This window comes from Pseudomonas sp. TE12508 (assembly GCF_056279485.1).
In genome coordinates this window covers 57672-169392 of sequence record NZ_JBWCCN010000005.1, presented here as the reverse complement: position 1 = coordinate 169392, position 111721 = coordinate 57672, and the positions used below count along the sequence as shown (strand labels likewise).

At 59.4% G+C, this 111721-nt stretch carries 108 protein-coding genes and 1 pseudogene (2 of these 109 only partly in view); 59 read left to right on the top strand and 50 right to left on the bottom strand.

The annotated features are described in order from the left end of the window. The 3 genes from ACZ9IM_RS08730 to ACZ9IM_RS08720 all read left to right on the top strand — a co-directional run. Positions 1-71, top strand: the final stretch of a protein-coding gene (locus tag ACZ9IM_RS08730; RefSeq protein WP_007901386.1) for a response regulator transcription factor. It extends 490 nt beyond the left edge of the window; only the last 71 of its 561 coding nucleotides appear in the window; its start codon lies beyond the left edge, outside the window; its stop codon occupies positions 69-71. Positions 72-167: 96 nt separating this feature from the next. Then, the gene (locus ACZ9IM_RS08725; protein WP_427623376.1) at positions 168-1895 is read left to right on the top strand and encodes an ABC transporter ATP-binding protein/permease; all 1728 of its coding nucleotides are present in this window, start codon (positions 168-170) and stop codon (positions 1893-1895) included. A gap of 220 nt (positions 1896-2115) precedes the next feature. Further along, positions 2116-2865 carry a FadR/GntR family transcriptional regulator gene (locus tag ACZ9IM_RS08720; protein WP_427623375.1) on the top strand — a complete coding sequence of 250 codons (750 nt, stop codon included), beginning with the start codon at positions 2116-2118 and terminating at the stop codon, positions 2863-2865. Positions 2866-3021: 156 nt separating this feature from the next. Here ACZ9IM_RS08720 and ACZ9IM_RS08715 read toward each other — a convergent pair whose 3' ends face one another. Both ACZ9IM_RS08715 and ACZ9IM_RS08710 read right to left on the bottom strand, forming a co-directional pair. Next, complete coding sequence (locus ACZ9IM_RS08715) at positions 3022-3213, bottom strand: hypothetical protein (RefSeq protein WP_427623373.1); 192 nt, start codon at positions 3211-3213, stop codon at positions 3022-3024. A gap of 14 nt (positions 3214-3227) precedes the next feature. Beyond that, complete coding sequence (locus tag ACZ9IM_RS08710; protein WP_476223708.1) at positions 3228-4559, bottom strand: phospholipase; 1332 nt, start codon at positions 4557-4559, stop codon at positions 3228-3230. A gap of 235 nt (positions 4560-4794) precedes the next feature. Between ACZ9IM_RS08710 and kdgD the strand changes: the two genes are divergently transcribed. The 5 genes from kdgD to ACZ9IM_RS08685 all read left to right on the top strand — a co-directional run bounded on the left by kdgD (position 4795) and on the right by ACZ9IM_RS08685 (position 11414). Further along, positions 4795-5706, top strand: a complete 912-nt coding sequence (kdgD, locus tag ACZ9IM_RS08705) for a 5-dehydro-4-deoxyglucarate dehydratase (RefSeq protein ID WP_192346260.1) — start codon at positions 4795-4797, stop codon at positions 5704-5706. A 60-nt stretch (positions 5707-5766) separates the two neighbouring features. Then, positions 5767-7212: an aldehyde dehydrogenase family protein gene (locus tag ACZ9IM_RS08700; RefSeq protein ID WP_427623369.1), complete on the top strand. Its 1446-nt coding sequence runs from the start codon at positions 5767-5769 to the stop codon at positions 7210-7212. A 160-nt stretch (positions 7213-7372) separates the two neighbouring features. Continuing rightward, on the top strand, positions 7373-8740 hold the full coding sequence (locus tag ACZ9IM_RS08695) for an MFS transporter (RefSeq protein WP_008015294.1): 1368 nt from the start codon (positions 7373-7375) through the stop codon (positions 8738-8740). Between the two features lie 11 nt (positions 8741-8751). After that, positions 8752-10305, top strand: a complete 1554-nt coding sequence (garD, locus tag ACZ9IM_RS08690) for a galactarate dehydratase (protein WP_427623367.1) — start codon at positions 8752-8754, stop codon at positions 10303-10305. Positions 10306-10472: 167 nt separating this feature from the next. Continuing rightward, a complete protein-coding gene (locus ACZ9IM_RS08685) occupies positions 10473-11414 on the top strand; it encodes an AEC family transporter (RefSeq protein ID WP_427623365.1) in 942 nt (313 codons plus the stop codon). Positions 11415-11543: 129 nt separating this feature from the next. Here ACZ9IM_RS08685 and ACZ9IM_RS08680 read toward each other — a convergent pair whose 3' ends face one another. From ACZ9IM_RS08680 to gatC, 6 genes are all read right to left on the bottom strand, one after another. Further along, positions 11544-11924, bottom strand: coding sequence for a carboxymuconolactone decarboxylase family protein (locus tag ACZ9IM_RS08680; protein ID WP_063341555.1), 381 nt, complete (start codon positions 11922-11924; stop codon positions 11544-11546). After that, a complete protein-coding gene (locus ACZ9IM_RS08675; RefSeq protein WP_427623363.1) occupies positions 11921-12982 on the bottom strand; it encodes a calcium/sodium antiporter in 1062 nt (353 codons plus the stop codon). Before ACZ9IM_RS08675 ends, ACZ9IM_RS08680 begins: the two co-directional genes overlap by 4 nt. Before the next feature lie 50 nt (positions 12983-13032). Next, entirely contained in the window at positions 13033-13407 is a 375-nt protein-coding gene (locus tag ACZ9IM_RS08670) for a septal ring lytic transglycosylase RlpA family protein (protein WP_048396578.1), read from the bottom strand. Between the two features lie 149 nt (positions 13408-13556). After that, entirely contained in the window at positions 13557-15002 is a 1446-nt protein-coding gene (gene gatB / locus ACZ9IM_RS08665; protein WP_427623361.1) for an Asp-tRNA(Asn)/Glu-tRNA(Gln) amidotransferase subunit GatB, read from the bottom strand. Positions 15003-15012: 10 nt separating this feature from the next. Continuing rightward, positions 15013-16464 (bottom strand): Asp-tRNA(Asn)/Glu-tRNA(Gln) amidotransferase subunit GatA, encoded by a 1452-nt coding sequence (gene gatA / locus ACZ9IM_RS08660; RefSeq protein WP_427623359.1) that lies wholly within the window; start codon positions 16462-16464, stop codon positions 15013-15015. 16 nt (positions 16465-16480) lie between these two features. After that, positions 16481-16768, bottom strand: a complete 288-nt coding sequence (gatC, locus tag ACZ9IM_RS08655; protein WP_007901429.1) for an Asp-tRNA(Asn)/Glu-tRNA(Gln) amidotransferase subunit GatC — start codon at positions 16766-16768, stop codon at positions 16481-16483. Positions 16769-16978: 210 nt separating this feature from the next. Here gatC and mreB point away from each other — a divergent pair, with 210 nt between their 5' ends. The 8 genes from mreB to tldD all read left to right on the top strand — a co-directional run bounded on the left by mreB (position 16979) and on the right by tldD (position 28355). Further along, a complete protein-coding gene (mreB, locus tag ACZ9IM_RS08650; protein ID WP_002555108.1) occupies positions 16979-18016 on the top strand; it encodes a rod shape-determining protein MreB in 1038 nt (345 codons plus the stop codon). A gap of 142 nt (positions 18017-18158) precedes the next feature. After that, on the top strand, positions 18159-19289 hold the full coding sequence (gene mreC / locus ACZ9IM_RS08645) for a rod shape-determining protein MreC (RefSeq protein WP_476223767.1): 1131 nt from the start codon (positions 18159-18161) through the stop codon (positions 19287-19289). Further along, positions 19289-19780, top strand: a complete 492-nt coding sequence (mreD, locus tag ACZ9IM_RS08640) for a rod shape-determining protein MreD (RefSeq protein WP_007901481.1) — start codon at positions 19289-19291, stop codon at positions 19778-19780. The genes mreC and mreD overlap by 1 nt, the downstream gene beginning before the upstream one ends. Before the next feature lie 89 nt (positions 19781-19869). After that, positions 19870-20466 carry a Maf family protein gene (locus tag ACZ9IM_RS08635; protein WP_476223707.1) on the top strand — a complete coding sequence of 199 codons (597 nt, stop codon included), beginning with the start codon at positions 19870-19872 and terminating at the stop codon, positions 20464-20466. A gap of 57 nt (positions 20467-20523) precedes the next feature. Continuing rightward, positions 20524-21981, top strand: coding sequence for a ribonuclease G (gene rng / locus ACZ9IM_RS08630; RefSeq protein ID WP_008067330.1), 1458 nt, complete (start codon positions 20524-20526; stop codon positions 21979-21981). A gap of 75 nt (positions 21982-22056) precedes the next feature. Continuing rightward, positions 22057-25860, top strand: a complete 3804-nt coding sequence (locus ACZ9IM_RS08625; RefSeq protein ID WP_476223706.1) for a YhdP family protein — start codon at positions 22057-22059, stop codon at positions 25858-25860. A 185-nt stretch (positions 25861-26045) separates the two neighbouring features. Further along, the gene (locus tag ACZ9IM_RS08620; protein WP_476223705.1) at positions 26046-26900 is read left to right on the top strand and encodes a carbon-nitrogen hydrolase family protein; all 855 of its coding nucleotides are present in this window, start codon (positions 26046-26048) and stop codon (positions 26898-26900) included. Positions 26901-26912: 12 nt separating this feature from the next. After that, positions 26913-28355 (top strand): metalloprotease TldD, encoded by a 1443-nt coding sequence (gene tldD / locus ACZ9IM_RS08615; RefSeq protein ID WP_427623350.1) that lies wholly within the window; start codon positions 26913-26915, stop codon positions 28353-28355. Positions 28356-28403: 48 nt separating this feature from the next. On the opposite strand, the gene yjgA is transcribed toward tldD, so the two are convergent. Then, positions 28404-28928, bottom strand: a complete 525-nt coding sequence (gene yjgA / locus ACZ9IM_RS08610; protein ID WP_007901505.1) for a ribosome biogenesis factor YjgA — start codon at positions 28926-28928, stop codon at positions 28404-28406. Between the two features lie 108 nt (positions 28929-29036). On the opposite strand from yjgA, the gene pmbA reads away from it, so the two are divergent. The 6 genes from pmbA to ACZ9IM_RS08580 all read left to right on the top strand — a co-directional run bounded on the left by pmbA (position 29037) and on the right by ACZ9IM_RS08580 (position 34617). Further along, on the top strand, positions 29037-30383 hold the full coding sequence (gene pmbA / locus ACZ9IM_RS08605; RefSeq protein WP_476223704.1) for a metalloprotease PmbA: 1347 nt from the start codon (positions 29037-29039) through the stop codon (positions 30381-30383). A gap of 245 nt (positions 30384-30628) precedes the next feature. Next, on the top strand, positions 30629-31024 hold the full coding sequence (locus ACZ9IM_RS08600) for a FagA protein (protein ID WP_427623346.1): 396 nt from the start codon (positions 30629-30631) through the stop codon (positions 31022-31024). Next, positions 31017-32393, top strand: coding sequence for a class II fumarate hydratase (locus tag ACZ9IM_RS08595; RefSeq protein WP_427623344.1), 1377 nt, complete (start codon positions 31017-31019; stop codon positions 32391-32393). The genes ACZ9IM_RS08600 and ACZ9IM_RS08595 overlap by 8 nt, the downstream gene beginning before the upstream one ends. Positions 32394-32420: 27 nt before the next feature. Next, a complete protein-coding gene (locus ACZ9IM_RS08590) occupies positions 32421-32861 on the top strand; it encodes a hypothetical protein (protein ID WP_476223703.1) in 441 nt (146 codons plus the stop codon). A gap of 1 nt (position 32862) precedes the next feature. Then, positions 32863-33474, top strand: coding sequence for a superoxide dismutase (locus ACZ9IM_RS08585; protein WP_476223702.1), 612 nt, complete (start codon positions 32863-32865; stop codon positions 33472-33474). 249 nt (positions 33475-33723) lie between these two features. Further along, positions 33724-34617 carry a ZIP family metal transporter gene (locus ACZ9IM_RS08580; protein WP_427623340.1) on the top strand — a complete coding sequence of 298 codons (894 nt, stop codon included), beginning with the start codon at positions 33724-33726 and terminating at the stop codon, positions 34615-34617. A 104-nt stretch (positions 34618-34721) separates the two neighbouring features. Here the strand turns inward: ACZ9IM_RS08580 and ACZ9IM_RS08575 are convergent, their stop codons facing one another. The 10 genes from ACZ9IM_RS08575 to ACZ9IM_RS08530 all read right to left on the bottom strand — a co-directional run bounded on the left by ACZ9IM_RS08575 (position 34722) and on the right by ACZ9IM_RS08530 (position 41752). Further along, positions 34722-34994, bottom strand: coding sequence for an HPr family phosphocarrier protein (locus ACZ9IM_RS08575; RefSeq protein ID WP_063341543.1), 273 nt, complete (start codon positions 34992-34994; stop codon positions 34722-34724). 15 nt (positions 34995-35009) lie between these two features. Then, the gene (gene rapZ, locus ACZ9IM_RS08570) at positions 35010-35867 is read right to left on the bottom strand and encodes an RNase adapter RapZ (RefSeq protein ID WP_123498993.1); all 858 of its coding nucleotides are present in this window, start codon (positions 35865-35867) and stop codon (positions 35010-35012) included. A gap of 2 nt (positions 35868-35869) precedes the next feature. Then, on the bottom strand, positions 35870-36334 hold the full coding sequence (gene ptsN / locus ACZ9IM_RS08565; protein WP_008070599.1) for a PTS IIA-like nitrogen regulatory protein PtsN: 465 nt from the start codon (positions 36332-36334) through the stop codon (positions 35870-35872). Between the two features lie 12 nt (positions 36335-36346). Then, positions 36347-36655, bottom strand: a complete 309-nt coding sequence (gene hpf / locus ACZ9IM_RS08560) for a ribosome hibernation-promoting factor, HPF/YfiA family (RefSeq protein WP_003178005.1) — start codon at positions 36653-36655, stop codon at positions 36347-36349. 79 nt (positions 36656-36734) lie between these two features. Then, positions 36735-38228, bottom strand: coding sequence for an RNA polymerase factor sigma-54 (locus ACZ9IM_RS08555; RefSeq protein ID WP_032830276.1), 1494 nt, complete (start codon positions 38226-38228; stop codon positions 36735-36737). 185 nt (positions 38229-38413) lie between these two features. Beyond that, positions 38414-39139 (bottom strand): LPS export ABC transporter ATP-binding protein, encoded by a 726-nt coding sequence (gene lptB / locus ACZ9IM_RS08550; RefSeq protein WP_008070596.1) that lies wholly within the window; start codon positions 39137-39139, stop codon positions 38414-38416. Further along, a complete protein-coding gene (lptA, locus tag ACZ9IM_RS08545; RefSeq protein ID WP_030128010.1) occupies positions 39139-39687 on the bottom strand; it encodes a lipopolysaccharide transport periplasmic protein LptA in 549 nt (182 codons plus the stop codon). Before lptA ends, lptB begins: the two co-directional genes overlap by 1 nt. Further along, on the bottom strand, positions 39674-40246 hold the full coding sequence (gene lptC / locus ACZ9IM_RS08540; protein ID WP_008070592.1) for an LPS export ABC transporter periplasmic protein LptC: 573 nt from the start codon (positions 40244-40246) through the stop codon (positions 39674-39676). Before lptC ends, lptA begins: the two co-directional genes overlap by 14 nt. Positions 40247-40253: 7 nt before the next feature. Then, positions 40254-40778 (bottom strand): KdsC family phosphatase, encoded by a 525-nt coding sequence (locus ACZ9IM_RS08535; protein WP_192346224.1) that lies wholly within the window; start codon positions 40776-40778, stop codon positions 40254-40256. After that, positions 40778-41752 (bottom strand): KpsF/GutQ family sugar-phosphate isomerase, encoded by a 975-nt coding sequence (locus ACZ9IM_RS08530; protein ID WP_032830275.1) that lies wholly within the window; start codon positions 41750-41752, stop codon positions 40778-40780. The genes ACZ9IM_RS08535 and ACZ9IM_RS08530 overlap by 1 nt, the downstream gene beginning before the upstream one ends. A gap of 277 nt (positions 41753-42029) precedes the next feature. On the opposite strand from ACZ9IM_RS08530, the gene ACZ9IM_RS08525 reads away from it, so the two are divergent. The 10 genes from ACZ9IM_RS08525 (at position 42030) to hisC (ending at position 49996) form a co-directional block, all read left to right on the top strand. Further along, positions 42030-42839 (top strand): ATP-binding cassette domain-containing protein, encoded by an 810-nt coding sequence (locus tag ACZ9IM_RS08525; RefSeq protein ID WP_008070586.1) that lies wholly within the window; start codon positions 42030-42032, stop codon positions 42837-42839. After that, complete coding sequence (mlaE, locus tag ACZ9IM_RS08520) at positions 42839-43636, top strand: lipid asymmetry maintenance ABC transporter permease subunit MlaE (protein ID WP_008070585.1); 798 nt, start codon at positions 42839-42841, stop codon at positions 43634-43636. Before ACZ9IM_RS08525 ends, mlaE begins: the two co-directional genes overlap by 1 nt. Next, a complete protein-coding gene (mlaD, locus tag ACZ9IM_RS08515; RefSeq protein ID WP_008070583.1) occupies positions 43636-44103 on the top strand; it encodes an outer membrane lipid asymmetry maintenance protein MlaD in 468 nt (155 codons plus the stop codon). Before mlaE ends, mlaD begins: the two co-directional genes overlap by 1 nt. An 11-nt stretch (positions 44104-44114) precedes the next feature. After that, positions 44115-44768: an MlaC/ttg2D family ABC transporter substrate-binding protein gene (locus ACZ9IM_RS08510; RefSeq protein ID WP_476223701.1), complete on the top strand. Its 654-nt coding sequence runs from the start codon at positions 44115-44117 to the stop codon at positions 44766-44768. Beyond that, positions 44765-45070, top strand: coding sequence for an STAS domain-containing protein (locus tag ACZ9IM_RS08505; protein ID WP_253553224.1), 306 nt, complete (start codon positions 44765-44767; stop codon positions 45068-45070). Before ACZ9IM_RS08510 ends, ACZ9IM_RS08505 begins: the two co-directional genes overlap by 4 nt. A gap of 115 nt (positions 45071-45185) precedes the next feature. Further along, complete coding sequence (locus ACZ9IM_RS08500; protein ID WP_007901566.1) at positions 45186-45425, top strand: BolA family protein; 240 nt, start codon at positions 45186-45188, stop codon at positions 45423-45425. Positions 45426-45447: 22 nt separating this feature from the next. Next, on the top strand, positions 45448-46713 hold the full coding sequence (gene murA, locus ACZ9IM_RS08495; RefSeq protein ID WP_123499005.1) for a UDP-N-acetylglucosamine 1-carboxyvinyltransferase: 1266 nt from the start codon (positions 45448-45450) through the stop codon (positions 46711-46713). Positions 46714-46841: 128 nt separating this feature from the next. Continuing rightward, the gene (gene hisG, locus ACZ9IM_RS08490) at positions 46842-47477 is read left to right on the top strand and encodes an ATP phosphoribosyltransferase (protein ID WP_007901570.1); all 636 of its coding nucleotides are present in this window, start codon (positions 46842-46844) and stop codon (positions 47475-47477) included. A gap of 126 nt (positions 47478-47603) precedes the next feature. Further along, the gene (gene hisD, locus ACZ9IM_RS08485) at positions 47604-48941 is read left to right on the top strand and encodes a histidinol dehydrogenase (RefSeq protein ID WP_476223700.1); all 1338 of its coding nucleotides are present in this window, start codon (positions 47604-47606) and stop codon (positions 48939-48941) included. 2 nt (positions 48942-48943) lie between these two features. Then, positions 48944-49996, top strand: a complete 1053-nt coding sequence (hisC, locus tag ACZ9IM_RS08480; RefSeq protein WP_427623334.1) for a histidinol-phosphate transaminase — start codon at positions 48944-48946, stop codon at positions 49994-49996. Positions 49997-50114: 118 nt separating this feature from the next. Here hisC and ACZ9IM_RS08475 read toward each other — a convergent pair whose 3' ends face one another. The 3 genes from ACZ9IM_RS08475 to algW all read right to left on the bottom strand — a co-directional run bounded on the left by ACZ9IM_RS08475 (position 50115) and on the right by algW (position 54233). Next, positions 50115-50834, bottom strand: coding sequence for a DUF4198 domain-containing protein (locus ACZ9IM_RS08475; RefSeq protein WP_476223699.1), 720 nt, complete (start codon positions 50832-50834; stop codon positions 50115-50117). A 13-nt stretch (positions 50835-50847) separates the two neighbouring features. Next, positions 50848-52953 (bottom strand): TonB-dependent siderophore receptor, encoded by a 2106-nt coding sequence (locus tag ACZ9IM_RS08470; RefSeq protein ID WP_476223698.1) that lies wholly within the window; start codon positions 52951-52953, stop codon positions 50848-50850. Between the two features lie 122 nt (positions 52954-53075). Next, positions 53076-54233 (bottom strand): Do family serine endopeptidase AlgW, encoded by a 1158-nt coding sequence (algW, locus tag ACZ9IM_RS08465; RefSeq protein WP_427623330.1) that lies wholly within the window; start codon positions 54231-54233, stop codon positions 53076-53078. 103 nt (positions 54234-54336) lie between these two features. Between algW and ACZ9IM_RS08460 the strand changes: the two genes are divergently transcribed. From ACZ9IM_RS08460 to cysN, 3 genes are all read left to right on the top strand, one after another. After that, the gene (locus tag ACZ9IM_RS08460; protein WP_401175006.1) at positions 54337-55095 is read left to right on the top strand and encodes a Nif3-like dinuclear metal center hexameric protein; all 759 of its coding nucleotides are present in this window, start codon (positions 54337-54339) and stop codon (positions 55093-55095) included. Between the two features lie 249 nt (positions 55096-55344). Next, on the top strand, positions 55345-56262 hold the full coding sequence (gene cysD, locus ACZ9IM_RS08455) for a sulfate adenylyltransferase subunit CysD (RefSeq protein ID WP_008008639.1): 918 nt from the start codon (positions 55345-55347) through the stop codon (positions 56260-56262). A 9-nt stretch (positions 56263-56271) separates the two neighbouring features. Then, positions 56272-58170, top strand: a complete 1899-nt coding sequence (gene cysN / locus ACZ9IM_RS08450; protein WP_476223697.1) for a sulfate adenylyltransferase subunit CysN — start codon at positions 56272-56274, stop codon at positions 58168-58170. Between the two features lie 185 nt (positions 58171-58355). Here the strand turns inward: cysN and ACZ9IM_RS08445 are convergent, their stop codons facing one another. From ACZ9IM_RS08445 to ACZ9IM_RS08435, 3 genes are read right to left on the bottom strand one after another with little or no spacing between them, the layout of a single operon-like run. Next, complete coding sequence (locus tag ACZ9IM_RS08445; protein ID WP_476223696.1) at positions 58356-59261, bottom strand: acyltransferase; 906 nt, start codon at positions 59259-59261, stop codon at positions 58356-58358. Further along, positions 59262-61361 (bottom strand): phosphate acetyltransferase, encoded by a 2100-nt coding sequence (pta, locus tag ACZ9IM_RS08440; protein WP_123499023.1) that lies wholly within the window; start codon positions 61359-61361, stop codon positions 59262-59264. Between the two features lie 60 nt (positions 61362-61421). Continuing rightward, on the bottom strand, positions 61422-61760 hold the full coding sequence (locus ACZ9IM_RS08435; protein WP_476223695.1) for a DUF3565 domain-containing protein: 339 nt from the start codon (positions 61758-61760) through the stop codon (positions 61422-61424). Between ACZ9IM_RS08435 and ACZ9IM_RS08430 the strand changes: the two genes are divergently transcribed. The 3 genes from ACZ9IM_RS08430 to ACZ9IM_RS08420 all read left to right on the top strand — a co-directional run bounded on the left by ACZ9IM_RS08430 (position 61729) and on the right by ACZ9IM_RS08420 (position 64088). Continuing rightward, positions 61729-62214: an FKBP-type peptidyl-prolyl cis-trans isomerase gene (locus ACZ9IM_RS08430; RefSeq protein WP_007901600.1), complete on the top strand. Its 486-nt coding sequence runs from the start codon at positions 61729-61731 to the stop codon at positions 62212-62214. The genes ACZ9IM_RS08435 and ACZ9IM_RS08430 overlap by 32 nt on opposite strands. Before the next feature lie 123 nt (positions 62215-62337). Then, complete coding sequence (locus tag ACZ9IM_RS08425) at positions 62338-62820, top strand: glutathione peroxidase (protein WP_427623321.1); 483 nt, start codon at positions 62338-62340, stop codon at positions 62818-62820. A gap of 164 nt (positions 62821-62984) precedes the next feature. Continuing rightward, a complete protein-coding gene (locus ACZ9IM_RS08420) occupies positions 62985-64088 on the top strand; it encodes an NADH:flavin oxidoreductase (protein ID WP_008008644.1) in 1104 nt (367 codons plus the stop codon). Positions 64089-64204: 116 nt separating this feature from the next. Here ACZ9IM_RS08420 and ACZ9IM_RS08415 read toward each other — a convergent pair whose 3' ends face one another. Both ACZ9IM_RS08415 and cysZ read right to left on the bottom strand, forming a co-directional pair. Beyond that, positions 64205-65404 (bottom strand): glycosyltransferase family 4 protein, encoded by a 1200-nt coding sequence (locus ACZ9IM_RS08415; protein WP_476223694.1) that lies wholly within the window; start codon positions 65402-65404, stop codon positions 64205-64207. A gap of 40 nt (positions 65405-65444) precedes the next feature. Further along, positions 65445-66200 (bottom strand): sulfate transporter CysZ, encoded by a 756-nt coding sequence (cysZ, locus tag ACZ9IM_RS08410; protein WP_008070554.1) that lies wholly within the window; start codon positions 66198-66200, stop codon positions 65445-65447. Positions 66201-66515: 315 nt separating this feature from the next. Here cysZ and trxB point away from each other — a divergent pair, with 315 nt between their 5' ends. Further along, complete coding sequence (trxB, locus tag ACZ9IM_RS08405) at positions 66516-67472, top strand: thioredoxin-disulfide reductase (protein ID WP_008070552.1); 957 nt, start codon at positions 66516-66518, stop codon at positions 67470-67472. 189 nt (positions 67473-67661) lie between these two features. Here trxB and ACZ9IM_RS08400 read toward each other — a convergent pair whose 3' ends face one another. The 7 genes from ACZ9IM_RS08400 to ACZ9IM_RS08370 all read right to left on the bottom strand — a co-directional run bounded on the left by ACZ9IM_RS08400 (position 67662) and on the right by ACZ9IM_RS08370 (position 72222). Then, positions 67662-68912: a 2-aminoadipate transaminase gene (locus ACZ9IM_RS08400; RefSeq protein ID WP_476223693.1), complete on the bottom strand. Its 1251-nt coding sequence runs from the start codon at positions 68910-68912 to the stop codon at positions 67662-67664. 271 nt (positions 68913-69183) lie between these two features. Continuing rightward, positions 69184-69522, bottom strand: a complete 339-nt coding sequence (locus tag ACZ9IM_RS08395; RefSeq protein WP_476223692.1) for a HopJ type III effector protein — start codon at positions 69520-69522, stop codon at positions 69184-69186. Next, a complete protein-coding gene (locus ACZ9IM_RS08390) occupies positions 69515-69811 on the bottom strand; it encodes a DUF1244 domain-containing protein (protein WP_476223691.1) in 297 nt (98 codons plus the stop codon). Before ACZ9IM_RS08390 ends, ACZ9IM_RS08395 begins: the two co-directional genes overlap by 8 nt. An 85-nt stretch (positions 69812-69896) precedes the next feature. Beyond that, positions 69897-70268, bottom strand: coding sequence for a dihydroneopterin triphosphate 2'-epimerase (gene folX / locus ACZ9IM_RS08385; RefSeq protein WP_427623316.1), 372 nt, complete (start codon positions 70266-70268; stop codon positions 69897-69899). 2 nt (positions 70269-70270) lie between these two features. After that, a complete protein-coding gene (gene folE, locus ACZ9IM_RS08380) occupies positions 70271-70846 on the bottom strand; it encodes a GTP cyclohydrolase I FolE (protein ID WP_123501388.1) in 576 nt (191 codons plus the stop codon). Between the two features lie 22 nt (positions 70847-70868). Further along, positions 70869-71579, bottom strand: a complete 711-nt coding sequence (folM, locus tag ACZ9IM_RS08375) for a dihydromonapterin reductase (protein ID WP_427623315.1) — start codon at positions 71577-71579, stop codon at positions 70869-70871. A gap of 73 nt (positions 71580-71652) precedes the next feature. Then, the gene (locus ACZ9IM_RS08370) at positions 71653-72222 is read right to left on the bottom strand and encodes an antibiotic biosynthesis monooxygenase (RefSeq protein ID WP_476223690.1); all 570 of its coding nucleotides are present in this window, start codon (positions 72220-72222) and stop codon (positions 71653-71655) included. 206 nt (positions 72223-72428) lie between these two features. Here ACZ9IM_RS08370 and ACZ9IM_RS08365 point away from each other — a divergent pair, with 206 nt between their 5' ends. Beyond that, a complete protein-coding gene (locus ACZ9IM_RS08365) occupies positions 72429-73388 on the top strand; it encodes a MerR family transcriptional regulator (protein WP_427623313.1) in 960 nt (319 codons plus the stop codon). 19 nt (positions 73389-73407) lie between these two features. Here the strand turns inward: ACZ9IM_RS08365 and ACZ9IM_RS08360 are convergent, their stop codons facing one another. Both ACZ9IM_RS08360 and ACZ9IM_RS08355 read right to left on the bottom strand, forming a co-directional pair. Then, positions 73408-74013 carry a hypothetical protein gene (locus tag ACZ9IM_RS08360; protein ID WP_007901651.1) on the bottom strand — a complete coding sequence of 202 codons (606 nt, stop codon included), beginning with the start codon at positions 74011-74013 and terminating at the stop codon, positions 73408-73410. Between the two features lie 55 nt (positions 74014-74068). Next, the gene (locus ACZ9IM_RS08355; RefSeq protein WP_427623312.1) at positions 74069-74545 is read right to left on the bottom strand and encodes a PAS domain-containing protein; all 477 of its coding nucleotides are present in this window, start codon (positions 74543-74545) and stop codon (positions 74069-74071) included. A 103-nt stretch (positions 74546-74648) separates the two neighbouring features. Between ACZ9IM_RS08355 and ACZ9IM_RS08350 the strand changes: the two genes are divergently transcribed. The 4 genes from ACZ9IM_RS08350 to ACZ9IM_RS08335 all read left to right on the top strand — a co-directional run bounded on the left by ACZ9IM_RS08350 (position 74649) and on the right by ACZ9IM_RS08335 (position 78030). Next, the gene (locus ACZ9IM_RS08350; RefSeq protein WP_427623311.1) at positions 74649-75104 is read left to right on the top strand and encodes a flavodoxin; all 456 of its coding nucleotides are present in this window, start codon (positions 74649-74651) and stop codon (positions 75102-75104) included. 218 nt (positions 75105-75322) lie between these two features. After that, positions 75323-76105, top strand: a complete 783-nt coding sequence (locus ACZ9IM_RS08345) for a class II aldolase/adducin family protein (protein WP_192346180.1) — start codon at positions 75323-75325, stop codon at positions 76103-76105. Beyond that, complete coding sequence (locus ACZ9IM_RS08340) at positions 76106-77008, top strand: alpha/beta fold hydrolase (protein WP_427623309.1); 903 nt, start codon at positions 76106-76108, stop codon at positions 77006-77008. Positions 77009-77118: 110 nt separating this feature from the next. Next, complete coding sequence (locus tag ACZ9IM_RS08335) at positions 77119-78030, top strand: SDR family oxidoreductase (RefSeq protein ID WP_427623307.1); 912 nt, start codon at positions 77119-77121, stop codon at positions 78028-78030. Positions 78031-78106: 76 nt separating this feature from the next. Here ACZ9IM_RS08335 and ACZ9IM_RS08330 read toward each other — a convergent pair whose 3' ends face one another. Both ACZ9IM_RS08330 and ACZ9IM_RS08325 read right to left on the bottom strand, forming a co-directional pair. Then, positions 78107-78874, bottom strand: a complete 768-nt coding sequence (locus ACZ9IM_RS08330; RefSeq protein WP_427623306.1) for an N-acetylmuramoyl-L-alanine amidase — start codon at positions 78872-78874, stop codon at positions 78107-78109. Between the two features lie 172 nt (positions 78875-79046). Next, the gene (locus ACZ9IM_RS08325; protein WP_427623304.1) at positions 79047-79235 is read right to left on the bottom strand and encodes a hypothetical protein; all 189 of its coding nucleotides are present in this window, start codon (positions 79233-79235) and stop codon (positions 79047-79049) included. A 462-nt stretch (positions 79236-79697) separates the two neighbouring features. Here ACZ9IM_RS08325 and ACZ9IM_RS08320 point away from each other — a divergent pair, with 462 nt between their 5' ends. The 4 genes from ACZ9IM_RS08320 (at position 79698) to ACZ9IM_RS08305 (ending at position 88165) form a co-directional block, all read left to right on the top strand. Then, entirely contained in the window at positions 79698-81491 is a 1794-nt protein-coding gene (locus ACZ9IM_RS08320; protein ID WP_218398712.1) for a DUF1302 domain-containing protein, read from the top strand. A 23-nt stretch (positions 81492-81514) separates the two neighbouring features. After that, positions 81515-82882, top strand: a complete 1368-nt coding sequence (locus ACZ9IM_RS08315) for a DUF1329 domain-containing protein (protein WP_218398713.1) — start codon at positions 81515-81517, stop codon at positions 82880-82882. Positions 82883-83022: 140 nt separating this feature from the next. Then, a complete protein-coding gene (locus ACZ9IM_RS08310) occupies positions 83023-85581 on the top strand; it encodes a LuxR C-terminal-related transcriptional regulator (RefSeq protein WP_476223689.1) in 2559 nt (852 codons plus the stop codon). A gap of 172 nt (positions 85582-85753) precedes the next feature. Then, complete coding sequence (locus tag ACZ9IM_RS08305; protein ID WP_476223688.1) at positions 85754-88165, top strand: dermonecrotic toxin domain-containing protein; 2412 nt, start codon at positions 85754-85756, stop codon at positions 88163-88165. A 27-nt stretch (positions 88166-88192) separates the two neighbouring features. Here the strand turns inward: ACZ9IM_RS08305 and ACZ9IM_RS08300 are convergent, their stop codons facing one another. Further along, on the bottom strand, positions 88193-88984 hold the full coding sequence (locus tag ACZ9IM_RS08300; protein WP_427623294.1) for an IclR family transcriptional regulator: 792 nt from the start codon (positions 88982-88984) through the stop codon (positions 88193-88195). Between the two features lie 163 nt (positions 88985-89147). On the opposite strand from ACZ9IM_RS08300, the gene hmgA reads away from it, so the two are divergent. Genes hmgA through maiA form a run of 3 tightly spaced genes read left to right on the top strand, consistent with a single transcriptional unit; the run spans position 89148 to position 92407 of the window. Then, the gene (hmgA, locus tag ACZ9IM_RS08295) at positions 89148-90452 is read left to right on the top strand and encodes a homogentisate 1,2-dioxygenase (RefSeq protein ID WP_427623292.1); all 1305 of its coding nucleotides are present in this window, start codon (positions 89148-89150) and stop codon (positions 90450-90452) included. A 2-nt stretch (positions 90453-90454) separates the two neighbouring features. Continuing rightward, positions 90455-91759: a fumarylacetoacetase gene (fahA, locus tag ACZ9IM_RS08290; RefSeq protein WP_476223687.1), complete on the top strand. Its 1305-nt coding sequence runs from the start codon at positions 90455-90457 to the stop codon at positions 91757-91759. A 12-nt stretch (positions 91760-91771) separates the two neighbouring features. After that, entirely contained in the window at positions 91772-92407 is a 636-nt protein-coding gene (gene maiA / locus ACZ9IM_RS08285; protein ID WP_063341517.1) for a maleylacetoacetate isomerase, read from the top strand. Positions 92408-92437: 30 nt separating this feature from the next. Here maiA and ACZ9IM_RS08280 read toward each other — a convergent pair whose 3' ends face one another. Then, entirely contained in the window at positions 92438-93241 is an 804-nt protein-coding gene (locus tag ACZ9IM_RS08280; RefSeq protein ID WP_008070509.1) for a SirB1 family protein, read from the bottom strand. Positions 93242-93424: 183 nt separating this feature from the next. Here ACZ9IM_RS08280 and ACZ9IM_RS08275 point away from each other — a divergent pair, with 183 nt between their 5' ends. From ACZ9IM_RS08275 to ACZ9IM_RS08260, 4 genes are all read left to right on the top strand, one after another. Then, positions 93425-94444, top strand: a complete 1020-nt coding sequence (locus tag ACZ9IM_RS08275; RefSeq protein WP_476223686.1) for a Glu/Leu/Phe/Val dehydrogenase family protein — start codon at positions 93425-93427, stop codon at positions 94442-94444. A 109-nt stretch (positions 94445-94553) separates the two neighbouring features. Beyond that, the gene (pdhA, locus tag ACZ9IM_RS08270; RefSeq protein WP_476223685.1) at positions 94554-95645 is read left to right on the top strand and encodes a pyruvate dehydrogenase (acetyl-transferring) E1 component subunit alpha; all 1092 of its coding nucleotides are present in this window, start codon (positions 94554-94556) and stop codon (positions 95643-95645) included. Further along, positions 95642-96631 carry an alpha-ketoacid dehydrogenase subunit beta gene (locus tag ACZ9IM_RS08265; protein ID WP_218398723.1) on the top strand — a complete coding sequence of 330 codons (990 nt, stop codon included), beginning with the start codon at positions 95642-95644 and terminating at the stop codon, positions 96629-96631. Before pdhA ends, ACZ9IM_RS08265 begins: the two co-directional genes overlap by 4 nt. Positions 96632-96659: 28 nt before the next feature. Next, complete coding sequence (locus ACZ9IM_RS08260; RefSeq protein WP_427623281.1) at positions 96660-97769, top strand: dihydrolipoamide acetyltransferase family protein; 1110 nt, start codon at positions 96660-96662, stop codon at positions 97767-97769. 177 nt (positions 97770-97946) lie between these two features. On the opposite strand, the pseudogene ACZ9IM_RS08255 reads toward ACZ9IM_RS08260, so the two are convergent. Further along, a pseudogene (locus ACZ9IM_RS08255) lies at positions 97947-98201 on the bottom strand (YebG family protein); the annotation flags it as partial. Positions 98202-98569: 368 nt separating this feature from the next. On the opposite strand from ACZ9IM_RS08255, the gene ACZ9IM_RS08250 reads away from it, so the two are divergent. Beyond that, a complete protein-coding gene (locus ACZ9IM_RS08250) occupies positions 98570-99070 on the top strand; it encodes a phosphate-starvation-inducible protein PsiE (protein ID WP_007903272.1) in 501 nt (166 codons plus the stop codon). On the opposite strand, the gene ACZ9IM_RS08245 is transcribed toward ACZ9IM_RS08250, so the two are convergent. The 3 genes from ACZ9IM_RS08245 to ACZ9IM_RS08235 form a co-directional block, all read right to left on the bottom strand. Beyond that, positions 99067-99381, bottom strand: coding sequence for a DUF3509 domain-containing protein (locus tag ACZ9IM_RS08245; protein WP_427623279.1), 315 nt, complete (start codon positions 99379-99381; stop codon positions 99067-99069). The genes ACZ9IM_RS08250 and ACZ9IM_RS08245 overlap by 4 nt on opposite strands. Positions 99382-99591: 210 nt before the next feature. Then, complete coding sequence (locus tag ACZ9IM_RS08240; RefSeq protein WP_427623277.1) at positions 99592-100893, bottom strand: serine/threonine transporter; 1302 nt, start codon at positions 100891-100893, stop codon at positions 99592-99594. A 63-nt stretch (positions 100894-100956) separates the two neighbouring features. Then, positions 100957-102333, bottom strand: coding sequence for an L-serine ammonia-lyase (locus ACZ9IM_RS08235; protein ID WP_427623275.1), 1377 nt, complete (start codon positions 102331-102333; stop codon positions 100957-100959). Between the two features lie 135 nt (positions 102334-102468). Here ACZ9IM_RS08235 and ACZ9IM_RS08230 point away from each other — a divergent pair, with 135 nt between their 5' ends. Further along, entirely contained in the window at positions 102469-103416 is a 948-nt protein-coding gene (locus tag ACZ9IM_RS08230) for a LysR substrate-binding domain-containing protein (RefSeq protein ID WP_427623273.1), read from the top strand. Positions 103417-103632: 216 nt separating this feature from the next. Next, entirely contained in the window at positions 103633-104040 is a 408-nt protein-coding gene (locus tag ACZ9IM_RS08225; RefSeq protein ID WP_008070486.1) for an HPF/RaiA family ribosome-associated protein, read from the top strand. Positions 104041-104301: 261 nt separating this feature from the next. Here ACZ9IM_RS08225 and fecA read toward each other — a convergent pair whose 3' ends face one another. The 4 genes from fecA to ACZ9IM_RS08205 all read right to left on the bottom strand — a co-directional run bounded on the left by fecA (position 104302) and on the right by ACZ9IM_RS08205 (position 109379). Next, positions 104302-106635, bottom strand: coding sequence for a TonB-dependent Fe(3+) dicitrate receptor FecA (gene fecA / locus ACZ9IM_RS08220; RefSeq protein WP_427623271.1), 2334 nt, complete (start codon positions 106633-106635; stop codon positions 104302-104304). A 197-nt stretch (positions 106636-106832) separates the two neighbouring features. After that, positions 106833-107771 (bottom strand): FecR domain-containing protein, encoded by a 939-nt coding sequence (locus tag ACZ9IM_RS08215; RefSeq protein ID WP_476223684.1) that lies wholly within the window; start codon positions 107769-107771, stop codon positions 106833-106835. Next, positions 107768-108256: a sigma-70 family RNA polymerase sigma factor gene (locus tag ACZ9IM_RS08210; RefSeq protein WP_476223683.1), complete on the bottom strand. Its 489-nt coding sequence runs from the start codon at positions 108254-108256 to the stop codon at positions 107768-107770. Before ACZ9IM_RS08210 ends, ACZ9IM_RS08215 begins: the two co-directional genes overlap by 4 nt. A 247-nt stretch (positions 108257-108503) precedes the next feature. Then, entirely contained in the window at positions 108504-109379 is an 876-nt protein-coding gene (locus ACZ9IM_RS08205) for a helix-turn-helix transcriptional regulator (RefSeq protein WP_476223682.1), read from the bottom strand. 138 nt (positions 109380-109517) lie between these two features. Here ACZ9IM_RS08205 and ACZ9IM_RS08200 point away from each other — a divergent pair, with 138 nt between their 5' ends. After that, on the top strand, positions 109518-110420 hold the full coding sequence (locus ACZ9IM_RS08200; RefSeq protein ID WP_427623263.1) for a DMT family transporter: 903 nt from the start codon (positions 109518-109520) through the stop codon (positions 110418-110420). Between the two features lie 28 nt (positions 110421-110448). Here the strand turns inward: ACZ9IM_RS08200 and ACZ9IM_RS08195 are convergent, their stop codons facing one another. Next, entirely contained in the window at positions 110449-110958 is a 510-nt protein-coding gene (locus tag ACZ9IM_RS08195; protein WP_476223681.1) for a DUF2165 family protein, read from the bottom strand. Between the two features lie 143 nt (positions 110959-111101). Next, positions 111102-111721 carry the 3' portion of a 2-hydroxyacid dehydrogenase gene (locus tag ACZ9IM_RS08190; RefSeq protein WP_476223680.1) on the bottom strand. Its footprint extends 355 nt past the window's final position, so 620 of the gene's 975 nt are visible here — the last part of the coding sequence; the start codon falls outside the window, past its right edge — the gene reads right to left on this strand; its stop codon occupies positions 111102-111104.

The window sequence follows — 111721 nt, the reverse complement described above, 5'->3', positions numbered from 1 at the left end:
CCGCCCGCGCCTTGGGCATGCACCGCCGCACGCTGCAGCGCAAACTGCAGAAGCGCCCGGTCCGTCGCTGAACCGGCGCTGAACAATTGTTGTCACACCTCGTTACAAGCCGGGCCGATCATTTATGATCGGCTCGTGTGTGTTCTTTTCTTTATCGAGCCTTATCCATGAATCAGAACGCTGAATATTGCGCGGTCAATGATGCTGTGCGCGGGCAGTTTTTTCGCAAAGTCTGGGCGATGACCACGCCTTACTGGCGCAGTGAAGAGAAGGGCAAGGCCTGGACGTTGCTGATCGCGGTGATCGCGCTGTCATTGTTCAGCGTGGCGATTTCAGTGTGGCTCAACAGTTGGTACAAGGATTTCTATAACGCCCTGCAAAAGAAGGACGAAGCGGCCTTCTGGCATTTGATCCTGTATTTCTGCGGCATCGCGGCCGTGGCAATTCTCGCAGCGGTGTATCAGCTCTACCTGACCCAGATGCTGACCATTCGCTGGCGGGCCTGGCTCACCGAGAAACACTTCACCCGTTGGTTGGGCAACAAGAACTACTATCAGCTGGAGCAGGGCGGTTACACCGATAACCCGGACCAGCGCATTTCCGAAGACCTCAATAAATTCACCACCAACACCTTGCTCCTGGGCCTTGGTTTGATCCGCACCGTCGTCAGCCTGGTGTCGTTCTCGATTATTCTGTGGGGCGTCTCAGGCAGCATCGAAGTGTTTGGCTATACGATTCCCGGCTACATGTTCTGGTGTGCACTGGTTTACGCCATCGTCGGCAGCTGGCTCACGCATTTGATCGGGCGTCGCCTGATCGGCCTCAACAACAACCAGCAACGTTTCGAAGCCGATTTGCGTTTCTCCATGGTACGAGTCCGCGAGAATGCCGAAAGCATTGCGTTGTACAACGGAGAACCCAATGAGAACCGCCGTCTGAGCAGCCGCTTCAGCATGGTCTGGCACAACTTCTGGGACATCATGAAAGTGTCCAAGCGCCTGACATTTTTCACTTCCGGTTATGGCCAGATCGCAATCATCTTCCCGTTCATGGTCGCTGCACCTCGTTACTTTGCCGGCAAGATCGAGCTGGGTGAGCTGATGCAAATCAACTCGGCGTTCGGCAACGTTCAGGAAAACTTCAGCTGGTTCATCAGTGCATACCAGGGCCTTGCCGAGTGGCGTGCCACTTGCGATCGTCTATTGAGTTTCCATCAGGCCATGACCGATAACGAGCAGCGCGCGCCGGCCATCGATGTGCAGAATCAGGGCACAACGTTGAAGGTGCAAAACCTTGGCCTTGACCTCGCTGACGGTCGTCACCTGCTGACCAACGCCGACATGACGGTGGAGGAGGGCGAGCGCGTCATGCTCAGCGGTCGTTCCGGCAGCGGCAAATCAACGTTGCTGCGGGCGATGGGGCATCTTTGGCCGGCTGGCCACGGCAGCATCCGTCTGCCCACGGGGCGGTATCTGTTCCTGCCGCAAAAACCCTATCTGCCGATTGGCACCCTGCGCGAGGTGCTGAGTTATCCACAGCCGGGCGACACCTACTCGCATGAGCGTTACGTCCACGTCCTGGAAACCTGCCGCTTGCCACACCTGATTACGCGTCTGGATGAAGCCAATCACTGGCAGCGCATGCTCTCGCCAGGCGAACAGCAACGTTTGGCCTTCGCCCGTGCGCTGCTGTATGCCCCGCAATGGCTGTACATGGACGAAGCCACTTCGGCGATGGACGAAGAGGATGAAGCGTCGCTGTATCAGGCATTGATTGATGAGTTGCCTGGACTGAGCATCGTCAGCGTTGGCCATCGCAGCAGCCTGAAGCGTTTCCATCCACGGCATGTGCGTATCGAGAATGGTCACTTGGTGGATCAGACCGTGACCGCCTGAATTCCACCACCTCTGTAGGAACGAGCTTTTGTGGCGAGGGGGCTTGCCCCCGTTGGGGCGCGAAGCGGCCCCAAGTTCAAGGGACTGCTGCGCAGTCCAACGGGGGCAAGCCCCCTCGCCACAGGCCCTCCCACAAGGGCCGGCGTTCACCGACGGTGATCGTACAACCGTGTTGAGCTATGATGCGGCTTCAGCCGAATTTTCGAGATAGACGTTCACCATGGAAAAACCGATCGACGCACCTCGCCTCCCTCGCAAGCGCCGCAGCCTCGCTCAGGAACTGGTGACGGTGCTGTCCGAGCAGATCCGCGACGGTCACCTCAAGCGCGGCGACAAGTTGCCCACCGAGTCGGCGATCATGGATGCCCATGGCGTCAGTCGCACCGTGGTGCGCGAAGCGATTTCCCGTTTGCAGGCCGCAGGCCAGGTTGAGACCCGTCACGGCATTGGCACCTTCGTGCTCGATACCCCGAGCCCGAGCGGTTTCCGTATCGACCCGGCCACCGTGGTGACCTTGCGCGATGTGCTGGCAATTCTTGAATTGCGCATCAGCCTGGAAGTGGAATCCGCCGGCCTTGCCGCGCAACGTCGCAGCCCCGAGCAACTGGCGTTGATGCGCGCGGCGCTGGATGCATTGAATGAAAGTGTCTCCCATGCCAGCGATGCCGTGGCGTCCGACTTCCAGTTCCACCTGCAAATCGCCCTGGCGACGGGCAACCGCTATTTCACCGACATCATGACCCACCTGGGCACCAGCATCATTCCACGCACGCGCCTGAACTCCGCGCGCCTGGCTCACGACGACCAGCAGCACTACATGAGTCGTCTGAGTCGTGAGCACGAAGAGATTTATGACGCAATTGCACGGCAGGATTCCGACGCGGCGCGAGCGGCGATGCGGTTGCATTTGACGAATAGCCGGGAGCGGTTGCGCCAGGCGCATGAAGAGGCGCAGGCGCAGCGGGGGTAGAGTTTCAGGTTGGGTGATTTGCTGCCTGACAGATAGCCATCGCGAGCAGGCTCGCTCCCACAGGGATTGGTGTCGATCACAATAATGCGATCACACGCAGATCCAATGTGGGAGCGAGCCTGCTCGCGATGAGGTCAGTGGCCTTCCTGGAATATGTCAGCCAGTCCTCAAAATCGAACGATCCACCCTCACCGCCAACTCAGCAGCCCCGGGTTTGGCATCGAAAATCGCATGCCCGCGCTCATCCACAAGCGCCCGGGCAATTGGCAAGCCTTTCGACAGCAACTCCAGCGGCGCGCCTTTCAGTGACTGGCCAGAAGCCAGTTCCAGTTTCAATTTGATAGTCATCAGTGATCTCCTTATCAGGCATTGGCCGCTGAATTCAGCACGCCGGTTGGTTGGTAGTCCTTGAGCAGCAGATACGTGCTCCAGCCCCACCAGTCGTCCACGGTGGCGGTATCGTTCAAGTTGTTGACGTCCTTGCGCCGCAATACCTTGTTGCCCTCGACCTTGAACAGTGGCGAGAAATTGCCGGCCGGGTTCAGAACCGCTTGCAGGTCGGGCAGCCTTTTCAACGCAGCAAAGCTGCCGGCCGATGGAGCAGTGCCACTGAGGTACGCCGCGAACACTTCATCCGCAGACACCTGAACGGCCTGATTCACCTGGGCGCGATTGGTGCTGTCGATCGCGTCGAAGTAGCGCTTGTCGCCGTAGGCGTGCCAGCGATCGCCGTTGCCGTTGCTCACGTTGAGGCCGAACTTGCTGTCTTCATCGTGCATGAAGCGGGTAATCAACGAGCCGAGATCACTGGGCGTGACCACTGCCGCCAACTGTTTGCGCGGTACTCGCAGGTGACCGGCGGAATACAGGTCGGTCAAAGAGTGATCGGCAAAAGCGTTCATCGCATAGGCCAGCTCCAACTGCTTTTCATCGCCGCTGTTGTGGGCCAGCACTGCTTGTTGCAGCGCTGCCGTGTGCCCGGCGATATAAGCCAGCAACGCCCATTCGGCAAAGTGGTCAGCATTGTTGGCGGCCAGTTTCAGATAACGCCCCAAAGGGAATAGCGCCGAAACGAAACTGCCGCCACCGGTGATCTTGTTCCACTCTTCCGACAACGTATCACCTAGGGCGTCATAAGCCTCATGAGGCTGTTTTCCGTCCCTGATCGCTTGATTGATGGCGGCGATTTCTTTCTGCATGACACCGAGGATCAACTTCGCCTCGGCGTTTGAGGCCGGCAGTACCGCCAGGGAGTTGAAGGCGTTGGTAAAGCGCTGGATTCGGTCTGCGGCTGTTGCGCCTTCGCAGATCGGTTGGTCGGGAATTCCATAAAAATCACCCCCCAGCGCAATCACTTGTCCATAGGTCAATGCCAGGCCATTAGGCAGGTGCAACTCCACCTGCGAGGCCGGTATGGCAGGAGCATCCTTGACGAAACGCAGCAGGGTGCTGTCGCCGATCGCGGTATGTTCTGCACCTTCAAACCTAAGCTGCGGCGCGCCTTTCAGCGCATTTTTCGGTGGCGTCGGCAGCAAGCCCTGGCGCTGATGCTTGAGGTTGTGATGGCTGCCGGCGGTGAGTTTAAGCGTGCCGCCATCGCCAGAAAACGCGATGCCGTGCTCGGTAAAAAGATCATCCAGATCGGCGATGATCTGTCGGGTATTTTCCTTCGGTTGTGCGTATAGACCTGACATTTCTAGCTCCTTGATATGTCGTAGGTAGATTCAAATTTGGCTGTATGTATATACAGCTGTTTGGATCATAGATGAGAAGTTTCCTACGTCAAGGGATTACTTTTTCCGACGCAAATTTTGCGGCTCGCGATGAAATGCAGTTGACGGTTGTATTTTAAGTTGTACGATGACCTACAACTTCGGCGAAGGCTGAACGGTTTTCTCACACAACGTTGCTACTCAGGGTGTTCGAATAATGAATCCACAAGAACTGAAGTCCATCCTCTCTTCCGGCCTGCTGTCATTCCCGGTCACCGACTTCAATGCTCAGGGCGATTTCCATCGCGCGGGCTACATCAAGCGTCTCGAATGGCTGGCCCCATACGGCGCCTCGGCATTGTTCGCCGCGGGCGGCACCGGTGAGTTCTTCTCTCTGGCGGCCAGCGAATATTCGGAAATCATCAAGACTGCCGTCGACACTTGCGCTACCAGCGTGCCAATTCTTGCCGGCGTAGGCGGCGCCACTCGCCAGGCCATCGAATACGCTCAGGAAGCCGAGCGTCTGGGCGCCAAAGGCCTGTTGCTGCTGCCGCACTACCTGACCGAAGCCAGCCAGGACGGTGTTGCCGACCACGTTGAAGCGGTATGCAAATCGGTAAAAATCGGCGTGGTGGTTTACAACCGCAACGTCTGCCGCCTGACCGCTCCTTTGCTGGAACGTCTGGCCGAGCGCTGCCCGAACCTGATCGGTTACAAGGATGGTCTGGGCGATATCGAGTTGATGGTGTCGATCCGTCGCCGCCTCGGTGATCGCTTCAGCTACCTGGGCGGTTTACCGACCGCTGAAGTCTACGCCGCGGCCTACAAGGCGCTGGGCGTGCCGGTTTACTCCTCGGCGGTGTTCAACTTCATCCCGAAAACCGCAATGGATTTCTACCACGCCATTGCTCGCGAAGATCACGCCACCGTCGGCAAGATCATCGACGACTTCTTCCTGCCGTACCTGGACATCCGTAACCGCAAAGCTGGCTACGCGGTGAGCATCGTCAAGGCCGGGGCAAAAATCGCAGGCTTCGACGCAGGTCCTGTGCGTGCACCGCTGACCGATCTGACGGGCGAAGAGTACGAAATGCTCGCCGCGCTGATCGACAAGCAAGGTGCGCAATAACACTCGATAAAACCAAGGCCGCTGAGCAATCAGCGGCTTTTTGCGTGAGGAGATTTTCAAGTGGCTGATGCAAAGCATTTCGATAACTACATCAACGGCGAATGGGTGAAGGGCGGTGATTACTGCGCCAACATCAACCCGTCCGAGCTGAGCGATACCATCGGCGAATACGCCAAGGCCGATCTGGCTCAGGTCCACGCCGCCATCGACGCCGCTCGCGCTGCGTTCCCGGCCTGGTCCACTTCGGGCATTCAGGCACGTCACGATTCCCTGGATAAAGTCGGCAGTGAGATCCTCGCCCGTCGCGAAGAACTCGGCACCTTGCTGGCCCGGGAAGAGGGCAAGACCCTGCCCGAAGCCATCGGCGAAGTGACCCGCGCCGGTAATATCTTCAAGTTCTTCGCCGGTGAATGCCTGCGTCTTTCGGGCGATTACCTGCCGTCGGTGCGTCCGGGCGTCAATGTCGAAGTCACTCGCGAAGCGCTGGGTGTGGTCGGCCTGATCACCCCGTGGAACTTCCCGATTGCGATCCCGGCCTGGAAAATTGCCCCGGCCCTGGCCTACGGCAACTGCGTCGTGCTGAAACCTGCCGATCTGGTACCGGGCTGCGCCTGGGCGCTGGCGGAAATCATCTCCCGCGCAGGCTTCCCGGCCGGCGTATTCAACCTGGTGATGGGCAGCGGTCGAGTGGTTGGCGATGCGCTGGTGCAGAGCCCGAAAGTCGACGGCATCAGCTTCACTGGCTCCGTCGGTGTCGGTCGGCAGATCGCCGTCAGCTGCGTGTCGCGCCAAGCGAAAGTGCAGCTGGAAATGGGCGGCAAGAACCCGCAGATCATTCTCGATGACGCCGATCTCAAGCAAGCGGTCGAGCTGTCGGTACAGAGCGCGTTCTACTCCACCGGGCAGCGTTGCACCGCGTCGAGCCGCTTCATCGTCACCGCCGGGATTCACGACAAATTCGTCGAAGCCATGGCCGAGCGCATGAAGTCGATCAAGGTCGGTCACGCGCTGAAAACCGGCACTGATATCGGTCCGGTCGTCTCGCAGGCTCAGCTTGAACAGGACATGAAGTACATCGATATCGGCCAGTCCGAAGGTGCGCGTCTGGTCAGTGGCGGTGGTCTGGTGACGTGCGACACCGAAGGCTACTTCCTCGCGCCGACGCTGTTTGCCGACAGCACAGCGGCGATGCGCATCAGCCGCGAAGAGATCTTCGGCCCGGTGGCCAACATCGTTCGCGTCGCCGATTACGAGGCAGCGCTGGCCATGGCCAACGACACCGAGTTCGGCTTGTCAGCGGGTATCGCCACCACGTCGCTGAAGTACGCCAACCACTTCAAGCGCCACTCCCAGGCCGGGATGGTGATGGTCAACCTGCCGACCGCCGGCGTGGATTACCACGTTCCGTTTGGTGGGCGCAAAGGTTCATCCTATGGCTCACGTGAGCAAGGTCGCTATGCACAAGAGTTTTACACGGTCGTGAAGACCAGCTACATCGGCTCCTGATACACGCAATACCTGTGGGAGCTGGCCTGCCGGCGATAGCATCATCGCGGTGTGACTGACACACCGAGTGGCCTGTATCGCTGGCAGGCCAGCTCCCACAAAAGACAGACCAAAGAAGATTCACCCGCGCATAAAAATAATCAGTGGGAGTACATCTACAATGCAATCGACCAAGCCGACTCACGTCCGCTATTTGATCCTGCTCATGCTGTTTCTGGTGACCACGATCAACTACGCCGACCGGGCCACCATCGCAATCGCCGGCTCCAGCCTGCAAAAAGACCTCGGCATCGACGCGGTCACCCTCGGTTATATCTTCTCCGCATTCGGTTGGGCCTACGTGGCCGGGCAAATTCCCGGTGGCTGGCTGCTGGACCGTTTCGGTTCGAAAAAAATCTACGCGTTGAGCATTTTCACCTGGTCGCTGTTCACCGTGCTGCAGGGCTATGTCGGTGAGTTCGGCATGTCCACGGCGGTGGTTGCGCTGTTCATGCTGCGCTTTTTGGTGGGCCTGGCCGAAGCGCCATCCTTCCCCGGCAACGCACGCATCGTGGCGGCCTGGTTCCCGACCGCTGAGCGCGGTACAGCGTCTGCGATCTTCAACTCGGCGCAATACTTCGCCACTGTGTTGTTCGCACCGCTGATGGGTTGGATCGTTTACAGCTTCGGCTGGCAGCACGTGTTCATCGTCATGGGGGTGATCGGCATCATCTTCTCGGGGATCTGGCTGAAGGTGATCTACAGCCCGCGCCAGCACCCGATGATCAACGACGCCGAGTTCAAGCACATCGCCGACAACGGCGGCATGGTCGACATGGACCAGGACAAAGGCAAAGGCAAAAAAGGCGACGGTCCGAAGTGGGACTACATCCGCCAACTGCTCACCAACCGCATGATGCTCGGCGTGTATCTGGGTCAGTACTGCATCAACGGCATCACTTACTTCTTCCTGACCTGGTTCCCGGTGTACCTGGTGCAGGAGCGCGGCATGACCATCCTCAAGGCCGGTTTTATTGCCTCGCTGCCGGCGATCTGCGGGTTTATCGGTGGTGTGCTTGGCGGGGTGATTTCCGATTACCTGCTGCGCAAAGGTCACTCGCTGACGTTTGCCCGCAAGGCGCCGATCATCGCCGGCCTGCTGGTGTCCAGCAGCATCGTGGCCTGCAACTATGTGGACGTTGAATGGATGGTCGTCGGCTTCATGGCCCTGGCCTTCTTCGGCAAAGGCGTGGGCGCGTTGGGCTGGGCCGTGGTGTCCGACACCTCGCCGAAACAGATCGCCGGCCTCAGCGGCGGCCTGTTCAACACCTTCGGCAACATTGCGTCGATCACCACGCCGATCGTTATCGGCTACATCATCAGCTCCACCGGTTCATTCAAATGGGCGCTGGTGTTCGTCGGTTGCAACGCGCTGGTAGCCGTCTTCAGCTATCTGGTGATCGTTGGCCCGATCAAACGTGTGGTACTCAAAGAGCCGCCTGTCAGCGGTCCTGAAACCAACAATAAGTTATCTGAAGCGCATTCCTGAGGAGCGGCGTCATGCAGTTGATTGAACATTCCGACTCGCCGCGCTACATCCGCCTGCACGAGCGGGACAATGTGGTGATCGTGGTCAACGATCAGGGCGTACCGGCCGGCACCGAATTCCCCGATGGTTTGGTCACCGTGGATTTCGTGCCGCAGAGCCACAAGGTCACTCTCGAGGACATTCCCGAGGGCGGCCAGGTGATTCGTTACGGCCAGACCATTGGCTACGCGTTGCAGCCCATTCCTCGCGGCAGCTGGGTCAAGGAAGATCAACTGCGCATGCCGACCGCGCCGCCGCTGGACAGCCTGCCGCTGTCCACCGAAGTGCCGGCCGCACAGGCACCGCTGGAAGGCTTCACATTCGAGGGGTATCGCAACGCCGACGGCACCGTCGGCACGCGCAACATTCTGGGCATCACCACCACGGTGCAATGCGTCACGGGGGTGCTGGATCACGCGGTAAAACGCATCAAGGACGAACTGCTGCCCAAGTACCCGAACGTCGATGACGTGGTGGCGCTGACCCACAGTTACGGCTGCGGCGTGGCGATCACCGCCACCGACGCGTACATCCCGATCCGCACCGTGCGCAATCTGGCGCGCAACCCGAACCTGGGTGGCGAAGCGCTGGTGATCAGCCTGGGCTGCGAAAAATTGCAGGCCGGGCAGGTGATGCACGAGAACGATAGTTCGGTGGATTTGAGCGAGCCGTGGCTGTACCGCTTGCAGGACTCCAGCCACGGTTTCACCGAGATGATCGAGCAGATCATGGAACTGGCCGAAACCCGCTTGAAGAAGCTCGATCTGCGTCGTCGGGAAACCGTGCCGGCGTCCGAGCTGATCCTCGGCATGCAGTGCGGCGGCAGCGATGCGTTCTCTGGCATCACTGCCAACCCGGCGCTCGGCTACGCCTCGGACCTGTTGCTGCGGGCCGGTGCGACGGTGATGTTTTCCGAAGTCACCGAGGTGCGCGACGCGATTTACCTGCTGACGTCCCGCGCCGAAACCGAGGAAGTGGCTCAGGAACTGGTGCGGGAGATGGACTGGTACGACCGTTACCTGGCCAAGGGCGAAGCGGATCGCAGTGCCAACACCACGCCGGGGAACAAGAAGGGCGGGTTGTCGAACATTGTCGAGAAGTCGCTGGGCTCGATCGTCAAGTCCGGCAGCAGCGCGATCAACGGGGTGCTCGGCCCTGGCGAGCGATTCAAGCGCAAAGGGCTGATTTTCTGCGCGACCCCGGCCAGTGATTTTGTCTGCGGGACGTTGCAGTTGGCGGCGGGGATGAACCTGCATGTGTTCACGACCGGGCGGGGTACGCCTTATGGGTTGGCGATGGCGCCGGTGGTAAAGGTGTCGACCCGAACAGAACTGGCGCAACGCTGGCCGGATTTGATCGATATCGATGCCGGGCGGATTGCGACCGGGCGAGCGTCGATTGAAGAGCTTGGCTGGGAGTTGTTCCACTACTACCTGGACGTGGCCAGCGGCAAGAAACTGACGTGGGCGGAGCAGCATAAGCTGCATAACGACATTACCTTGTTCAACCCTGCGCCGATCACGTAATGATCGTTCCCACGCTCTGCGTGGGAATGCAGCCCGGGACGCTCTGCGTCCCAAAAGCGTGACGCAGAGCGTCACAAGAGGAATTCCCACGCAGAGCGTGGGAACGATCCGGGTGAAAGTGGCTTATCATTAGCCCCCTAACGACGCCCACCCAAGGTTCTTCCGGCATGCTGGCTATTTTCCTCGAAACCCTGAACATCACCGCGCCGGTGTTTGCCATGCTGTTTCTGGGGGCGCTGCTCAAGCGCATCGACTGGATCAACGACAACTTCATTCATACCGCGTCGGCCCTGGTGTTCAACGTCACCATGCCGGCGTTGCTGTTTCTGGGCATCTTGCATGCTGACCTGCATGCCGCGCTGCAACCGGCGCTGCTGATCTACTTCTCGATTGCCACGCTGATGTGTTTTGCGATTGCCTGGGGCTGGGCGATCTGGAAATGCCCGAGGGAAGACCGGGGGATCTACACCCAAGGCGCGTTTCGCGGTAACAACGGCGTTATCGGTCTGGCACTGGCGGCGAGCATGTACGGCGATTACGGGATTTCCCTTGGGGCCATTCTCGCGGCGTTGGTGATTCTGTTCTACAACACGCTCTCGACCATCGTGCTGGCGGTCTACAGCCCGGTGATCAAGTCTGACCCGTGGAGTATCTGCAAGAGCGTGATGGTCAACCCGCTGATCATCAGCGTGTTTACGGCGGCGCCGTTTGCCTATTTCAAGATCGGTTTGCCGGGGTGGCTGGAAACGTCCGGCCAGTACCTGGCACAAACCACCTTGCCGTTGGCGCTGATCTGCATCGGGGGCACGTTGTCGCTGGCGGCGATGCGCAAAAGCGGCACGATGGCGCTGAGTTCAAGCCTGGTGAAGATGATCGGCCTGCCAGTGCTGGCGACGCTTGGCGCCTGGCTCTGGGGTTTTCGCGGGGCGGAGTTGGGGATTCTGTTTTTGTACTTCGGCAGCCCCACCGCGGCGGCCAGTTTCGTCATGGCGCGGCAGGCCAATGGCAATCATGAACTGGCGGCAGCGATCATCGTGATTACCACGCTGATGGCGGCGGTCACCACTAACATCGGGATCTTTTTGTTGCAGTGGGGTGGGTGGATTTAGGCGAAGGTTTTGCGGTGTTCTTAAAGGCCTCATCGCGAGCAGGCTCGCTCCCACATTTGGAATGCATTCACCTGTGGGAGCGAGCCTGCTCGCGATAGCAATCTTTCTAACGCTACAACCGCCAGGCTGTTACTCCGGCTTCTGGTAGCTATCAATCACTTCCTGCGCCGCCCGAAACGCATCGATCGCCGCCGGCACGCCGGCATACACCGCGCAATGCAGCAGCGCCTCGCGAATTTCTTCCACGGTGCAGCCGTTGTTCAGCGCACCGCGCACATGGCCTTTCAATTCTTGCGGGCACTTCAACGCGGTCAGCGCGGCGAGGGTGATCAGGCTGCGGGTTTTCAGCGGCAGACCTTCACGGTTCCAGACCCCGCCCCAGGCGTGTTCGTTGACGAAGTCCTGCAACGGCTGGGTGAACTCGGTGGCGTTGCCCAAGGCGCGGTCGACGAAAGCGTCGCCCATCACTTGGCGACGGACTTCAAGCCCAGGCTTTTTATCAGTGCTCATGGCAATTCCCTCTTGTGGTGTTGGCGACGCCAGGCGCGCAGCGACGTGAACAGCAAAAACGCCCCCAGCGCCGGCAGGACGAAAAACAGCATCAGGTGTTCAAGCTTTCCGGCCAGCGGCATTCCCGTGGTGAACGACACCACATGCAGCCCATAGGCCAGGTACAAACCCAAGAACAGCAGGCCCTCGGCGCGCGTCACCCGGTAGCCGGAATAGAACACCGGCAGGCACAGCACCGCGACACCGAGCATCACCGGCAGGTCGAAATCCAGGGCATTGGGCGAGACCGACAGCGGCGACGGCGCGATCAATGCGGTAAGCCCGAGCACGCCCAGGAGGTTGAACAGGTTGCTGCCGATCACGTTGCCCACCGCGATGTCCCGCTGACCGCGCAACGCGGCGATCAACGAAGTGGCCAGCTCCGGCAAGGACGTGCTGACGGCGACGATGGTCAGGCCTATGATCCGCTCCGACAAGCCCAGGTCGGTCGCGACCGCTACTGCGGCGCCAAGCAGCAAGTGTCCGGCGAACACCAGCATCGCCAGCCCGGCGACGATCATCAGCAAGCTGCTGAACCACGGTGCCTGTGGCGCTTCATGCGCGCTCGATGGCGGACGGGCCGAGTGCCGCGACTGGCGCAGCAGCAAGCCCAGGTACAGCACCAGCGCGCCCAGCAGAATCACGCCGTCGGCCCGGTTCAATTCTTCGTTCCACGCCAGCACGAACACCAACAGGCTGGCGCCGATCATCAGCGGAATATCCAGGCGCACCAATTGCCGCGACACCCGCAGTGGAATAATCAGCGCCGAGAGCCCGAGGGTGACGAGGATGTTGAAGATGCTGCTGCCGATCACGCTGCCAACGGCGATGTCGGCGTTTTGCGCCAGGGTGGCTTGCAGGCTGACCGCCATCTGCGGTGCGCTGCTGCCGAGGGCCACGATGGTCAGGCCGATGATCAGCGGCCGCACATGCAGTCGCGCGGCCAGGCGCACGGCGGCGCGCACCATCAGTTCGGCACCGGCGATCAGTAAAAACAGACCGCTGAACAATTCAATCACGCTGATCAGGGGTAAATCGGCAAGTCCGAAAATAGTCAGCGCTCCGTCTATCAGTCGTCGAGGGCTTGCACGCGAACTTTCGCGGTGCCACTGCGCAGCATGCCCAACTGTTCGGCCGCTTCACGTGACACGTCGATCAGGCGCCCACGAGAGTATGGCCCGCGGTCGTTGACGCGCACCACGCAGGACCTGTCGTTATTAAGGTTGGTAATCTTCACCCGGGTGCCGAACGGCAACTGGCGATGGGCGGCGGTCAGGCCGTGCTGGTTGAAACGCTCGCCGCTGGCGGTGCGTTTGCCATGGTGTTTGGCGCCGTAATACGAAGCTACGCCGGTCTTGTCGTAGCCGTGTGGATCAACAACATCCGTGCTGGCGCAACCGGCCAGCAACGAGAGCAGGGCGCAGGCACTGAGCAGACGCTTCATTTAGAAAGCTCCCAAAAACAAATGTGGGAGCGAGCCTGCTCGCGATGGCGGACTGTCAGTCACATCAATGATGGATGTGCCGCCGTCATCGCGAGCAGGCTCGCTCCCACAAGGGGTAGAGCCAGGCTTTAAAACTGGCTCCATTGCAATCAGCCTTCGAGCTTGCTTTTAAGCAGTTCGTTGACCTGTTGCGGGTTGGCCTTGCCTTTGGAGGCTTTCATGGCCTGGCCGACGAAGAAGCCGAACATCTTGCCGCGTTTGGCTTCGTCTGCCGCGCGGTATTGTTCGACCTGCTCGGCGTTGGCCGCGAGCATTTCGTCCAGCACCGCCGAGATCGCGCCGGTGTCGGTCACTTGCTTGAGGCCGCGCTTGTCGATGATCTCGTCTGCGCTGCCTTCGCCGTTGGCCATGGCTTCAAACACCACCTTGGCGATTTTGCCGGAGATGGTGTTGTCCTTGATGCGCAGCAGCATGCCGCCCAGTTGCTCGGCCGAAACCGGCGACTGGTCGATGTCCAGGCCTTGCTTGTTCAACAGGCTGCCCAGTTCAACCATTACCCAGTTAGCCGCCAGTTTGGCGTCGCCGCCGATGCTCGCGACTTTTTCGAAGTAATCGGCTTGCTCGCGGCTGGTGGCCAGGACGCTGGCGTCGTAGACCGACAGACCGAACTGTTCCTGGAAACGCTCGCGTTTTTGCGGTGGCAGTTCCGGCAGGGTGGCGCGCACGTCGTCGAGGAACGAGTCTTCGATGACCACCGGCAGCAGGTCCGGATCGGGGAAGTAACGGTAGTCGTTGGCTTCCTCTTTACTGCGCATCGGACGGGTTTCGTCCTTGTTCGGATCGTACAGGCGGGTCTGCTGGATCACCTTGCCGCCGTCTTCGATCAGCTCGATCTGGCGTTGCACTTCGCTGTTGATTGCCTTCTCGATGAAGCGGAACGAGTTGACGTTCTTGATCTCGCAGCGCGTGCCGAATTCAACCTGGCCCTTTGGACGGATCGACACGTTGCAGTCGCAACGCAGCGAACCTTCGGCCATGTTGCCGTCGCAGATGCCGAGGTAGCGCACCAGCGCGTGGATGGTCTTGACGTAGGCCACGGCTTCCTTGGCGCTGCGCATGTCCGGCTCGGAAACGATTTCCAGCAGTGGCGTACCCGCACGGTTCAGGTCGATGCCGGTGGCACCGGTGAATTCTTCGTGCAGGCTTTTGCCGGCGTCTTCTTCCAGGTGCGCACGGGTCACACCGACACGTTTGATCGTGCCGTCTTCCATGGCGATGTCCAGGTGGCCCTTGCCGACGATAGGCAATTCCATCTGGCTGATCTGGTAGCCCTTGGGCAGGTCCGGGTAGAAATAGTTTTTACGGGCGAACACGTTGTGCTGACCGATCTCGGCATCGATGGCCAGACCGAACATCACCGCCATGCGCACCGCTTCCTGGTTCAGCACCGGCAATACGCCGGGCATGCCGAGATCAACCAGGCTGGCCTGGGTGTTCGGCTCGGAACCAAAAGTGGTGGAGCTACCGGAAAAGATTTTCGACCGGGTGGTGAGCTGGGTGTGAATCTCCAGCCCGATCACGACTTCCCATTGCATGTGTTTCTCCTCAGAAGCCGGTTGGGGTGCGGGTGTGCCAGTCAGTGTTCAACTGATACTGGTGCGCAACGTTGAGCAAGCGGCCTTCCTGGAAATACGGGGCGAGCAACTGCACGCCGACCGGCAGGCCATCGACAAAACCTGCAGGCATGGACAAGCCCGGCAGACCGGCGAGGTTGGCGGTGATGGTGTAGACGTCTTCCAGGTACGCAGCGACCGGGTCGCTGTTCTTGGCGCCGAGCTTCCAGGCCGGGTTCGGCGTGGTTGGGCCGAGGATGATGTCGACCTCATTAAAGGCAGCCATGAAGTCGTTCTTGATCAGGCGACGGATTTTCTGCGCCTTCAGGTAGTAGGCGTCGTAGTAACCGGCCGACAGCGCGTAGGCACCGACCATGATCCGGCGCTGCACTTCCGGGCCGAAACCTTCGCCACGGGAACGCTTGTACAGGTCTTCCAGGTTTTTCGGGTCTTCGCAGCGATAGCCGAAACGCACGCCGTCGAAACGCGACAGGTTGGAAGACGCTTCCGCCGGGGCGATCACGTAGTACGCAGGGATTGCGTGCTGCATGTTCGGCAGGCTGATTTCCTTGACCACGGCGCCGAGCTTTTTCAGCTCTTCAACGCTGGCCATGACCAGGTCAGCGATGCGCGGGTCCAGACCTGCGCTGAAGTATTCCTTCGGCACGCCGATGCGCAGGCCTTGCAGCGAACCGTTGAGGCCGGCGCTGTAATCAGGCACGGGCTCGTCGATGCTGGTGGAGTCCTGCGGGTCGAAACCGGCCATGCCTTGCAGCAGGATCGCGCAGTCTTCGGCGGTGCGGGCCAATGGGCCGCCTTGATCGAGGCTGGACGCGTAGGCAATCATGCCCCAGCGCGAAACACGACCGTACGTCGGTTTCAGGCCGGTGAGGTTGGTCAGCGCGGCGGGCTGACGAATCGAACCGCCGGTGTCGGTGCCGGTGGCTGCCGGCAACAGGCGCGCGGCAACTGCAGCAGCCGAACCGCCAGACGAACCGCCCGGAACGTGTTCCAGATTCCACGGGTTTTTCACTGCGCCGTAGTAACTCGACTCGTTGGCCGACCCCATGGCGAATTCGTCCATGTTGGTCTTGCCCAGGGTCACGGCCCCGGCAGCAGCCAGTTTGGCGACTACGGTGGCGTCGTACGGTGCTTTGAAGTTGTCGAGCATCTTCGAGCCGCAGCTGGTGCGGATGCCCTGGGTGCAGAACAGGTCTTTGTGCGCGATCGGCGCGCCGAGCAGGGCGCCGCTCTCACCGTTGGCCCGACGAGCGTCAGCGGCTTTCGCCTGCTGCAGCGCCAGGTCTTCGGTGAGGCTGATGAAACTGTTGAGCTGCGGGTCAAGCTGGGTGATACGCGCCAGCAGGACTTTGGTCAGCTCTTCGGAAGAAAACTTTTTATCGGCGAGTCCGCGGGCGATCTCGGCCAGAGTCAATTGATGCATTGCAGGCTCTTTCCCTTTAGTCGATGACTTTCGGAACCAGATACAGGCCGTTTTCGACCGCTGGTGCGATGGACTGATAGGCCTCGCGATGATTGGTTTCGGTCACGACGTCTGCACGCAGGCGCTGGCTCGCTTCCAATGGGTGGGCCAGCGGCTCGATACCGTCGGTATTGACCGCTTGCATTTCGTCGACCAGCCCGAGAATGCTGTTCAGGGCCGAAGTGATGTGTGGAAGATCGGCATCATTGAGGCCAAGGCAGGCCAAATGAGCGATTTTTTCCACGTCGGAGCGTTCAAGCGCCATGGGATTCTCCAGTGGAAAACAGAACGGACGGCGTCCGTGTGTTAGATTGTCGGAACACTACCGCATTTCTACGGTCTCAAGGCCGCGATTGTGGGGCTTGGTGCACAGAAAAGCGGCCAATTTAACATATTGGCGCCTTGCCCAAAATCCCTGTCGTTGTTAGAGTTTGCCGCACTTTTTTACCCACGCGTTGCCTAGGGTCCCTTTCCCATGTTCAAGAAACTGCGTGGCATGTTTTCCAGCGATCTTTCCATTGACCTGGGCACTGCCAACACCCTTATTTACGTGCGCGAGCGCGGTATCGTCCTGAATGAGCCATCGGTTGTGGCTATTCGGACACACGGTAACCAGAAAAGTGTCGTCGCTGTCGGCACCGAGGCCAAGCGCATGCTCGGCCGTACGCCGGGCAACATTGCTGCCATTCGTCCGATGAAGGACGGTGTGATCGCCGACTTCAGCGTCTGCGAAAAAATGCTGCAGTACTTTATCAACAAGGTTCACGAAAACAGCTTTCTGCAGCCTAGCCCTCGTGTGCTGATCTGCGTTCCCTGCAAATCCACCCAGGTTGAGCGACGTGCCATCCGTGAATCGGCCCTTGGTGCCGGTGCCCGCGAAGTGTTCCTGATCGAAGAGCCGATGGCTGCTGCAATCGGTGCCGGTCTGCCGGTGGAAGAAGCTCGCGGTTCGATGGTTGTCGATATCGGTGGCGGTACCACTGAAATCGCGCTGATCTCCCTGAACGGTGTGGTTTACGCTGAATCCGTACGGGTTGGCGGCGACCGCTTCGACGAAGCGATCATCACCTACGTGCGTCGCAACTACGGCAGCCTGATCGGCGAATCCACCGCCGAGCGCATCAAACAGGAAATCGGTACGGCTTACCCGGGCGGCGAAGTTCGCGAAGTCGACGTTCGTGGCCGTAACCTGGCCGAAGGCGTTCCACGCGCATTCACCCTGAACTCCAATGAAGTGCTGGAAGCTCTGCAAGAGTCCCTGGCCACCATCGTTCAGGCCGTGAAAAGTGCACTGGAGCAATCGCCTCCGGAGCTGGCATCGGATATCGCCGAACGTGGTCTGGTACTGACCGGTGGTGGCGCCTTGCTGCGCGACCTCGACAAGTTGCTGGCCCAGGAAACCGGTCTGCCGGTGATCGTCGCCGAAGACCCGTTGACCTGCGTTGCACGCGGCGGTGGCCGTGCATTGGAAATGATGGATAAACACACCATGGATCTGCTTTCCAGCGAGTAAGTCGCCGGATCGCCTCTATGCTGTTGAGCGCGCAGGCAGCACTTTGCAGTGCTGCCTGTTGCGTTTATCTTCTGTCAGTCTGCATCCAGGCCGGTTTGATGCCGTATGAATAAAGAGAACATTTGCCTGGGAGGAGCGGCTTATTAAACCGCTTTTCACCAAAGGCCCCTCACTGGGCGTGCGCTTGTTGGTGCTGGCCGTGCTATCGGTCGCGCTGATGGTGGTCGATGCCCGCTTCACACTGCTCAAGCCAGTGCGTAGCCAAATGTCGCTGGTGCTGATGCAGTCTTACTGGATCACCGACCTGCCGCAGCGGCTATGGCAAGGTGTGGCCAGCCAATTTGGCAGCCGGACCGAACTGGTCGCCGAAAACGAAAAACTCAAAACCGAAAACCTGCTGTTGCAGGGGCGCATGCAAAAGCTGGCCGCCCTTACCGAGCAGAACGTTCGGCTGCGCGAGTTGCTCAACTCTTCCGCGCTGGTCAACGAAAAGGTCGAAGTGGCCGAGTTGATCGGCATGGACCCCAACCCCTTTACCCATCGCATCATCATCAATAAAGGTGAGCGCGACGGTGTGATCCTCGGTCAGCCGGTGCTCGATGCCCGCGGCCTGATGGGGCAGGTGGTCGAGTTGATGCCGTATACCTCCCGCGTACTGTTGCTGACTGACACCACTCACAGCATTCCGGTGCAGGTGAACCGTAACGGTCTGCGGGCGATTGCCAGCGGCACCGGTAACCCGGAGCGCCTTGAGCTGCGTCATGTGGCCGATACCGCCGACATCAAAGAAGGCGATTTGCTGGTCAGCTCCGGCCTCGGTCAGCGTTTCCCGGCGGGTTACCCGGTGGCGACGGTCAAGGAAGTGATTCACGATTCCGGTCAACCGTTCGCCATCGTCCGTGCGGTGCCGACCGCTGCATTGAACCGCAGCCGTTATCTGTTGTTGGTATTCAGTGACGGACGCACGCCTGAGGAACGCGCCAACGACGCCGCCCAGGCTCAGGAAGCGCTGGACCAGCATGGCGGTGGGCCGATCATTCCCGCAACCGTGCCCAAACCTGCCGTGTCGGTGGTACCGGCTGCCGTTGCTGCTCCGGCTGTTCCGGCGGCTGCACCTGCTGCCGCAACCCCGGCAGCCGCTCCTCATGCTGCCAGTAAGCCACCCGCGTCGGCACCGGCCGCCGTCAAACCACCGGCGGCCCAACCCGCTGCCGTGAAGCCAGCTGCCAAACCGCCTGTCTCCGCGCCGGCTACCACTGGGGGAAGAGAATAATGGGCGGTACCACTTCCTCCCGAAATGGCTGGATGGTCTGGTTGACCTTTGCCATTGGCATGCTGCTCAGCGTTTCGCCGTTGCCGCAATTCATGGAAATCCTGCGGCCTCTATGGCTGGCCTTGCTGTTGGCCTTTTGGGCGCTGGCCCTGCCGCAGAAAGTCGGCATGGTGACCGCCTGGTGCCTGGGGCTGGCCGAAGATGTGCTGTATGGCACGTTGCTGGGCCAGAACGCGTTGATCCTCACACTCATTACCTTCCTGGTGCTATCGCTGCAACAGCGCCTGCGCATGTTCCCGATGTGGCAACAGAGCCTGGTGATCCTGGTGATCTTCGGCCTCGCCCAACTGGTTCAGTTGTGGCTGAGCGCCCTGACCGGCAATCGTCAGCCGACCCTGGCACTGGTGTTGCCGGCACTGGTCAGTGCGTTGCTCTGGCCCTGGATCAGCTACGGTTTGCGCGGTTTGCGTCGACGCTACAAAATCAATTAATTCGGTCAGGCATGTGCTCGCACCGGTGCCCTGTCTCGACAAAAAGGAACAGTATTTGTGAGACAGGGCGCTAGCAGGGAGATGTCTTGATGAAACAGCTGTACCTCGCCTCAGGCTCGCCGCGTCGGCGTGAACTGCTCACGCAAATCGGCGTGTCGTTCTCCGTCATCAGCGCGGACATCGATGAAACCCCCTTACCTGAAGAATGCCCATTGGCCTATGTCGAGCGTCTGGCGCGCGGCAAGGCCGAGGCCGGGCATGGCACGGTCGTGTCCGACGCCGATTTCTGCGTGCTGGGTGCCGACACCGCCGTGGTGCTGGACGGGAAAATTCTCGGCAAGCCGGTGGACGAAGCCGACGCATGCGCCATGCTTATGCTGTTGTCCGGGCGCGAACATGAAGTGCTGACCGCGATTGCGGTGCGCAATGGCGAGCGTTGCGAGTCTTCGGTGGTGCGCAGCCTGGTGCGTTTTCGCACCATCGACCGTGCCGAAGCCGCGGCCTATTGGGCCAGCGGCGAACCCCGGGACAAGGCGGGCGGTTACGGGATTCAAGGACTGGGCGCGGTGTTCGTCGCCGGGCTTAATGGCAGCTACTCGGCGGTGGTCGGATTGCCGTTGTGCGAAACCTGCGAGCTGCTCGGCCATTTCGGCATACCCTGTTGGCAAACCTTTAACGCGCGTTGAGCGTCGTACTGACAAGATGCGGCCATTATCGTGAACATGCCTGAACGAGACCCTGCCATGAGTGAAGAGATCCTGATCAACATCACGCCGATGGAATCGCGCGTGGCGGTGGTTGAAAACGGTGTCCTGCAAGAGGTCCATGTCGAGCGCACGCAAAAGCGCGGGATCGTCGGCAACATCTATAAAGGCAAAGTCGTGCGGGTATTGCCAGGCATGCAGGCCGCCTTCGTCGATATCGGTCTGGACCGCGCCGCGTTCATTCATGCCTCGGAGATTTCTCTTCGCGAAGGCCCGACGGTCGAAAGCATCAGTGCGCTGGTTCATGAAGGTCAAAGCCTGGTGGTGCAAGTCACCAAGGACCCGATCGGCTCCAAAGGCGCACGCCTGACCACGCAACTGTCGATTCCGTCGCGCTATCTGGTGTACATGCCGCGCACCGCCCACGTCGGCATTTCCCTGAAGATCGAGGACGAAGCCGAGCGCGAACGTCTCAAGCAGGTGGTCACCGACTGCGTGGCCAAAGAAGGCATCAAGGAGGCCGGCGGTTTCATTTTGCGTACTGCTGCCGAAGGCGCCGGGGCCGATGAAATCCTCATGGATATCCGCTATCTGCGCAGGCTCTGGGACCAGATCAACGAACAGATCAAGACCATCAGCGCGCCGAGTGTGATTTACGAAGACCTCGGCCTTGCGCTACGCACCTTGCGTGACCTGGTGAGCCCGAAGATCGAGAAGATCCGCATCGATTCCCGGGAAACCTTCCAGAAAACCACGCAATTCGTCGCCGAATTGATGCCGGAGATTGCCGACCGTCTGGAGCATTACCCTGGCGAACGGCCGATCTTCGACCTGTACGGTGTCGAAGACGAAATCCAGAAAGCCCTGGAGCGCAAGGTACCGCTCAAATCCGGCGGCTATCTGGTGGTCGATCCAGCGGAAGCCATGAGCACCATCGACGTCAATACCGGGGCCTTTGTCGGTCATCGCAACCTCGAAGAAACCATCTTCAAGACCAACCTCGAAGCCGCCACCGCCATTGCCCGTCAGCTGCGCCTGCGTAATCTGGGCGGGATTATCATCATCGACTTCATCGACATGGAAGATGAAGAGCATCAGCGTCAGGTGTTGCGAACCCTCGAGAAGCAACTGGAACGCGATCACGCCAAGACCAACATCATCGGCATTACCGAGTTGGGCCTGGTGCAGATGACCCGCAAGCGCACCCGTGAAAGTCTTGAGCAAGTGCTGTGCGAACCGTGCAGCAGCTGCCAGGGTCGCGGCAAACTCAAGACCCCGGAAACCGTGTGCTACGAGATCTTCCGCGAAATCCTGCGTGAGGCCCGGGCCTATCAGGCTGAAGGCTATCGGGTGCTGGCGAATCAGAAAGTGGTCGACCGCTTGCTCGACGAAGAGTCGGGCAACGTCGCCGAGCTCGAAGGCTTTATCGGGCGCACCATTCGGTTCCAGGTGGAAACCATGTACTCCCAGGAACAATACGACGTGGTGTTGCTCTGAATCGTTGTGTTTCACCTCCACTAAAACGGCTGGCCTCAGCTTTTTGCAGTATTTTTGCCATGGGAGCCAAGTGACATGGAGCGTCTGACACGCATTTTGGCCGCACTGACCCGCTGGGGTCTGGGCCTGTGTGCGTTGGTTTTAGTGCTGATGGCGCTGTTCGTCAGCCTCGGCCGAGAGCTGACGCCGCTGGTGGCCGAGTACCGTGCCGACGTCGAAGACAAAGCCAGCGATGCCTTGGGCATGCCCCTGCAGATCGGCAAGCTGGAAGGCAACTGGAGCGGCCTCGCCCCGGTCCTGCTGGCCCATGATGTGATGGTCGGCGAGGGTTCCAATGCCTTGCGCCTGGATCAAGTGCGCGCGGTGCCGGATCTCTGGGCCAGCCTGCTGGCGCGCGAAGTGCGCATTGCACACCTGGAACTCAACGGCCTGAAGATCAGCCTCAAGGAAGGTGAGGACGGTCATTGGGCGCTGGAAGGTTTGCCAGTGCAGCAGGACCAGCCGCTGAACCCGGAGCAACTGCTCAATCGCATGCAGATGGTCCAGCAGCTGTCGGTACTCGATAGCCAGATCACTTTGCAGCCGTTGGGGGAGTCGCCGCTGACCCTGACGTACGTCGGCCTGAATCTGAAAACCGGTCCATCCCGCCAGCGGCTCGATGCCCGTTTGACCCTGCCCGACGGCCAGCCGGTGGCGATGAGCCTGCGCACCCGTTTGCGCGCTGCCCAATGGAAGGACGGCGAAGCGGACGCTTACCTGAGCCTGCCGCAAAGTGATTGGTCGAAATGGTTGCCCGAGCGCCTGACCCAGCAATGGAATTTTTCCGAGATCAAGGCCGGTGGCGAGTTCTGGATTAACTGGAGCAAGGGCACCGTGCAACGCGCCGCGATTCGTTTGAACGCGCCGCAACTCAAGGGCGCCTATGCCGAGCGCAAGCCGATCCAGATCAATAATCTGGCGCTGAACGGGTATTTCCAGCGCAGTTCCAGAGGCGTTCAAGTGACCCTGGATTCTCTGGCGATGAGCCTGGGTGACACCCGCTGGGAATCGAAACTGCAATTTCAACAAACTGCCGCGACAGACAAGGTGCCAGAGCTCTTGCACCTGCAAGCCGACCGTCTCGATCTCACACCGCTCACTCCGCTGCTGAACGCGCTGGGCCCACTGCCCGAAGGTGTCGCCACGGCGGTCGAGCGGCTCAAGGTCACCGGAGTTTTGCGCAACGTGCTGATCGACTTCCGCCCAGCCGCTACCGATGACAGCAAATTCAGCTTTGCCGCCAATCTGGAAAAGGTCGGCTTCGACGCCTATCGCGGTGCACCAGCGGTGCGAAATGTCAGTGGCAGCATCCGCGGCGACCTCGGGCAGGGCGAACTGCGCATGGACAGCAAGGATTTCTCCCTGCATCTGGACCCGATTTTCGCCAAACCATGGCAATACATTCAGGCCAACGCCCGGTTGACCTGGAAACTCGACAAAGAAGCTTTCACCCTGATCGCACCGTACCTGAAGGTGCTGGGCGAGGAGGGCAAGATTGCCGGCGATTTCCTGATCCGCCTGCATTTCGATCACACCCAGGAAGACTACATGGACCTGCGGGTCGGCCTGGTCGACGGCGACGGTCGCTACACCGCCAAGTACCTGCCGACGGTTCTCAGCCCGGGGCTGGACGAATGGCTGCGTACCGCGATTCTCAAAGGCGCCGTGGATGAAGGCTTCTTCCAGTACCAGGGCTCGCTGAACCACGGCGCCGCCGAAACGGCTCGCAGCATCAGCCTGTTTTTCAAGGTCCACGATGCCGAGCTGGCGTTTCAGCCGGGCTGGCCGCATGTCAGCAAGGTCAGCGGCGATGTGTTCATCGAAGACAGCGGCGTGCGGATCCTCGCGAGCGAGGGCCAATTGCTCGACACCCAGGTCAGCGACGTCTACGTCAATATTCCTCGTGTGCCTGCCGGGCAGAGCACTCATCTGTTCCTCGATGGCGCGTTCGCTGGCGGGTTGGGCGATGGCCTGAAGATTCTGCAAGAAGCGCCAATCGGCACCGCCGACACGTTCGCTGGCTGGGAAGGCGAGGGCGATCTGCAAGGCAAGCTCAAACTCGATATCCCGCTGGTCAAAGGCGAGCAGCCGAAAATCCTCGTCGACTTCAAAACCGCCAAGGCCCGTTTGAAGCTCAGTGAGCCCACCCTGGAACTGACGCACCTCAAGGGTGATTTCCGTTTCGACAGCACCAAGGGGCTGAGCGGGCAAAAGATCACGGCGCGAGCCTTCGACAAGCCGGTGACCGCACAGATCTTCGCTGAAGGTAGCCCGGGCAAGCTCAACACTCGGGTCGCGGCGACGAGTGAGGTCGAGGTCAAAAAACTGACTGAATGGCTGAATGTCACTCAGCCATTGCCGGTGACGGGGACGATCCCTTATCAGCTGCAACTGAACCTTGATGGCGCAGACAGCCAATTGATGGTCAGCTCCAACCTCAAAGGCGTGGCGGTGGATTTGCCGGCACCGTTCGGCATGGCGGCCGATGTCGGGCGCGATACCGTGTTCCGCATGACCCTGCAGGGGCCGGAGCGGCGTTACTGGGCCACCTATGGTGAACTGGCGAGTTTCACGTTTGCGGCACCGACCGGCAATTTCGCCGACGGTCGCGGCGAGTTGTTTCTCGGTGGCGGCAGTGCCGTGTTGCCCGGCGCCAAAGGCTTGCGCGTGCGTGGGGTACTGTCCGAGCTGGATCTCGCCCCTTGGCAGGATCTGGTGAGCAAATACGCTGGCCAGGATCCTGGCGGTAGTGCCAAACAGTTGCTCAGTGGCGCGGATTTGAAGGTTGGAAAACTCACTGGTTTCGGCACCACCCTCGATCAGGCGTCGGTGCAGTTGACGCGTAAACCGACCGCGTGGGCCTTGCAACTCGACAGTCAGCAAGCCAAGGGCAGCGTCGGAATTCCCGATGCGAAAGCCGCACCGATTGCGGTCAATCTGCAATACGTACGTTTGCCGGCACGAGACCCTACCGCGCTGGCTGACGAGAATTCGCCGGATCCGCTGGCCACGGTGGACCCGACGAAGATCCCGGCGCTGGATGTCACTATTAATCAGCTGTTCCAGGGGCCGGATCTGGTGGGCGGGTGGCACCTGAAGGTTCGGCCGACCGACAAGGGCGTCGCCTTCAATGCCCTTGATCTGGGCCTCAAGGGCATTCTCTTGCGGGGCAGCGGTGGCTGGGAAGGCGTGCCGGGTAACTCCAGCAGTTGGTACAAGGGCCGAGTCAGTGGCAAGAACCTTGCCGACGTGCTCAAGGGCTGGGGTTTTGCACCGAGCGTCACCAGCGAAGAGTTTCACATGGACGTCGATGGTCGTTGGCCTGGGTCACCCGCGTGGCTGGCCACCAAACGCTTCTCCGGCAGCCTTGATGCGTCACTGAATAAAGGTCAGTTTGTTGAAGTCGAGGGCAGCGCTCAGGCGCTGCGGGTATTTGGCCTGCTCAACTTCAACTCCATTGGCCGCCGCTTGCGCCTGGACTTTTCCGACCTGTTCGGCAAAGGCTTGAGCTATGACCGGGTCAAAGGCTTGCTGGTTGCCAGTAACGGCGTCTACGTGACCCGTGAACCCATTCTGCTGACCGGGCCGTCGAGCAATGTGGAGCTCAATGGCACGCTGGACCTGGTGGGTGATCAGATCGATGCCAAGTTGTTGGTGACTTTACCGGTGACCAACAATCTGCCGATTGCCGCGCTGATCGTCGGTGCACCGGCCGTCGGCGGGGCGCTGTTCCTGATCGACAAGCTGATCGGTGACCGCGTGGCGCGCTATGCCAGCGTCAAATACACCGTCAAAGGCCCATGGAAAGATCCGAAAATCACCTTCGACAAGCCTTTTTGAATTCTTTTGAAAAAGCACTCTTTGGGCCTATGGAGTAGCATGTTTTCATGCGACGCCGCATACCCCTGCAGGAGCTGCCGCAGGCTGCGATCTTTTGACTTCAAAGTTCAAGGTCAAAAGATCGCAGCTTCGTTTCACTCCGCAGCTCCTACAGGTATGCGTAGATTTCACATAGGGAATAGGCCATGTCTGTAGCGGTGATTCAAATGGTCAGCCAGAGCGACGTGCTGGTCAATCTGGCCCAGGCCCGTCGTCTGCTTGAGCAGGCGGCGACCGGTGGCGCGCGGCTTGCCGTGCTGCCGGAAAACTTCGCTGCCATGGGCCGGCGCGACATTGCTGACATCGGCCGCGCCGAAGCCTTGGGCGAAGGCCCGATCCTGCCGTGGTTGAAACAGACCGCCCGCGACCTCAAGTTATGGATAGTGGCCGGCACATTGCCGTTGCCGCCAGTGGATCAACCGACGGCCAAAGTGCATGCATGCTCGTTGCTGGTGGATGACCGCGGCGAAACCGTTGCACGGTATGACAAGCTGCACCTGTTCGACGTAGACGTGGCGGATAATCGCGGGCGTTATCGCGAATCCGATGACTATGCTTATGGCAGTGGTGTGGTTATTGCCGACACTCCGGTCGGTCGAGTCGGCCTGACGGTGTGTTATGACCTGCGTTTCCCGGAGCTGTACAGCGAATTGCGTGCGGCCGGCGCGGAATTGATTACCGCGCCGTCGGCCTTTACCGCGGTGACCGGCGCGGCCCATTGGGATGTGCTGATTCGCGCGCGGGCTATCGAGACTCAGTGTTATGTGCTCGCGGCCGCTCAGGGTGGGATGCATCCGGGGCCACGAGAAACCTTTGGTCATGCCGCGATTATCGACCCATGGGGACGTGTGCTGGCGCAACAGGATCAAGGCGAGGCCGTGCTGCTGGCCCAACGCGACAGCAGCGAACAGGCGTCTATCAGGGCGCGGATGCCGGTGTCCACTCACCGGCGCTTTTTCTCGCAGGGCGCCCAGCGACCTGCATCAGAACGACGAATTTAAGGCGTAAAGCATATGAGCGAGTTGTTGTCCTCCGTCAGTGAACACCTCCTGGCGCCCGGCGGCGTAACGATCGAGAGCCTGCAAGGTGTGCTCGGCGATCTGGCCGGCCCGGGCATCGATGCCGCCGACCTGTATTTCCAGGGGCAAATTTCCGAGTCCTGGGCACTGGAAGACGGGATCGTCAAGGAAGGCAGCTTTAACCTCGACCAGGGTGTCGGCGTGCGTGCGCAATCGGGTGAAAAAACCGGTTTCGCCTACAGCAATGCGATCACCCTCGAAGCACTGGGCGCGGCTGCCCGTGCGGCCCGTTCGATCTCCCGGGCCGGGCAGAACGGCACTGTGCAGGCATTCACCACCCAGGATGTCGCCCAATTGTACGGGCCGGACAACCCGCTGGAAGTGATGACCCGTGCCGAGAAAGTCGAACTGCTCAAGCGCATCGACGTGGCGACTCGCGCCCTCGACCCGCGTATCCAGCAAGTCACCGTGAGCATGGCCGGGGTCTGGGAGCGGATTTTGATTGCTTCCACCGACGGCGGGCTGGCGGCGGATGTGCGACCACTGGTGCGTTTCAACGTCAGCGTGATCGTCGAGCAGAATGGTCGTCGTGAACGCGGCGGTCATGGCGGTGGCGGTCGTACCGATTACCGCTATTTCCTCAGCGACGACCGCGCCATGGGCTATGCCCGCGAAGCGTTGCGTCAGGCGCTGGTGAATCTGGAAGCGATCCCGGCCCCGGCCGGTACGTTGCCGGTGGTGTTGGGTTCCGGTTGGTCAGGCGTGTTGCTGCACGAAGCTGTCGGTCATGGCCTGGAAGGCGATTTCAACCGCAAGGGCAGTTCGGCCTACAGCGGGCGCATGGGCGAGATGGTTGCCTCGAAGCTCTGCACCATCGTCGATGACGGCACCCTCGCCGGGCGCCGTGGTTCGCTGAGCGTCGACGACGAAGGCACCCCGACCGAGTGCACCACGCTGATCGAAAACGGCGTGCTCAAAGGTTATATGCAGGACAAGCTTAATGCGCGTCTGATGGGCGTGGCCCGCACCGGCAACGGTCGTCGGGAGTCCTATGCGCACCTGCCGATGCCGCGCATGACCAACACTTACATGCTCGGTGGCGAAAGCGACCCGGCGGAAATCATCGCCTCGGTGAAGCGCGGCATCTACTGCGCCAACCTCGGCGGTGGCCAGGTGGACATCACCAGCGGCAAGTTCGTGTTCTCCACCAGCGAGGCGTACCTGATCGAAGACGGCAAGATTACTGCCCCGGTCAAAGGTGCGACGTTGATCGGCAACGGGCCGGAAGCCATGAGCAAGGTGTCGATGGTCGGTAACGATCTGGCGCTGGACAGCGGTGTGGGCACGTGTGGCAAGGATGGGCAGTCGGTGCCGGTGGGTGTCGGCCAGCCAACGCTGAAAATCGATGCGATCACTGTGGGTGGCACAGGATCTTGAGGGATGGAGCTTCGGGTGAACCGCGTAGCGACTCACCCGATTCGGGACTTAACGCAGACCGCGTTGAGTCTCGTCCAGCTCACGGATGTACTTGAAGATTTTACGGCTCGAAGCCGGTGGCTTGTTGGTCGCCAGTTCGTGCTGGGCCTGACGGATCAGGGAGCGCAATTGCTGACGATCAGCTTCCGGGTAGTCGAGCACGAACTTCTCCAGGACTGCATCGTCGCCCGCGATCAAGCGATCGCGCCAGCGTTCCAGGCCATGGAAACGTTCGTTGTACTGCCGAGTGGAGGCATCGAGTTGATCGAGCAGAGTCAGAATGGCGTCAGTGTCCTGATCGCGCATCAGTTTGCCGATGAACATAAGGTGCCGTTTACGCGCGATATTCGCGGTGTGCTTGGGCGCATCGGCCAAGGCCCGGCGCATAGCGTCGGTCAATGGCAGTTTTGCCAGCAAGTCAGGCTTGAGCGTTGTAAGGCGCTCGCCGAGGTCAACCAGAGCATGCAGCTCGCGTTTAACCTGGGATTTGCTTTTTTCTCCCGTATCGAGGGAGTCGTCGTAAGAATCAACCATGGTGGCCGTCCGCAAAGAAACGCCGCCATGATAACCAGTCGGGGGCCGCTTGTCCGGCCCGGTCGCTCGAAGGCCCCAGCCGAAAGCAGAATTTGAGTGGAGAACAGCATGAGTGCAGTTGAAAGCGTCGGCCCACAAGCGTTGCCGGCACTGCAAGAACAAGTCGAGCAGATCATCGCTGAAGCCAAGCGCCAGGGCGCCAGTGCCTGTGAAGTGGCCGTGTCGCTGGAGCAGGGCTTGTCGACCACGGTGCGTCAGCGGGAAGTCGAAACCGTTGAGTTCAATCGCGATCAGGGCTTCGGCATCACCTTGTACGTAGGCCAGCGCAAGGGCTCGGCCAGCACATCGGCCAGCGGCCCGGAAGCGATTCACGAAACCGTCGCCGCGGCACTCGCCATCGCCAAGCACACGTCTGAAGACGAAGCCTCGGGCCTGGCGGATGCCGCGCTGATGGCCAAGGATCTGCAGGATTTCGACCTGTTTCATCAATGGGACATTACCCCGGAGCAAGCCATCGAGCAGGCCCTGGCCTGTGAAGCGGCGGCGTTTGCCGCCGACAGCCGGATCAAGAATGCCGACGGCACCACCCTCAGCACTCACCAGGGCTGCCGGGTTTACGGCAACAGCCACGGTTTTATCGGTGGCTACGCGTCGACTCGTCACAGCCTCAGTTGCGTGATGATCGCCGAAGCCGATGGCCAGATGCAGCGCGATTACTGGTATGACGTGAACCGTCAGGGCAATTTGCTGGCCTCTCCAGAGAGCATCGGCCAACGTGCCGCGCAACGGGCGGCGAGCCGCCTGGGCGCGCGTCCGGTGCCGACTTGCGAAGTGCCGGTGCTGTTTTCTGCGGAACTGGCCGGTGGCTTGTTCGGCAGTTTCCTGTCGGCGATTTCCGGTGGCAGTCTGTACCGCAAATCCTCGTTCCTCGAAGGCACCCTGGGGCAGAAGCTTTTCCCGGAATGGCTGACCATCGATGAGCGTCCGCATTTGATGCGCGCCTTGGGCAGTTCGGCCTTCGACGGCGATGGCCTGGCGACCTACGCCAAGCCCTTCGTGGAGAAGGGCGAGTTGGTGTCCTACGTACTCGGCACCTACTCCGGTCGTAAGCTAGGCATGCCGAGCACCGCCAACGCCGGCGGCGTGCACAACCTGTTCGTCACCCACGGCGATGAAGATCAGGCAGCCTTGCTGCGCCGCATGGGCCGAGGCTTGCTGGTCACCGAACTGATGGGGCAGGGCCTGAACATGGTCACTGGCGATTATTCCCGGGGCGCGGCGGGTTTCTGGGTCGAGAACGGCGAAATCCAGTTCGCGGTGCAGGAGGTGACTATCGCCGGCAATATGCGTGACATGTTCAAGCAGATCATCGCAGTTGGTAATGACCTGGAACTGCGCAGCAATATTCGCACCGGGTCGGTGTTGATCGAGCGGATGACGGTGGCGGGTAGCTAAGCCTCAGATCGCTGCACAAAAAGGCGCGCCACCGTTGGGTGGCGCGCCTTTTTTATGCGCCTTGCAGTGTTCCCCTGTGGGAGCGAGCCTGCTCGCGATAGCGATGTGTCAGTCGACAAAGTTGGCGAATGTTCCGCCAATATCGCGAGCAGGCTCGCTCCCACATGATCGGTGTGGGCTGTAGACCTTGTTTTGGTTCTCATTATCATCTAATAATAAATCTCATTACCGAATGAGCCCGGATTATGAGTTCTGCCTTGCACGAGCAGCCTTACCTCGAAAGCTGGCGCTGGATGAGTCGCCAGATCCGTTGCGCCATGGACCCTGACGAGCCGCGCCTGATTGAACATTACCTGGCCGAAGGCCGGTATCTGGCGTGTTGCACGGCCACCGCTCCCTGGACCATCGCCGAAACTTCCTTCCGTTTATTGCTCGACACGGCCGCCGACGTCGCGCTGCCCTGGCACTGGCGCAGCTTGTGTCTCGACCAGGCCTGGCGGCCGTTGCGCGATCTCGAACGGCAGTCACTCTGCAAATGCCGCCTCAAACGTTGGCAAAGCTACGCGTGGCAATTGGCGACTTGCGAGTTGCAACCTTCGATTCCTCTCATAGAACTGGTGCAAGGATCTCCTGATGAATAACACACGTATCGAACGCGACAGCATGGGCGAGTTAAATGTCCCGATTGATGCTTTGTACGGCGCGCAAACCCAGCGCGCAGTGGATAACTTCCCGATCAGCGGCAAACCGATGCCCGTGCAGTTCATCCGGGCGCTGATTCTGGCCAAGGCCGCTGCCGCCCGAGCCAACGTCGAACTCAAACAGATCAGCGAATCCCAGGGCAAGGCGATCGTCGACGCCGCTCAAGGACTGCTTGAGGGCGACTTCATGCAGCACTTCCCGGTGGATATCTTCCAGACCGGTTCCGGCACCAGTTCCAACATGAACGCCAACGAAGTGATCGCCACCCTGGCCAGCCGCTTGTTGGGCGAGCCGGTCAATCCCAACGATCACGTCAATTGCGGCCAAAGCAGCAACGACATCATCCCGACCACCATCCATGTCAGCGCCGCGTTGAGCTTGCATGAGCAGTTGCTGCCGGCGCTGGTGCATCTGGTGCAGGTGATCGAGCACAAGGCCGAGCAGGTTCATCCGTTCGTCAAAACCGGGCGTACCCATTTGATGGACGCCATGCCTGTGCGCATGAGTCAGGTGCTCAATGGCTGGGCGCAACAGCTCAAGGCCAATATCGGTCACCTGCAGGATCTGCTGCCAAGCCTGCAATCCCTGGCCCAGGGCGGCACGGCGGTGGGTACCGGGATCAATGCCCATCCAGAGTTTGCGGCGCGTTTCAGCCAGCAACTCAGCCAACTGACGCAGGTGCAGTTCACGCCGGGCAAGGACCTGTTTGCGCTAATCGGCTCGCAGGACACGGCGGTCAGCGTTTCAGGGCAGCTCAAGGCCACGGCGGTTTCCTTGATGAAAATCGCCAATGACCTGCGCTGGATGAATTCCGGCCCGTTGGCCGGGCTCGGTGAAATCGAACTCGAAGCCTTGCAGCCCGGTTCGTCGATCATGCCCGGCAAGGTCAATCCGGTGATCCCCGAAGCCACCGCCATGGTCGCCGCTCAGGTGATTGGCAACGACACGGTGATCACCGTCGCCGGTCAGTCGGGCAATTTCGAGCTGAACGTCATGCTGCCGATCATCGCCCAGAACCTGCTGAGCAGTATCGAGTTGCTGGCCAACGCCAGCCGTCTGCTGGGCGACAAGGCTATTGCCAGCTTCAAGGTCAACGAGGCCCGGCTCAAGGAAGCGCTGTCGCGCAATCCGATTCTGGTCACCGCACTCAACCCGATCATTGGTTACCAAAAAGCTGCTGAGATTGCCAAGAAGGCTTATCAGCAGGGCCGGCCGGTAATCGATGTCGCCCTGGAACACACCGACCTGACGCGCAGCCAACTGGAAGAATTGCTCAACCCAGAGAAGCTCACCGCAGGCGGCGTGTAATCACTGTTACCGCTTTGGAGGCTCACCATGGAGCACTGGAAACGCACGATCGAAAGAGCAAATCGCTGTTTCATGCTGGGCGAGCTGGTCGATGCCCGCGAGGCCTACTTGCAGGCATTGGCCCTGGCCCAGGTGTTGTTCGAGCGCTGGGCGGATGCCGACGAAGCGGTGGCGGCTTGCGTGATTTCCCACCATAACCTGGCGGACCTGCACCTGCGTCTGAACCAGCCGGAGGAGAGCGCCGAGTACCTGTGCGCGATCCATCAACGGCTTTTGCAGACCATGCAGGACCCGCGACTGGCGCCGGCCTTGCGTGAAGCCGCGCTACGCCAGAGCAGCAAAACCTATGTCGAGCTGCTGAATTTCATCAGCGAACACGGCGAGTATCCGCGCACCCACAGATTGCTGCGCACCGACACCGCTTCGACCTCGCATCAGCCTGCGCCCTTACAACATGGAGTTCATTGAAATGGCTTTTACCTTGCCCGCCTTGCCGTACGCCTACGACGCCCTGGAGCCGCACATCGATGCGCAAACCATGGAAATCCACTACACCAAACACCACCAGACCTACATCAACAACCTCAACGCTGCAGTCGAAGGCACTGAATTTGCTGAATGGCCGGTGGAAAAACTGGTGGCGGCTGTCCAGCAATTGCCGGAAAAGCTCCGTGCTGCAGTGATCAATCAGGGCGGTGGGCATGCCAACCATTCGTTGTTCTGGGAAGTGATGGCACCCAACGGCGGAGGCCAACCTGAAGGCTCGCTGGCCAAGGCGATCGACGAACAGCTGGGTGGTCTCGACAGCTTCAAGGAGGCCTTCACCAAAGCTGCGTTGACCCGTTTTGGCAGCGGTTGGGCCTGGTTGAGTGTGACGCCGCAAAAGATCTTGATCGTTGAAAGCAGCGGCAACCAGGACAGCCCGTTGATGAACGGCAATACGCCGATCCTCGGCCTGGACGTCTGGGAACATGCTTATTACCTGCGTTATCAGAACCGTCGTCCGGATTACATCAATGCGTTCTACAACGTGATCAATTGGCCTGAAGTCGCTGCGCGTTATCAGGCTGCGCTGGTTTAGGGGGCGTTCTCAACTAGTTTCCCCTCCGCGCCGGGTCTGCTGTTGTGCAGGGCAAGGCGCGAGAAGCGTGGTTTGGTCATTCCAAATAAGCTTCGAGCAACGCAGCCCTGCACAACAGCAGGCCTTGGAAAGGGAACAACCATTCCCAGCGGCCTGCGCCTTGCCTGGCCCGCTTTAAGGCGACAACGCGGAGGGGGAACTAGTTGAGAGCGCCCCCCTAAGTCTCTATAAAACAATCCAGGGCTGACTATGGGCACTGAAACACTGGCGGTCGGAAGTGGACGAATGTTTCGTTACGCACTGGGATCGCTGTTACTGCTGGCGGGTATGACGTTATTGGCTGCCCAAGGGCTGAGCTGGCTGGACCTCGAACCGAAACTGCAGCGCGCCCTGCAAGGCGGGGCGATTTGTGCCTTGGGTACGGCTTTGGGCGCGGTGCCGGTGCTGGTGATTCGGCAGATACCTCAGGCTGTCAGCGACATATTGCTCGGTTTCGGAGCCGGGGTGATGCTCGCCGCGACGGCGTTTTCGCTGATCGTGCCGGGCATTGCCGCGGCAGAAAACCTCGGGCTGACGCCTTGGGCGGCCAGCGGCCTGATCAGCTTCGGCATCCTTCTGGGCGCATTCGGGTTGTTTCTGGTGGATCGCAGGGTGTCTGGCGCTACGCCCGAAATGCTCGTGGGGACACTGAAGCGATCGGTGATTCCACCGCGGATCTGGTTGTTTGTGTTTGCCATCATCGCCCACAACATCCCCGAAGGCATGGCGGTTGGCGTTTCGGCGGGCGGTGGCATGCCTGACGCCGACAGCCTGGCCATGGGCATCGCCTTGCAGGATGTGCCGGAAGGACTGGTCATTGCGTTGGTGTTGGCCGGAGCAGGGATGTCGCGGGTCAAGGCGTTCCTGATCGGTGCTGCATCAGGGTTGGTCGAGCCGGTCTTTGCATTGTTATGCGCCTGGCTGGTGAGCCTGGCCGAACTGCTGTTGCCTTTGGGGCTGGCACTGGCGGCTGGTGCGATGTTGCTGGTGGTGACTCACGAAGTCATCCCCGAATCGCGCCGCCATGGTCACGACAAACTGGCCAGCCTTGGGCTGCTGATCGGGTTTTGTCTGATGATGGTGATGGATACAGCGTTGACTTGAAAAACAGGATCAAAAGATCGCAGCCTCGTTTCACTCGACAGCTCCTACAAGGATCGGATGCCGTAGGAGCTGTCGAGTGAAACGAGGCTGCGATCTTTTGCTGTTTATTCGCCTTCGTCGAAGAAGTTGTTGATCAGTGCCACCAATGCATCCAGCGCTTCCTGTTCCTGCTCGCCTTCGGTATTCAGGTGAATTGTGGTGCCTTTGCCAGCGGCCAGCATCATCATGGCCATGATGCTTTTGCCGTCGATCATTGATTCCGGTGTACGGCCAACCCTGATCTGGCAAGGATACTGACCCGCTACCCCAACGAATTTTGCAGACGCGCGGGCATGCAGGCCCAGCTTGTTGATGATTTCGATTTCCAGAGCAGGCATCGCGATGTGAATCCTTTAGCTGAGGTCGCGGTGGCGGACCTGGACGTTCTTCAGGGTTTTTTGCAGGACCTGACCCAGACGTTCGGTCAGGTAGACAGAGCGGTGATGCCCGCCAGTGCAGCCAATGGCAATGGTGACATAGGCGCGATTGCTGGCGGCAAAGCGGGGTAGCCACTTGAGCAAGTATGAGGAAATGTCCTGGAACATCTCTTCTACGTCCGGCTGTGCCGCCAGGTACTCGGCCACCGGTTGATCGAGCCCGGACTGTGCCCGTAGCTCCGGCTTCCAGTAAGGGTTGGGCAGGCAGCGCACGTCGAACACCAGATCGGCGTCCACCGGCATGCCACGCTTGAACCCGAAAGATTCCACCAGGAACGCAGTGCCGGGCTCCGGCTGATTCAGCAGGCGCAGCTTGATGGTATCGCGTAGCTGATACAGGTTCAGATTGGTGGTGTTGACCTTGAGGTCAGCCAGATCGGCGATAGGCCCCAGCAGATTGGTTTCATCCTGGATCGCCTCCGCCAGCGAACGATTGGCGCTGCTCAACGGGTGACGACGGCGAGTTTCCGAAAAGCGCTTGAGCAAGGTTTCTTCGTCAGCGTCCAGATACAGCACATCGCACTGGATATGCCGGCTGCGGACCTCCTCCAGCAATTCGGGGAACCGTGACAGGTGGCTTGGCAAGTTGCGTGCATCGATGGACACGGCCACCAGCGGTTGTGCCAGTTCGGTGTGAATCAGCGCGCGTTCGGCCAGTTCCGGCAGCAAGCCGGCAGGCAGGTTGTCGATGCAGTAGTAGCCGTTGTCCTCGAGCACATCGAGGGCGGTACTTTTACCTGAGCCGGAGCGGCCACTGACGATGATCAGGCGCATGATTAGTGACCGTTCTGCTCGTCCAGGACAACCTGATACAAGGCTTGGTTGCTCGGGGCGCTGCGCAGTTTTTCACGCACTTCCTTGCGATCCAGCATGCTGGCAATCTGGCGCAGCAATTCCAGGTGTGCATCGGTGGCGGCTTCCGGGACCAGCAGCACAAACAGCAGGTCAACCGGGGCACCGTCGATGGCATCGAAATCGATAGGGGCTTCCAGGTGCAGCAGCGCACTGATTGGCGAGGTGCAGCCTTTGAGCCGGCAGTGGGGGATGGCGATGCCGTTGCCGAAACCGGTAGAACCGAGTTTCTCACGGGCAATCAAGGCCTCGAAGACGTCCTGCATTTCCAGATCCGGTACTTCGCGGTGGATAAGGTTGGCAATTTGCTCGAGGGCTTTCTTTTTACTGCCACCCGGCGCGTTCACTTGGGAACGGCCGGGGGTCAGGATGGTTTCTAGTCGGATCATGGATTGGGGGTGTTAACGACCGGTCGCGCCCTGGAGGAGGCTCTGGGTCTTTTCCTTATGCTTTTTAAGTTGGCGATCCAGCTTGTCGGTCAGCAGGTCGATGGCGGCATACATGTCCGTATGCTCGGCATTGGCGACCACTTCTCCGCCGGGAATATGCAGCGTGGCTTCGATCTTCTGCAGCAGTTTTTCGACGTTCATCGTGACTTGCACATTAGTGATCTTGTCGAAATGCCTCTCTAATCGGTCGAGTTTTTCGCCGATGTAGGTGCGCAGGGGTTCGGTCACTTCCAGTTGGTGTCCACTGATGTTGACTTGCATACAGCTTCTCCTTCGTTGCCAGTGCATAAAGCGGCAGGCAGAAATGCCTGCCACTGGAACGCTGTGGCGAGCCCGGCGGCTACATCAACCGCTTCCGTTCGCTGGAAGGCGCGATCCCCAGGGATTCGCGGTACTTGGCGACGGTGCGACGGGCTACCTGAATGCCTTGTGCCTCCAGTAAACCAGCGATCTTGCTGTCACTCAACGGCTTTTTCTGATTTTCCGCGGCAACCAGTTTTTTGATGATCGCGCGGATCGCCGTGGACGAGCATTCACCGCCTTCAGAGGTACTGACGTGGCTGGAAAAAAAGTATTTCAGTTCATAGATGCCCCGTGGGGTATGCATGAATTTTTGCGTGGTCACCCGTGAAATCGTCGATTCATGCATGCCGACTGCTTCGGCAATGTCATGCAGCACCAACGGCTTCATGGCTTCGTCACCGTATTCGAGAAAGCCGCGTTGATGCTCGACGATCTGGGTGGCGACTTTCATCAGGGTTTCATTGCGGCTTTGCAGGCTCTTGATGAACCAGCGAGCCTCCTGCAGCTGATTACGCATGAAGGTGTTGTCAGCGCTGGTATCGGCGCGGCGCACGAAACCGGCATATTGGGCATTGACCCGCAGGCGTGGCACCGATTCCTGGTTCAGCTCCACCAGCCAGCGCTCGTTGTCCTTGCGCACGATCACGTCGGGAACGACGTATTCGGCTTCGGTGGACTCGATTTGTGAGCCCGGGCGTGGATTGAGGCTCTGGACCAATTCGATGACCTGGCGCAGCTCATCTTCCTTGAGCTTCATGCGGCGCATCAGCTGGCTGTAATCGCGGCTGCCGAGCAGGTCGATGTAATCGGTGACCAGGCGCTTGGCTTCGGCCAGCCAAGGGGTCTTGGCGGACAACTGGCGCAGTTGCAGTAGCAGGCATTCACCGAGGTTGCGGGCGCCGATGCCAGCGGGTTCGAATTGCTGGATGCGGTGCAGGACGGCTTCGATTTCGTCCAGTTCGATGTCCAGCTCCGGGTCGAACGCTTCGAGGATTTCCTCGAGGGTTTCGTCCAGGTAGCCCTGATTGTTGATGCAGTCGATCAAGGTCACGGCGATCAGGCGATCGGTGTCGGACATCGGTGCCAGGTTCAGTTGCCAGAGCAAATGGCTTTGCAGGCTTTCACCGACCGATGTGCGGGTGGTGAAATCCCACTCGTCGTCATCGTTGCTCGGCAGGCTGCTGGCGCTGGTCTGGTAGACATCCTCCCAGGCTGTGTCGACGGGCAATTCGTTGGGGATGCGCTCGTTCCAGTCGCCTTCCTCAAGGTTGTCCACCGTCGGGGCGGTTTCCTGGTAGGAGGGTTCCTGAATGTCGGCGTTGGGTTTCTGTTCGGCGCTATCGGCCAAGGGGTCGGCGTTATCGAAGTCGTCGCCTTCTTCCTGGCGTTCGAGCATCGGATTGGACTCCAGAGCCTCCTGGATTTCCTGTTGCAGGTCCAGGGTCGACAATTGGAGCAGGCGGATGGCCTGTTGCAGCTGCGGTGTCATCGTCAGCTGCTGGCCCATTCTCAAGACTAGCGATGGTTTCATGGCAGGGGCTTAACACCTTATTCGCCGGCGCACATGCGCCATCCACTACAGGGCGCCGAAGCGCCAAACATAAGCAAATTATATGCCCGAAACTGAAGTGTTTGCCTAGAGCGCTGTAACAATAAAAAGTTATTGATTTTTTATTGAAGCGAGCGCTCCCTCGGCGACCCGGGCACCTCAGGTGCTTACAGGCGGAACTCGTGGCCCAGATACACTTCCTTGACCAGTTCATTGGCGAGGATGGTGGCGGAGTCACCTTCAGCAATCAGTTGGCCATCGTTGACGATGTAGGCGGTTTCGCAGATATCCAGGGTCTCACGAACGTTGTGGTCCGTGATCAACACGCCAATGCCTTTAGCCTTGAGGTGATGGATGATCTGCTTGATGTCGCCCACCGAAATCGGGTCCACGCCGGCGAAGGGTTCGTCGAGGAGGATGAATTTCGGGTTTGTAGCCAGTGCCCGGGCAATTTCCACACGGCGGCGTTCACCACCGGACAGGCTCATGCCGAGATTGTCGCGGATGTGATGGATGTGAAATTCCTGCAGCAGGCTTTCCAGCTCTTGGCGACGACCGGCCTGATCGAGCTCCTTACGGGTCTCGAGGATGGCCATGATGTTGTCGGCCACCGACAGTTTGCGGAAGATCGACGCTTCTTGCGGAAGATAGCCGATGCCCGCCTTCGCACGACCGTGCATCGGCTGGTGGCTGACGTCCAGGTCGTCGATCAGTACGCGGCCTTGATCGGCCTGTACCAGGCCGACAATCATATAGAAACAGGTGGTTTTACCGGCGCCGTTAGGGCCAAGCAGGCCGACGATCTGACCGCTGTCGATGGACAGGCTGACGTCGCGCACGACCTGACGGCTCTTGTAGCTCTTGGCCAGATGCTGAGCTTTCAGAGTTGCCATTACTGGGCCTTTTGCTCGTCGGTTTTCTTCTTCGGCTGGATCACCATGTCGATGCGAGGGCGTGCCTCGGTGACCTTGTTACCCGTGGCGCGACCGGCGCTCGCAAGCTTTTTGACCGTGTCGTAGACGATTTTCTCGCCTTGGGTGACGTTGTTGTCCTTATCGATGACCTTGGCGCGATCGATCAGCACTACGCGGTTTTGCGAGGCGTGGTACTGGATAGTTACGCCGTAGCCCTGGACCGGCTTGGTATCGCCCGCCGTTTGCAGTTGCTCGAAGTAGGCGAGGTTGCCCACCGAAGTTACCACGTCGATGTCGCCGGCCGGGGTGCGGGTGATGGTCACGGTATTGCCGGTGACCTTCATCGAGCCTTGGGTGATGATTACATCGCCCTTATAGGTGGCAACGCCGTTCTTGTCGTCCAGTTGGGCATCGTCGGCCTGAATGCGGATAGGCTGCTCTTGATCGTTCGGCAGAGCCCAGGCGCTCACGCTTCCCAGTGCTGCGCCCAGACTGAGCAAAATAGGGAGGGTTTTAACGAGCCTCATACTGTCCTCTTACGTTCGATAGCAGGTGTATCCTGCTTTCTTTCAAGTACGCTTTCATTCCGTTGCCTGTCGATACACCGCCGGCGCCGTCGATTCTAACGGGTTGATCGGTCTGCGCATATTGCTGCTGCGGGAACACTGTCATACGGGTGGTGGTAATCAGGGTTTTGCGGTTTTTTTCGTCGAAACGCGTGATACGTACCGAGTCAATCAGCTCGACCTGAGTGCCGTCCGGGTTGACTTCGCCGCGCTCGCTCTGGACGTGCCAGGGGAATTCGGTGCCACGGAACATGTTCAGGTCCGGATTGGTCAGCAACGTCACCTCGCTCGCTTTGACGTGTTCGACCTTGTCCGACGTCATCTCGTATTGCAGTTTGCCGTCGGGCAGGTACTGCACGCTGTGGGCGTTGATGGCGTAATAGTCGATCGCGGTTTCATCGACCTTCACCACCGGCTTGTCGAGGAAACGCTCAGGGCTGATGTTCCAGTAGCCGACCGCTGCAAAAATCGCGGCGATGCAACCGAACACCAGGATGTTACGAATTTTCTTGCTCAGCATGATGGGCTCACAGGTACGCGGCGTTGGCCGCATCGAGGCGGCCCTGGGCGCGCAGGATCAATTCGCAGAATTCGCGAGCGGCCCCCTCGCCACCGCGGGCCTGGGTGATGCCGTGGGCGTGTTCGCGCACGAAACTGGCGGCGCTGGCCACCGCCATGCCAAGGCCTACGCGGCGAATCACCGGCAGGTCCGGCAGGTCGTCGCCCAGGTAGGCCACTTGTTCATAGCTCAGGTTGAGCTGGCCAAGAAGTTCGTCGAGCACCACCAGTTTGTCTTCGCGACCCTGGTAGAGGTGCGGAATGCCGAGGTTCTTCGCGCGCCGTTCAACCACCGGGGTCTTGCGGCCGCTGATGATAGCGGTCTGCACGCCGGCGGCCATCAACATCTTGATGCCTTGGCCGTCGAGGGTGTTGAACGTCTTGAATTCGCTACCGTCTTCGAGGAAGTACAGGCGCCCGTCGGTCAGCACACCATCGACGTCGAACACCGCCAGTTTGATCTGTTTGCCGCGTTGCAGCAGGTCCGTGCTCATTACATTACTCCCGCACGCAGCAAATCGTGCATGTTCAAGGCGCCGACCGGACGGTCTTCGCTGTCGACCACTACCAGTGCGTTGATCTTGTGGTCTTCCATGATTTTCAGGGCCTCGGCGGCGAGCATCTCGGCGCGGGCGGTCTTGCCGTGGGCGGTCATCACTTCATCAATGGTCGTGCTGTGGATATCGATGGTGCGGTCCAGCGTGCGACGCAGGTCGCCGTCGGTGAAGATCCCGGCGAGTTTTCCATCCGTACTCAGTACAACGGTCATGCCCAATCCCTTACGGGTCATTTCCATCAAGGCATCCTTGAGCAGCGTACCGCACATCACTTGCGGCAATTCGGTGCCGGCATGCATGACGTTTTCCACTTTCAGCAACAAGCGGCGGCCAAGGGCGCCGCCCGGGTGGGAAAAGGCGAAATCTTCGGCGGTAAAGCCGCGAGCTTCAAGCAAGGCAACGGCGAGAGCATCACCCATGACCAGTGCCGCGGTGGTCGACGAGGTAGGTGCCAGATTCAGCGGGCAGGCTTCGTGTTCGACGCTTACATTGAGGTTGACTTCCGCCGCCTTGGCCAGCGGCGACTCGGGGTTGCCGGTCAGGCTGATCATTTGAATGCCCTGGCGTTTGATCAGCGGCAGCAAGGTGACGATCTCGTTGGTGGAGCCGGAGTTCGACAGCGCCAGAATGATGTCATCACGGGTGATCATGCCCATGTCGCCATGGCTGGCCTCGGCCGGATGCACGAAGAACGCTGTGGTGCCGGTGCTGGCCAGGGTGGCGGCAATCTTGTTGCCGATGTGCCCCGATTTGCCCATGCCGACCACGACTACGCGGCCTTTGCTGGCCAGAATCATCTCGCACGCACGTACGAAATCCGCATTGATATGGGGTAGCAAGCCTTGTACGGCTTCCAGTTCCAAACGGATGGTGCGTTGTGCGGATTGAATCAGGTCGCTGGATTGGTTCATGTCGGAAATCGAATAGCCTGATGAAAAGGCGGCGATTATAGCGGTAATGATCAAAACCCTCACGCTAGTTCGTCGCGGTTTGTCATTCCTTGTTACCGAATCCTCTCTAAATGGATGATTTCGGGCAGTCATGTTGCTGAACATGCCCGGCTTGGGCCTTGGGCGCTTGAGCTTTGCAGTGATATAGTTCGCCGCCAGTTCGGCCTGCCCGGGGAGGTATGTGCTTTCGCCAGAAAGCCAGGCGTCCGAGTGAGAGGCTGCATCGCAAGGAGTTTAGATGAGTGCCGATAACGCCTACGCGGTCGAGCTGAAGGGACTGACCTTCAAGCGCGGTACGCGCAGCATTTTCAATAACATCGATATCCGCATCCCGCGCGGCAAGGTTACCGGCATCATGGGACCTTCCGGGTGTGGCAAGACCACGCTGTTGCGGCTGATCGGCGCACAATTGCGCCCCACCAGCGGCGAAGTCTGGGTCAATGGCCAGAACCTGCCAACACTGTCGCGCAACGATCTGTTCGATGCGCGCAAGCACATGGGTGTGCTGTTTCAGAGCGGTGCATTGTTTACCGACCTTGATGTGTTCGAGAACGTCGCTTTTCCGCTACGTGTTCATACAGCGCTGCCGGAAGAAATGATCCGCGACATTGTCCTGCTCAAATTGCAGGCTGTTGGCTTGCGTGGCGCCATCGACCTGATGCCTGACGAATTGTCCGGCGGCATGAAACGTCGCGTCGCGCTGGCCCGGGCAATTGCTCTCGATCCGCGAATCCTGATGTACGACGAGCCTTTCGTCGGCCAGGACCCGATCGCCATGGGCGTGCTGGTGCGCTTGATCCGCCTGCTCAACGATGCGCTGAACATCACCAGCATTGTGGTTTCCCACGACCTGGCCGAGACCGCGAGCATCGCCGACCACCTCATCGTGGTGGGCGACGGGCAAGTGTTGGGGCAAGGCACGCCCAAGGATCTGATGAAATCGGATGAGCCACGTATTCGTCAATTCTTGACTGGCGAACCCGACGGCCCGGTCGCATACCACTTTCCAGCGCCGGATTACCGCGCAGATCTTCTGGGGAAGCGTTGATGCGCAAGATCACACTAATAGAAAGGGTGCGCCGTTTCGGTCATGCCGGCATCGATGTGATGGCGGTGTTCGGGCGTTCGGCGTTGTTCCTGTTCCATGCCTTGCTCGGTCGTGGCGGCATCGGCGGCGGTTTCGGCTTGCTGGTCAAGCAACTGCATTCGGTGGGCGTGATGTCCCTGGTGATCATCGTGGTCTCCGGGGTGTTCATCGGCATGGTGCTAGCCCTGCAGGGGTTCAATATTCTGTCCAGCTACGGTTCGGAACAGGCCGTCGGGCAGATGGTCGCGTTGACGCTGCTGCGTGAACTGGGGCCGGTGGTCACGGCCTTGCTGTTCGCCGGGCGCGCTGGGTCGGCGCTGACCGCCGAAATCGGCAACATGAAGTCCACCGAGCAATTGTCCAGCCTGGAAATGATCGGGGTCGACCCGCTCAAGTACATCATTGCCCCGCGCCTGTGGGCCGGTTTCATTTCCTTGCCGGTGCTGACGACGATTTTCAGCGTGGTGGGTATCTGGGGCGGTTCGTGGGTGGCCGTCGACTGGCTGGGTGTCTATGAAGGCTCCTACTGGTCGAACATGCAGAACAGCGTGACGTTTGTCGACGATGTGCTCAACGGTATTATCAAAAGCATCGTTTTTGCCTTCGTCGTGACCTGGATCGCCGTATTCCAAGGCTATGACTGCGAGCCCACTTCCGAGGGGATCAGTCGTGCCACTACCAAGACCGTGGTGTATGCCTCTTTGGCTGTACTTGGCCTGGACTTTATCTTGACCGCCTTGATGTTTGGAGATTTCTGATGCAAAACCGCACCCTGGAAATCGGTGTCGGCCTTTTCTTGCTGGCTGGCATCCTGGCTTTGCTGTTGCTTGCGCTGCGGGTCAGTGGCCTGGCTCCGACGGCGAGCACCGATACTTATAAACTTTATGCGTATTTCGACAATATCGCCGGTTTGACGGTCAGAGCTAAAGTGACCATGGCCGGTGTCACCATCGGCAAAGTCACCGCAATCGATCTGGATCGCGACAGCTTCACCGGTCGGGTGACCATGCAACTGGAAAAGCGCGTAGATAATCTGCCGACTGACTCCACTGCATCTATCCTGACCGCTGGCCTGTTGGGTGAGAAATACATCGGTATCAGCGTGGGCGGGGAAGAAACCCTGCTCAAGGAAGGGGGAACCATCCACGACACGCAGTCGTCGCTGGTGCTCGAGGACCTGATCGGTAAATTCCTGCTCAATACCGTTAGCAAAGACGCCAAATGAGGAGCTTTTGAATGATCTCTATCTTGCGACGTGGCCTGTTGGTAATACTCGCGGCTTTGCCGTTGATGGCTAACGCCGCGGCGGCGCCTTCCGCGCACGATCTGGTACAGGACACCACCACCCGGTTGTTGGCGGATCTTGCCGCCAACAAAGAAAAGTACAAACAGGACCCGCAGGACTTTTATACGGCGCTGAACACCATCGTCGGGCCTGTGGTGGATGCCGAAGGCATTTCCAAGAGCATCATGACGGTCAAGTATTCACGCAAGGCCACGCCCGAGCAGATGCAGAAGTTTGTCGAGAACTTCAAAAAAGGCCTGTTCCAGTTCTATGGCAATGCTTTGCTTGAGTACGACAACCAGGGCATCGTCGTCGATCCTGCCAAGGATGAGTCAGGCGACCGTACCAGCGTTGGCATGACGGTCAAGAGTAGCAGCGGCGCGATCTATCCTGTGTCTTATACACTTGAGAAGATCAACGGCGAGTGGAAGCTGCGCAACGTGATCATCAACGGCATCAACATTGGCAAGCTGTTCCGCGATCAGTTCGCTGATGCGATGCAGCGCAATGGCAACGACCTGGACAAGACCATCAACGGTTGGGCCGGGGAAGTCGCCAAAGCCAAGGAAGTCACCGAGAAATCCGCCGAGAAGCAAACCCAATGAGTGAGTCGGTCATTCGCATGAGCGAAACCGGCGAGCTGCTGCTCAGTGGCGTGCTGGATTACCGCACAGGCCCGAACCTGCGCAAGCAGGGGCAGGCGCTGATCAAGTCCAGTAACGCGGCTGCGCTGGTGGTTGATTGCTCAGCGGTGGAGAAGTCCAGCAGCGTCGGCTTGTCGCTGTTGCTGTGCTTCATGCGCGATGCCCAGGCGGCCGGCAAGGCCCTGAGCATTCGCGCGATGCCCGACGATATGCGTGAAATCGCTCAGGTCAGCGAATTGACCGAGCTGTTGGCGCACCCCTGAACCGCATCTATAAAGAAGCCCCCCGTCAGAGTCCTGTGAATGCGGGGTTCGCAGGCGCGGGGCTTTTTTGTATGATGTCCGACCCGCGCGCACAGGGCGCCGATTGAGGTTGAGCATGCAGGCCGTAGAAGTGAAGAGCTTCCTTGAAGGAAAGCTGCCAAACACGAAGGTGGAAGTTGAAGGCGAAGGCTGCAATTTCCAGCTGAACGTGATTAGCGATGAACTGGCGGCGTTGAGCCCGGTGAAGCGTCAGCAGCAGGTCTATGCCCATTTGAACCCATGGATCACCGATGGCAGCATCCATGCGGTCACTATGAAATTTTTCAGCAGCGCGGCCTGGGCCGAGCGCACCTGAGCCCAAGGGCGTCGAGATTCTTATGGATAAATTGATTATTACTGGTGGCGCTCGTCTTGATGGCGAGATTCGCATTTCCGGGGCAAAGAACTCTGCCCTGCCGATCCTGGCTGCCACCTTGCTGTGCGATGGCCCGGTGACCGTGGCCAACTTGCCGCACCTGCACGACATCACCACGATGATCGAGCTGTTCGGTCGCATGGGCATCGAGCCGGTGATCGACGAGAAGCTCAGCGTCGAAATCGACCCGCGCACCATCAAGACCCTGATCGCGCCGTACGAACTGGTGAAAACCATGCGTGCCTCGATCCTGGTGCTGGGCCCGATGGTTGCCCGTTTCGGTGAAGCCGAAGTCGCACTGCCTGGCGGTTGCGCCATCGGTTCGCGTCCGGTCGACCTGCACATCCGTGGCCTCGAAGCCATGGGCGCGGTCATCGACGTCGAAGGCGGCTACATCAAGGCCAAGGCCCCTGAAGGCGGCCTTCGCGGTGCGCACTTCTTCTTCGACACCGTCAGCGTGACCGGTACCGAGAACATCATGATGGCGGCCGCTCTGGCCAAGGGCCGTAGCGTGCTGGCGAACGCCGCTCGCGAGCCTGAGGTCATCGACCTGGCGAACTTCCTGAACGCCATGGGCGCCAAGATCACTGGTGCCGGCACCGACACCATCACCATCGATGGCGTCGAGCGTCTGCACCCGACCACATACAAGGTGATGCCTGACCGCATCGAGACCGGCACCTACCTGGTGGCGGCGGCGGTGACCGGCGGTCGTGTGAAGGTCAAGGACACTGATCCGACCATCCTCGAAGCCGTTCTGGAAAAGCTCCGCGAATCGGGTGCTGAAATCACCTGCGGCGAAGACTGGATCGAGCTGAACATGCACGGCAAGCGGCCAAAAGCCGTTAACGTGCGGACCGCTCCATACCCGGCGTTCCCGACCGACATGCAGGCGCAGTTCATCTCCCTCAACGCCATTGCCGAAGGCACTGGTGCGGTGATCGAGACGATCTTCGAAAACCGCTTCATGCACGTTTACGAACTGCACCGCATGGGCGCTCATATCCAGGTCGAAGGCAACACCGCCATCGTCACCGGCATCGAAAAGCTCAAGGGCGCGCCAGTAATGGCCACCGACCTGCGTGCTTCGGCCAGCCTGGTGATCTCGGCGCTGATCGCCGAAGGCGACACCCTGATCGACCGCATCTACCACATCGACCGTGGTTACGAGTGCATCGAAGAGAAACTGCAGATGCTCGGCGCGAAGATCCGCCGCGTACCGGGCTAGTTTCTGCTGCATGGGCGCAAGGACGCGCCTGTTGATTTTGTTCAAGTCGGGGCTGGTAACGGCCTCGATGTATGTCCGGCGCCGTTTGCGACCGGGCATGAGTACCTTGATAAGGACTGACGTTTCCCATGTTGACCATCGCACTGTCCAAGGGCCGCATCCTTGACGACACCCTGCCGCTTCTGGCTGAAGCGGGCATCGTGCCGACCGAGAATCCGGACAAGAGCCGCAAGCTGATCATCCCCACAACCCAGGCCGATGTGCGCTTGCTGATCGTGCGCGCCACCGATGTGCCGACTTATGTCGAGCATGGTGCCGCGGACCTCGGCGTCGCCGGTAAAGATGTGCTGATGGAATATGGCGGCCAGGGTCTGTACGAGCCTCTGGATCTGCGAATTGCCCTCTGCAAGCTGATGACCGCCGGCCGTGTCGGCGATGTCGAGCCCAAGGGCCGTCTACGGGTGGCGACCAAATTCGTCAACGTCGCCAAGCGTTACTATGCCGAGCAAGGCCGTCAGGTCGACATCATCAAGCTCTACGGCTCGATGGAGCTGGCGCCGCTGATCGGTCTGGCGGACAAGATCATCGACGTGGTCGACACCGGTAACACTCTGCGTGCCAATGGCCTGGAGCCCCAGGATTTCATTGCCGACATCAGCTCCCGGCTGATCGTCAACAAAGCTTCGATGAAAATGCAGCACGCCCGAATCCAGGCGTTGATCGACACCCTGCGCAAAGCAGTGGAGTCTCGACACCGCGGCTGATTCACCCGCGCGACCTTGAGTCGCGCCCGTCTATCCGCCTCATAGCCAGAATTCTCAGGTGCCCAAGCGGAAACGACTGCTAAGTTAGGGCGCCTGAGTTTTTGCCATTCCTATGAGGCTCTCGCTATGACCGCACCGACTGCAATTCGCCGACTCAACGCTGCTGACCCGGATTTCGCACATCATCTGGATCATCTGCTGAGCTGGGAAAGTGTGTCTGACGACTCGGTCAATCAGCGGGTGCTGGACATCATCAAGGCTGTTCGCGAGCGTGGCGACGCGGCGCTGGTGGAATTCACCCAGAAGTTCGACGGCCTGCAAGTCGCCTCCATGGCAGACCTGATCCTGCCACGCGAACGGCTGGAACTGGCATTGACCCGCATCACCGTGCCTCAGCGCGAAGCGCTGGAAAAAGCCGCGGCCCGCGTGCGCAGCTACCACGAAAAACAGAAACAGGATTCCTGGAGCTACACCGAAGCCGATGGCACAGTGCTGGGCCAGAAGGTTACGCCGCTGGATCGCGCCGGTCTGTATGTGCCGGGCGGCAAGGCGTCGTACCCATCCTCAGTGCTGATGAACGCAATTCCGGCCAAGGTTGCCGGCGTGACCGAAGTGGTCATGGTCGTGCCGACTCCACGCGGCGAGATCAACGAGCTGGTGCTAGCCGCGGCCTGCATTGCCGGTGTTGACCGGGTGTTCACCATCGGCGGCGCCCAGGCAGTTGCGGCGCTGGCTTACGGCACCGAAAGCGTTCCGAAGGTCGACAAAGTGGTCGGCCCTGGCAACATCTATGTCGCCACCGCCAAGCGCCACGTGTTCGGTCAGGTCGGCATCGACATGATCGCCGGCCCCTCCGAGATCCTCGTGGTGTGTGACGGTCAGACCGATCCGGACTGGATTGCCATGGACCTGTTCTCCCAGGCCGAGCACGACGAAGACGCCCAGGCGATTCTGGTCAGCCCGGACGCCGAGTTCCTTGACAAGGTCGCCGCCAGCATCGCCAAACTGCTGCCGACCATGGAACGCGCCGAAATCATCGAAACCTCGATCAATGGTCGCGGAGCGCTGATCAAGGTTCGCGACATGGAACAGGCCATAGAAGTGGCCAACCGCATTGCGCCAGAACACCTGGAGCTGTCGGTTGCCGATCCGCAGGCCTGGTTGCCGCAGATCCGCCACGCCGGCGCGATCTTCATGGGCCGCCACACCTCCGAAGCGCTGGGTGACTATTGTGCAGGTCCAAACCACGTCTTGCCGACGTCCGGCACCGCGCGCTTCTCTTCGCCACTGGGTGTTTATGACTTCCAGAAGCGTTCGTCGATCATCTTCTGCTCCGAGCAGGGTGCCTCCGAACTGGGCAAAACCGCTTCCGTGCTGGCCCGTGGCGAGTCGCTGACCGCTCACGCGCGGAGCGCCGAATACCGCATCGTTGACGAAGACTTTCTTCAAGAGCAGGGCAACTGAACATGAGTAAATTCTGGAGTCCCTTCGTCAAGAGTCTGGTGCCTTACGTGCCGGGCGAGCAGCCGAAGCTGGCAAAACTGGTGAAGCTCAACACCAACGAAAACCCATACGGTCCATCGCCCAAAGCGCTGGCCGCGATGCAGACCGAACTGAACGATAACCTGCGTCTTTACCCGGACCCGAACAGCGACCTGCTCAAGCAGGCTGTTGCCAGGTACTACGGCGTGCAGGGCAATCAGGTGTTCCTCGGCAACGGTTCCGATGAAGTCCTGGCGCACATTTTCCACGGTTTGCTGCAACACGATCAGCCGCTGCTATTCCCGGATATCAGCTACAGCTTCTACCCGGTTTACTGCGGGCTGTACGGCATTGCATTCGACGCGGTGCCGCTGGATGAGCAATTCCAGATCAACCCGGCGGACTACGCCAAGCCGAACGGCGGGATCATTTTCCCCAACCCGAACGCGCCGACCGGTTGCCTGCTGGCGCTGGACGCGGTTGAGCAAATCCTCAAGGCCAGCCCGGATTCGGTGGTCGTGGTGGATGAGGCTTACATTGATTTCGGTGGTGAAACGGCGATCACGCTGGTGGACCGTTATCCGAACCTGCTGGTGACTCAGACCCTGTCCAAGTCCCGTTCACTGGCGGGCCTGCGGGTTGGTCTGGCGGTGGGGCATCCGGATCTGATCGAGGCGCTGGAGCGGATCAAGAACAGCTTCAACTCCTACCCGCTGGATCGACTGGCGATTGTGGGGGCTGCGGCGGCGTTCGAGGATCGTGAGTATTTCGACAAGACCTGCCGGTTGGTCATCGACAGTCGCGAAAAGGTGGTCGCGCAGCTGGAGGCAAAGGGGTTTGAGGTGTTGCCGTCGGCGGCGAACTTCATTTTCGCCCGTCACCCGAAGCACGATGCGGCAGGGCTGGCGGCGAAGTTGCGCGAACAGGGCGTAATCGTTCGGCACTTCAAGCAGGAGCGGATTGCCCAGTTCCTGCGGATTTCCATCGGCGCGCCGGAGCAGAATCAGGCGCTGATCGACGGCCTCGGCGACCTGTAAGGCTTCCCCGATCCTGTGGGAGCGAGCCTGCTCGCGATGAGGCCATAACATTCAGCATTGATGTTGAATGCAAGACCGCTATCGCGAGCAGGGCTCGCTCCCACAAGGGGGTTGTGGGTTACTCGTGATGCGCTTCGCCCAGGAAGGTCAGCGACGTGAACAACCCGCGCGTCGCGACATCCGGGTTGTCCTTCAGCGGAATCTCCATCTGCGCCGCAATCACATTCAACCCTTCATTACGCACCAATACTTGCGCCCGACCCTCTGCATCGGTCTCGGTGCTTAACGTATTCGGCGCGCTGCGATAGTCGCCCACCAACTTCACGCCCGCCGCCGGCTTACCGTCCAGCAGCACCCGAACCGGCAACGACTTGCCCGGCCCCACGGTTAGCGGATCAACCTCCGGCAGAATCAGCAGTTTCATCTGATCGAGCTTCGGCAGCTTCGTCCCCGGCTGGTAGATCGCCAGGCTGTACTTGAAGGTCTGGGTCGACTCAATGGCCCCCGGTACTTTGCTGCGCCCTTCGTTGATCCATTTCTTATCCGCCGTCTGCGACCACATGCCATTGTTCAGCGCCACGGCCATCACCGCCGGTGGTTTCAACGGTTGCAGGCGGGCGTGGTCGGCCAGCCGTTGCACGTTCACCGGGATCATTTTTCCGGCTACGTCATAGGCCCACGCGCCGCTGATTTTCTGTGCCTTGAAGGCGTTGTCTTCGGCACCGTGGCCGTAGATGACTTCGATGTTGCCGCGACGTTCTTCGGTCCAGAGACCGTGGGCCGAGACTTGGCCGGCACACAACAGACTGAGTAGCGCCAGGGATTTTAGGTGTCGCATGGTGGACGTCCTTTTACAGGTTGAGTGTCAGACTGACGGTGAAATTGCGCGGCTCTCCGGGGTTGACCCAGTAGTTGCTGTAGGAGCGCTCGAAGTATTTCTCGTCGAAAAGATTGTTCAGGTTCAGGCCCACGGTGACGTTTTCGCTGGCCTTGTAATGGGCCAGCAGGTCGACGGTGTGGTAGGCCGGCAGTTCGAAGTCGCTGCCGGCTTCACCCGAGCGATCGCCGACATAAGTGAACGCTGCACCAAGGTCCGAACCGCGCAAATAGCCGTCCTGAAATTCATAAACACCCAACAGACTGCCGCTGCGTTTGGCCACGCCAAGAATTCGGCTGCCAGTGGGAATGACCTTGTCGCCCTGGGTGACTTCGGCGTCGATGTACGCGAAAGCACCGATTACTCGCACGGCATCGGTTACTTGCCCGGTGACTTGCAGGTCGACACCCTGGCTGCGGGCCTTGCCCATGGCGCGACTGGAATCGGTGCTGGGATCAAGCGCCAGGACGTTTTCCTTTTCGATATGGAAGGCGGCGAGGGTGGTGCTCAAGCGCTCATCGAACAGCTCGCTCTTGATCCCGACTTCATAACCGACGCCTTCTTCCGGGTTGAAGGATTTGCCGGCGGCGTCCAGACCGTTGTTCGGTTTGAACGAGGTGGAGGCGTTGGCGAACAAGCCCACTTCGGGCGTCATCTGGTAGAGCAGGCCGGCCCGCTGGGTCAGGGCATCGTGGCGCTGGCGGCTGGTGGCGTTGCGGCTGTGATCGTTGATGCTTTGTTCGAAATGCTCAAAGCGCGCACCGAGCATGCCGCGCAGTTTGTCGGTGAAGACGATCTGGTCCTGAAGGTTCAGTGCCTGACTTTCGACGTGCTCGAAGAAGTCGGTCCCGGAGCGTGCGCCATTGGGTTTCGGCTGGCCGTAGATCGGTCGATAGATATCGATGGCGCACGGGCCGCCGGCAATGGTCGTGACCCGTTCGTTCTTGCGGAAATTCTCGTATTCGCTGCCAATTAGTAGTTCGTGTTGCCAGCTGCCGATGTCGAACAAACCACGCAGTTCGAGTTGGGTGATGCTGTCATGCCAGTTGGTATCGCGCTCGCGATAGCGACGGTTGATGGTGTGGCCGTCGGCGTTCAATGGACGGTTTTCGGAGGCGAAGCCCCAGAGCTTGCCTTCCTTGTAATGGCTGGCGAGGCGTAGTTTCCAGCGGTCGTTGAGCTGATGTTCGAGGGCGGCTTGCAGCAGATTGTTATGGTTGTCGATGTTGCCGTCGTTGGGTTCACCAAGGAAGGTCGAACGGGAGACACCGCTCCATTTATTGTTCGGCGCGACGATACCGCGATCGAAGGTCGAGCTGTGGCGCACGAACTCGCTCTCCACCAACAGGCTGGTGTCCGGGTTCAGTTGCCAGCTGAAGGAGGGCGCAACGAACACACGCTGGCTGTCGACGTGATCGCGGAAGCTGTGGTTGTCCTCGACGGCCAGGTTCACCCGGGACAGAACGTTGCCGTCATCATCCAGCGGTGTGTTGGCGTCCACGGCGGTGCGATAGCGATCCCAACTGCCGGCGCTGGTTTGCAGTGTGGTGAAGGCTTCGGGCTGGGGTTTCTTGGTGACGATGTTCACCGTGCCGCCCGGATCGCCACGACCATAGAGGCTGGCGGCCGGGCCTTTGAGCACTTCGATGCGTTCGATGTTGGCCACGTCCGGCGTGCTTGGATAGCCACGGTTGGCGCTGAAACCGTCCTTGTAGAACTCCGACGTGGTGAAGCCGCGCACGCTGTATTCGTAGAGCGTCAGGCCGCCGAAATTGTTCTGTTTAGACACGCCACCGGCAAATTCCAGTGCGCGTTCGACGCTGGTGCTACCCAAGTCCTTGAGCACACTGACGGGAATCACACTGATCGATTGCGGGATATCGCGAAGGGCGGTGTCGGTTTTGGTGGCGCTGGAGGAGCGTGTGGCGCGGTAACCGTTGACCGGGCCGGTGGGGGATTCGTAGTCGGAGGTGACGCTGATGGCGTCCAGTTCAACGGTTTGCGATTCTTCGGCAAAGACCGGATCCCCCAGCAAACCGAGGGCCAGGCCTGCGAGGGAAGCCATTGTTCGAGACGACATGTTATGTTGTTCCAATAGTAGTATTGAAACAATATAACATGCCTAATGAGAATGTATTCGTTTAAGGCTAGCTGTCTCTGTGCTTTCAAAGACCTCGAAAAGATCGCAGCCTTCGGCAGCTCCTACTCTTCTTTTTCCTTGATCGGCGCGGGTGGCGGACGCAGACCGATTTCTGCCGTGAGCTTGAGCTCTTTACCGTTGCGCATCACCTGAATGGTGACCTTGTCGGTCGGCTTGATCCGTGCCACCTGGTTCATCGAACGGCGACCGTCGCCGGCCGGTTCACCGTCGATGCTAAGGATCACGTCGCCCAGTTGCAGGCCGGCCTTTTGCGCCGGGCCGTCACGGAAAATCCCCGCGACCACAATCCCCGGACGTCCCGACAGACCAAACGATTCCGCCAGTTCCTGACTCAACGGTTGTACTTCGATGCCGAGCCAGCCGCGAATCACCTGGCCGTGTTCGATGATCGACTTCATCACTTCCATCGCCAATTTGACCGGGATCGCGAAGCCGATGCCCTGAGAACCGCCGGACTTGGAGAAGATCGCCGTGTTGATGCCGGTCAGGTTGCCATTGGCGTCCACCAGTGCACCGCCGGAGTTGCCGGGGTTGATCGCGGCATCGGTCTGGATGAAGTCTTCGTAGTTGTTCAGCCCCAGCTGATTGCGCCCGGTGGCGCTGATGATGCCCATGGTCACGGTCTGGCCGACGCCGAAGGGGTTGCCGATGGCCAAGGCCACGTCGCCGATGCGGATATTGTCGGAACGGCCGACGGTGATCGATGGCAGGTTTTTCAGGTCAATCTTCAATACCGCGAGGTCAGTTTCCGGGTCGCTGCCGATGACCCGGGCCAGGGTTTCACGGCCATCCTTGAGCGCCACCACGATCTGGTCGGCACCGCTGGTCACGTGGTTGTTGGTCAGCAGATAACCTTCCGGGCTCATGATCACGCCCGAACCGAGGCTCGACTCCATGCGCTTCTGCTTGGGCGAGTTGTCGCCGAAGAAGCGGCGGAACTGCGGATCTTCGAACAGCGGATGGCTGGGCTTGTTGACCACTTTGGTGGTGTACAGATTGACCACCGACGGCGCGGCCGTGGTCACCGCGTCGGCATAGGACACCGGGCCCTGCTGCAGACCGATGGTTTGCGGGGCTTGCTGCAGATTCACGTCCAGGCTCGGTAGCCCGACCCATTGCGGATAACGCTGCATAATCAATAGAGCGATAAGCACGCCGGCCAACAGCGGCCAGCCGGAAAAACGCAGCGCCTTGAGCATTAAGCAAGTCCTACAGAGGTTGCAGGCGGTGTGAGACCGCCCATAATGTCGCGCATTATACGAGGCCAAGCGCGCCTCTGAATGGGATATTTAGGAGTCTTTTATGGCCGTCGCCCTGAGCACCCTGGTCGAAGAAGCCGACCGCTACCTGGCAAGTGCGAAGATCGCCGATTACTGCCCCAATGGCTTGCAGGTCGAAGGCCGGCCGCAAGTGATGCGTATCGTCAGCGGTGTTACTGCAAGCCAGGCGTTGCTGGACGCCGCGGTAGAGGCCCAGGCCGATCTGGTGCTGGTGCATCACGGCTATTTCTGGAAAGGTGAAAACCCGTGCATCACCGGCATGAAGCAGCGCCGGTTGAAAACCTTGCTCAAGCACGATATCAGCCTGCTGTCTTATCACTTGCCGCTGGATCTGCACCCGGAAGTTGGTAATAACGTGCAGCTTGCCCGGCAACTGGACATCACCGTCGAAGGCCCGCTGGATCCGGACAATCTGAAAGTTGTTGGCCTGGTCGGCTCGTTGAACGAACCGATGACCCCTCGCGATTTCGCCCGTCGCGTGCAGGAAGTCATGGGGCGCGAGCCATTGCTGATCGAAGGCAGCGCGATGATTCGTCGGGTCGGCTGGTGCACCGGTGGCGGCCAGGGGTACATTGATCAGGCGGTGTTGGCGGGCGTCGATCTGTACCTCAGCGGCGAAGCCTCCGAGCAGACGTTCCACAGCGCCCGGGAAAACGACATCAGCTTCATCGCCGCCGGCCATCACGCCACCGAGCGTTACGGCGTGCAGGCTTTGGGCGATTACCTGGCGCGACGTTTCGCCCTCGAGCACATCTTTATTGATTGCCCGAACCCTATCTGAATCACCCCATATCCACTGTGGGAGCGAGCCTGCTCGCGATGGCTACGTCACATTCGACATTGATGTGACTGACACACCGCTATCGCGAGCAGGCTCGCTCCCACAGGACCCAGTACACCCGAACAGGCAGGTATATTCATATACCCTTTCGATCTAGCCAGCGTCCTGATTAGAAGAGGGCGCTGTGCTAGGATTCCCCGCTCGAACACGGCCCGCAGGCCGTCCATAAGATCGTTTTCGTGAGTAGCCATGGTCGACAAACTGACGCATCTGAAACAGCTGGAGGCCGAAAGCATCCACATCATCCGCGAGGTCGCCGCCGAGTTCGATAACCCGGTGATGCTGTACTCCGTCGGTAAAGACTCCGCCGTGATGCTGCACCTGGCACGCAAGGCATTCTTCCCGGGCAAACTTCCGTTTCCGGTGATGCACGTCGACACCCAGTGGAAGTTCAAGGAAATGTACGCGTTCCGCGACCGCATGGTCGAAGAACTCGGTCTGGACCTGCTGGTGCATGTGAATCCCGAGGGTGTTGCACAGGGTATCAACCCGCTCACCCACGGCAGTGCCAAGCACACCGATATCATGAAGACCGAAGGCCTCAAGCAGGCTCTCGACAAGTACGGCTTCGATGCCGCATTCGGTGGCGCCCGTCGCGACGAAGAGAAATCCCGTGCTAAAGAGCGCGTGTATTCCTTCCGTGACACCAAGCACCGCTGGGACCCGAAAAACCAGCGTCCCGAGTTGTGGAACGTCTACAACGGCAAGGTCAACAAGGGCGAATCGATCCGTGTTTTCCCGTTGTCGAACTGGACCGAACTGGACATCTGGCAGTACATCTACCTCGAAGGTATCCCGATCGTGCCGCTGTATTTCGCCGCCGAGCGCGACGTTATCGAGATGAATGGCACCTGGATCATGATCGACGACGAGCGCCTGCTCAATCACCTGAGCGACGAAGACAAGGCGCGCATCGTCAAGAAGAAGGTCCGTTTCCGTACGCTGGGCGACTACCCGTTGACCGGTGCGGTCGAGTCCGAGGCCACCAGCCTGACCGACATCATTCAGGAAATGCTCCTGACGCGAACTTCCGAACGCCAGGGCCGAGTCATCGATCACGATGGCGCAGGTTCGATGGAAGAAAAGAAACGTCAGGGTTATTTCTAAGGGGTTGTCATGTCGCACGCATCTGATTTGATCAGCGAGGACATCCTCGCCTATCTGGGCCAGCACGAACGCAAGGAAATGCTGCGCTTTCTTACCTGTGGCAACGTCGACGACGGCAAGAGCACCCTGATCGGGCGCCTGCTGCACGACTCCAAGATGATCTACGAAGATCACCTGGAAGCCATTACCCGCGACTCGAAAAAAGTCGGCACCACCGGTGAAGACATCGACCTGGCATTGCTGGTCGACGGCTTGCAGGCCGAGCGTGAGCAGGGCATCACCATTGATGTCGCCTACCGCTATTTCTCCACCGCCAAACGCAAGTTCATCATCGCCGATACCCCCGGCCATGAGCAGTACACCCGTAACATGGCCACCGGTGCCTCCACCTGTGACCTGGCGATCATCCTGGTCGACGCCCGTTACGGCGTGCAGACCCAGACCCGTCGCCACAGCTTTATCGCCTCGTTGCTGGGCATCAAGCACATCGTTGTCGCCATCAACAAGATGGACCTCAACGGCTTCGACGAAAGCGTGTTCGAGTCGATCAAGGCCGATTACCTGAAGTTCGCCGAAGGCATCGCGTTCAAGCCGACCACCATGGCGTTCGTGCCGATGTCCGCGCTCAAGGGCGACAACGTGGTGAACAAGTCCGAGCGCTCGCCGTGGTACACCGGCCAGTCGCTGATGGAAATCCTCGAAACCGTCGAAATCGCCAGCGACCGCAACTACACCGACCTGCGTTTCCCGGTGCAGTACGTCAACCGTCCGAACCTGAACTTCCGTGGTTTTGCCGGCACCCTGGCCAGCGGCATCGTGCACAAGGGCGACGAAGTCGTTGTGTTGCCGTCGGGCAAGAGCAGCCGCGTGAAATCCATTGTCACCTTCGAAGGTGAACTGGAGCATGCAGGTCCCGGTCAAGCCGTGACGCTGACCATGGAAGACGAAATCGACATCTCCCGCGGCGACTTGCTGGTGCATGCCGACAACCAGCCGCAAGTGACTGACGCCTTCGACGCCATGCTGGTGTGGATGGCCGAAGAGCCGATGCTGCCGGGCAAGAAATACGACATCAAGCGCGCCACGACTTACGTGCCGGGTTCGATCACCAGCATCGTCAATCGCGTGGACGTGAACACCCTGGCCGAAGGTCCCGCCAGCTCGCTGCAGTTGAACGAGATCGGTCGGGTCAAGATCAGCCTCGACGCGGCCATCGCGCTGGACGGTTACGACAGCAACCGCACCACCGGTTCGTTCATCGTCATCGATCGACTGACCAACGGCACGGTCGCGGCCGGCATGATCATCGCCCAACCGTTGAGCCATGGCACCAGCACCCACCACGGCAAACTGGCTCACGTGGCTACCGAAGAACGTGCTCTGCGCTTCGGCCAGCAACCGGCCACCGTGTTGTTCAGCGGCCTGTCGGGCGCAGGCAAAAGCACCCTGGCTTACGCCGTTGAGCGCAAGCTGTTCGACCTGGGTCGTGCGGTGTTTGTACTCGATGGCCAGAACCTGCGTCACGACCTGAACAAAGGTCTGCCACAGGATCGCGCCGGGCGTACCGAAAACTGGCGTCGCGCAGCGCACGTTGCGCGTCAGTTCAACGAAGCGGGTCTGTTGACCTTGGCAGCCTTCGTTGCGCCGAGTGCTGAAGGTCGTGAGCAGGCCCGGGAGCTGATCGGCAAGGAGCGTCTGCTGACGGTCTACGTCCAGGCCTCTCCGACGGTCTGTGCCGAGCGTGATCCGCAAGGTCTGTATGCGGCGGCCGGGGATAACATCCCGGGCGAATCCTTCCCGTACGACGTGCCACTGAATGCCGATCTGGTGATCGACACCCAGTCGCTTTCGCTGGAAGAAAGCGTCAAGCAAGTGCTGGATCTGCTGCGTAAACGTGGCGCGATCTAAGCGTTAGCCACTAATAAAAAACCCGCCGATGAGTGATCATCGGCGGGTTTTTTTGTGTCTGGGAGGACGCCTTCGCGAGCAGGCTCGCTCCCACATTGGTTCTCAATGAAATACAAATTTTGTGTCCACTGAAGATCAACTGTGGGAGCGAGCCTGCTCGCGATGGGGCCGGTACAGACTCCTTGTTACTTGGCGGGATACTCACGGTGCATCTGCCCCAGCAACGCATCCTTGTCATTCCACAGCTGATTGATCCAACCCTGAAACTCAAGCCGATACACCCCATCCTGGTCATAGTTTTTGCCGACGAACTGCGGCGGAATCTTCAGCTCCTGAAAGTGCACCACCACATCCTTCACGTTCCCACAGAGCAAATTCCAGTAACCCGGACGCCCGGCCGGATAGTGAATGGTCACGTTGACGATGGCTTCCAGCTGGTCGCCCATGGCATCCAGCACGAAGGCAATGCCACCCGCTTTCGGCTTGAGCAGGTAGCGGAACGGTGAGCTCTGCTGTACGTGCTTGCCCTCGGTGAAGCGCGTGCCTTCGACGAAGTTGAAAATCCCCACCGGGTTATTGCGGAACTTGTCGCAGGTCTTGCGGGTGGTTTCCAGGTCTTTGCCTTTCTTCTCCGGGTGCTTCTCCAGGTAGGCCTTGGAGTAGCGCTTCATGAACGGAAAACCGAGCGCCCACCACGCCAGACCAATCACCGGTACCCAGATCAGTTGCTGTTTGAGGAAGAACTTCAGCGGGCGAATCTTCCGGTTCAGCACGTACTGCAACACCATGATGTCGACCCAGCTCTGGTGGTTGCTGGTGATCAGGTACGAGTGCTGATAGTCCAGGCCTTCCAGCCCGCTGAGCTGCCAGCGCGTGTGCCCGAGCAGATCCATCCAGGCCTTGTTGTTGCTGATCCAGGCTTCGTGGATATGGCTCATCAGCCAATCGGTAAAACGTTGGGCGACGGGGAAGGGCAGCAGCAGTTTGAAGATCGCCACGATGAACAGCGGCGTGCAGCAGACAATCGTGTTCAGCGCCAACAGCAGCGAGGCGATCACGCCGCGCACGGGTGCAGGTAGAAAATCCAGCATTTAAACATCCAAAGGTCGGTTGGCAGCTTGAATCGCGGTCAACGCGATGGTGTAGACGATGTCGTCGACCTGCGCGCCGCGCGGCAGGTCATTCACTGGTTTGCGCAGGCCTTGCAGCATCGGCCCGAGGCTGACGCAGTCTGCGCTGCGCTGCACGGCTTTGTGGGTGGTGTTGCCGGTGTTCAAGTCGGGGAACACGAACACCGTGGCACGACCGGCCACCTGACTGTTCGGCGCCAATTGTCGGGCCACGGTTTCGTTGGCGGCGGCGTCGTACTGCAACGGGCCGTCGATCAGCAGTGAGTTTTGCTGTTCGTGGGCGAGCAACGTCGCTTCGCGAACCTTCTCGACTTCTTCGCCGCTGGCCGATTCACCGCTGGAGTAGCTGATCATCGCCACGCGCGGGGTGATGCCGAAGGCGGCTGCCGAGTCGGCGCTTTGCAGCGCGATTTCGGCCAGTTCGCTGGCGCTCGGGTGCGGGTTCATCACGCAGTCGCCGTAGACCAGCACTTCCTCGGGGAAGAGCATGAAGAACACTGACGACACCAGCGTGCAGCCCGGCGCGGTCTTGATCAGTTGCAGGGCCGGGCGGATGGTGTTGGCGGTGGAGTGAATGACCCCGGACACGAGGCCGTCCACTTCATCCAGCGCCAGCATCATGGTGCCGATCACCACGGTGTCTTCCAGTTGTTGTTCGGCCATCGGCGCGTTGAGGCTTTTAGTCTTGCGCAGTGCAACCATTGGCTCGACGTAGCGTTCGCGAATCAGGTCCGGATCGAGGATTTCCAGCCCCGGCGGCAACTCGATGCCTTGGGCGCGGGCGACGGCTTCGACGTCCGCCGGTTTGGCCAGCAACACGCAACGGGCAATGCCGCGGGCCTGGCAGATCGCGGCGGCCTGCACGGTCAACGGCTCGCTGCCTTCGGGCAACACGATGCGCTTGTTGGCGGCCTGGGCGCGCTGGATCAACTGGTAGCGGAACACCGCTGGCGACAGGCGCATTTCCCGTGGCGTGCCGCAGCGCTGGTGCAGCCAGTTGGCGTCAAGGTGGCTGGCGACGAAATCGGTGATGATTTCCGCACGTTCGCGGTCGTCGATCGGGATTTCCTTGTTCAAACTGTTCAACTGGTTGGCGGTGTCGTAGGAACCGGTGCTGACCGACAACACCGGCAAGCCGGCCTGCAAGGCGCCACGGCACAGATCCATGATGCGCGGGTCGGGAAGGGTGTCGCTGGTCAGCAACAGGCCGGCCAGGGGCACGCCGTTCATCGCCGCGAGGCTGACGGCGAGGATGATGTCGTCGCGATCGCCGGGGGTTACCACCAGCACACCGGGTTTGAGCAGCTCCACAGTGTTGCGCACGGTGCGGGCGCAGATGATGATGTTGGTCATGCGCCGGGTTTCATAGTCGCCGGCGTTGAGCACCTGAGCGCCCATCAGGTCGGCCACGTCACGGGTGCGCGGTGCATTCAGCTCCGGTTGATACGGGATGCAGCCGAGCAGGCGGAAGTCGCCACTGCGCAGCAACGGCGAGTGCTCCTTCAGGCGCGAGGCGAAGGCCTCCATGCTTTCGTCGGTCTTGACCTTGTTGAGGATCACGCCCAGGACTTTCGGGTCTTTCGGCCCGCCGAACAATTGCGCCTGCAATTCCACCCGGCCGGACAATTCAGTCAGCACTTCGTTTTCCGGTGCCGAGACCAGAATCACATCGGCGTCCAGGCTCTTGGCCAAATGCAGGTTGACCCGCGCCGCGTAACTGGCGCTGCGGGTCGGGACCATGCCTTCGACAATCAGCACGTCCTTGCCGACAGCGGCTTGCTGATAAAGGGTGATGATTTCTTCGAGCAGTTCGTCCAGCTGACCGTCGCCGAGCATCCGCTCAACGTGGGCCAGGCCCAGTGGCTGAGGCGGTTTCAAACCGTGGGTGCGGGCCACCAGTTCGGTGGAGCGTTCAGGGCCCGTGTCGCCCGGGTGCGGCTGGGCAATCGGTTTGAAAAAGCCGACTTTGAGACCGGCCCGCTCAAGCGTACGCACCAGCCCGAGGCTGATGGAGGTCAGACCCACACCAAAATCGGTGGGCGCGATAAAAAAAGTTTGCATGCGGATTCTCTAAGGGTGCATGGCAATGGTGAGCGCCTATGGCTGGCGTTCTACCGAAATTCAGTCGTCAAGGTTATCGCTAACCGAGCCTTGTGCGCACCATCCGCAATCAAAGGGTTGGCCTATTTTTTCATTACGCAGCGAAGGGTCAAGCACCCAGGCCCGGGATTGCCACGGCGGCTGGTGCCGCAGGTGTTGGGTATGGCCGCAGGAAAGCTCGGCTACCCAGTGTCCGTCTTCATCCTGATGGAAGCCTGTGACCGTCGAACCCTCTACTGCGCCCCGTCTGTCCGGGTTGTGTTCGCTTTCGGGCGATTGCTTCGCTAAACTTGGTCTTTCAATATTCTTATGCAAAAGGTCTCGCCCCATGCTGATCGCCGCCAATAAGGCTGTCTCCATCGACTATACCCTGACCAACGACGCTGGTGAGGTCATCGACAGCTCCGCCGGCGGCGCGCCGCTGGTCTACCTGCAAGGCGCAGGTAACATCATCCCGGGCCTGGAAAAGGCTCTGGAAGGCAAAGCAGTCGGTGACGAACTGACTGTCGCTGTAGAACCTGAAGATGCCTACGGCGAATACGCTGCCGAACTGGTCAGCACTTTGAGCCGCAGCATGTTTGAAGGCGTCGACGAGCTGGAAGTGGGCATGCAGTTCCACGCATCCGCTCCGGATGGCCAGATGCAGATCGTCACCATTCGTGATCTGGACGGCGACGATGTCACTGTCGACGGCAACCACCCGTTGGCCGGTCAGCGCCTGAATTTCCAGGTCAAGATCATCGACATCCGTGACGCCAGCCAGGAAGAAATCGCTCATGGTCACGTCCATGGCGAAGGTGGCCATCACCACTGATTTTCTGCGCTAAGCTTTCGAGAGCTGGAGAGGCGCCCGAGGGCGCCTTTTTAGTCCGCGGCTGTCCTTGATGGCACCGCCAAGTGGCTGTTTTGAGAAAAACACTGGAATTTGGAGTTCGTCATGAGTGCTTTTCACGACCTTAAACTGACAGCCCTGGATGGTCAGGAGCTACCTTTGGCGCCCTTCAAGGGGCGTGTCGTGCTGGTGGTCAACGTTGCCTCCAAATGTGGTTTGACACCACAGTACGCGGCGCTGGAAAACCTCTACCAGCAATACAAGGACAAGGGTTTCAGTGTGCTGGGCTTGCCATGCAACCAGTTTGCCGGGCAGGAACCGGGTACCGAGCAGGAGATCCAGGCGTTCTGCAGCCTCAACTATGGCGTGACCTTTCCGTTGTCCAGCAAGCTGGAAGTCAACGGTCATGAGCGTCATCAGTTGTATCGTCTGCTGGCGGGCGAAGGCGCGGAATTTCCGGGCGACATCACCTGGAACTTCGAGAAATTCCTGCTGGGTAAGGATGGTCGCGTGTTGGCGCGATTCTCGCCGCGTACGGCGCCGGATGATCCCACCGTTGTTCATGCGATTGAAAAAGCGCTGAGCTGAAAATCAAAATCAAAAGATCGCAGCCTTCGGCAGCTCCTACGCGCCGCCGAAGGCTGCGATCTTTTCGTTTCTAATCCTTAATCACTTAAATCAATAGTGCTGTTCAAGGCTTGGCAGTCTCCATATTATCGTCGTCATAAAGTCTATGTCCCGTGGAGCGTCCCATGCCTGTCAAAGCCCTGTTCAAGCCTTTTCACCTAGGCGCTCTCGAGTTGCCGACCCGCGTCGTCATGGCGCCGATGACCCGCTCGTTTTCGCCGGGCGGCGTGCCCAATTCCAAAGTGATCGAGTACTACCGTCGTCGCGCCGCTGCCGGGGTTGGGCTGATCATCACCGAAGGCACCACCGTTGGTCACAAGGCCTCCAACGGCTATCCGAACGTGCCGCACTTCTACGGTGAAGCGGCATTGGCCGGCTGGAAGAAAGTCGTCGATGCGGTGCATGCCGAGGGCGGGAAAATCGTTCCGCAACTGTGGCATGTGGGCAGCGTGCGCCGCATCGGCACCGAGCCGGACGCCAGCGTGCCGGGTTACGGTCCGTCGGAAAAATTGAAGGACGGTCAGGTCGTGGTTCACGGCATGACCAAGGAAGATATCCAGGACGTGATTGCCGCGTTCGCCCAAGCCGCCAAGGATGCTCAGAGCATCGGTATGGACGGCGTGGAAATCCACGGTGCCCACGGTTATCTGGTAGACCAGTTCTTCTGGGAAGGCAGCAATCAGCGCACTGACGAATACGGTGGCAGCTTGGCGAACCGTTCGCGCTTCGCCATCGAACTGATTCAGGCGGTGCGTGCAGCGGTCGGTGAGGGTTTCCCGATTATCTTCCGTTTCTCGCAGTGGAAGCAGCAGGATTACACCGCGCGCCTGGTGCAGACGCCAGAGGCGTTGGGTGAGTTCCTCAAGCCGTTGTCCGACGCTGGCGTGGATATTTTCCACTGCTCGACACGCCGTTTCTGGGAGCCGGAGTTCGACGGTTCCGAGCTGAACCTGGCCGGCTGGACCCGCAAACTCACCGGCAAGCCAACCATCACCGTCGGCAGCGTCGGCCTGGATGGCGAGTTCCTGCAATTCATGGTCAACACCGACAAGATCGCCCAACCGGCCAGCCTGGAAAAACTGCTGGAGCGGTTGAATAACGATGAATTCGATCTGGTGGCCGTGGGGCGTGCGTTGCTGGTGGATCCGGACTGGGCGCAGAAAGTGCGCGACGGTCGTGAGCAGGACATTCTGCCATTCAGCCGTGAGGCTTTGATGACGCTGGTTTAAGTAGCGTCTGGAAGGGCCCCATCGCGGGCAAGCCCGCTCCCACAGTGTTCTGCGCCACACACAAATCCTGTGGGAGCGGGCTTGCCCGCGATGATGGCCTCAAGGTCAGCAAAGATTCAGGGTAATGTCTGTGCATCAGGAACCACCTGCTCCCCAACACAAGCCCCCCGCAACTGTCCTTCAAACTGCTCGATAATCGCCGCCCAACCCTGACGACTCGCATGCTGGCGCGCATTAAGGCGCACGCAGCGCAAGGTTTCGCGCTCCTCCAGCAGCCAGCGTGCTGCATCGCAGAACGCCTCTTCATCCCCGGGCATGGCCAGTACGCCGTTGTAGCCATGGCGAATATGCTGGGCCGCCGCAGCCTGATCGTACGCCACCACCCCCAGCCCCGAAGCCAATGCCTCAAGCACCACATTGCCGAAGGTTTCGGTCAGGCTCGGAAACAGAAACACATCCCCCGACGCATAGTGACTGGCCAAGGCTTCGCCGCGTTGTGAGCCGCAGAAAATCGCTTCGGGCAATTCCTTCTCCAGCATCGATCGTTGCGGCCCATCACCGACCACAATCAATTTCATTTTTCGCTGTGGATAAGTGGCTTTCAGCGTGTCGAAACTGCGCTTGAGCAAGCCAAGATTCTTCTCTTGGGCCAGACGTCCTACGTGGATGAGGGCAATATCATCCTCGGTCAGTCCCCATTGCTCGCGCAACGATTTCAGCCGTTTGGCCGGATGAAACAACTGGCTGTCTACGCCTCGAGAGAGCAGCGCCAGGCGCTCGAAGCTGCGGCGTTCCAGCTCCAGTCGCTGGCTGGCGCTGGGCACCAGGGTCAGGGTCGAGCGATTGTGAAACCAGCGCAGGTAGTGAGTCAGCAAGCGCGTCAGCAGCCCGAGGCCGTACTGGCTGGAGTACTGCTGAAAATTGGTATGAAAGCCGCTGACCACCGAAATCCCCAAGCGCCGTGCCGCGCGCAACGCCGACAACCCCAGCGGTCCTTCGGTGGCGATGTACAACACATCCGGGCGATGCCGTTTCCAGCGCCGCAGCAGCTTGTGCATTGACGACTGACCCCATTGCAGGCCGGGATACCCCGGCAGCGGCCAGCCTCGACACAACAGCAACTCATCGTTGCTTCCGATAAGTGGGTCGCCACCCTGCCGTGGCCGCACCAACTCCACCTGATGCCCGCGTGCGCGCAAACCGTCGAACAAGCGGCCTAGGGTATTGGCCACGCCGTTGATTTCCGGTGGGAAGGTTTCGGTGATCAGGGTGATATGCAGAGTTGTCGTCATGACCTCAGTGTCGGCTGAGGCCATGTCGTCATTGTGACGGTGGGATGATGGATTTGTGACGCGATCAGCGGCGTTCTGCCACCAGATTTTCCGCCCCACGCTCACGTACCCAGAACAGCGTTGCACCGGCCACGGCCGCCGGCATCATCAGAATGTTGACCACCGGAATCAGCAACACCAGATACACGCTCCCGCCGAAGCCGAGGCTCTGCCAGCGCTTCTGCCGCAGCCAGGCGAGCATTTCGTTCCAGCCCAGTTTGTGGTTATCCGCCGGGTAATCGATGTACTGGATCGCCATCATCCACACCCCGAACAGCAGCCACAGCGGCGCGGCGATGATGTTGACCACCGGGATCAACGACAGGATGAACAGCCCGATGGCCCTGGGCAGGAAGTAGCCGAGTTTGCGCATTTCCCGGGACAGGGTGCGAGGGATCATGGCGATCAGTTCGCCCCAGCTGAAGGCCGGGAAGTCGTCGGTGCCGCGCACCACCACTTCGACTTTCTCCGCGAGGAAGCCATTGAACGGAGCGGCGATGATGTTGGCGAGCATGGTGAAGGTGAAAAACACCATCAACACGACCAATACGACGAAAATCGGCCAGAGGATGTAGCTCAGAAAGCTCAGCCAATCGGGCAGGGATGGCATCAGCGTATCGACCCACATACTGAACTGATGGCCAGCCAGATAGATCAATCCGACGAACAGCACCAGGTTGATTGCCAGCGGCAACAACACGAACAAGCGCAGGCTTGGGCTCAGGACCAGCTTGAGGCCCTCGCGCAGGTATTGCGGGCCAGACAGAACGGGGGCGGGCATAACGTGCTCCGAGCAAAGGGTAAACGCGCCGACCTTACCGGCTTTGCCTGACAGGCGAAAGCGCGGTAGCGGCATCGACATTAACTGTAACAAAGGCGTCTATATATTCACCTCGATGGGATAGAGACCGCCTATGAGCTGGATTGTTAAACCGTATTTCCTTAATCTTCGCCCCCTCGATACGCTGCACCCATTCTTTTACAGGACTGTCGAGCCCAAGCCTTCCCCAAGTGCTTTCAACGGTCCTTTTTTATTCCCGCCGGCAATCCGGCGTTCCGCGCCCAGTGTTTCGGGCCCGGTCAACAGGAGCAGGTCATGTCTGAAGTTCGTCATTCGCGAGTGATTATTCTCGGTTCCGGCCCTGCCGGTTACAGCGCTGCGGTCTACGCCGCCCGTGCCAACCTCAAGCCACTGCTGATCACTGGCATGCAGGCTGGCGGTCAACTGACCACCACCACCGAAGTCGACAACTGGCCGGGCGACGTCCACGGCCTGACCGGCCCGGCGCTGATGGAGCGGATGAAAGAACACGCCGAGCGCTTTGAAACCGAGATCGTGTTCGATCACATCAATGCCGTGGACTTCGCCGCTAAGCCATACACCTTGATTGGCGACAGCGCGACTTACACCTGCGACGCACTGATCATCGCCACCGGCGCCAGCGCCCGCTACCTGGGTCTGCCGTCGGAAGAGACGTTCATGGGCAAAGGCGTTTCGGCCTGCGCCACCTGCGACGGTTTCTTCTATCGCAACAAGCCAGTGGCTGTGGTCGGTGGCGGTAATACGGCTGTGGAAGAAGCCCTGTACCTGGCCAACATCGCCAGCACCGTCACCTTGATCCACCGTCGCGAAACGTTCCGCGCCGAGAAGATCCTGATCGACAAGCTCAATGCCCGGGTTGCCGAAGGCAAGATTGTCCTGAAGCTGAACTCGACCCTGGACGAAGTGCTGGGCGACAACATGGGCGTGACCGGTGCTCGCCTGAAGAACAACGATGGCAGCTTCGACGAGCTGAAAGTCGACGGCGTGTTCATCGCCATCGGCCACACCCCGAACACTTCGTTGTTCGAAGGTCAGTTGACGTTGAAAGACGGATACCTGGTTGTGCAGGGCGGCCGTGACGGCAACGCCACTGCAACCAACCTCGAAGGCATCTTCGCCGCCGGTGACGTGGCTGACCACGTTTACCGTCAGGCCATCACCTCGGCCGGCGCCGGTTGCATGGCGGCACTGGATGCCGAGCGCTACCTCGACGATCTGCAGAACGCTTGATTCTGATTCTGTAGAAAGCAAAAAACCGGCTTCGGCCGGTTTTTTTGTGCCCGCGATTTATTGTCGATCAAAGTACCTGTGGGAGCGAGCCTGCTCGCGATAGCGGTGTATCAGTCGACATCAAGATTGAATGGTAAATCGCTATCGCGAGCAGGCTCGCTCCCACATGGGACTGTGTGGACTTTGGGATCAGGACAATTTCGCCAGGCACGCCTCAAGGATATCCAGCCCTTCCTCCAGCACGGAGGCCTCAGTGGTCAACGGCGCGAGCAGCCGAATGATGTGGCGCGACTTGCCGCTGGGCATCAGCAGCAAGCCCGAATCGCGCGCGAGGGCCAGCAGCTGTGTGAGTTGCGCCGAGGCCGGTGTGCCGTCGGCATTGATCAACTCGATGCCGCGCATGGCACCGACGCCGGTCAAACGACCCAGATACGGTGACAGTTCGCGGGCTCGCCAGGATTGATAGCGGCTGACAATCGCTTCTTCCTGTTGCGCACCCCAGGCGTGCAAATGCGCGTCAGTCATTTCGTCCAGGGTCGCCAATGCGGCGGCGCAAGCGATGGGGTTGCCCGAATAGGTGCCGCCCAATCCGCCTTTGGGCAAGTTATCCAGTAGCGACTTGCGCCCGACAACCGCCCCCAGTGGCACACCGCCGGCAATGCTTTTGCCCAGCAGGATCAGGTCCGGTTCAATACCCAATCGCGAGAACGCAAACCGCTGGCCGGTACGGCCGAAGCCGGACTGGATTTCATCGGCGATCAGGAGGATGCCTTTCTTGTCACAGAAATGCCGCAGCGCTTGGGCAAATTCCACATCCATCGCCAGGAAACCCGCTTCGCCCTGTACCGGTTCGACGATAAAACAGGCCACGTCTTCAACGTCGATCTCGACGCTGAACAGCCGATCCATCGCCTTCAGGGCCTCGGCGCAGGTCACGTCATTGTCTTTGCTGGGGAAGGGCAGGTGGAACACCGGCCCCGGTAGCACACCGACTTTCTGCTTGTACGGCGCGACTTTGCCGTTGAGGTTGAGGGTGGCGAGTGTGCGACCGTGGAAGGCGCCGTCGAAGGCGATGACTGCCGTGCGACCGGTGGCGCCACGGACGATCTTCAGGGCGTTTTCCGCCGCTTCCGCACCGCTGTTGGTGAGCATGCCGCTGACCGGGTAATCCACCGGGATAAACGCCGTCAGGCGATCCATCAGTTCGAGGTAAGGCACATGCGGGGCGGCGTTGAACGCGTAGTGGGTCAGCCGGGTGGCTTGCTCGCGAATGGCCTCGACGATGCGCGGATGGCAGTGGCCGAGATTCAGCACGCCGATACCACCGACGAAATCGATGTAGCGTTTGCCATCCGTGTCCCAGACCTCGGCGTTTTTGCCGTGGCTGAGCGTGACGGGATGAACGATGTTGATTGACTGACTGATGTTTTCGCTGCTCATGGATACCGGACTCAGAAGAAAGGGATGCTTCTTTTTATCTAAGCCGCGAGCAGAGGTGCCCGGCAAACGAAATAAAGTTGCCGGGTCAATATTAAAAGTCGGGATGTGGAGTCGGGATTGAAATATCAAAGATCAAAAGATCAAAAGATCGCAGCCTTCGGCAGCTCCTACAGAATTTGTGTCCGCCCGATATTTCATGGGTATACGCGATTCCAACGTAGGAGCTGCCGAAGGCTGCGATCTTTTGAATTTGATTTTGATCTTTAGCGAATCAGCGACGAGTCAGGGGCAGCTGCGAGAACTTCACACCGGCCAAGCCATGGGCGATCAACGCGCGGATATTGCCATGGTCGCTGCCTTCAGGCGTGGCCACTACCGAGCGGTAATGCTCGCCAAATGCCAACAGCGCTTCTTCATTGCTCAAGCCTTCCAGCAATGCCAGACCCAGGGTCTTGCACGAACCTTCGTTCTGCCCGGCGGCGTTTTCCACACCACCGTTATTGAACGACTGGGGCTGATAGTCGTAACCGGTAGCGATGAATGCCAAGGTGTCGGCGAAAGCGTGTTCGCCGCTCTTGAGGCTGGCGCGCAGGGTGTTCAAATCACTCATTGGGTTTTCCTTTGGCGAACGCCGCTTGCTGGTCGGCGCTGGCTTCTTGCTGGTATTGGGCTTTCCACTCGGCGTACGGCATGCCGTAAACCACTTCGCGGGCTTCGTCGAGGCTGACGTCGATCTGGCGTTCGTCGGCGGCGGCCTTATACCACTTGGACAGGCAGTTGCGGCAGAAACCCGAGAGGTTCATCAGGTCGATGTTCTGCACGTCCTTGCGGCTGTCCAGGTGGGCAACCAGCCGGCGAAAGGCGGCAGCTTCAAGTTCCAGGCGTTGTTGCTCGGTCATAAGGGGCTCTTTGAGACAGCTGCAAGCTGCAAGATGTGGTTTGCGGTGGCTTGTAGCTTACAGCTTGAAGCTTAAGGCTTGAAGCTTAGCGGCTTGCCGCGAGCGTTATTGATACCGACTCGGCAAAGCGCAAGGCATGGGGCTTGTCGACTTCGACTTCGGCGTACAGCACTGACTCGTTGATCATGATCAGGTCCAGCAATTCCTGGGTCAGGCGTTCGAGCAGGGCAAAGCGATTGCCCTCCACGTGGGCGATGATCGCCTTGGTGATGGTGCGGTAATTCAGCGCGTGATCGATATCGTTGTCACGCACTGCATCCTGGGCGGCGTACAGAATGGTCAGGTTGATCAGCACATCCTGCTTGTTGAGGATTTCGTCCTCGTTGATCCCGATGAAAGTTCGCAAACACAGGTCCTTGACCCGGATGCGTGCCATTCCTGGTTGAAGTTGTGGCATTGCTACTTGCTCCGTCCAATCAATTGCAGGAACTCCTGGCGGGTATTACTCGACTCGCGGAAGGCGCCGAGCATCACCGAGGTGTTCATGGTCGAATTCTGTTTTTCGACGCCGCGCATCATCATGCACATGTGCTGGGCTTCGATGACCACTGCGACACCGGCGGCGTCGGTCACTTGCTGCACGGCGTCGGCGATTTGCCGGGTGAGGTTTTCCTGGATTTGCAGTCGGCGGGCGAACATATCCACAAGCCGCGCAATCTTCGACAGGCCCAGCACCTTGCCCGTTGGAATATAAGCCACATGAGCCTTGCCGATGAAGGGCAGCATGTGATGTTCACAGAGCGAGTACAGCTCGATGTTGTCGACGATGATCATTTCATCGTTGTCTGAGGCAAACAGCGCGCCGTTGACGATCTCGTCGACACTTTGCTCGTAACCATGACACAGGTATTGCATCGCCTTGGCGGCGCGCACCGGGGTGTCTTGCAGCCCTTCGCGGTCGGGGTTTTCACCGAGGCCGATCAGAATCTCGCGATAGCTCTGGGACAAGGAGTTGTGTGGCGGGAATAACGTCATGGGACATCCTCGCGGGAGCGGCTTATTTGACATGCCGTCCGCCGTTGACGGTCAGGGTCGTGCCGGTGACATAAGGGTTGTCGAGCAAATAACGCAGGCTCTGGTAGATCACTTCGCTGCCGGGCTCGATGCCCAGTGCCGATTTGGCCAGAACCCTGGTGCGGTACGCCGCGTCGTCGTCGGGATTGAACAGTAGCAGGGCTGGCGCGATACCGTTGACCTTGATGCCTGGCGCGTACTTCGCGGCAAAGGACAGGGTCAGGCTGTCGAGCCCGGCTTTGCTGGCGCAGTAGCCGATATGCTTGCTGCTGCCCCTGCGGGTCACATCATCGCTGATGTGCACGATGTCGGCGGGACTTGAACGCCGTAGCAGGTCGGCACAGTGCAGGTTGATCAGGTAGGGCGCCAGCATATGCACGCTGAACATGCGGGTGAAAGCCGTGGCTTCGGTGCCCGGGGTTTCGGCCAGCCATTCGGAAGCGTTATGGACAACCGCCCGCAAACTGTCGGTGTGGTTTTTCAGTTCGCCGATGAACGCAAGGATGCCGGCCTCGCTGGAAAAGTCCGCAAACACCGCGGTCGCCCCCAGATCACGCAGGGTTTGCACACCAGGGCGTTCGCTGCGATAGCTGAAAATGACTGGATGGCCGTCTTCGAGCAAACGCTGCGCACAGTGCAGGCCAACACGCTGGCCGGCACCGGTGATGAGGATTGGGGCTGCGGTAGAGGTCATGAACGGCTCGCGTCGCGGTAAGAGCAAAACTATACCAGCGACGGGAGTTGATCACCTATTGTGGGAGCGGGCATCAGCGATGCTGGGTTGAGGGTTCGGCAGGCAACGGACGTGCAGATGGGGTATGCAGCCACCCGGCCAGCAGACGCGTCGACAGCGGAATGAAGAAATACACCATCAATGGCGTCAGGCACAGGGTGCTGACAAACACGCGGGTCAGCAAACCCGTTTCAGCCAGCAGCGGCCCCAATACAAAGTTGAACAACAGGGACACCGGAAAGAACGCCAGCCAGATGGCCACGGCCTGTTTCCAGCGTGGCGGACGCTGGCCGACCGCACCGAACCAGCCATCGATGCCACTGACCCGATGTTCCGAAGGATTGGCAAACAGATCACTGCCGCGCCCCAGCCAGGCAGTGCGCGAGGCGGAATGCTCCCAGGCGTGCATGGTCTGCTCGTCGGCGAAGCGGAAGATAATCTGGAACTCGTCATCATTGGGCGGCGGAGCCAGTACGCCAGAGCCCAGGTAACCGGGGAAATCGGTGGCCAGTTGTTCGCCTTCGCGCAACCAGGCCATCAGGTCCTGATAACGCCCATCGGCGACGCGACGCGCAACCATCAGGGTGACGGGTGAGGTAGACATTTTGTATCTCCGTAGGGCAAACGCGTCGCTCCGGATAAGAGCTTCGCCAGACACAGCGCCGGGGTGGTGGGCTGCGTCTCAAGACAAGCAAGGATTATTCCTGATTCTGTCTGGGACGTCTGTTCCAATTAGTTCAACAATGTGTTGATCACCACTGGGGCAGGAGCGTTAGAATGTGTCTCAATATTACATGGAAGTAGATCCTGATGGCTGTGTTGACAGACCTTGCACCTGGCTTGCCCCCTATCACCTCCCTGATTCGAGAAGAGCTGTTTCCGATCCGTGAGGTCGCGCGTCTGACAGGGGTCAACCCTGTCACGCTACGCGCATGGGAGCGGCGGTACGGTTTGATACAACCCACGCGCACCGAAAGCGGGCACCGTTTGTATTCGATGACCGATATCGAGCGGGTTCGCAGCATCCTCGGCTGGATCGAACGCGGTGTCGCCGTCAGCAAGGTCGGCAAGATACTGGCCAAGACCGAACCGCTCAAAGTACTGGCGCAGATCATTCCCAACGAATTCGTTCAAGCCGACTACGACCAATGGCAGCAGCAGGTCAAGGCAGCGGTGAGTGCTTTTGACGAAGTTCAACTGGAGCACGTCTACGGTCAGATTTTTTCCAGTTACCCGCTGACGGTGGTATTTCAGGACATTCTGATTCCGGTCTGGAAGCTATTGCTACAACGCCATGAAGCGTTCGGTCAGATCAGCGAGTGGCTTTTTCTGGATGCTTTTCTACGATCTCGAGTGTTGCAACGCCTGTTGCTGGTGCGAGTCATGCAACCGCGACGAGCAATTGTCTGCGCCTTGGCCGATCAATGTCGTGAACTCGACGTGTTGGTCACGGCGTTGTATCTGAGCAGCGTCGATTCGGCTATTCAGTTGTTGGCGATCGGTCAGCCCTTCGAAGAGTTGGTTCTGGTCTGCGAGAAGATCAGGCCCAAGGTACTGATACTGGTTTCCAACCACGCGCCGGCGGGGGAACTGCCTAGACGTTTGAAACGCTTGGCCATGAGCCTGGATTGTCAGGTGTTGCTGGCCGGAGAGGCATCGGACCTGGCACAGGAGAGCCTGGCTGGATCGTCGATCGGTTGCCTGGGAAACGAGGGAGTGTTAATGCGCCAGCGTCTGAAGCAGTTCCTGGCGGGAAACCTGGATACCTGAGCGTAGATAGACTGAAAGATCAGATATGCAGGGCAGGATGGGTCAGGCGATGTTGCTGAAGAATGTACTGACGCAGACGTTCGGTTTCGTCCTTGTCGCTCTGGCTCAATTCGTAGGCGTAGAAACCCTGCTCGGTTTCACGCTCGAAGGTGCCGCGCAACGCAATCCGCTCATAACCTGACGGGCTGAACCACAACGCGAAATGCTTTGGCGCTTTGGTCTTGTTGCGAACCTCCAGCAAAACCCCTTTGAACGATATTTCGTGTACCCACATCGTGCCGGGTTGGCCCTTGGCATTTTCCAGTGCCACGGGCTCTTCGAGCACCAGGCGCCATGGCCGAATCATCGGCCCGTCTTCATAGATGCTGGGAACGCCGAGGCGTAGATGCATGGCGTGAAATTCATCTTCCACCAAGTGCAGCGGGAAGGTCATTTGCTGATTTTCGAAATTGGCCTGGATAGTGACTTGTTCATGAGCGGCCAGGCGTGTGAGCAAGTCACGAATCTGCGAACCACCGTTGACGAGCAGACTCGACGTCGCATCCCGCACATTGAGTTGCGGGTTGTGTTGCATGTTCTGGATAAAATCCAGCTCATCCTGCGTCAGGAGTGCGTCGCGCTGCATGGTTTTGCTCGAAAGTAATAATTACAAAGTCATCGGTGATTGTAGTAAATGACCACTAATTCGCAGATTGGTTTGAGCCGTTCGTCGTTTTGAGTGCGGCAATTTCTGCCTGTGCCTCGGCCAATTGCGCTTCCAGCTGCGCGACTCGCTGCTGCGCCTTGACCTGAAGCGTGACGTCTTTCTGCACCCCGACGAAATAGGTCTGTCCGTCGTGCGGGTTTTTTACCGTGGAAAGCGACAGTTCGTTCCAGAACGGAGTGCCGTCCTTACGATAATTCCTGAGGATTTCCCGGCAGGAGCCGCCACTGCCCAACGCCTGCCGAATCAAGGCGAGGGCTGCCTGATCGCGGTCTCCTGCCTGCAAAAAACGGCAATCCTGATAAAGGATTTCTTCGCTGGTATAACCCGTCAGGCGCTCGAATGCCGGGTTTACGTAAATCAGGATGTTGTCCTGTTCGCCTTCCTTTTCGGCAATCACGATGCCGTCGTTGGAGGCGTTGACCACCATTTGCAGCAGTTGGGCATTGATCATCGCAGAGTCCTTTGCGTATTGATTGATACGCTGCATTCTAAAAGATCAATGAGGTCGGTGCTGTTAATATCTCGTACTTATATTTAGATTCAGGATCAGATTGATGAAAGTCGCCATCCTTTCCGGCTCGGTGTACGGCACGGCTGAAGAAGTTGCCCGTCACGCTGCAAGCATTTTGAACGCCGCCGGTTTTGAAACCTGGCACAACCCCCGCGCGACCCTCGCCGATGTTCAGGCGTTTGGGCCCGAAGCATTTCTGGCGGTGACCTCGACCACCGGCATGGGCGAGTTGCCGGACAATCTGCAGCCGTTGTATTTCGCCATCCGCGATCAGTTGCCGGCGGCCTGGCGTGGTTTGCCGGGCGCGGTGATCGGTTTGGGCGATTCCAGTTATGGCGATACGTTCTGCGGCGGCGGCGAACAAATGCGTGAATTGTTCGGTGAACTGGGCGTGCGTGAAGTCCTGCCGATGCTGCGCCTGGACGCCAGCGAAACCGTGACGCCGGAAACCGACGCCGAGCCTTGGCTGGCGGAACTGGTCAGCGTTTTGCGAGGCTGACTTGTGGGAGCGAGCCTGCTCGCGATAGCGGCGGGTCAGGCAACATCCACAAGTTTGTGGGTGCCTTGACAATGGATCCAGATTCACCCGCGCACTGACTCGCTCGGCCATCAAGCTGGCTGCCAATGCAACTACACGAAGTCCGGGGGCTGACTAGACTGCTGTAACGCAGCAAAAAACAATAAAAACCCAGAAAAATAAAAAAGAGAATCCTTGCCGTGAGCGTAGCCCCCGTCCAATCGCCACACAGCATCAAAGACAAAGTCAGTGCCGCCGAATGGCAGACCCGCGTCGATCTGGCCGCCTGTTATCGTCTGGTCGCCTTGCACGGCTGGGACGATCTGATTTTCACGCATATTTCCGCCAAGGTGCCGGGCACTGAAGACTTTCTGATCAACCCCTTCGGGCTGATGTTCCATGAAATCACCGCGTCGAGCCTGGTCAAGGTCGATCAGGCCGGCAACAAGCTGATGGACAGCCCTTACGAGATCAACCCGGCGGGTTACACCATCCACAGCGCCGTGCATGAAGTCCGTCATGACGTCGTGTGTGTACTGCACACCCACACCGCGGCGGGGGTGGCGGTATCGGCACAGAAGCAGGGCATCTTGCCGATCAGTCAGCAGTCCTTGTTCGTTCTTTCCAGCCTGGCCTGTCACGCCTACGAAGGCGTTGCGCTGAACCATGAAGAGAAGGCGCGGCTGCAAGCCGATCTTGGCGAAAACAATTTCCTGATGCTGCACAACCACGGTCTGCTGACTTGTGGCGGCACCATCGCCGACACGTTCCTGATGATGTTTACCTTTCAGCGCGCCTGCGAAATTCAGGTGCTGGCGCAGAACGGTGGTGCGGAGCTGATCGCCATCGAACCGCAGATTCTGGCGGGCGCCAAGGCGATGATCGCTGGTGTCACCAAAAGTGCTCAAGGGATGGGCGGCGCGCTGGCCTGGCCGGCGCTGCTGCGCAAACTCGATAAACAAGACCCCGGTTATAAACTCTAAATGGCCCTCGCCGAGATTCCGCTATGTGTCTGGCGCAAGCGCGGCCAGACGTTCGTATTCGGCGGTCAGACCCTGCGCTATTGGGCCGCGGGGCAAGGCGAGCCGCTGTTGCTGATCCATGGCTTCCCGACGGCCAGTTGGGACTGGCATTACCTGTGGCAGCCGCTGACGCAGCGCTACCGGGTGATTGCTTGCGACATGCTCGGCTTCGGCGATTCGGCCAAACCGGTGAGCCACGACTATAGCCTGCTGGCACAGGCCGATTTGCAACAGGCCTTACTGGCGCATCTGAACGTTGACCAGCCCGTTCACATTTTGGCACACGATTATGGCGACAGCGTGGCTCAGGAACTGTTGGCCCGGCACTATGAAACGCGCGCTGATATCGCCAGTTGCGTGTTCCTCAATGGCGGGCTGTTTCCCGAAACCCATCGTCCGGTATTGATGCAAAAACTCCTGCTCAGCCCCTTCGGCTGGATGATCGGGCGAGCCTTTAGCCGTGACGCGCTGGTGAAGAGTTTCCAGCAGATCTTTGGCCCACAGACCCGGCCCACAGAAAGCGAACTGGATGATTTCTGGAGCCTGGTCAGCAGCAATCACGGGCAACGGATCATGCACAAACTCATCAGTTATATCCCGCAGCGCCGTGTCCAGCGTGAGCGTTGGGTCAGCGCCATGCAGCGTGGCGAGGTGCCGCTACGGGTCATCGATGGCGAGGTCGATCCGGTTTCCGGCGGGCACATGGTGGCGCGCTATCGGCAACTGATTCCCGCCCCGGATACGGTCCTGCTGCCTGAGATCGGCCATTACCCGCAGATCGAAGCACCGGCGCTGGTGCTCAAGCACTATCTGGAGTTTCGCGATCGGCTGGTTTCACCGCCGCGCAAAGTAGCGTGTTCCTGACTATCCCGCTGCCTTATTGCGCACCATTCAGCCGCCCCCGTGTTTATTGTGACCGCAAGCCCCGTGGCTGACACTCGCACTCCTTGTCCCTTGGCCTGCTGGAGTTCCCCATGAATGAGTCTGTGCGCTTCGAAGATAAAGTGGTGATCGTCACCGGTGCGGGCGGCGGTTTGGGGCGGGCGCACGCGCTGCTGTTCGCAAAGCAGGGCGCCAAAGTGCTGGTCAATGATCTCGGCGGTTCGGCTCAAGGCGAAGGCGCCAATGCATCGGCTGCCGATCGTGTGGTCGCAGAAATTCGCGACGCGGGCGGCACCGCCGAAGCCAACCACGATTCCGTCACCGACGGTGACAAAATCGTGCAACACGCCCTCGACACATTCGGCCGTGTCGATGTTGTGGTGAACAACGCCGGCATCCTGCGAGACAAGACCTTTCACAAAATGGACGACAGCGACTGGGACCTGGTTTACCGCGTCCACGTCGAAGGCGCCTACAAGGTCACCCGCGCCGCCTGGCCGCACATGCGTGAGCAAAACTATGGCCGCGTGATCTTCACTGCCTCGACTTCGGGCATCTACGGCAACTTCGGTCAGTCCAACTACGGCATGGCCAAACTCGGCCTCTATGGCCTGACCCGCACACTCGCCATTGAAGGCCGCAAGAACAACATTCTGGTCAACGCCATCGCACCGACCGGCGGCACCCGCATGACCGAAGGCCTGATCCCGCCACACGTGTTCGAGCAACTCAAACCGGAACTGGTCAGCCCGCTGGTGGTGTACCTCGCCAGCGAGAACTGCCAGGAAACCTCCGGGCTGTTTGAAGTCGGTGGCGGCTGGATGGGCAAGGTGCGCTGGGAACGAAGCCTCGGCGCGGGGTTTGATCCGCGGGTTGGTTTCTCCCCCGAAGATGTGGCAGCGCATTGGCAACAGATCTGCGATTTTGAAGGCGCGGCGCACCCGCAGGACAACCTTGAAGCGCTGAAGGAAATGATGGCGAATTTGCAGAAGCATTCGATTTAATTAAGCCAGCAAGGTCATCGTTCTTGACCTTGCTGGTTCTTGATAGTCGGGCCCGACATCTGGTTTGCAGCGGTCTTCAAGGAAAATACTTGTCAACCAATGCCGCCAGATTCGCTGCTGTTTGCACATCCATGATCCCGTCGTACGTTTCCGGGCGAAAGTGCAACTGAAAGGCCCGAACAAGGTGTGTGAAGCCTTGTTCGGTTGACGCACCGGAAACGTCGTACCCGTAAGTCTTGAACAGTTTGAGCAAGTCGCTTCGGGCTGGAATGCCGGTCTCGTTGTATTGCTGCAGAAAGGTGTCTCGGGTGGCATCGTCGAACCAGGCACCGACGCCTTTCAAGTAAAGGGCATGCCAGGGGAATTTCGGCCCTGGGTCACTCTTGCGGCCGACCGCAATATCCGAGTGCCCCAGAACAAGGGTCGGGCTGATATCCGGGTAACGTTCAAGGATGTTTAACGCCAACTCCTCAATGGCGGCAATTTGTTCTGGCTGATACGGCGGAAAGTTGAAAACTCCTTTGCTAAACGTTGCTAGGTTGACGATTTCAACGCCGATAGACGTGTCGTTGAGATTGCTTCGATTGCCCCAAGTACTGACGCCCGCATGCCACGCACGCTTGGTTTCGTCGACGAGATTGAAAACTTCCTGCCCGGTATAACCTGCTTTCAAGTAGCTCGGATCGGTGATGTCGGGAACCAAGTAGTGGGCGCTGACATTCGGGCCGGTCAGTGCGTTGACCGAACTGGAGAAGTTGCCAGCGGTGTAGTGGAAAATCAGAAAGCGTACTCGGGTGTTGAAACTTTTGGTGGAGCGGTATTTGTTGTAATCAATAGGTTTCATGGAAGTATTGCTCGAAATTAATTAGGTTAAAGTCAACGTGCAAAAGAATGGCTGACTTGTTTTTAACTTTAATCGCGAGGGCGCTTCGCGTGATTACAGAACTATGTAGTCGCTTTCCGAGATATGTGTAGGAAATAGAAAGTTAGATTTGATTAATCAATGGGCGCCACTTTTACTTCATGCAACTCTTCGCCACCGTCACAAAACCATCGCCCATAAAAAAGGCCGCTGCAAACGCAGCGGCCAAAGCAAGACGTGGATCAAGGAGCAATAAATCAACGTCAGTGAACAGGGGGCGATGAGTCGAAAAAATACGCTTCAAATCATCTGGAATCTGTCGCCAACGGGGTGGGTCTGTCATCTCCGTGGCTTCATGTCTTCAGGCTGTTTGCCGTGAAAGCCCGGCAAGAATAAGGGCTTGAGCGCAAAGGAAAAATAGCGATTCCAGACATGCACTGTTGCAGTCTCAGCAACAGTCTCTGGCTGACCCCTGTAGCAGCTGCCGAAGGCTGCGTTCGGCTGCGAAGCAGTCGCAAAATCAGGCACTGTGTTCTGTCAGGCCCACTGTGGATTCAGGGTTTACGACTGCTGCGCAGCCGAACGCAGCCTCGCGAGCTCGGCAGCTGCTACATGCCCTATTCAACCCACGTCCATGCGCTGCGCTGATAACCCTCCATCCAGCCCATCCATACCCCGCGCAAACCCCCGTCCCATGCGGGCATTCATCCTTTGGAGGGACAACGCGAATACCTCCTTGGTGCGCTTATCGCTCCCGGCGCGTGGCAGTAGGGTGGGGCCTTCTGTCACTCACCGGGGAAGACGCATGACAAAAACAACAATGCGCGCCATCTTCAAACCGCAAGCGCTGGCCGCTGCGGTGGCCTTGGGCTGCTGTGCCCAGGCGCAGGCTGTTTCATTCAACATCGGCGAAATCGAGGGGCAGTTCGATTCCTCGTTGTCGGTCGGCGCGAGCTGGGGCATGCGCGATGCCGACAAGTCACTGGTGGGCACCGTCAACGGCGGTACCGGCCAGTCTTCGACCGGTGATGACGGGCGCCTGAACTTCAAGAAAGGCGAGACCTTCTCCAAGATCTTCAAAGGTATCCACGACCTCGAATTGAAATACGGCGACACAGGCGTGTTCGTCCGTGGCAAGTACTGGTACGACTTCGAGCTGAAGGACGAAGACCGCGAGTTCAAACAGATCAGCGACAGCGGTCGCAAAGAAGGCGCCAAGTCTTCGGGCGCACAGATCCTCGATGCATTCGTCTATCACAACTATTCCATCGCCGATCTGCCGGGCACCGTGCGCGCCGGCAAGCAGGTGGTCAGCTGGGGTGAAAGTACCTTCATCGGCAACTCGATCAACAGCATCAACCCGGTCGACGTTTCCGCATTCCGTCGTCCGGGGGCGGAGATCAAGGAAGGCCTGATTCCGGTGAACATGCTGTTCGCTTCCCAGGGCCTGACCGATCAGCTCACGGTGGAAGGTTTCTACCAACTGGAGTGGGATCAGACCGTTCTCGACAACTGCGGCACTTTCTTCGGCGTCGACGTGGCGGCGGACGGCTGCAACAACGGTTATACCGTCGGCAGCCCGGCGATTGCGCCGTTGGCGCCGCTGGCGTCAGCCTTTGGCCAACCTATTCAGGTCACCCGTGAGGGCGTCATCGTGCCCCGTGGCGGCGACCGCGATGCCCGGGATTCAGGGCAGTGGGGCACCGCCTTGCGCTGGCTCGGTGACGACACCGAATACGGCCTCTACTTCATGAACTACCACAGTCGCACACCGACCGTCGGCACCACCACCGCCGGGCTGTCCACACTGGCCAGCCTGCCGGGCATGGTCAGCATTGCCAACCGTCTGGCCCCGGGCAGCGGCTCGGGCCTGGCGCAAAGCGTGATGCTCGGGCGCGGCCAGTATTACCTCGAATACCCGGAAGACATTCGTCTGTACGGCGCAAGCTTCTCCACCACTTTGCCCACCGGGACTGCCTGGACCGGCGAAATCAGCTACCGGCCCAACGCTCCGGTGCAGGTCAATACCAACGACCTGACACTGGCGTTGCTTAACCCGATCGCCGGCGGCGCCGCATCGCCTGTCGCGACCCGGCCAGGTGCCGACAACACGGGTTATCGCCGCAAGGAAGTGACCCAGGTCCAAAGCACCCTGACGCACTTTTTCGACCAGGTATTGGGCGCCCAACGGCTGACCCTGGTGGGTGAAGCAGCGGTGGTACGGGTTGGTGGTCTGGAGTCGCGAAGCAAGCTGCGTTATGGCCGCGATTCGGTTTACGGCCAGTACGGTTTCGGCGGCGATACCGACGGCTTCGTCACCTCAACTTCCTGGGGTTACCGCGCCCGGGCGATCCTTGATTACGCCAACGTGATCGGCGGGATCAACCTCAAACCCAACCTGTCCTGGTCCCATGACGTCGCCGGCTACGGTCCCAACGGGCTGTTCAACGAAGGCGCCAAGGCGGTCAGCGTCGGTGTCGATGCCGATTACCGCAACACCTATACCGCGAGCCTCAGTTACACCGACTTCTTCGGCGGTGACTACAACGTCCTGGAAGACCGTGACTTCCTGGCGCTGAGCTTCGGTGTGAACTTCTGATCTGGCTGAGAAGGATGATGTTAATGCGCAAGATGATTCTGCAATGCGGCGCCCTGGCCCTGAGCCTGCTGGCCGCCAACGTGATGGCGGCGGTCTCGCCGGAAGAAGCCAACAAGCTCGGCAACACACTCACGCCGCTGGGCGCCGAGAAGGCCGGCAACGCCGACGGCTCGATCCCGGCCTGGACCGGTGGCATCCCGAAAAACGCCGGCGCTGTCGACAGCAAAGGCTTCCTGGCTGACCCGTTCGCCAACGAAAAACCGTTGTTCACCATCACCGCCGCGACTGTTGATAAGTACAAGGACAAGCTTTCGGATGGGCAGGTGGCGATGTTCAAGCGCTACCCGGAAACCTACAAGATCCCGGTCTACGCGACCCATCGCACCGTGGGCCTGCCGGCGGAAATCTACGAGTCGGCCAAGCGCAGCGCGCTGAATGTGAACAGCATCAACGACGGTAACGGCCTGGCCAATTTCACCGGCAATCGCTATTACGCATTCCCGATTCCGAAGAACGGCGTCGAGGTGCTGTGGAACCACATCACCCGTTATCACGGCGGCAACCTGCGCCGCATCATCACTCAGGTGACCCCGCAGACCAATGGCAGCTACACGCCGATCCGCTTCGAGGAAGAGATCGCCGTACCGCAACTGATGAAGGACCTGGACCCGGAAAAAGGCGCCAACGTACTGACCTTCTTCAAACAGTCGGTGACCGCGCCGGCGCGGTTGGCGGGTAACGTGTTGCTGGTGCATGAAACCCTCGACCAAGTGAAAGAGCCGCGTCTGGCGTGGATCTACAACGCCGGTCAACGTCGGGTACGACGCGCGCCGCAAGTGGCCTACGACGGGCCGGGCACCGCCGCCGATGGTCTGCGCACGTCGGATAACTTCGACATGTTCTCCGGTGCGCCGGATCGCTACGACTGGAAACTGATTGGCAAAAAGGAAATGTACATTCCCTACAACAGCTACAAACTCGACTCGCCGAGCCTCAAGTACGATGACGTGGTCAAGGCCGGGCACATCAATCAGGACCTGACCCGTTACGAGTTGCACCGGGTCTGGGAAGTGGTCGGCACGGTCAAGCCGAGCGAACGGCACATCTACGCCAAACGCCATATGTACCTCGACGAAGACAGCTGGCAAGTGGCGCTGGCGGATCACTACGACGGTCGCGGTCAACTGTGGCGAGTGGCCGAAGGTCACGCCCAGTATTACTACGATCACCAGACACCGGCCTACACCCTGGAGGCGCTCTACGACATCATTGCCGGCCGATACATTGCCTTGGGAATGAAGAACGAAGAGAAGCACAGCTTCGAATTCGGCTTCGACGCCAAGTCTGCGGACTACACTCCGTCGGCCCTGCGCGCCGAGGGTGTTCGGTAAGGGTTTTGATACATTGGTATCACAAGAGGCGACCTGCGGGTCGCCTTTTTTATGGGCGCCAATCAGCGTCCTGAATACTTCTCAACAAGCGGGTTGGAGAGGGCTAGGGTGGCCGGACAATTATAAAAAGGCACGCCGCAATGACCGCCATGACTCCGTGTCTGGACCGTTCTGGATTCCTGCCCCGCCTGTCCTCTCATCACCTGTCGCGGGCTCGTTTAAGCGAGCCGTTATTGGCTTCGACGGCCCGGGTGAAATTACTCTGCGCACCCGCCGGCAGTGGTAAGAGCGCGTTGCTCGCCGAATGCCTGTTGCAGGCGCCAACCCAGTGCCGGGTGCATTGGTTGCCATTGTCTGGCGTGGCGTGGAGCGCAGCGGATTTTCGTCAGCGTCTGGCAGAGACGTTGGGGCTGGCCTCATCGGATGAAACCGGGTTGCTGGACGATCTGGCACGATTGCAGACGCCTGCCTGGCTGTTTCTCGATGACTACTGCCGTCTGCCGAACCCGGAGCTGGATCAGTTACTGGATCGCATGTTGGCGATCAGCAGCCCGATGCTGACTTGGTGGTTGGGTGCCCGCCGCCGGCCGCCATGCAACTGGCCAAGGTTGCTGCTCGATGATGAGTTGTACGAGTGCGAGAACGCTTCGCTGGTGTTCACCCAAGGTGAAGTCGAGCAGATTTTGCAGCCCTGGGTACCGGAGCAGGCCAGCAAGGTGGCGAGTCGGATTATCCAGCGCACCGGCGGCTGGTGTGCCGGTGTACGGATTGCATTGCTGCAGAAGTGCGACTGGTCACGTCAGGACAACTCCCTGGGGCGGGCGGCCACCTTGCTCGATTACCTGGAGCATGAGTTGTTCAGCTCGCTGACGCCTGAGTTGAGCGAGGTCTGGCGCGTGCTGGCCCACTTGCCCCGCTTCAATGCCCGATTGTGCGATCACCTGTTCGGGGCCGGGGAGGGCGCTCAATACTTGCGGACCCTGCAAGCGCTGGGCTGTTTTATCGAACCTTGGGGGGACTCCAGCGACTGGCTGCAGATTTTCACCCCGTTCACGCAGTTGTTGCGCGATGAGCAATGGCCGGCGGGACGCTCTTGGCATCGGCGTGCATGCCAGTGGTTCTGTGCTGAACAGGACTGGAAATCGGCCTTCGAACAGGCCTTGCTCGCCGAGGAATACGAAGTGGCGGTCAGCCTGTTGCAGCACTTCAGTTTCGAGCACTTGTTCGAAGAGCAAATGGTCGTGCTGTTGCTGCGTTTGCATGAGCAGCAAGGCGAAGAACTGACGCTGGGGAGCCCGCAGTTGGTGGGTTTGATTACCGCTGCGCTGTTGTTCGCCGGGCGTTTCGAACAGGCAACTGCCTGCATTGCTCATTTGGCGCATTTCACGCCTCAGCCCTCGGCGGTGCTTCAGCGTCAACTGATTGCACGCTGGCAGGCCCTGCAGGGTTGGCTACTGCATTTGCAGGGACGAATGGAGACTTCACGCGCGCACTTCCTAGATGCGTTGAGCGCGCTCGATCCCGAATGCTGGACGGCGCGCCTGATGTGTTTGTCCGGTCTGACGCAACAGGCCTTGCTAAGGGGCGAACTCGACGTGGCGCAAGCCCATAACCGCGAGGCGCTGTGCCTGGCGCGGGCGCAAGGTTCGCTGGTGTTCGAGGGCTTGATGGAGCTCGATCATGCGCAATTGCTGGAGCAACGGGGGGCGGCGGTGCGGGCTGAAAGTGTACTGACCAATATGTACGAGCTGCTCTGCCAGCAGACAGACCGGCCTATACCCTTGCTGGGACGCATTGATCTGCGACGTGGACGACTGGCGTTATGCATGGGGCAGGAGGAAAGGGCGGCCGAACTCTTTCAGCGCGGGCTGGACGACTGTCTGCGCAGCCATGACAAGCGTGTGCTCTATGGGTTTCTCGGCCTGGCACAACTGGCGGCTAATCAAGGCGATTATGCTCAGGCATTTGTGCGCTTACGCGATGCCGAACGGCTGATGCAGCAGCGGCTGATTCCGGAAACTGTTTACCGGGGGGTGCTGTTGCAAGTCAGTAGTCATTTCTGGTTGCAACAGGGGCGTGCCGAATTGGCGTGCGAGGCTTTGAGCCGGGTGCTCAATCACTATCGCGGGCCGCAGGCACAGCAGGCGCCACCGGCCACGCTGGAGCTGATCCCACGCATCGAATATTTGCTGATTCTCGCCAAGGTTCGGTTGGAGCACGATGCGAGTGATGCCGCAGCACAGCTCGAATCATTGATGGAGCAGGCACAGGCGCGCGAAATGTGGGCACTCGCCACCGAACTGCAACTGGCCCTGGCTGAAGTGCTATGGCTTGAGGGGCAAACTGCTAAGGCCATTGATGCATTGCAGGAAGGAGAACGCAATGTGGCGCGGTATCAGACTCGTCAGTTGTTAAGTGAATTGCGCCAGCGTCAGCCGTTATTGCTCAATGAGCAAGCCACTCTTCTAGCTTCTGATCAACTTTGCATGCGGACAGGTGAAACAGACACATTAAGTCAGCGTGAACTACAAGTGCTCAAGCTGATTGCACAGGGCCATTCCAATCAAGAGATTGCCGAGGTGCTGTTCATTTCATTACATACCGTCAAAACTCACACACGACGCATACATGCGAAGTTGCGGGTTGAGCGCAGGACGCAAGCGGTGGCCAAGGCCAAATTGTTAGGGCTGTGGAACTGATCCAGAATACGGAGAATATATAATTGTTTACTTCATATTTATATTAGGGGTGAAGTTACAAGCGGTTTAAGTCGTAAATGCCTGGTATTACTTGGATGTTTTCATGTTGAGCTGCCCCTGAATTAATTTGGTTAGGCGAGTTTCTCGCTCCATTTTTTTGAAAGGGTGACAAATGAATATTATGAATACCTCTATTCCCCCCGCGAATCGTCCCCAATGGCTTGAGCAGGTCAGTATTACCGACCAACTTCATTATGGGGGGCTCGAACAGCAGTTGATTGCAAACAGGGCCGATCTGGAAAGACAACTTAGAGGGCATATCAATGTACAGGTTTATGCTCGTAACCTGGCCAGTCAGTTTCTGCAGCTGGAATTTGACAGCAGCCTTGATCCCGACACTCTTATGACCATCAGCCAATACGAGTTCGACGAGGCCGACTACAAAATCAGACAGGAAGACAAGCGTTCTCTGACAGATTTATTGTTGTGGGGCCTACACGAGAAAGGTCGGCGTGCAAGTATCACGCTTGAAGGTGAAGGCATTCCTATCGGATTGAATCAGCAATGGCTGGAGGAAAACTGGAACGGGGACGTCCGTGCGTCATATGGCCGGGATTTGCGCGCCGCTTACGAGCGCAGTGCTGTGCTCGCCGCCATGAAAAATGTCACCCGGGATCAGTTATTGCTGAGTGCATTTACCGCGAAGCTTCGCGGACATCTCAACGACACCAATCTTCAGCGGATCGAGCTTGCCGTCAATGGCGATACGAACATGACGCTGGCGCCATTGACGCTCATGGGTGACGGCATTCGGAACACTCGACCGTTCGCGGAGCTGGTTGCCATTGGAAGCCGCAGCCCCAGCCAGGATGACTGGCTCCTGTATGCACCGGATTCGCCTGGTGGACAGGACTGGTATGAGTTGCCGGGTTTCAGGCAACTTGACGGCGAGATCTGCAGCTGGATGGCCAAGCCAGAGGGGCAAGCCTATCTGGTCTGGCGATCCCATGCGCTGGATCGCGAAGTGATCGCCGGTTATCTGAAAAAGATCTCACAACGACCTGATCTATGGCGTGGTGTCCAGCCGGTGCCAACCCCTTACACAGGACCCGAGGTGCTAAATACGGTTGTTTTCAATCATCGAGCCTGGCTGGTGGCACAGGAAGAAAGCCAAACGCCCTATTACTATCGCACCGCATCCGATGAGTTGCGTCAGACGTTTACGCGCATCAACACTGAGCTTAAGGCGCTCAAAACCGTTGAGGTCCGCGAGGGTGGCTTTATCACCTATGAGCGTTTTTGCCATCAACTGATCAAGCAGCGTGTGGAAGAAATCCTGCTGGGCAGAGGTGACGTAGTCGCGATTGATCCTGATCGGATTTACGTGCAAATCAGTCATGAACAACAGATGACACTGACTCGGTTGATTGCCGATGAAACGCACTTCTACGCTGGTAACGCCGATCGGGACAAGTATCCGCGTTTTACGATGGCAACAGATCACCCGCCACTCGACAAACTTGATATCCGCGATATCGCCGGTTGGTCGAGAACGTTGCGCGCGGGCGAGCAGTACATTGATATGTTGCGCACGACTCATGTTAATCGCTCCCATCCCGAAGGCATCTTCAAGCGCAAGATTTACATGGGCATCATGAAACGTCAGATGACCGTGGCAGCGATGCAGGCGCTGTTCACCGGATGTTTGACGAGGAAACACTTCGAGGAGCTGAAAAAGGTAATTGCGGCATTCGATCATCCGCAACTAGCCTGGCCGGTGGGCGAGGCACCTGGCGATGTACCTCACAGTGCTCTGTTTAAACTCCATCTCAAGAAGCGCCTGGTAGTCGGGGTATTTGTTTTCAGGCTGCGTATCGCCGGGACGATCGAGCAATACCTGTTCACGCCTGATGCTCCGGATGGTTATGAGATACGACCATTCAAGGACTTTGTAAGTGCGGTGAAAACCCGTGGTCTGGGTGATTACCTCTACGACCGTGTGCACGAGAAGTATCAGCCGGGCGTGGGCGCTTATTTGACCGATCTCGAACAATTGGCCCACTTCACTGAGGCACCGGAACTGGAGCGCAACAGTCGGGTCACGGATCTGTACGACTGTTATAGCGACGTGGTGTACAAGATCATTTCGGATGTTGATGCGAAAACACAAAGCCTTGAAGAAATCATCACCGGCCTGGTGTACAACGCCGTCCTGACAGCCGTCAGCGTCATCGGCATTGTCTATCCGCCAGTCAGTATTGCCTTGAGCGCAGCCTTGCTGACCAAGAATCTGGTGCAAGGCGCCGAGGCTTACTCGGAGGGCAATCGGGCCAAGGCCCTGATCCATTTCAGGGATGCGCTGATTGAGTTGGCGTTGTTGGGCAAGGCAGGATATGTGGGTTCGCAGCCCACCAAAATACAGAAAGATCTGATCGGATTATTGGGGGATGTATACACCGTGGAATGGTTTTTCTCCCAAGCCACTGGACAGCCTCGACTACATGAACGGGTGCTGGAGGTGATTCAGCAGGTTCTCGACGATCCTCAAAGCGCTACCAGCAAAACCACCATTATCCAGCGTTAATGACGGTCCGCTGGTTTTGCGTCTGGCTCAGCGACTGAGATCATCAGCCTGATACCCCATCCGCCAACTCACGGCCCGCGTCGCCGCCAACAACCGCTGCGCCGCCGGGCCGTTTTCATCGGCGTGAAATAACGAGGCCGGGCCGACGATGGTCATCACCGCCGCTACTTGCCCGACTGCATTGAACACCGGTGCCGACAACGCATCCACGCCGGGCATCAGCAGGCCATGAACATGGTGCAAGCCGCGTTCGCGGATCTGTTCGCACAATGTGGTGTAAGCCTGCTCATCGGCCAACGGATGAACGTCGACGGCGCGAACTTCGAGATCGCGCAACTCATCGGTTTCGCGGTGGGGCAAATAGGCACTGAACACCAGCCCGGTCGAGGAGCTGAGCAACGGTAAAACCGAGCCCAATTGCGTGACCACTGTCACCGCGCGCACGGCCGGTTCGATGTGCACCACTGTCGCGCCCTGATTACCCCACACCGCTATAAAGCAGGTCTCATTCAGATCGTCACGCAACTCGGCCAAGGGCAGGGCAGCGACTTTCAGCACGTCCATACTGTTCAAAGCAGCCAAGCCAACCCGAAGCGCTTCACGGCCGAGGCCATAGTGGTTGGTGACGGTGTTCTGCTCGGCAAAACCGCTGGCAATCAGCGCCTGCAAATAGCGGTGAACCTTGCTCGCCGGCATCTGCACGTGTTCAGCCAGGCGCGACAACGAGGTCGATGGCGACAGCTCGGCAAGCGCCTTGAGGATGTCGGTGCCGACCTCGGCCGAGCGGACTTTCTGTTTACCGTTGCTTTCGCTGGTCATGAGGCGGTGTGATCCCGGGACGAATGGGCGTCTTTATAGCTTGACGGTCAATACCAATCAAATTACGTTATGCGTAATCGAATTACGATAAAAATAACCCAGGCGTGCCAAGATCTCTTCGGCAGAGTGACAGGCCATTGCCAACTCCCGTTCAGGAGGCTCCATGAACCTCGATTCAACGGCGCCAGCGCTGGCTTATCAGTCAGGCTTTGGCAACGAATTCAGCAGCGAAGCGTTGCCGGGCGCACTGCCCGTCGGCCAGAACTCCCCGCAAAAAGCTCCTTACGGCCTGTACACCGAACTGTTCTCCGGCACTGCGTTCACCATGGCTCGCAGCGAAGCACGGCGGACCTGGATGTACCGCATCCAGCCGTCGGCCAATCACCCTGCATTCGTCAAACTGGATCGGCAACTGGCCGGCGGCCCATTGGGTGAAGTAACCCCCAATCGCCTGCGCTGGAATCCGTTGGACATGCCGACCGAGCCCACCGATTTCATCGACGGGCTGGTGAGCATGGCCGCCAACTCGGGTGCGGAAAAACCGTCCGGGATCAGTATTTATAACTACCGCGCCAACCGTTCCATGGAACGCGTGTTCTTCAACGCCGACGGCGAATTGCTGCTGGTGCCGCAACTGGGTCGCCTGCGCATCGCCACCGAACTGGGCGTGCTGGAACTGGAACCGCTGGAAATCGCCGTCCTGCCTCGCGGGCTGAAATTCCGCGTTGAACTGCTCGACCCGCAAGCCCGCGGCTACATCGCCGAAAACCATGGCGCCCCTCTGCGCCTGCCGGACCTGGGGCCGATCGGCAGTAACGGCCTGGCTAACCCGCGAGACTTCCTGACACCGGTGGCCCATTACGAAAACCTCAAGCAACCGACCACCCTGGTACAGAAATTCCTCGGCCAGTTATGGGGTTGTGAGCTCGATCATTCGCCGCTGAACGTGGTCGCCTGGCACGGCAATAACGTGCCGTACAAATATGACCTGCGCCGTTTCAATACCATTGGCACGGTCAGTTTCGATCATCCGGATCCGTCGATTTTCACCGTACTGACCTCGCCGACCAGCGTGCATGGTCTGGCCAACCTCGACTTCGTGATCTTCCCGCCACGCTGGATGGTCGCTGAGAAGACATTCCGTCCACCGTGGTTCCACCGCAACTTGATGAACGAATTCATGGGCCTGATCCAGGGCGAATACGATGCCAAGGCTGAAGGTTTTGTGCCCGGCGGTGCGTCGTTGCACAGCTGCATGAGCGCCCACGGCCCCGACGGCGAGACCTGCACCAAGGCGATCAACGCGGAACTGGCACCGGCTAAAATCGACAACACCATGGCTTTCATGTTCGAGACCAGCCAGGTGTTGCGCCCGAGCCGATTTGCCCTGGATTGCCCACAATTGCAAAACAATTACGACGCCTGCTGGGCCACGCTGCCCGCGACTTTCGACCCGACCCGGAGATAACCATGACTCAGACTTCCATCACTCGTAGCTGGGTTGCCTCCGCCAACGGCCACGCTGATTTCCCGCTGCAAAACCTGCCGTTGGGCGTGTTCAGCGTGAAGGGCTCCGCGCCGCGCAGTGGCGTGGCGATCGGCGACCATATCTTTGATCTGGAAGCGGCACTGGATGCCGGTCTGTTCGAGGGAACCGCGCGCACCGCGGTCGAAGCCACCCGTGGCGGCCAATTGAATGCGTTCTTCGAGCTGGGGCGCGATGCTCGTGTTGCCCTGCGCGAGCGTCTGCTGGAACTGTTTGCCGAAGGCAGCACCCTGCACGGCAAGATCGAAGCCCAAGGCGCCAAACTGCTCCCGCTGGCGGCGGATTGCGAAATGCACTTGCCGGCGAAGATCAACGATTACACCGACTTCTACGTCGGCATCGAGCACGCGCAGAATGTCGGCAAACTGTTCCGCCCGGACAACCCGTTGCTGCCGAACTACAAGTACGTGCCGATTGGTTACCACGGCCGTGCCTCGACCATTCGCCCGTCCGGCACTGACGTTCGCCGTCCGAAAGGCCAGACCCTGCCGGCCGGCCAGACCGAGCCGACGTTTGGCCCGTGCGCACGTCTGGACTATGAACTGGAGCTGGGTATCTGGATCGGTCAGGGCAACGCGATGGGCGACTCCATCGCCATCGGTGACGCCGCCGACCACATCGCCGGTTTCTGCCTGCTCAACGACTGGTCGGCGCGGGACATCCAGGCCTGGGAATACCAGCCGTTGGGTCCGTTCCTGTCCAAGAGTTTCATCACCAGCATTTCGCCGTGGGTGGTGACGGCCGAAGCACTGGAGCCGTTCCGTCGTGCGCAGCCTGCGCGCCCGGAAGGCGATCCGCAGCCGTTGCCGTACCTGTTCGACAAGCGTGATCAGGCCGCCGGTGCCTTCGACATCGAACTCGAAGTGCTGCTGCTGACCGAATCGATGCGCGAGCAAAATCTGCCAGCCCATCGCCTGACCCTCAGCAACACACAACACATGTACTGGACCGTCGCACAACTGGTTGCGCACCACAGCGTCAACGGCTGCCAGTTGCAGGCCGGTGATCTGTTCGGTTCGGGCACGCTGTCCGGTCCTGAAAACGGTCAGTTCGGCAGCCTGCTGGAAATCACCGAGGGCGGTAAAAAGCCGATCGAACTAGCCTCGGGTGAGGTGCGTAAATTCCTTGAGGACGGCGACGAAATCATTCTGCGCGCACGTTGCAGCCGCGAGGGTTTTGCTTCCATCGGTTTCGGCGAATGCCGTGGCAAAGTGCTGCCAGCGCGCTAAGAGGATCGGGTCATGGAACTCTATACCTACTATCGTTCGACCTCGTCTTACCGGGTGCGTATTGCGCTGGCGTTGAAGGGGCTGGATTACCAGGCGCTGCCAATCAACTTGATTGCGCCGCAAGGTGGCGAACATCGGCAGCCCACGTATCTGGGCATCAACCCGCAAGGCCGGGTGCCGGCCTTGCGCACTGATGAGGGCGAGTTGCTGATCCAGTCACCGGCGATCATCGAGTACCTGGAGGAACGTTATCCACAGGTGCCATTGCTGTCCAAGGACCTCGTCGCCCGTGCCCATGAGCGTGGCGTGGCGGCGGTGATCGGCTGCGATGTTCACCCCCTGCACAACGTCAGCGTGCTCAATCAGCTTCGGCAGTTGGGGCACGATGAGCCGCAGGTGGTTGAGTGGATCGGTCACTGGATCAGCCAAGGGTTGGCGACGGTGGAGCAATTGATCGGTGACACCGGTTACTGCTTTGGCGATCAACCGGGGCTGGCGGACGTCTATTTGATCCCGCAGTTGTATGCGGCCGAGCGCTTCAATATTTCCCTTGAGGCCTACCCGCGAATTCGTCGAGTGGCGGCGCTGGCGGCGACACACCCCGCCTTCTTCCTGGCCCATCCGGCAAATCAGCCCGACACCCCGTAACAAGGTTGTCAGAAACAAGATCTTTTGCTTTTAATGCACGACCGAGTTGGGCGGCAAATGCCCGAGCCGTTCGGTGAGGCGAATCCGCTGGATCGGGTCGTCACAGAGCAGCAGCGCGTGCTCCAGGTCAAAACGCTCGGCATTCGGGCAGTCCAGCCGTTGGTAGAGACTGGCCCGGGCCAGATAGTCGGAGGCGCTGGCGTTGCCCAATTCAAGCACGCGCTCGGCGTCGATCAGGGCGTCGATGTAGTCATCATTCGTGAGGTACAACTGGCGCAGGTTGCGCGACAGCCGCTGCAGCATCTGCACCGGTTCGGCTGTCAGTAAATGCTCGGCGCCGAGCTGCATGTTCGGGCCGTACTGGCGTTGCAGTAACTCCCGGCAGTCGTTGGGGTATAGCCGTCGCCCGCCACAAGGGTCGAGCAGATGATCGGCGCCTTGCACCCGCAGCAGGAAATGCCCGGGGAAGTTGACCCCGACCATGGGGATCTCCAGCCTTCTGGCCAGTTCCAGCGCAATCAGGCCCAGCACCAGCGGTTGGCCCCGCCGACGCTCCAGCACCTTATTGAGTAACGCTACTTGCGGACGCAAGGGCGTGGAGTCGTCCTGAGCGAACCCCAGGTCATTCATTCGGCGCAACAACGGTTGGGCCAATTCACTCACCGGCAGCATCGGCAACCCGTAACTGACCCGCTGTTGCAGGTCCTTGAAATCCGCCAGCACCGTCTCGGGATTCAGTTCCTTATCGTGTTCGACGGCCATCCACAGCGCCGCCTCGAACAGCGCGGGCGGTGATCGTTGCAGACAGTCGAAAAAACGTTGGCGCGGGGTCATCAAAATCTCCGGGGAATGCCTCGTTTTAGCCCCGTCTCAGGCTTTCGTCCAGTGTCGGGCACAGGCGCTAGTAGGTTATGTCCGAAAGCCTCTAAAGCGACGCCGCTTATTCCGGGGCGTTTCTGCAATTTTTGTGCACAAGCTTATACTGGCGACTACAAGAAGTGATTCGGGAGCCCTACGATGTTCGCTCTCATGCAAAGCACTCGCCTTGAATCGCTGCACCTGAGCGTCGATCCGGTCACCGGGTTGAAGGCGGTGATTGCCATCCACAACAGCCGTCTGGGACCTGCCCTGGGCGGGTGTCGTTACCTTGCTTACCCCAGCGATGAATCCGCGATCGAGGATGCTGTGCGCCTTGCCCAAGGCATGAGTTACAAGGCGGCCCTGGCCGGCCTGGCTCAGGGCGGTGGCGTAGCGGTGATTGTTCGCCCGGCCCATGTGGAAAACCGCGCCGCGCTATTTGAAGCTTTCGGGCGCTGCATTAACGAACTCGACGGTCGCTACATCACCGCCATCGACGCCGGCACTTCGGTGGCGGACATGGATTGCATCGCCCAACAGACGCAGTTCGTTACCAGCACCACCGCCGCGGGCGACCCTGCACCGCATGCCGCCATGGGCGTATTCGCCGGTATTCGCAGCACCGCCATGGCCCGTTTGGGCAGCGATAATCTCGAAGGACTGCGCATAGCCATTCAAGGCCTGGGCAATGTCGGTTATGCCCTGGCCGAACAGCTACACGCCGCCGGTGCCGAGCTGCTGGTCAGCGACATCGATCATGGCAAGGTGCAGCTGGCCATGGAGCAGTTGGGCGCTCATCCAATCGCCAATGATGCGCTGCTCAGCACGCCGTGCGACATACTCGCGCCCTGCGGCCTGGGCGGTGTGCTTAACAGAAACAGCGTGCCCCAACTGCGCTGCGCAGCGGTCGCCGGTTCGGCAAACAATCAACTGATCCATCTCGAGATCGCCGATCAACTGGAACGCCGGGGCATTTTGTATGCGCCCGATTACGTGATCAATGCCGGTGGGCTGATCTACGTTTCGCTCAAACACCGCGGGGAAGAGCTGACGACCATCACCGCTCACCTGTCGAAAATCAGTTCACGGCTGACCGAAGTCTTCGCCCATGCCCAGGCGGAAAAGCGCTCTCCGGCCCGGGTGGCGGATGAGTTGGCGGAGAAAGTGTTGTACCGGTGAAAAGTTTTAAAGGAGTGAGAGCCTATCCGGTCGTTGCTCCCCAAGCCCTGCGTCACAAGCGCCGGGCCTGACAAATGCACGCCGATTCCCGCGTGCCAGGAGCCCTGTGATGCTTCACAAGGTTGAGCTGCCTTACACCCGATTTTTATCCCCTGATGGCCAGCCGCTCGGCAATCTTCCCGCCTGGGCCGACGATTTCAATCTGTTGACGCGTCTGTATCGGCAGATGGTCCTGACCCGCCTTTTCGATCAGAAAGCTGTCGCCTTGCAACGCACCGGGCGCATCGGCACCTACGCGCCGACCTTGGGCCAGGAAGCCATTGGTGTCGCGGTCGGCAGCCTGATGCACGCCGAAGACGTACTGATCCCGTATTACCGCGACACCGCTGTGCAATTGATGCGCGGTGTGCGCATGGAAGAAATCCTGCTGTATTGGGGCGGCGATGAGCGAGGTAGCGACTTTGCCGACCCGGCGGTGGCCCAGGATTTCCCGATCTGCGTGCCGATCGCCACCCAGGCCCTGCATGCCTGTGGCGTCTCCAGCGCGTTCAAAATCCGCGGCGAGCATCGGGTCGCTGTCACTACGTGCGGCGACGGCGGAACCAGCAAAGGTGATTTCCTCGAGGCCCTCAACGTTGCTGGCGCCTGGCAGTTGCCGGTGGTGTTCATGGTCAACAACAACCAATGGGCGATCTCGGTGCCGCGACGAATCCAGTGCGGCGCTCCGACGCTGGCGCAGAAAGCCATTGGCGCCGGGTTCCACGGGGAGCAAGTCGACGGCAATGACATGCTCGCCGTTTACGACCGCGTGCAAGCCGCCCTCGAACGGGCGCGTCACGGTAAAGGCCCGGTGTTGCTCGAATGCCTGAGCTATCGGCTCGGCGATCACACCACCGCCGACGATGCCACGCGCTACCGGTCGGCGGACGAGGTCAAGCAGGCCTGGCTCGAAGAACCGATCAAACGCCTGCAACGGTTTATGGCCGGGCAGGGTGTGTGGGACGAAGGCCGCGAACAGGCGCTAATCAGCGAATGCCAGGGTTTGGTGCAGCGTGCTGTGGATAACTTCGAAGCGGCGGGCCTGCAGGCGCCGGAGTCGGTGATGGATCATGTCTACGCCCAATGGCCGCAAGCCCTGGCCGAGCAACGTGAAGATTTCCTTGAACGCGTGGCGCGCCGGACAGGGGGGGGCGAGCGATGAGTAACGGCAAAGTGACGCTGCTGGAAGCGGTGAATCTGGCGTTGCATCGGGCCATGAGCGAGGACGAGAACGTCATCGTCCTCGGTGAAGACGTCGGGGTAAACGGTGGCGTGTTCCGCGCCACGCTGGGCCTGCGCGACACCTTCGGTTTCAAGCGGGTGATCGACTCGCCGCTGGCCGAAACCATGCTCGGCGGGCTGGTGGTGGGCATGGCGGCCCAAGGCCTGAAACCGGTGGTGGAAATCCAGTTCATGGGGTTTATTTACGCCACCATGGAGCACCTGGTGTCCCACGCCAGTCGCATGCGCAATCGCACGCGCGGGCGGATCACCTGCCCGATGGTGATGCGCTCACCCATGGGCGCAGGGATTCGCGCGCCGGAACATCACAGCGAAAGCACTGAAGCCCTGTTCGCGCACATTCCGGGGCTGCGGGTGGTGATCCCGTCCTCGCCGGCCCGGGCCTATGGCTTGTTGCTCGCAGCCATCGACGACCCGGATCCAGTGATATTTCTCGAGCCGACCCGACTCTATCGAATGAACCCGCAACCGCTGCTGGATGACGGCAAACGCCTGCCGCTGGACAGCTGTTTCACCCTGCGTGAAGGCAGTGACATTACCTTGATCAGTTGGGGCGCCAGCGTAATGGAAACCCTGCAAGCCGCCACGAAACTGGCCGAGCAGGGCGTCTCGGCGGAAGTGATCGATGTCGCCAGTATCAAACCGCTGGACCTCGACACGATGGAAGCCTCGGTGCGCAAGACCGGTCGTTGCGTGATCGTGCATGAAGCGCCGCGCTCCTGCGGAGTCGGCGCGGAAATCGCCGCCAGTCTCTACGAACGGGTGTTTCTGGAGTTGCAGGCACCGATCCAGCGAGTCACCGCGCCAGACATTCCGCCGCCGCTGTATCGACTGGAATCGCTGTACATGCCCGGCATCGAAGACATTCTTCATGCCTGCGACACCGTCATGCAGCACTACCCCTGAACAGACGCCTGAGGCCGAGGAGGTTGCGATGAAATATTTCAAACTGCCGGATCTGGGCGAAGGCTTGCAGGAAGCGGAAATCGTCCGTTGGCACGTCAAGGTCGGCGATACCGTCACAGCCGACCAACTGCTGGTGTCGGTGGAAACCGCCAAGGCGCTGGTGGATATTCCCGCGCCCTACGATGGCGTGGTGGCGAAAACATTCGGTGGCGAGGGCGACATTCTTCACGTCGGCGAACCTCTGCTCGGTTACGAAGGCGAAGCGGATGCGGGCACTGTGGTCGGTCGGCTTGAGGGCGGCGGCACGAATCAGGAGGATGCATTTTTCATCGGCGCTGCGCCTTCGACTCGTGAGCATCTGGCGAACCGTGCCACGCCGGCGGTGCGTCAACTGGCTCGGCAACTCGGTGTTGAACTGAGCGGCTTGACGGGCTCCGGCCAGGACGGCCAGATCACCCGCAGCGACGTAGAAAACGCAGCCCAGACGGAACGCGAACGCTTCGGCGGCGAAAAGCTGCGCGGTGTACGACGCAGCATGGCGCTGAACATGGCCAGGTCCCATGCCGAAGTGGTGCCGGTGACGATTTTCGGTGATGCCGATCTGCATCGCTGGGGGCAGGCGCGAGAACCGCTGATTCGTCTGGCCAAGGCGATGGCGGCGGCCTGCGCGGTAGAACCGGTGCTCAACAGCGCCTTCGATGGCAAAACCCTGGCGCTCAAGCAACATGAACGACTCGATCTGGGCATTGCCGTGGATACGCCGGACGGCTTGTTCGTGCCGGTGCTACGCGATGTCGGTCAGCGCACGGCGGCGGATTTGAAAGAAGGTGTGATGCGTCTGCGGGCCGATGTGCAGGCGCGCTCGATCCCGCCACAGGAAATGATGGGGGCGACCCTGACCCTGTCGAACTTCGGCACCTTGTTCGGCCGCTACGCCAACCCGGTGGTGGTGCCACCGCAAGTGGCGATCCTCGCCGCCGGGGCGATCCGCGATGAACCGGTGGCGGTCGAGGGCGCGGTGGTGGTGCATCCGATCCTGCCGCTGTCCCTGACTTTCGATCACCGCGTGGTCACCGGCGGCGAGGCGGCGCGGTTCTTCAAAGCGTTGGTCCAGGCGCTGGAACAACCCGAGGTCTAGATTTCCCGCAGGCATGAAAAAGGCCCTGAGCCATTTGACTCAGGGCCTATTCAATTCGGGCATTGCTTACTTGGGTGTCTTGGCAGCTTTGGCTGGCTTGGTCGGCTCAGCGCTCGTTACTTCAACTGGTGCAGCTACTTCAACAGGTTCAGTGGCTTTAACAGGTTCAATGGCTTCGGCGGGTGCATTCAGTAGTTCGGACAGTGCGTCCGGCTGGCTCTTGAACGCCTTGGCGAACACATCACGGTTCTTCGCCATGTAGATCCCGGCTTCTTCCACTTGCTGTTCGGTCAGGGACGGAACGGCTTTTTGCAACACTTCAGCCAGCAATTCGGCCAGTTCGAGCATTTTGTCATGACGGTCAGCTTCGGCTTTATCCATGAACAAGCGCTCCAGATCTCGGCTGCTGCGGTATACCACTTCGACGGCCATTCACCACCTCACATGCCTTCACATTAGTTGTCTGTTTCGACTACTGTATCTATATACAGCGAAAAGGATAAGCGAATCCCTGCGCTTTGGGTAGTGGCTTTTTAATGTAGACCGAATTCAGGGTTTGTCAGGTGAACCGTGTTGCTCCCATCGCGAGCAGGCTCGCTCCCACAATGGTTTTGTGAACGCCGCAGATCGCTTGTGGGAGCGAGCCTGCTCGCGATGGGGCCCGTCCAAACGCCACTAACGTGTCTCATGTCACGCAGCCATCATCTCACCCAACAGCCTCTGGCCTTTTTTCTGCATGCAGAACAACCGTCACGTCCAACCCGCATCATCCGCTCGAACCGAGCTAAGGAACAATCAAAGTGAAAATCAACTGGGCCGAGAACCTGCGGCAGAACGTGCACCAACTGGCCGAGTCCCTGGGCAACCTGTTCGTCGAGACCTTCCACTACCTGGCGCTGTTCGCCATCGGTGCGGTGACCGCGTGGGCGGCGGTAATGGAATTCCTCGGAATGCTCGAACAGGGGCATATCAAGATCGATGACATCTTGCTGCTGTTCATCTACCTGGAACTGGGGGCGATGGTCGGGATTTACTTCAAGACCAACCACATGCCGGTGCGTTTCCTGATCTATGTGGCGATCACCGCGCTGACGCGGCTGTTGATCTCCAACGTCTCGCACCACAATCCGCCGGACCTGGGGATCATCTATCTGTGCGGCGGGATTCTGCTGCTGGCGTTTGCGATTCTGGTGGTGCGTTACGCCTCGTCGCAGTTCCCTTCGGTGAAGATCGAACACCCGCAACGCAAGATCGGTGCGGGTTCCGGCGAGCATCCCGAAGTGGAGAAGGGCGAGATTTAAAGCCCCATTGAAGGTCGGGGCCGGGACTTGACCTGTGGCGGCGGGTTGCGATTGTCGCCGTCGGTCATGGCTTCGAGGATGGCCACGGCGCTGTGGCCTTGTTCGATGGCGATGCCGAATTGAATGCTTTGTACCAGGCGTTTGAGGCGCTTGGGATCATTGCGCTGTTCGGCGCTGATCATCCGTTTGGCCACCACGCGGCCACTTTTGGAGAGGGTCAGCATGATGCTGCCGTCCAGCCCCTGAATGCTCAGGTTGACTTGATAATCCGGTGCAAAGGCATCGGTAATGAGCTGAAAAGGATTGTCCATAATGCGTCACCGCCTGATTGAACGTGCAGTTGTTGACGGCCGTGATCGGGATTAGTTCGCAACACCAGACCACCGGCTTTCCATGTTCATGCGCTTTCTTCCGTGCCGCGTAGGGGATACAGCAAGGGGCATGCCGGAAAAACTGTCGGACAATGGATACGGCAAAAAAACGGCGGGCACTGTGGCCCGCCTTCTTTTTGCCTGCCCGTTTCAGGGCATGAACGAGTAGATGATCGCAGACAGTGCAATCAAACCGATCAACACCACAAACACGTTCGAGGCCTGATTCGAGTACTGGCGCAAGGCCGGCACGCGGCGGATGGCGTACATCGGCATCAGGAACAACAGGCACGCGATGATCGGCCCGCCAAGGGTTTCGATCATGCCCAGGATGCTCGGATTGAAAGTCGCGACGGCCCAGCAGCTGAGGATCATGAACAGCGCAGTAATGCGGTTCAGCCAACTGGCGGACATAACGCGACCACGGCCACGCAGACTTTTCACGATCAGGCCCTGAAAGCCTTCGCTGGCGCCGATGTAATGGCCGAGGAAGGATTTGGTGATCGCCACCAACGCAATCAACGGTGCGGCATAAGCGATGACCGGTGTCTGGAAGTGGTTGGCCAGGTACGACAGGATCGAAATGTTCTGCGCCTTCGCAGCGGCCAAATCAGCCGGGGACAACGCCAGCACGCAGCTGAAGCAGAAGAACATTACCGTGACGACCATCATGACGTGAGCGATCGCGAGAATACCGCTGCTTTTGCGTTCGGCTTGTTCGCCGTAACGCTGTTTCTGATCGACGGCGAAGGCCGAGATGATCGGCGAATGGTTGAACGAGAACACCATCACCGGAATCGCCAGCCACAACGTTTTGAAGAACAGCGGCAGCGGCATGCCTTCACTGGCGGTGGCAAAGAACGCGCCGTTCCAGTTCGGGATCAGGCTGACGCCGAGCAGCAGCAACGCGGCGACGAACGGATAAACCAGCACGCTCATGCATTTGACGATGACGCCCTGACCGCAACGCACGATCGCCATCAAGCCGAGAATCAGCCCCAGCGACAGAATCGCCCGAGGCGGTGGTGTCATGTGCAACTGGTGCTCCATGAGGCTGCTCAGGGTGTTGGTCAGCGCCACGCTGTACACCAGCAGAATCGGGAAGATCGCGAAGAAATACAGCAGCGTGATCAGCTTGCCGGCGCCGATACCGAAGTGTTCTTCCACCACTTCGGTGATGTCCCCGGAACGCCCGGACAACACGAAGCGCGTCAGGCCACGGTGGGCGAAGAAGGTCATCGGAAAGGCCAGTACCGCCAGGAGCAACAGCGGCCAGAAACCACCGACGCCGGCGTTGATCGGCAGGAACAATGTGCCGGCGCCAATCGCCGTGCCATAGAGGCCAAGCATCCAGGTGGTGTCGTGTTTGCTCCAGCCTTTGTGGGTTATTTCTCTATTGTGTGTCAGATCTACAGCAGGATTATCGGCAGCAGGTGTACGTACATCGGTCATCGTTTTTGCCTCGTTATTATTCTTGCTCGGGCTCACGTATTGCAGACGGTCAGGGAGTGCTCCTCAGCACTCCACCCAGCTGACAGCCAGGCCGCCCCGTGAAGTTTCTTTGTATTTGTCGTGCATATCGGCGCCGGTATCGCGCATGGTGCGGATCACCCGGTCCAGGGAAATAAAGTGTTTGCCGTCGCCGCGCAGGGCCATTTGCGTGGCGTTGATCGCCTTCACGGCAGCAATTGCGTTGCGCTCGATGCACGGCACCTGCACCAGACCGCCGACGGGGTCGCAGGTCAGGCCGAGGTTATGTTCCAGGCCGATTTCGGCGGCGTTTTCCAGTTGCTCGGGAGTCGCTCCGAGTATGTCGGCCAGGCCGGCGGCAGCCATGGCGCAGGCGGAGCCGACTTCACCCTGGCAGCCGACTTCGGCACCGGAGATCGAGGCGTTTTTCTTGCAGAGAATGCCTACAGCGGCAGCGCCCAAAAAGAACGCCACGACGTCATCGTCCGACGCGTCCGGGTTGAATTTCATGTAGTAGTGCAGCACGGCGGGAATGATCCCCGCCGCCCCGTTTGTAGGCGCGGTCACCATGCGTCCGCCAGCCGCATTCTCTTCGTTCACGGCGAGGGCGAACAGGTTGACCCACTCCATGGCTGACAGGGTGGAACTGATGACATTCGGTTTGCCGATTTCCAACAGACTGCGGTGCAATTTCGCGGCGCGGCGCGGAACATTCAGACCACCGGGCAGGATGCCTTCGTGACGCAAACCTTGCTCGACGCACTCGCGCATCACCGACCAGATATGCAGCAAGCCCTGACGGATCTCAGCGTCGCTGCGCCAGGCCCGTTCGTTGGCCATCATCAGCTCGGAAACCCGCAGACCGTGCTGGTTGCAGAGCTTGAGCAACTCGGCGGCACTGGAGAAATCGTAGGGCAGGACCACATTGCTGGCCGGCGCAATGCCGGACTCGGCTTCTGCTGCTTCGATGATGAAACCACCACCCACCGAGTAGTACGTCTGCTCGAACAGCTCACCGGTTTCACCGAAGGCTGTCAGAGACATCGCGTTGGGGTGGTAGGGCAAGCTCTCGTCCAGCAGCAGGAGATCGCGCTGCCAGTTGAAGGCAATGGCCGATTTGCCGGCCAGACTCAGTTCGCCGGTTTCACGCAAGGTTTGGATTCGGCTGTCGATTGAGTTCGGATCAATGCTGTCTGGCCATTCGCCCATCAGGCCCATGACGCAGGCACGGTCGGTGGCGTGACCGACGCCAGTGGCCGAAAGGGAGCCGTAGAGGCGGATTTTTACCCGCCGTACGTCGGCCAGTAAATGTTGGTCAATCAGTGCCTGGGCGAAGGTTGCGGCGGCGCGCATCGGGCCGACGGTATGGGAGCTGGACGGACCGATGCCGACTTTGAAGAGATCGAAAACACTGATAGCCATGCTAAAGCCTATACAAGCAATGGAAGAGAAATCGCCGCCATTTTTGTAGGCCAAGCGCAAGGTGGGCGATACTGCCAACCTCGGTCCTACGTGACCAACGAAACTTCCTAAGACAGCCTTTAGCAGGACTAAACGATGAGTCGCCAATTGCACGCCCAGACCTACGTCTGGCTGCACGTGTTTTCGTGTGCCGCGCGGCACTTGTCCTTCACCCGTTGCGCCGAAGAGCTGCACATCACGCCGGGGGCGGTCAGTCAGCAAATTCGCCAACTGGAAGAGCGGCTAGGTTTTCGCCTGTTTCATCGTCGCGCCCGGGGTGTGGAGTTGAGCGCTGAAGGCCAGCGATTGGCTATCACCGTCAACGAAGCCTACGGCAGCATCGATGCGGAATTGCGACGACTGGATGCGGGAATGATCACCGGGATTTTGCGATTGCGCTCGATTCCATCGTTCCTGAGCAAGTGGTTGACCCCCAGGTTGCCGCGTTTGCAACAGCGTTTTCCGGACATTCAATTGCGGCTGGTGGCAGAAGACAGCAGCGTGCCATTGCATGAGGGCGACTTCGATTTGGCCATCGACCTCAATGACGGCAGTTATCCGGGATTGTTATCCACAACCTTGTTGGATGAGCAGATCTTTCCGGTGTGCGCCCCAAGCCTTTTGCGCGCAAGGCCGCCGCTGCACGGCCCGGCAGACCTGGTGCATTTTCCGTTGCTGCACGACATCACCGCCTGGCGCGGCAGTTACGAATACGCGGAATGGGAGTTCTACCTCAACGCCATCGGCTTCGAAGGCGCGGATGTGCGGCGCGGGCATACCTTCAATCGCAATCACCTGACTATTGAAGCGGCGATTGCCGGGATGGGCGTGGCGATTGCGCGGCGAACGCTGCTCAACGATGAACTCGAGCGCGGGACGTTGATCGTGCCGTTTGGCCTGGCGGTGCCCAATCACAAGCGTTACGTGCTGCTTTATGCACCGGGCGCGCTGAGCCATCCGGGCGTGCGCGCGGTGCATGACTGGCTGGTGGAAGAAGCGGGGATATTTCGTAGCCTGCACCCGCTGGCGGAGCGGCCGATGTGACAGCAGCCTGGAGCATCAGCCAGGGGCGACCCAACTCCCGACATTAACAGCGCTTTTACCCGTTGTCCGGCTTTTTTTGCGAATGAATATTTATCTTTTTTTAGGGGTTGAAATGTTCTGCGCACACACCGATTGTGTAACCAAGAGGTCACGGTGATGAAGCCCAAGGGCCAGCCGAAGGGCCTCTCGCGAGCTAGCTGAAATAAGGGATGAACTATGCAAATCCAAGTCAATAGCGATAACCATATTCAAAGCAGCATCCGACTGGAGGAGTGGGTACGTACTACCATTGAGAGCACGCTCGAACGTTATGAAGAGGACCTGACCCGCGTCGAGGTTCACCTGCGGGACGAGAACGGCGACAAGCCCGGTCCCCACGATATGCGCTGTCAGCTGGAAGCGCGGCCAAAAGGCCATCAACCGATTTCTGTTACCCATAAAGCCGCTAACCTGGAACTGGCGATCGACGGTGCGGCTGAAAAACTCGAACATGCGCTTGAACATCTGTTCGGCAAACTGCGGGGCAAACCACGTGCCGCTGTGGTGCCGTTCGAAAGGCCTACGGCCGATGCGCTGCTGGAAGACGAGTTTCTCGAGAACGAACAGGCTGCACAAAACGGCTGAGGCCTGATTTACTTTTTACCTTCCCACTTTCTCTCCACCTGAAAAACGGGCCTGCATTGCAGGCCCGTTTATGGTATTCGCCGGCTCCTGTGGTTCCATGGAAACCTGTGGCGAGGGAGCTTCTGTGGCGAGGGGGCTTGCCCCCGTTGGACTGCGTAGCAGTCCCAAAACCATCCAATGAGTTGTGTCAGGAAAAACCGGACAGCAGGTTCTGCGAGTGCTACGCAGCCGAACGGGGGCAAGCCCCCTCGCCACAGGGAATCAAAACGCGACTGAAGTCTGCACATACACCGTCCGCGGTTCACCCACGTATTTGCCCTTGTTGTTGTCATCGAACGAGCGGGTGAAGTACTGGTGGTTGAAGATGTTCTTCACCCCCACCGCCACATTCAGATCCGACAGTTTCGGCCCGAAGTCATATGCGGCGCGGCTGCTGAATAACATGTATCCCGGAATCTTGCCGGTGTTGCCATCGGCGTTTTCGGCCGAGGTGTTGGCGTTGTCAGCAAACTGGTCACTCTGATAGCTGCTGTCCAGGTTCAGTTTCCACGCGCCTTCGGTATAACCGACGCCGACCGTGCCTTTGTGTTTCGAAGAGAACGGCACGCGATTGCCCTTGTTCGGTCCGTCTTCGCGGATGGTCGCGTCGACATAGGCGTAAGTCGCGTACACATCGAAACCGGCCAGCGCCGGGCTCAAATCGTCGAGGGCGTAGTTGATGCTGGTTTCGATGCCTTGATGGCGGGTTTCGCCACGGGCGATCACCGAGTCATTGGTTTGATTGCTTTCATACTGATTGTCGAAATTGATCAGGAATGCGCCAATCTCGGCACGCAACGCGCCATTGTCGTAGCGGGTACCCAGCTCCCAGGTGCGCGCCTTCTCCGGTTTGACTTCGCCGCTGGTCACACGGTTAGGCATCTGGCTGTACTGCACGCTGCCAAATGAACCTTCGGTATTGGCGTAGAGGTTCCAGCTGTCGGTCAGGTGATAGAGCACGTTCAACGCCGGCAGGGCGGTGTTGTAGTCGCCTTTGTATTTCACGTTGGTCAGGTTGTTGGTCTGCTGCGACTCGATCATCTCGTAGCGGATGCCAGGCGTGATCGTCCACTTGCCGATGTCGATCCGGTCATCGACGAAGAACGCATTGGCCTCGGTGCCACCCCGCGTATCGCGGTCGTTGCGGCTGTTGGTGGTCGGGAGTTCGTTGCTGGCGATCGGCGTGCGGTAGCGCAGTTCGTGGCCGGCCTCGTTGATGTAGCGATAGCCGACGCCGACTTCATGGCTGGTTTGGCCGAGGTCGAAGCCTTGGGCGAAACGGGTTTCCAGGCCACGTACCCAATACTCGCGTGGCGACAGCGAGAGGAACGTGCCCTGGTCCAGATAACCGCTGCGCAGGGTTTTGGTAAAGAAGGTATTGGCGGTGAACTCGCGGCGATCTTCCTGATAGCGATAGCCGAAATTGAACATCGTGCGGCGGCCCCAGAACTGATCTTTCGGGCGGGTCGACTGGTACGGGTCAGCGTCGTAATCGGCGACGTTCAGCCCGCCGGGCATGTCCGCCTTGCCTTCGTAGTATTGGGCCATGGCGTTGAAGCTGTTGGCCTCGTCGAGCTGGTACTTGCCCTTGAGGATCAGGTCGTCGATTTCGGTGTCGCTGTGTTCGCGCCAGTCGCCACCACGGGTGCCCGAGTACAGAATCGCGCCGCCCAGACCGTTATCGGCCGTGCCGCCGGCCAGCAAATTGCCGGTGGTTTTGAAGCCATCATGGCTGGATGATGGACTGGTTTCGGTCTGGAAGCCGCCCTTGACCGTCGGTTCATCGGGAATGGCGCGAGTCACGAAGTTGACCACACCGCCGACGTTCTGCGGCCCGTAGCGCACCGCACCGCCGCCGCGCACCACGTCGACCGCGTCCATGTTGCCCATGCTGATCGGCGCGAACGAAAGCTGCGGCTGACCATAAGGTGCGAAGGGCACCGGAATGCCGTCCATCAATACCGTGGAGCGCGAAGCCAGCCGAGGGTTGAGCCCGCGAATGCCGAAGTTCAGTGCCATGTCATGGCTGCCGGTGCCGTTGTTGTCTGGCGCGTTGACCCCCGGAATGCGATTGAGCACATCCTTGGCCTGAGTCGCGCCCTGGCGTTCGAATTCTTCGCGCCGGATCACGTCGCGAGCGCCGGGATGTTCGAAGACGTTGGTTTGCGCCGCATCGCCGAGCCAGTCGCCGACCACTTTCGAGGTGTCCAACTCCAGCGCCGCATCACCCGCCGGTTGCAGACTGAAAGCATTGTCGCCCTCGGCGCGGGCTTGCAGGCCGGTACCTTCGAGCAACGCGTTCAAGCCCTGGGAAGGGGTGTAGTTGCCTTCCAGGCCGCGACTTTGCACACCGCGGGTGACTTGCGAGCCAAAGGAGATCAGCACGCCGGCTTCACGGCCAAACTGGTTGAGGGCGTTCTCCAGCGAGGACGGCGCGATGTGGTACGGCTTGGCGTCAGCGGCATGCGCCAGGGGCAGAGCGCCGAAGCTCAGGCTGGCGCCCAGCAAGAGTTGGCGCAAGGTGCGGGTTAGCGGTGTGACGCGGATGGGTTGCATGAAAGGCGATCCTGAGAAGGTTGAATCAAGGGGGCTTTCCTTCTCTGTCACGCCAGATCTGAAAAACGGCTCATTTTTTTTGAAGATCGTTCCCACGCTCTGCGTGGGAATGCCTCAACGGACGCTCCGCGTTCGGCTCTGGAAGTGACGCGGAGCGTCACGGGCTGCATTCCCACGCAGAGCATGGGAACGATCATTTACGCGCGCGCCTCAACCGTCACCCAATACCGGGTAAAACGCCTCACCTTCACCGGCAAACTGATTTCCAGCAGATCAAGAATCCGCTCGCTGTCGTCCAGTGGATAAGTCCCGGAGATCAGCAGGTCGGCAACATTAGCCGCGCAATTAAGCTGCCCCCGGCGATAGCGACCGAGTTCATCGAGAAAATCCCCCAGGCGCATATGCGCGGCCACCAGCATGCCGTCGGCCCAGGCGCCGCTGTTGGCGTCCAGTGGCAGGGGAGCGCCGATGCCGCGTGCGCCGAATCTCAACTGCCGGGCGGTTTGCAGCATCAGCGGTGTGCCGCCATCGGGCGTCAATTCGACGCTGCCTTCGAACACCGCCACCTGAGTGTGATCGGCAAACTGCCGCACGTTCAGCCGCCCACCTTGGGTTTTCAACAGGCCTTGTGCGGTCTGTACTTGAAACGCTTGGGCGGCGGTCAGCAGCATCTCGCCTTCCAGCAAGCGGATCAGCCGTTGCTGACCGTCGACTCGCACATCGACCGAACTGGCGGTATTGAGCTGCACTTGGCTGCCATCGCCGAGCGTCACTTTACGTCGCTGGCCGATCGGGCTGCGGTAGTCGGCCAGCAACGACGTCAGCGGAGTGTGCTCGCGCATGCCCCAAGTGACCGCCGAACCCGCGCCGAGAATCAGCAACAGCTTCAATGCCTGACGGCGCCCGGCGGGTTTCGGTGCGTTGAGGGCGGCATGGGCCAGCGGTGAAGACAAACCGCGCAAACGTTGATTGACCCGCTGAATGTGCTCCCAGGCCCGTCGATGTTCGCCATGAGCATTGAGCCATTGCTGCCAGGCGATTTGCTGACGTGGGTTCAACGGCCCTTGCTGGGCTTCCATCCACCAGTGCACGGCCTGCTCAGCCACCTTGGAGGAAAAATCCGCAGGGCTGTTCATCGTGCGAAGTAGCAGCGCATCGCCGCTTTGTTCAGGTGCCGTTTGACCGTGGCAATGGAAATGCCCAGTTCGACGGCGATCTGTGGATAAGTCAAACCATCGAGCTGAGCCAGCAAAAAGGCGCGCTTGACCAGGCGCGGCAAACCGTCGAGCAACTGGTCGAGTTCCATCAGCGTTTGCAGGATGATCGCCCGATCCTCCTCCGACGGCGCGACGATTTCCGGCATCTGCGCCAGCGCATCGAGGTAGGCGCGCTCCAGATCCTGGCGGCGATAATGATTGAACAGCACACGCTTGGCGATGGTGGTGAGGAACGCCCGCGGTTCGATGATTTGGGGCGTTTCCCGTGCCGTCAGCACTCGAATGAACGTGTCCTGGGCCAGATCCGCGGCGCTGTCAGGGCAGCCGAGTTTGCGCCGCAGCCAACCGGTGAGCCAGTTGTGATGGGCGTGATAAAGGACTTCGACGGTAGTGGCTGACGACAACGGAACCGCTCCAGACGCATTTGATACGTTAGAGAACAAGAATTGTTCGCATTGTAGGGGCGGGGCCTGCATCCGGCAATCGGCTCCTCGCCGGTTTCTCTGATCTGGAGACCGTGTCATCGTTCTTCGCGAGCAAGCCCGCTCCCACATTCGACCGAATTCCTCTGAAAGAACTCGGTCACCTGTGGGAGCGGGCTTGCTCGCGAAGGCGGCCGCACAGGCGCCGAAAATCCACTGGATTGCAGCGCTAGCGCAAGAATGCCTGCCGATATTCCCCGGGCGTCCCACCCAAAGCCTGGCGAAACCGATTGGTGAAATGACTCGCACTGGCAAACCCACAGGCCAACGCAATATCCCCCAACGGCTGCGACGTTGCGCGCAACAACTCCCGTGCGCGGCCCAGTCGCCGAGCCAACACATACTGATGCGGTGGCAAACCGAAGCTCACACGAAACATTCGCGCAAAGTGGTATTCCGACAGCGCACATAACCCCGCCAATTGCCCAAGGCTGATGGCTTCGGCCATTTGATGGTCGATGAACTCCACCAACTGCCGCCGCTGATGCGCCGCCAACCCACCCTTGAGGCGCAAGCCCTCACGCACACCGACCTGGCTGAGCAGGGCATGGCTGAGCATTTCGTGGGCCAGGCTGCTGGTGAGCAGGCGTTCGCCCGGCTCATCCCAGTTGAGGGCGATCAACTGCCGAAAGCGCCGGGCTTGCTGCGGGTCTTCAAGGAACGTGCGCTCGCGCAACTGCAATTCCCGAGGTTCGCGATCCAGCAGCGTGACGCAACCAAGGGCAAATTGTTCGGGGCTGAAATACAGGTGGGCCAGGCGAATATCGCCGTTGATCACCCAGCCGGACTGATGGTCGGCCGGCAGAATGCACAGCTTGTCCGGGCCGCCCTTGGTGCCGGGCTGGTCGCGGCGAAAAGTACCGGTACCGCCAGCGATGTAGCAAGACAAGGTGTGATGGCTCGGCGCTTCGTAATCCTGGGCATCGTGGTGGTTGTTCCACAAAGCTGCGGCCATGCCGTCACCGAGCTCGGCGCTGTGCTCCAGGCGAGCATTGGGCGAGCGGTTAAGCGCTTGAAAGACTTGCAAGGATTCCAGTGCGGCCATGATTGGTTCTCTCCAACGCCTTGCATCCTACTCCGTAGAGGTTGGCCTGCCAGCCCGCCGGCCGACAAAAGCGCAAGTTTATGCAAGTGCAGAAGGGTTTCGCGCCGGACACTGAAGGCCTATTCAGGAGTCTTCACCATGAACATTTCGTTGTATCTACTGACCGTGCTGATCTGGGGCACCACCTGGATTGCCTTGAAATGGCAACTGGGCGTGGTGGCGATTCCGGTGTCGATCGTTTATCGCTTCGGCCTTGCCGCATTGGTGTTGTTCGTGATGTTGCTGCTCAGCCGCCGTCTGCAAGTGATGAACCGTCGCGGGCATCTGATCTGCCTGGCGCAGGGCTTGTGCCTGTTCTGCATCAATTTCATGTGCTTTCTTACCGCCAGCCAATGGATTCCCAGCGGTCTGGTCGCCGTGGTGTTTTCCACCGCCACCCTCTGGAATGCCTTCAACGCACGGGTGTTTTTCGGTCAGAAAATCGCTCGCAATGTACTGATGGGTGGTGCACTGGGTTTGCTCGGGTTGGGCCTGTTGTTCTGGCCAGAGCTGGCCGGTCATACCGCCAGCCCTGAAACCATGCTCGGGTTGGGCTTGGCGCTGCTCGGAACCTTATGCTTCTCGGCCGGCAACATGCTGTCGAGTCTGCAACAGAAGGCCGGCCTGAAACCCCTGACCACCAATGCCTGGGGCATGGCTTACGGCGCGGCGATGTTGACGGTGTGGTGTCTGGTCAAAGGCATCCCGTTCGACATGGAATGGAATGCCCGCTACATCGGGTCGTTGCTGTACCTGGTGATTCCGGGCTCGGTGATCGGCTTCACCGCCTACCTGACGCTGGTCGGGCGCATGGGCCCGGAGCGGGCAGCGTACTGCACCGTACTCTTTCCGGTGGTGGCGCTGAATGTGTCGGCGTTTGTCGAAGGCTATCAATGGACTGCGCCGGCGCTGGTGGGGTTGGTGCTGGTGATGTTGGGGAATGTGCTGGTGTTCCGTAAACCCAAGGCGTTGATGGTGCAGGGGCGCGGCAAGTTGGCGTGAGGTTCGCTGTTGATCGAGCGCTGAACGCTCAGCGCTCGATCCTGATGGCCACATAAATCAGTAACGGCACTATAAAATCGACAATGTGGCGGGCCCAGTCCTTGGCGTTCCAGGTGTGTGACTCATCCATGTTGAACCATTCGACGCCGATGACTTGGAGGCAGACGTAATAGATAAACATGGCGACTAATAGTCCGATGATCGCAAACTTTTTTGCTTCGTGAAAGTCCTTGGGAGAAGCATACCTATTTCGGTAAAGATGATAAGTGCCCAGTAGGCAGAAAACGGTATAAGTAACTTCCAGGGTGATAATGATCCAGTAGATCCGGTGATGGAGTATGGGTGACGTAATTGCCCGGTAACTCAGGTTTGAGTTTTCTCGAGTGGTGTCCATGCTTAGGACATGACCGACATATTCATAATTGGATGCATAGTCGGTAAAGTTACTGTACATCACCAGCAGGCCAAAAAAACTGAAATAGGCCATCAATATTATTTTGCTGTATCTGATGAGTTGGTCGGTTGTTGGCGGGATCAAGGTAGTTGCTCTCCATAGCTAAAGTTCCCTGAGGACGGGTAAGTAATGGAGAGTCTATCGTGTGTATCTTTTTTATGACGACGGACTGAATTTCAAAGTATGTAGTGAGCGGGCAGGCGATTGAAACGCCTGCCCTTTTTAAGTCAGCCTTTCCACACTTGCGGGTTCACCAGATCTTGCGGTCGCTCACCCAACAAGGCACTGCGCAAGTTGGCCAAGGCAAGGTTGGCCATGGCTTCACGGGTTTCGTGGGTCGCCGAGCCAATGTGCGGCAATGTCACGGCGTTTTTCAGTTGGAACAACGGCGACTCGGCCAGCGGTTCTTTCTCGTAGACGTCCAGCCCGGCGCCGCGAATCCGGTTGTTTTGCAGCGCTTCGATCAGCGCCGGTTCGTCCACTACGGGGCCGCGGGCGATGTTCACCAGAATGGCGCTCGGTTTCATCAGCGCCAGTTCACGGTGGCTGATCAGGTGCCTGGTTTTATCGCTGAGCGGCACCACCAGGCAGACGAAATCGGCTTCGGCCAGCAACTGGTCGAGGCTGCGAAACTGCGCACCGAGCTCCTGTTCCAGTTCGGTCTTGCGGCTGTTGCCGCTGTAGATAATCGGCATGTTGAAGCCCAGCCGACCGCGACGGGCGATGGCCGCGCCGATGTTGCCCATGCCGACAATCCCTAAGGTTTTGCCATGCACATCGCTACCGAACAGCGGCGCACCGACGGTGGCTTGCCATTGGCCGGCCTTGGTCCAGGCGTCCAGCTCGG

Bases quoted from the DNA above. Each gene is read 5' to 3' on its own strand.
- ACZ9IM_RS08200 (WP_427623263.1), top strand. From the start codon at position 109,518: ATGAACATTTCGTTGTATCTACTGACCGTGCTGATCTGGGGCACCACC.
- pmbA (WP_476223704.1), top strand. From the start codon at position 29,037: ATGAGTGCAGTTGAAAGCGTCGGCCCACAAGCGTTGCCGGCACTGCAA.
- ACZ9IM_RS08580 (WP_427623340.1), top strand. From the start codon at position 33,724: ATGGGCACTGAAACACTGGCGGTCGGAAGTGGACGAATGTTTCGTTAC.
- ACZ9IM_RS08460 (WP_401175006.1), top strand. From the start codon at position 54,337: ATGGCCGTCGCCCTGAGCACCCTGGTCGAAGAAGCCGACCGCTACCTG.
- ACZ9IM_RS08530 (WP_032830275.1), bottom strand. From the start codon at position 41,752: ATGAACCAATCCAGCGACCTGATTCAATCCGCACAACGCACCATCCGT.
- mlaD (WP_008070583.1), top strand. From the start codon at position 43,636: ATGCAAAACCGCACCCTGGAAATCGGTGTCGGCCTTTTCTTGCTGGCT.
- ACZ9IM_RS08245 (WP_427623279.1), bottom strand. From the start codon at position 99,381: ATGGACAATCCTTTTCAGCTCATTACCGATGCCTTTGCACCGGATTAT.
- mreD (WP_007901481.1), top strand. From the start codon at position 19,289: ATGGGCGGTACCACTTCCTCCCGAAATGGCTGGATGGTCTGGTTGACC.
- cysD (WP_008008639.1), top strand. From the start codon at position 55,345: ATGGTCGACAAACTGACGCATCTGAAACAGCTGGAGGCCGAAAGCATC.
- ACZ9IM_RS08335 (WP_427623307.1), top strand. From the start codon at position 77,119: ATGAATGAGTCTGTGCGCTTCGAAGATAAAGTGGTGATCGTCACCGGT.
- ACZ9IM_RS08525 (WP_008070586.1), top strand. From the start codon at position 42,030: ATGAGTGCCGATAACGCCTACGCGGTCGAGCTGAAGGGACTGACCTTC.
- ACZ9IM_RS08595 (WP_427623344.1), top strand. From the start codon at position 31,017: ATGAATAACACACGTATCGAACGCGACAGCATGGGCGAGTTAAATGTC.
- pta (WP_123499023.1), bottom strand. From the start codon at position 61,361: ATGCAAACTTTTTTTATCGCGCCCACCGATTTTGGTGTGGGTCTGACC.
- ACZ9IM_RS08305 (WP_476223688.1), top strand. From the start codon at position 85,754: ATGAATATTATGAATACCTCTATTCCCCCCGCGAATCGTCCCCAATGG.
- hisG (WP_007901570.1), top strand. From the start codon at position 46,842: ATGTTGACCATCGCACTGTCCAAGGGCCGCATCCTTGACGACACCCTG.
- folX (WP_427623316.1), bottom strand. From the start codon at position 70,268: ATGCCACAACTTCAACCAGGAATGGCACGCATCCGGGTCAAGGACCTG.
- rng (WP_008067330.1), top strand. From the start codon at position 20,524: ATGAGTGAAGAGATCCTGATCAACATCACGCCGATGGAATCGCGCGTG.
- ACZ9IM_RS08365 (WP_427623313.1), top strand. From the start codon at position 72,429: ATGGCTGTGTTGACAGACCTTGCACCTGGCTTGCCCCCTATCACCTCC.
- ACZ9IM_RS08370 (WP_476223690.1), bottom strand. From the start codon at position 72,222: ATGTCTACCTCACCCGTCACCCTGATGGTTGCGCGTCGCGTCGCCGAT.
- ACZ9IM_RS08390 (WP_476223691.1), bottom strand. From the start codon at position 69,811: ATGACCGAGCAACAACGCCTGGAACTTGAAGCTGCCGCCTTTCGCCGG.
- kdgD (WP_192346260.1), top strand. From the start codon at position 4,795: ATGAATCCACAAGAACTGAAGTCCATCCTCTCTTCCGGCCTGCTGTCA.
- algW (WP_427623330.1), bottom strand. From the start codon at position 54,233: ATGCTCAAGGCGCTGCGTTTTTCCGGCTGGCCGCTGTTGGCCGGCGTG.
- ACZ9IM_RS08415 (WP_476223694.1), bottom strand. From the start codon at position 65,404: ATGGCCTCAGCCGACACTGAGGTCATGACGACAACTCTGCATATCACC.
- ACZ9IM_RS08510 (WP_476223701.1), top strand. From the start codon at position 44,115: ATGATCTCTATCTTGCGACGTGGCCTGTTGGTAATACTCGCGGCTTTG.
- ACZ9IM_RS08430 (WP_007901600.1), top strand. From the start codon at position 61,729: ATGCTGATCGCCGCCAATAAGGCTGTCTCCATCGACTATACCCTGACC.
- ACZ9IM_RS08240 (WP_427623277.1), bottom strand. From the start codon at position 100,893: ATGACCGATGTACGTACACCTGCTGCCGATAATCCTGCTGTAGATCTG.
- ACZ9IM_RS08395 (WP_476223692.1), bottom strand. From the start codon at position 69,522: ATGAGTGATTTGAACACCCTGCGCGCCAGCCTCAAGAGCGGCGAACAC.
- ACZ9IM_RS08695 (WP_008015294.1), top strand. From the start codon at position 7,373: ATGCAATCGACCAAGCCGACTCACGTCCGCTATTTGATCCTGCTCATG.
- ACZ9IM_RS08235 (WP_427623275.1), bottom strand. From the start codon at position 102,333: ATGGCTATCAGTGTTTTCGATCTCTTCAAAGTCGGCATCGGTCCGTCC.
- gatB (WP_427623361.1), bottom strand. From the start codon at position 15,002: ATGCAATGGGAAGTCGTGATCGGGCTGGAGATTCACACCCAGCTCACC.
- ACZ9IM_RS08635 (WP_476223707.1), top strand. From the start codon at position 19,870: ATGAAACAGCTGTACCTCGCCTCAGGCTCGCCGCGTCGGCGTGAACTG.
- mreB (WP_002555108.1), top strand. From the start codon at position 16,979: ATGTTCAAGAAACTGCGTGGCATGTTTTCCAGCGATCTTTCCATTGAC.
- ACZ9IM_RS08505 (WP_253553224.1), top strand. From the start codon at position 44,765: ATGAGTGAGTCGGTCATTCGCATGAGCGAAACCGGCGAGCTGCTGCTC.
- rapZ (WP_123498993.1), bottom strand. From the start codon at position 35,867: ATGCGCCTGATCATCGTCAGTGGCCGCTCCGGCTCAGGTAAAAGTACC.
- ACZ9IM_RS08720 (WP_427623375.1), top strand. From the start codon at position 2,116: ATGGAAAAACCGATCGACGCACCTCGCCTCCCTCGCAAGCGCCGCAGC.
- folM (WP_427623315.1), bottom strand. From the start codon at position 71,579: ATGACCTCTACCGCAGCCCCAATCCTCATCACCGGTGCCGGCCAGCGT.
- ACZ9IM_RS08330 (WP_427623306.1), bottom strand. From the start codon at position 78,874: ATGAAACCTATTGATTACAACAAATACCGCTCCACCAAAAGTTTCAAC.
- ACZ9IM_RS08275 (WP_476223686.1), top strand. From the start codon at position 93,425: ATGTTCGCTCTCATGCAAAGCACTCGCCTTGAATCGCTGCACCTGAGC.
- ACZ9IM_RS08555 (WP_032830276.1), bottom strand. From the start codon at position 38,228: ATGAAACCATCGCTAGTCTTGAGAATGGGCCAGCAGCTGACGATGACA.
- maiA (WP_063341517.1), top strand. From the start codon at position 91,772: ATGGAACTCTATACCTACTATCGTTCGACCTCGTCTTACCGGGTGCGT.
- yjgA (WP_007901505.1), bottom strand. From the start codon at position 28,928: ATGGTTGATTCTTACGACGACTCCCTCGATACGGGAGAAAAAAGCAAA.
- ACZ9IM_RS08300 (WP_427623294.1), bottom strand. From the start codon at position 88,984: ATGACCAGCGAAAGCAACGGTAAACAGAAAGTCCGCTCGGCCGAGGTC.
- ACZ9IM_RS08225 (WP_008070486.1), top strand. From the start codon at position 103,633: ATGCAAATCCAAGTCAATAGCGATAACCATATTCAAAGCAGCATCCGA.
- lptA (WP_030128010.1), bottom strand. From the start codon at position 39,687: ATGAGGCTCGTTAAAACCCTCCCTATTTTGCTCAGTCTGGGCGCAGCA.
- ACZ9IM_RS08685 (WP_427623365.1), top strand. From the start codon at position 10,473: ATGCTGGCTATTTTCCTCGAAACCCTGAACATCACCGCGCCGGTGTTT.
- cysN (WP_476223697.1), top strand. From the start codon at position 56,272: ATGTCGCACGCATCTGATTTGATCAGCGAGGACATCCTCGCCTATCTG.
- ACZ9IM_RS08260 (WP_427623281.1), top strand. From the start codon at position 96,660: ATGAAATATTTCAAACTGCCGGATCTGGGCGAAGGCTTGCAGGAAGCG.
- fahA (WP_476223687.1), top strand. From the start codon at position 90,455: ATGACTCAGACTTCCATCACTCGTAGCTGGGTTGCCTCCGCCAACGGC.
- ACZ9IM_RS08600 (WP_427623346.1), top strand. From the start codon at position 30,629: ATGAGTTCTGCCTTGCACGAGCAGCCTTACCTCGAAAGCTGGCGCTGG.
- ACZ9IM_RS08340 (WP_427623309.1), top strand. From the start codon at position 76,106: ATGGCCCTCGCCGAGATTCCGCTATGTGTCTGGCGCAAGCGCGGCCAG.
- ACZ9IM_RS08310 (WP_476223689.1), top strand. From the start codon at position 83,023: ATGACCGCCATGACTCCGTGTCTGGACCGTTCTGGATTCCTGCCCCGC.
- ACZ9IM_RS08420 (WP_008008644.1), top strand. From the start codon at position 62,985: ATGCCTGTCAAAGCCCTGTTCAAGCCTTTTCACCTAGGCGCTCTCGAG.
- folE (WP_123501388.1), bottom strand. From the start codon at position 70,846: ATGACGTTATTCCCGCCACACAACTCCTTGTCCCAGAGCTATCGCGAG.
- garD (WP_427623367.1), top strand. From the start codon at position 8,752: ATGCAGTTGATTGAACATTCCGACTCGCCGCGCTACATCCGCCTGCAC.
- ACZ9IM_RS08620 (WP_476223705.1), top strand. From the start codon at position 26,046: ATGTCTGTAGCGGTGATTCAAATGGTCAGCCAGAGCGACGTGCTGGTC.
- ACZ9IM_RS08205 (WP_476223682.1), bottom strand. From the start codon at position 109,379: ATGGCCGCACTGGAATCCTTGCAAGTCTTTCAAGCGCTTAACCGCTCG.
- murA (WP_123499005.1), top strand. From the start codon at position 45,448: ATGGATAAATTGATTATTACTGGTGGCGCTCGTCTTGATGGCGAGATT.
- ACZ9IM_RS08715 (WP_427623373.1), bottom strand. From the start codon at position 3,213: ATGACTATCAAATTGAAACTGGAACTGGCTTCTGGCCAGTCACTGAAA.
- ACZ9IM_RS08585 (WP_476223702.1), top strand. From the start codon at position 32,863: ATGGCTTTTACCTTGCCCGCCTTGCCGTACGCCTACGACGCCCTGGAG.
- ACZ9IM_RS08470 (WP_476223698.1), bottom strand. From the start codon at position 52,953: ATGTCGTCTCGAACAATGGCTTCCCTCGCAGGCCTGGCCCTCGGTTTG.
- ACZ9IM_RS08710 (WP_476223708.1), bottom strand. From the start codon at position 4,559: ATGTCAGGTCTATACGCACAACCGAAGGAAAATACCCGACAGATCATC.
- ptsN (WP_008070599.1), bottom strand. From the start codon at position 36,334: ATGATCCGACTAGAAACCATCCTGACCCCCGGCCGTTCCCAAGTGAAC.
- mlaE (WP_008070585.1), top strand. From the start codon at position 42,839: ATGCGCAAGATCACACTAATAGAAAGGGTGCGCCGTTTCGGTCATGCC.
- ACZ9IM_RS08670 (WP_048396578.1), bottom strand. From the start codon at position 13,407: ATGAAGCGTCTGCTCAGTGCCTGCGCCCTGCTCTCGTTGCTGGCCGGT.
- hisD (WP_476223700.1), top strand. From the start codon at position 47,604: ATGACCGCACCGACTGCAATTCGCCGACTCAACGCTGCTGACCCGGAT.
- ACZ9IM_RS08725 (WP_427623376.1), top strand. From the start codon at position 168: ATGAATCAGAACGCTGAATATTGCGCGGTCAATGATGCTGTGCGCGGG.
- gatC (WP_007901429.1), bottom strand. From the start codon at position 16,768: ATGGCGCTTGAACGCTCCGACGTGGAAAAAATCGCTCATTTGGCCTGC.
- ACZ9IM_RS08350 (WP_427623311.1), top strand. From the start codon at position 74,649: ATGAAAGTCGCCATCCTTTCCGGCTCGGTGTACGGCACGGCTGAAGAA.
- ACZ9IM_RS08320 (WP_218398712.1), top strand. From the start codon at position 79,698: ATGACAAAAACAACAATGCGCGCCATCTTCAAACCGCAAGCGCTGGCC.
- ACZ9IM_RS08475 (WP_476223699.1), bottom strand. From the start codon at position 50,834: ATGCGACACCTAAAATCCCTGGCGCTACTCAGTCTGTTGTGTGCCGGC.
- ACZ9IM_RS08435 (WP_476223695.1), bottom strand. From the start codon at position 61,760: ATGGAGACAGCCTTATTGGCGGCGATCAGCATGGGGCGAGACCTTTTG.
- ACZ9IM_RS08425 (WP_427623321.1), top strand. From the start codon at position 62,338: ATGAGTGCTTTTCACGACCTTAAACTGACAGCCCTGGATGGTCAGGAG.
- ACZ9IM_RS08500 (WP_007901566.1), top strand. From the start codon at position 45,186: ATGCAGGCCGTAGAAGTGAAGAGCTTCCTTGAAGGAAAGCTGCCAAAC.
- hisC (WP_427623334.1), top strand. From the start codon at position 48,944: ATGAGTAAATTCTGGAGTCCCTTCGTCAAGAGTCTGGTGCCTTACGTG.
- ACZ9IM_RS08280 (WP_008070509.1), bottom strand. From the start codon at position 93,241: ATGACCCCGCGCCAACGTTTTTTCGACTGTCTGCAACGATCACCGCCC.
- ACZ9IM_RS08400 (WP_476223693.1), bottom strand. From the start codon at position 68,912: ATGAGCAGCGAAAACATCAGTCAGTCAATCAACATCGTTCATCCCGTC.
- ACZ9IM_RS08360 (WP_007901651.1), bottom strand. From the start codon at position 74,013: ATGCAGCGCGACGCACTCCTGACGCAGGATGAGCTGGATTTTATCCAG.
- ACZ9IM_RS08445 (WP_476223696.1), bottom strand. From the start codon at position 59,261: ATGCTGGATTTTCTACCTGCACCCGTGCGCGGCGTGATCGCCTCGCTG.
- tldD (WP_427623350.1), top strand. From the start codon at position 26,913: ATGAGCGAGTTGTTGTCCTCCGTCAGTGAACACCTCCTGGCGCCCGGC.
- ACZ9IM_RS08215 (WP_476223684.1), bottom strand. From the start codon at position 107,771: ATGAACAGCCCTGCGGATTTTTCCTCCAAGGTGGCTGAGCAGGCCGTG.
- ACZ9IM_RS08230 (WP_427623273.1), top strand. From the start codon at position 102,469: ATGAGTCGCCAATTGCACGCCCAGACCTACGTCTGGCTGCACGTGTTT.
- gatA (WP_427623359.1), bottom strand. From the start codon at position 16,464: ATGCATCAATTGACTCTGGCCGAGATCGCCCGCGGACTCGCCGATAAA.
- lptB (WP_008070596.1), bottom strand. From the start codon at position 39,139: ATGGCAACTCTGAAAGCTCAGCATCTGGCCAAGAGCTACAAGAGCCGT.
- ACZ9IM_RS08325 (WP_427623304.1), bottom strand. From the start codon at position 79,235: ATGACAGACCCACCCCGTTGGCGACAGATTCCAGATGATTTGAAGCGT.
- ACZ9IM_RS08625 (WP_476223706.1), top strand. From the start codon at position 22,057: ATGGAGCGTCTGACACGCATTTTGGCCGCACTGACCCGCTGGGGTCTG.
- pdhA (WP_476223685.1), top strand. From the start codon at position 94,554: ATGCTTCACAAGGTTGAGCTGCCTTACACCCGATTTTTATCCCCTGAT.
- ACZ9IM_RS08355 (WP_427623312.1), bottom strand. From the start codon at position 74,545: ATGATCAATGCCCAACTGCTGCAAATGGTGGTCAACGCCTCCAACGAC.
- fecA (WP_427623271.1), bottom strand. From the start codon at position 106,635: ATGCAACCCATCCGCGTCACACCGCTAACCCGCACCTTGCGCCAACTC.
- ACZ9IM_RS08680 (WP_063341555.1), bottom strand. From the start codon at position 11,924: ATGAGCACTGATAAAAAGCCTGGGCTTGAAGTCCGTCGCCAAGTGATG.
- ACZ9IM_RS08590 (WP_476223703.1), top strand. From the start codon at position 32,421: ATGGAGCACTGGAAACGCACGATCGAAAGAGCAAATCGCTGTTTCATG.
- hmgA (WP_427623292.1), top strand. From the start codon at position 89,148: ATGAACCTCGATTCAACGGCGCCAGCGCTGGCTTATCAGTCAGGCTTT.
- hpf (WP_003178005.1), bottom strand. From the start codon at position 36,655: ATGCAAGTCAACATCAGTGGACACCAACTGGAAGTGACCGAACCCCTG.
- lptC (WP_008070592.1), bottom strand. From the start codon at position 40,246: ATGCTGAGCAAGAAAATTCGTAACATCCTGGTGTTCGGTTGCATCGCC.
- trxB (WP_008070552.1), top strand. From the start codon at position 66,516: ATGTCTGAAGTTCGTCATTCGCGAGTGATTATTCTCGGTTCCGGCCCT.
- ACZ9IM_RS08265 (WP_218398723.1), top strand. From the start codon at position 95,642: ATGAGTAACGGCAAAGTGACGCTGCTGGAAGCGGTGAATCTGGCGTTG.
- ACZ9IM_RS08535 (WP_192346224.1), bottom strand. From the start codon at position 40,778: ATGAGCACGGACCTGCTGCAACGCGGCAAACAGATCAAACTGGCGGTG.
- ACZ9IM_RS08575 (WP_063341543.1), bottom strand. From the start codon at position 34,994: ATGCCTGCTCTGGAAATCGAAATCATCAACAAGCTGGGCCTGCATGCC.
- cysZ (WP_008070554.1), bottom strand. From the start codon at position 66,200: ATGCCCGCCCCCGTTCTGTCTGGCCCGCAATACCTGCGCGAGGGCCTC.
- ACZ9IM_RS08315 (WP_218398713.1), top strand. From the start codon at position 81,515: ATGCGCAAGATGATTCTGCAATGCGGCGCCCTGGCCCTGAGCCTGCTG.